The following is an 87,576-nucleotide window of genomic DNA, read 5'->3' as shown; positions in this document are numbered from 1 at the left end:
CCCTTATGAAGTTCTGAAAAATAAATTGCATTTAAAAGAAAAAGTAAAGATAGTTGGACGAGGTCGCTAGTAGTACACAAGAAGTAATTGGTAGTCCTTCATTGAAGAAATTATTTTAATAATTCTTTCTTTATCTTTTGTTTTCTTTGTTCATGAAATAAAGAAGACAAAAGATAAAGAAAGTATTCTTACCAAATTTTTACGGAAGCTTTACAACCAAAGGTAGAAAAAGAAATATTATAGGTGTTGAATATAATGTTGTTTATTTTCCTGGACTTGTTAAGAACTTTGCAAACTTTAGTGGTGAATAATTAAAAATAAACTTATTTCCAATAATTTTCTCGATTTTTATTTTGAGCGTTGGATTTTTGAAAAGTATGGGGTCTCCTTTTAAAAAAAATATGAAAATTACTTATTATTTGATTCTATTTTTGTTTTCGAGTAGTTGTAAAAAATTTGACTCGGACATATTCGTAAAAAATGCTTTTGTTGTAGATGAATACTTGTTTTCATTATCAAAAGGAAACATTTCTTTTGCATACGGGATGTATGACAAAAATGTTAATTCTCAATTAGAATACGTTGATTTTTTTAGTAAGATTAGATCAGTGGATAAATTGGTTCCTGCTGGATATATTTATAAGGAAGTTTATAATAAATCAAAATTTAGTTTTAGTATTGGAAGGACATTTGAATCTGAATATAGGATTTTTTACAGAGGCCTGAATCCGAAGTCAAAATATCTTAGAACGATTGTTGTCTATTGCTCAGAATCACGAATTAGAATTCTCTCAGATAATCTGGAGAAATTATCTGATGAATGGGACTTGAAAAATAATATAGTAAAGGAAATTCAAAAACCACATTTGATCGGCAATTTAAACTATTTTGACAACTGTTTGACCATAGACTTATTCAAAGACGCATTTCTATCTCCTAAAAATGAGGAGTTGGTTGAGGATGCATTTATCGAAAAATATATTCCAGGAAAAATTCGAAAAGTATCAAACTATCAAATAGGAAATAAATATATTGAGGTATTAAAATCTTCAGTAGAAGCAGGTATTTTTATTGTAATCAGAACAAGGATAGGTGAGATAAATAAGATATATAGAATTCAACCAAACGAACTTCTAAATCTGAATAGCTATTCTTTTTGTGAATAGGAATTAATGAGTAAAGAATATTATGAATTTTATTTTAAATCAAAAATTTGATTATTAAGTCATTTCTTATGATATTTGACTCCTATTTCTTCTTTGGTTGCGGCAAATTGGTTGGATACTTTTTCTCGCTTTTTCGAAAGGATAGGATAACGTCCTAAATTTTTCGCACATTTAAAGAATAAACAGAAAGGCTCTCCCGATGTGCCTTTAAAGTTTCGCATAAAAAAAGACCCGGTGTTTAATCCCGAGTCTTTTATCAGTATGTGTTTTAAGCCTTTCTTAGTTTACTAGCTGAAAAGTTGCTCCAGAGGCATTGTTTGATGTAATGAAGATGGTGTATGCACCAGCTACATTGAATCGAATGCTTCCCGAGGTTGTTACTGTTGATGTTCCAGAAGTAATTGTGTAGTCAACGCCAGCAACAGCTAAAGTCGTAGAAGTTGAGATTGGGCATGTTCCTTTATAAACTACATAAGTGTAGGATCCAGAAGAATTTCCAAAAGATCCAACGCTATTCGTCGGTGCGGAGGAGATTTGAACTGCACCGTTTCCTTCTGCACCTGTAAAATTGAGAGTGGAAACTCCGCCATTTAAAGTAGGATTCTCCCCCGAAACGAATCGAAATCCGATCGTAGTTTCTTGAAACGTAGGAACTCCCTCTTTTTCTTTGACTTCGGGAGAATTCACGTTTGCATCTTTGATTGCAATTTAAAGAAAGAAAAATACTACGGAGAATCCATGTTAGAAGCCGCCCTCATTCTTCTTGCCTTGTCTTCAATGAGTTCCCTCGGACTCGAACTCACCTCGGAACAGTTGGATTCTACTAAGAAGATGTTTACGACGGGAATTGTGGTTTGTTTTCTCAATCTCTTTCTACTTCCTCTTTTCGCATTTCTTCTTTGCAAAGTCTTTTCACTTTCTCCTTCGATCCGTCTCGGAATTTTTCTCTGCACTTGCTCGGGCGGAGGTGCTTCGGCAGGATTATTCATCTTAAAAGCGAAGGGCTCGTCAGGAACGGGGGCGGCCATGTTGAGCCTCTTGAATTTTACAAGCCTCTTTACGGCCCCTCTTCTCATCACATTGTATTCCGGAAGTTCGTTCTTCGAATTTGAAAAAGCGCTTCGGATTCTTCCTAAATTATTGGCGATCGGATTAGTCTTCTTCGGACTTCCTTTAGGAATCGGATTTTGGATTCGGAAAAAAAAAGAATCCGTCGCCTTTCAAATTTCCCCGTATCTCGTAAGAACCAGCAATTTGTCTCTTGGATTTTCCATTTTCTATCTCGCCTTCCAATATTCGGAACAAATCTTAGAATTCGGTCTTCCAATCTGGATTACAATCGTCCTTGTTACCGGTTTATCTTTTACGATCGGAATTTTTTTATTCAAAGATAAGTCGGAAGACCGAAGGAGCATCGGGGTCGTGAGCGGAATTCGGAATCTTTCTCTCGCCCTTCTTTTAGCGAACGAACAGACGGGAGATCCCAGAGTTTTGATCACGATTCTACTTTATGGATTTATTATGTATCTCGTGGCATTTCCGGCTTCTTTCTTTTGGAGGCGCTGGAAGAATATTCCGGTTTGATACGAAAGAACGTTGCGATGACTTTGCTTCTTCCCTAAAAATGGTTCAGCGATAGAAAGCGAATTTTGACGAAAACTCCTCGATCGAAAATCACACGAATCTATATTTTGCAAAAAGGCTTTCGTTTTCCCAATTCTCTCGAATGGATTCATTTAAGAATGAATATTAAAAATCGAGTTGAACTTTCCGACTCGGTACCTTCGGTTTTACCCGGTTTGGCAATCTCGAGAAAAATGAATATTCTCTGGACTCGCGCAGGAATAAAAAAATAGAATTCACTTCCGCCAGCATATGCTCCGTCTCAAAAGACAAAAAGTTAATTTAAAAAAAATTGAATATACTTCTTTGCTTTAGAGAGAGAATCTTTCGATTCTCTCTCTAAAAAATTCTAAGCCGCTTCCTTTTCCCTCTTTCCCGGTAATCCGTCAAAACGTACGGTATGAACGACAACCTTCATCTTACTTCGATTTCCACCGTCTTGAGATTTCCAACGATCCTGCCTGAGTTCTCCGATCACGGTCGCTTTTTTCCCCTTCTTTAGATATTCGTGGCAGTTCTCGGCCTGCCGCTCCCACGCTTCTATGTCTATATACGAAACCTCCCCAGGCTGATCGGGTGTGGATCGATGATCGTGATTGACCGCCAAAGTAAAGGTAGCGACGCTCTTTCCGCTGTTGAGAGTTTTGAGTTCCGGATCGGCCGTTAGATTTCCGTCCAGAATGATATGTGATAGATTTTTCATCGTTTTTTACTCCTCTGAATCGGGGAAAATTTTTTCCCCTTCGATTCTTACGGTTCTCGTCGCAAACGCAATGGAGCGGATTTTCGGATTTTTTTTTTGGAAAGAGATTCTTTTTTTCCAAGATCGTGGGCGATCTTTCTCAAATCACATTCGAAGATTGGAATGCTCTTCCGACAAAGAATCCGCAAAAAAAAACAGAATCCTGAATCCGCTTCGACTTGATTCGGACCCGAGCAAGAATGATTCTATATTCAGTTGAAATTCTTCATATGATTCTCCCTCCAAAAATTAGAAGGAAGGAACTCCGATTGGAATCGTAGAAATGAAGACCATATCAAAAATCGAAATATGTAGGAACTCCTCCATTCTCCATCGTTGGCGCTTTCTTTTGAACGCGTGAAGGGATCGAAATAGAAATTCCGCGTAAGAGGGATTTCGAATTTTCGTTTGCACTTGCAAGACGAACGTTTTCTTTTATGGATTCGAAATCACGAGGGAGGAATTCTTCTTATCTTCTTCTTTCAGGGTATTCAATTCGATCAGGAGCCTCTCCAAATCTCCGGTTCCTTTCGCGCGATACACACCGCGAAGATAATTCTTCCGATCGATCAGATAGACGTTTTCGGTATGAACGAAATCGTTGAGATCGTCTTTTCCTTGAATGACTTTTATATCCGCTCCGAATTGATTTCTCGCAAGATTAAAAATCGTCTTTTTAGAACCGGTAAGAAAGGTCCATTGGCTTTGTGAAATCTTGTAAAGGGATCTGAATTTTTTCAGAACTTCCACCGTGTCGATTTCCGGATTTACCGAAATGGAAACGACCTGAACATCCTTTTGATCCTGAATCTTAGGAATAAAAGTCAGCATATTCCGAGTGATCATCGGGCAAATCCCTCTACATTTTGCGTAGAAGAATACGACTAACGTATATTTTTCTCTGAGATTCTTGAGATTAAATTCTTGATTCTCCTGGGAGACGAGGGAAAACTCCGGAATTTTTTTTAGATCGGAGGGCATGACTCCGTCCTCGGCCGGCCAAAACGGATCCATCACATCGCCCTTAAAATAAGGAAGAATTCCTTTTTTTGGCGAAGAAGAATGGGTTAACTCCGGATAAAAAGTTTCCTTCTTTTCGTCGCAGGCGATCACAAAGAGAAGGAGCAAGACACTATATAAAACTTTTATCATATTCTTTTCTTAGTCCGTTTTTTTGATCGGCTCGCAGATTTTACTTCCCGGTAATCCCACGGAACTTCCGTCGGACGCAATCACGGTATTCATATAGATTTGTCCGTTCCGATTCCACTTTTTCACAACGATCAATTTTCCGTTTTCGTCGAACTTCTCGTAGAGGGAAGGTTTACCGTTGTCATACCATTCCCAGTGGTCGTTGATATATTTACCGGAACTGAATTCCGCGTAAAAACGATTGTTTCCGTTCGGATACCATGCGCGGTGAACTCCCACCTTGAGGCCTTCTTTGAAAGTCCTTTTTTCCAAAACAATTCCACTTTCGTTTCGTGAGATATATTCTCCGTCTTCCAGCCCGTCTTTGAATTCAGTTATTTGAATTTCATCCAATGCTGGAAAGGTTGTTCGGATAAAACCGTTGAATGGTTTAAGTTTATAGTAAACCTTATCCTTAAATACGGCGAGGTTCGGGTCGGAAGATTCGATCGTAACGCTTCCTTGACAACCGATCGTAAAGAAGGTCGTCAAGAAAACGAAAAAAATCGAAAGCGTCTTAGTTAGAAACACTTCCTATCGTACCGTAAAAGTAGGAACCCATTAGAGTTTTAATCGTTGCGGTCGCGTCCAGCACGTAGTGGTAGTGATAGGTAGGAGTCGAAAAGTGAACCGTAGCCGCGGTATGTCCATGCAAAGAATCTAATGTTGGCGTAAAATCGTCGCCGGTTGCCGCGGTTCCATTGTCGCACTTTTCACCGTAAATCGCATAACCGTCCAAAATGATTCCGATCAAATTCGCATCGTTATTGCTGACTTTTGTTACCGCCGCGTGATGATGATAAACACCTTGGTTTTGAGGGTGACCGCCGAAGTTGTCAAAGGTCATCGCTTCGACCGCAAGAGTATCCGGAGGAGCCGCCGCGTTGTTGAAAATCGCAAGACCGTTTACGGTGATACCGATGGATACGAGTCCGCCTTGAGTGCTCACGGTTCCGGTTCCTTTCGTAGGAGTGGAAGGAATCGCATAAACTAATTTTTGACTGGAGATAGAATTGTTCCCCGCAGGAGTATTACCTCCCGGAAGAGCTTCGAACAGGGGAGACGTGGAACCGTAGTAGTAACTCTTCGTATTCGGAACGTTCTGCGATTTAAAAACGTAGGAACTCCCGGAAACATAAGCCGTAGAACATTTAAAATTGTCTTTGATCCAAGAAGGAAGAGCCGAGTCCATACAAGTCGTAACACCCGTCACACAACCGGAAGAAGAATCGATCGTCGCGGTCGCCTTGGAAACTCCGGTTCCGGTCGTAGCAAGCGTTCCGTTACAAAATCCGGTCGCCGCGATAAATCCCAAGGTCGCAATCGTAAGATCGTCGTTTTTCTCGTCCTTTTTACAAAGTAAAACGGAAAGGCCGATCATAAGTATAAGAATCGTTTTTTGAATCATATTTTCTCCTTTTCTCAAGACATCTTCGGGCGCTTGATTTTATGGCACTTGAGTATAACCCAGTGGACGAAAATCGTCGACCGAACCAATCGGCTAAGACTCATTTTTTTGCCTTTTTTCGGAGATATAAAGGGAAGGAGTCGATCCCACGATTCTCTTGAAGGACGGGTTGAAGGTGGATTTGGAATAAAACCGGCTTCGATAGCCAAGTGCAAAACGGAAAGTTCTTTCTTCCGGAGAAGAATCCGAAAGACGAATGAATTCACGAACTCTAGATTCGTTTACAAAATTGTAGAAATTCGTTCCCAGAACCTCGTTTAAAACCTGCGTGATACGAGCTCTTGGAATGTTCAATTCTTCGGCCGATCGGTCCAGGGAGAATTCACTGTTCCGATCCGGCTTTTTTTGATCCTTATGTTCTTTCACAGCGATGGCGTATTCGTTTCATTTTTCGAACTCCAAACCCGATCATTCGTATTTCCTCTTTTTCACGATCGAATCAGAATCATTCTGTCCGAGAAGCCACGCAGAATGAATCATACTCGGGCGAACTCCAAAGAGCGAAAAAAGAATCGTAAAGATTAGAATATCGTATCCTCGAATCGGAGGCAAAATTCTTTCGGAATAAGAATCCGCAAACTCATTCCAAAAAAAAATATAGTTTGATAGATCAAAATCGAAAATACAAGGGCGATCAAAACCTTCAACCATCCGAATCGTCAGGATTCGATCGCGGGATTTATCGGTTCCTTTTCGGCTTTGTAAATCCGAAAGAACTGAATCCGGAATAAAAAAGCAAAGAAACAAAAGTGGAGCGTTTTAAGATCCGTCCTTCCGGACCGAAAAAAAGATCGAACAACCATCGCGATTCTTCTGAAATTTTAAAAATAAAGAATAAAAAAACGAAAACAAAATAGGATCTGCCAAAATCTCTTCTTAAGATATGGGCGAAATGAAGACAACTCAAGGTTAACAAGAAAAAGACGAACCATCGATCGAAGGAAAATCGAACTCTTTTGAACCAAAGAACGAAGATAACAAAAACGGTGATCGTCAAAGAGATCGGGAGAACCGGAAAGTCAGGCGGAGGATGGGACGGACCCGTTGGAGGCATAGAATAAAATATTTCCTTTTGTTCAATGCGGATCGGATTATGGAAAGGATACACATTCGATGATGTAAATCAACTCCGAGGAAAATTATTTTTCTTTTCTCAAGTTCGAAAAAAAACAGAATGGCCCACTGCGATGACCCAAAAGATTCAGAAAAAAACCGAGATCGTATTCGAGGCCAAAAAAATCGGAAAAATCTACAAGATGGGAGAGGTCGAAGTTCCTGCCCTGCACGGAGTGGATTTGGAACTCCGATCCGGAGAATTCGTCGTTCTTTTGGGTCCCTCGGGATCGGGCAAATCCACTTTGTTGAATATATTAGGCGGTCTTGATACCCCCACTTCCGGAGAAGTCCGTTTCCAGGATCACGATTTATTTTCAAAAGATGATAAAAGTCTCACGCTATATCGAAGGGATCACGTAGGGTTCGTATTCCAATTTTATAATCTAATTCCGAGTCTTACCGCACTGGAAAACGTTTCCTTGGTAACCGAACTCAGCTCTCATCCGATGTCTTCCGAGGAAGCGCTTTCACTCGTAGGCCTTCTTGAAAGAAAAGATCACTTTCCTGCCCAGATGTCCGGAGGAGAACAACAAAGAGTTGCGATCGCGAGGGCAATCGCCAAAAGACCGGATGTACTACTCTGCGACGAACCGACCGGAGCCCTCGACTTCAAAACCGGAAGGGTCGTCTTGGATGCAATCTCAAAAGTGAATTTAGAATTGGGAACGACCACCGTCGTCATCACACATAACGCGACGATCGCGCAGATGGCGGATCGAATCATCGAAATGAGAGACGGAACGGTAATTTCCAACAAAAAGAATTCCCGCAAAAAAACATCGGAAGAGTTGAACTGGTGAAAATCCTCGATCGCAAAGTTTTTCGGGAAATGAAATCTCTCAAAGCCCAAGGAGTCACGATCGCATTGGTCGTCGCCGCGGGAATCGCGGTCTTTGTCGCATCCAGAAGCGCATACGATTCCCTTTTTTCGGCGCGTGAAAAATTCTATTCTTCCTCGTACTTCGCACAGGGATTTGTCTCCTTAAAAAGAGCGCCGGAATCGATTCTTCAAAACTTGATCGACGTTCCGGGAATCGGAACGATTCGATCGAGAATCGTTCAAGAAGCCGTATTAGATATTCCTAATGAAACTCTCCCGACTTCCGGAAGATTCGTATCCTTATCGCAAGGAATCAACGTACCTCATATTCGCTCCGGCAGACTACCCAAAGGCGACAACGAAGTTTTGTTAAGCGAAGCGTTCGCAATTGCGAATAAACTATCTCCCGGAAATCGGATCGTCGGGATCTTGCAAGGGGAGAAAAAAATTCTCACCGTAACCGGAATCGCACTTTCACCGGAGTACGTTTATATTTTCCGCGGAACCAATCCACTTCCGGACGACAAACATTTCGGAATTCTATGGATGGATCGAAAAGGAATGGAGAATGCGTTTGGAATGGTGGGCGCCTTCAACGACGCGGTTTTTATGTTCGCCCCCGGAACGCAAAAGACTTCCGTTCTAAAGAGAATCGACCAGATTTTGGAACCGTACGGAGGATACGGCGCATACGATAGGGATAAATTGCCGTCTCATTCCTTTCTAAGGGATGAATTCAAACAACTGAAAACGATGGCCTACTCTTTACCGATGATTTTTCTCGGAGTCGCCGCTTTCCTCCTTCATATCGTATCGACTCGAATCATCTCGAAAGAAAGGGAACAGATCGCAACGCTCAAAGCATTAGGATATTCGAATATAGAAATCGCTCTTCATTATCTCAAAATCATATCCGTGATCAGCGGACTCGGTTCCATATTGGGAGTTTTAGTGGGAATCTGGCTCGGCGACGCGATGAGAAATCTTTACTCCGAATATTATCGATTCCCCCACCTTGTTTTTATTTTTAATCCCTCTTTGGGCTTAATCGGAATTTTAATAGGAATTCTTGCGGGAGCGTTAGGAACTACTTACTCGATTTTCGGAGTTCTTAAATTGGATCCGGCTCAAGCGATGCGAGCGCCGGTTCCTATGAGTTTTCGAAAAAATTGGATCGAAACATATACGAAAACTCTTTCCACACAAACCAGAATGATCTTAAGAAATCTAACCAGGAGACCCGCGAGAACCTTGATCGCAATTCTTGGAATTTCAACATCGGTGATGATTATGGTTTTAGGAATGTTTTCGCGCGACGCGGTGAATGCGATGATCGAAATTCAATTCGATCTTCTCCAAAGGGAATCGATCACCGTTTCTTTTTTAGGCCCCGTTTCCAAGACCGCAGTCGACGATCTGCAAAAGGATCCTGCCGTATTATCCGCGGAAGGTTATCGAATGATTCCGATTCGAATTCGCGTTGGACATCTTTCCAAAGAAATGGCTCTGCAAGGAATACCGGATAAGGCCGAATTACGAAGACTCGTCGGAAAGAAAAGAAATATCCTCACCCCTCCAAGCTCCGGAATTTTTTTGAATTCCGGGGTCGCCGAAAAAATGAAAATCAAAACCGGTTCTCAAATTCAAATGGAAATCCTGGAGGGAAATCGAAAGAAGATCGTAGTTCGCGTTGACGGATTGGTCGAAGAACTTTTAGGACAAGGCGCTTATATGGATCTCAATTCCGTTAATCAATTGTTAGGCGAAGGAGAAAGTGTAAACCTAATCGCCTTAAGAACGGATGCTAAAGGAGAATCAGCGTTATTGTCCAGATTGAAGGACGTTCCTAAAATTTCGGGTGTTTCCACACGAGCGGGAAGCCTCAAAGTATTTACGGATACGATGTCCCGGAGCACACTCGCAACGACCGTGATTCTTTTTATATTCGCTTCTGTCATCTCAATCGGAGTCGTCTACAACACTGCAATGATTTCCCTATCCGAAAGAATTTTCGAACTTGGAAGTTTAAGAATTCTCGGTTTTACAAGGGAAGAGGTTTTTAGAATCTTAGCGGGAGAATTAGGAGTGGAGATCATCGCTTCTCTCCCGATAGGATGTATACTAGGATATGCTTTTGCCTATCTTTTGATGACGACTGTGGAAACGGAAGGATTCAAAATCCCTCTGATTATTTCTTATCGCACCTACGCAGTCGCGATTCTGATGACTTTAGGAACTTCCGTCCTGAGCTATTTTATTTTGTATTCAAAAATCAAAACAATGGATCTTCTATCGATCCTAAAAATAAGGGAATAAATATGAATTGGAAAGAAGACTGGAAGTCGGTCGCCTCAAATCGGAAATTCAAAATCGGGATCGGACTTGGAATTCTCGTTTTCGTTTTATGGTTTTTACTAAGACCTAAACCCGTCGTCTCCGAAACAGCAAAAGTGATCAGAGGAACCTATCAGCAAATCGTAGAAGAGGAAGGAATCACAAGGGTCCAGGAAAAATTTACGATCTTCTCACCCGTGAGTGGAATCTTAAAAAGAATCCATAAACACGCAGGAGAATCCGTGAGCAAAGGAGAAACTCTCGCGATCGTAAAGTGGGACTATGATCGAACCGTAAATTCGCCTATCACGGGTAAGGTGCTCAAGGTGATCAGAGAAAGCGAAGGACCGATCGAAATGGGAACACCTCTTCTCGAAGTCGGTAATACGGATCGTTTGGAAATCGCCGCAGAAGTTTTAACGCAGGAAGCGGTTCATCTTCATCCCGGAAATCCGGTCGAAATCGAAGGCTGGGGCGGCGGGAAATTGGAAGGAAAATTGCGTTTGGTCGAGCCTGCCGCTTTTACAAAAATCTCCTCCCTTGGCGTGGAAGAACAAAGAGTCAGAGCGATTGTGGATTTCGTTCCGCCGTCCGAAATGGGGGAAGGATTTCAAGTTCGTTGTAAAATCATAAGTGAAAAAAAAGAAAATCAAATCATCGCGCCGACCGCCGCATTGTTTCGAGAGGGAGAGGACTGGTTCGTCTTTCAGGTCCTGAAAAATAAAGCGAGGAAATCCAAGGTCAAGTTGGAAGCCAGAAGCGGAGAAAACGCTTTGATCACAGACGGATTGAAAGAAGGAGACGAAGTCATCTTATACCCGGGAGAAGGAATTCAGGAAGGCGCTAAGATTCGATAAATACCGAGCAGTCTCAGAATGATACATTCGTAAATTATGATTTTTGAATCAGAAATTTAACGTACATTGAGAAACGGACAGAAATCCACAGAGAGATAACCCTTGAAATTCAAAAACTCGGGTAATCTCTTTCGATCTCAAAAAAATTTAGAATTCTTTTTGCGGAAGTTTTTGCAGGCGCCATCGCGATTTTCTTACCGGGTTCGGAGGAAAGCGTATTCGTAATCGCGATTTTATCTTTTTCGCAAACGTTCAAGCAGGAAACTTCGAGAACTCGTACTCCGGCTATTTTTTCGGATCGGATGAGAGTTTTAGTTCGTTTTTGATCCTGCTCTTTCCTAAAAAACTTTCCCCCGGAATTTTCGCCGCGCACTGCGAGCAAACTAAAATGGCTCCTTCCCATCCTCCGTCCGCCGTTTCTATAACTTCGGACATTTTATTTTTTTCCGCGTCAAGTGATCCGATTCGGTTCAAAAAATGAAACATAGAATTCTCCTCGAAAAGGAAGACGCAAAACGACTCAAATCCCTGGATTTTTTTCTATCGAAATCGAAATAATCTTTCGCCTTGGAACTTATAAATAGTAAAATTGAATAAGATTGGTTGCTTATCCGATTTTTTTTCGTTAATAAATTACAACGCGCAGACAAAGTAAAAGTAATTTATATGCAAACTACCGGGATCTACTTCACTAAAGGAATTAAATTTTCACCGGAAGAAGTTACAATAAAATTATTTGTCAAGGATGTTAGTGGAAATGAAGTAGCCTCCTTAAACGGTAACGCAAATAGGAAAAATAACTCAGCAACTTCCGTTCCGTAACTCTCAAACCTTTGTTTCTTCATCATTCGTTGCTTTTCAAAAAGCGTAATATCTGTCGTAATATTCCAACCATATCCTGTTGGAATAATTCCAAGAGAATACACGAAGAAAAAATTCATCACGTATCTAAGAAGTTTTGCGGTTGTAAGTGTATAAGTAATCTCGTAATATACGACGGATGCATCTTGCGGTAGATTATTTTTCTCCTTGGAAAAGTCCATAACATGCTTTACTTGATAATCGCTAAAACACGCACAAGCTTCCACTTCGCCTTTGACCGTTTTTTCGAATTTCTCTATAAATTCCTCATCAACCTCTACTTCTTTTCCGTAGGAATCCAAACTTCTAATAGAATAAATAAAATAAGTTTTATTCATTTTTTTCTGAGATGAATTCATTTTCAAAACTTGAAATTCCTCTCGACCAAAGCTGAGACAATTCCCCAAAAACAATATCACCAAAACTAAAAACGTTTTTTGTATTTTATTCACTGAATTTACCATTCATTTAATTTTATTTTCAAAATTCAGAAATAAAAAAACTAAAACACTTCATTAAAGAGAATTCAATCTCACAGACAAAAGGAGAACTAAATCAAATTAAGCCCATACATTTAATCTTAATTAGAAATCTATTTTAATTTTTGTTATAACTAATTTCAAACTACAGTTTAGCTTATTAAAATAGATAAGCAATCAATAAAGAGACTAATGTGGCGACATATAAATTAAATGACTTTCATTTGACAATTTACGAATTCCGTAACAAACTACTTGAAAAATTCGAAAAAAAAATATGTTATTTGATTTTAATTTAATAATATGCTATTCTGCACAAAGATCAGGTTGGCGAGGTCCGTTCTATTTCATTCTCCTCCATCCGGCTTAGGGGAAAGAGGTTATAGAAAATGGGTTGTTTCTACCGAATTCAACGATTGAAAGCTTCTTCCAATTCTTCAAAAACACCGATACTCAAAAGGTCTTGATCACGAGAATCCATGATTGAATCCTGAACCCAGAATCCGACGTACATACTCAAGCCCAAGAATAGAGCGAGCGAAGCACCTACGATTCTTTTGTTTCTCGTTTCCCTTTTATCTCTTCTGACCACGTTAGACGAAATTTGCTTCACCCAATCCTGGTTCTGTTTTCTTTTTAAAATCTCTCCCTTCATAGGAGAGGAATTATGATTATTCATAAAATTTCTCCTTTGTTCCGACTCGTTTCATCATTTCTTTTCCTCGCGCGGCCCTAGACTTTACCGTTCCAGGTTTTACACCCATGGTTTCCGCGATTTGTTTTTCCGTATAACCAGCTAAATAGAATTCCAAAACTCTTCTGTATTTATCGGGAATCTTTACTAAAAGGGAACGAAGTAATCCGATCACTTCCTGGGAATTACTCTCCGCGTCCCCCGACTTTCCGTTCAAGCTGGAATTTCTAGTTATAAAATCTTCCGGTTTTTTCGAGCGAGCCAATTTATCGGCGCGCTCTTCTTCTCTTTTCAGCTTATCGTTCATTCTGAGGGATTCGTTTCTGGCGATCGCGTACAACCAAGTGCTCAGTTTGGATTCTTTACGAAACTGGTCTTTTTTTAAGGCTTTGTACGCGCGAAAATAGGTTTCTTGCGCCACGTCGTCGATAGCATAAGAAAACCTCTCTGCGAGGTTTTTTTCAATCGCAGAGAGGACAATGTCCCTAGTGGAACTAACGATATCTGTAAATTCAGATTCAGTCATCATGATGATGATGTTTCTTTTGAAACTCTGTAATCAAATCCACAAATTTATTTCTTTGTTCTGGAGTGAGAATCGCATGAAACTCAATCGCTTTTTTGGTCATGTATTGTCTCATCTCCGTCATCTTACCCATCTCCAATTCAAACGACTTGTTTATCTTTTTTTCATCTAAAGTCGGTTGACGAAACTCTGCAAGTGCCTCCGCTGGAATTCTTGGGCCTTCGAGTTTCAGTTCCTTTCTCTTAGTTAGAACTTCGTCTTTGATACGATTGAGTTCTTTCTTTTGAGAATCATTCAGATCCAATTCCGAGCTAATCTTCTTTACTACGAACTCCGCTCTTTTTTCAGGGGACTTATAAAACCTACATCCTCCCGCAAACAAAGCCGCGATTACAAGAATCAGACCGGAAACTTTAAAAAATCCTTTCATTGGATTCCTCCCATTTTCTAATCCTCTGACCAAAAGGCCCAACTCAGGTTCCAATTTTTTTTATTCGGAATTTTTCGAGTTCTCATTAAAAAATGGAATCCTTTTGCGAAACAAGGATCGGAACCCTCTCAAGTAACCCCCAGACGAATAAAGAAGAAGCGCAAAAGGAAATCTTATCTTTTTCTAAAGCGGAAATTCTGAAATAAATTTCATTCGTTTAGAATGCTGATGTCTTCCTTTTTGATTTCATATTTGATTGCAAGACGATCTCTAAGAGTGGAAAGCAATTGTTCTCCATTCTTAAAAAAATAGAACTCCGGATTCACTTTAATCACGATGCTTCGCAGACTAGGAAGTTCCTTCAAAAAAAATGAAATTTCCTGAACGAGTTTTTCAACACTTTTTCCGAAAGGACAACCTTTTAATTCGATTCCGACTCCGTGACCTGAACTCGTAAAAGGAAGTATTTCGAAGGGATACGCCTTCTTATCGATTAGAGTATTCGCCTTAATGCTCAAACCTTGGCAAATTTTTTCGATTAGGATATTCGTATCGACCGGCTTTAATAGATAGGCAACGAGATTCCTATTGTGAACCGCTTGTAAAATCGTTTCTTTTTCGTTGCTCACCGTTAAAAAGATAATCGGCGTTAAACGATTTATCTCCGGAATTCTTTCCAAAAGACTAAGACCGCTTTGTTTCGGCATTTTATTATCCGTAATTATCAAATCGTAACGTTGTTTTCTCAGTTTGATTTCCGCGGCAACCCCGTCCACAACGTGATCCACTTCAAAATTGTATCTTTCCACGTGGCGGATGAGAAGTTCCGCGTTGGTTTCGTCGTCTTCCGCAAGAAGAATGGAATAGTTTTTCGCGTTTTTCATGGTTTCCTTTGTCTCCAATAAACGGTGGCGTCACACATTTCCTTCGTTTTTGTTTTTTGACAATTGCTTTCGCGAGAAAGGACTACAATTCTAAATGACGTTTCAAAATTCGAAAGAAAATCGCGAACAATAAACTATTTCCTTTCGAGGGCAAGAAGTGTAAGGTCGTCAGAAAAGCCTTCGTGAGCGACTCCCATAAAACGATTCACTTCCGAAAAAACTTTTTGACAAAGCTCATCCAAAGGTTCGTTTTCGGAAGAATCCAAATTAGAAAGCAATCGTTCTTCGGAAAATAATTCTCGATTCGGATTGAACGCTTCTATAATTCCATCCGTATAAAGTACCAAACGATCGCCACGATCCAGGTGAAACGGCACCGTCTCTAATTTTAGAGGAATTAGATCCGTAAGCAATGCGCCCGTTTGATAAAATACGTAAGGTTTTTTACCTTTGCTGAGCAAAACGGGAGGACAATGTCCCGCGTTCGTCATTCTTCCTTCTCCCGTTTTCACGTTTAGAGTTCCGAGAATCGCCGTGATAAAATGGCCGGCAAATTTTCCGGCGAGGGATTCGTAAATTAGAGCAATACCATATTCAGGATTTTGAATAAACGATCTCCAGTTTGAATAGGACATCTTCACCATCGAGGCGAGCAAAGCGGCGGAAACCCCGTGACCCGAAACATCGCAGATAAAAAAACCGAGAATATGATTTTCCTCGTCATAAAGGAAGTCTACGAAATCGCCGCCGATTTCCATCATCGGTTCGTAAAGATATTGTAGATCCAAGTAGTCGGATTTCGGGAGAGTGGCCGGAAGAAGAGCACCTTGTATCTTTTTTGCCATCTTGATCTGATGTTCCAATTCTTCCTTTTGGCTAAGAATAATTCTGGTTCTGGTTCTGACCGTGTATTCCAAACGTTCATTCGCTTTTTTTAATTCTTCTTCCGCTTTCTTTCTTTCCACCGCTTGAAAGATTCTTGGAATCATATCGGAAAGCGAACCCACAAAGGTTTGTTCTTCCAGCGTCCAAGAATGACGTTTGCCGACGTGTTCATTACAAATGATTCCGAGAAGTTTTCCATCCATGAGAATGGGCGCATCCAACATTGAAAGAATGTTCAAAGGTAATAGGTAATTCGGAGCAAATTCTTTCGTAGAATTGTCGTGAATCGCGTCGTCCGCGACGATCAATCTTTCATCTTTGAGAACTTCGAAATAACGTGGATAGTCTTTTTGAAAAAGTTCCATTCCGGAATTGTGAGAATTTTCGGAGAGGATAAAAAGATCGAGACATTGAATGGAGGTTTTTGTCTCGCTATAAAACCAGATGCTACAACGTTCACAATCCAAAGCTCTTGAAATCGATTCCGTAAGGACGTGTAACGCAGGGATTAAATCGCCTTTGTCGAGTATCGGATTTTTTGCTAAGGACATAAGCTCCCTGTTAAAGCGACGTAGAGTTTCCTCCTTAGTTTGGATTGTGTTTGGTAGCATCGATTTGATTGAAATCCCGTTTCGCTTGGCGCCCAAGAAATTCAGGTGATTAGGTTGTCATAAAAATGGAAAAATTCCATCTCTTTTTGTCCTTATAAATCAATTATTTACAAGTCTCCGATTCTTCTCAAAAAAAATTCTTATACTCTTTCTTTCGGCTAACAGAGGAGGGATCGAAATAGGAAAGTGAATTTACTCTCGAGAGGTCAACAGGAAAGAAAAAGAGAACGGATGGAATCGACGATAAAATGGTCTTTCAACCAGAAAACGAAGGTTTTGTGGGAGTTCCGACAAAGAGGAAGTTTAGAAAAAGGAGTGGAAACAAATCGAGAGTTTTCCTTTCGAGTTTCTGAAAAACCCGATTCTTATGAAGTTAAAAAAAAAGGACGGATCAATCCGTCCTAGGAGATTTTTAAAAGAGTTGCTCTACGGGATCAATATCCTAAAAGCCAGTTTCCTTCCGAAGTCTGATCCGTAAGGTTGATCCAAAGATCGCCGGCGCCGACCGAATTCTTAGCCTCTAAGAGTTTTCTGTTTTCGTACGGTGTCAAAGGTGCAGAGAATTTATATCTTCCTCCCGTTTCCGAAGAACACTGTGAATTTCCGGAAGACCAAGATCCGCCGCCTGAAGTCACATACCAGTTACCCGAAGCGTCTTTACAAGAAAAACGATTCCAAGAGGAACAGTTGAGATCGTTCCATCTTCCGTTGGACCAGACGACGGCGCAGTGTTCACTTCCCGCCCAGTTGTTCGGCTCGGAAGAATTCCAGGACCAGATCGCTTTTTTGGCAAAGTCCGGATCAAACTGATCTATGCCGAATACGTTCACCTCACATGCCAGCATCGACTGAATATTTGCATCCGTAAAAGATCCGCTCTCCTTTACTCCGTCATAGAACCCGAAGTAATTTGTCGTATCGTTAAAGAAACGGACCATAGAAGAATTGTAAGTCGCTCTGGAATAATTACAATCCGGATAACCTTTGAATTCTTTCGGACTTCCCGTCGAAGCGCCGAAGAAGATTTTTTTAAAGTAGCCGCTCCACTGAGAATCGTAGCAACCATTGCTCATAAGAAGAATTCTTTTGTTGGACGCGACCATATCGCCTAACTTCGGCATATTCTCCGGAGAGGGTATTTCGGAACAACTTCCGGAATAACGATACAACCAAGGATCCAGATAATCTTTAAGAGTTTGAAGAGCTTCGGAAGAATGACCGTCGAACTTATCTTCAATATAAAGAACGAGAACTTCGTTGCGATTCGAGACGTTGGAAACCCAATCTCGAACCTCTTCTAAACCTTTATAAAAAGGACGATCGAAGACGTTACAACCCACGTGGTTGTCCTGACCGTGACAAAGAAGAAGTTCCTTACGAGCGCGGGTTCCCAAAGTCCAGTGAACGTCCAATTCGATAAACCTTGCGCCAAGGCGAAGTTGTTCACCGATGGAATACTTTTGATTCGGAAACGCGTAAGAGAAGAACGGACCGGCGTATGACTTGCTGTTATACGAATTGTGGGTTCCGTAAAAAAGGGCTCTGTGAACCGGAAGGTTCGCGTTTACCTGCGTTTTTCTTTGAATGGAAAGAACCTTGTTTTCGAAAGACTTCTCAAAAACGTCGATCGGATTTTCCACGACGGAGCCTCGACTCGCGTAAAGATTTCCCATCGCTCCCAGAAAAAGAGAGAAGATGAGAATGGATAAAATTCTCTTCATAAGTTTCACCTTTTGTATATTTGGCTTTCCTCCGAATCGGAGGTTTTCACTGAAAAAGGATAATAGCGGGAGAAGTTAAAAACTCACTTATATTCTGCTTACAAAGAATTCTTTTTTTTGAATCCGAAATTCGAAACGACTTGATTCATCGATTTTTGAATCGTAAATCCTTGATTTTATTAAATAACATAAAAAAAACAGGCTCGAAAACGCTATAAATAGATGTTATTTTAAAAATATCTAATAATGATCCTAATCCGGGTAAGTATTCAGTTACCAGAAAAGTTCTGATCATTTCGTTCGTTGCGAGAGTTCAATCTTCTAATATTTTGAAGTCAGGCGAATGTTCAGTCCATATCCCATCGGTGACGATCTGTCCTGAGTTTACGAATTCCACTTTTTACGATTGAATTTGTATGGAGCAATTAGATTCACTTTAAATTTTTCTTAAGTTCTTAATTCAAAGAATCGGAGTCATCAGTATATCCTCAACGAAGACTTTGATTTTATCCTCTCCTTTCTTTCTACAGAAAGCTTCTCCGAAGCGTTTGTTTTTCTGCGACGAAGTGCTTTTTAGCCGAGCGAAGATAGGAATCTCATTTTGTCGACGATGACTTTTGTATCCTTTCCACGTTTCATTTTGTCAATTCGTATGCCCTTTTAATCCCGAAACGAATGTCTCATTGACGAAGCAGGTGCATAAATCGATTTGAGCCATTTTTTCTAAATATAGGAGCGATACTTCCAATAGTTGATTCTGAGTTTCATTCGTTCGCTATCCTTGAAATCCTCGATGACAAGTTTGATTTGCTGGATAACAATCAGGTAAATCCATTCAAGTAGCTCTGGTTCGAAGTATCCAATAAAATCCATCGAATATCGATCTTAAATCCACTCATTCTTCCGGCTCGATGAGTCAAACCAAAAGCAAATTCGACGGATCGTTGGTTCAGTCTCAAGATCGGCTTACGATTGCTTTTCTATAATTTTTGAATTAGAGATCCGTGAAAAAGGTAGGCTTACTCGTCGAAGGACGGTTTTCAAGATTGGTTCTAAAATCTCCTGTAAGACTGGACTGAAAGTGAATTCCAAAAATTCTGGTTCAGAGTAGAATCCTTCGAAAAAAATATGAGTTCCCGCAAAATTACAGTTCTCAAAGTAAAAAGTCCCGAAAGAACGATCTCTTCTTTAACTCGTTTTTCCGAAGAAGAATTGGATCCTTACAGAAAAACTCTTCCTTCCGGAACAAGGGAAGAAGTGGATTGCGACGAAGATACGATTCTTTTTCTTCATTCCGGTTTTGATCCGCTGGAATTTGTGAGAACGAAGGAGATCCTACATCTTCCGGATGGAGAAATGATTCCCGTCGTTGCGATCGATCCGAACGGAGAAATTCTGATGCAGGCTTTTGGGAACGAGGAAAGTCAGAGATTGACTTTGGAAACCGGATTCGCGCATTATTTTAGCCGTTCTCGGAATCAGCTCTGGAAAAAAGGGGATACTTCCGGACATACTCAGAAAATTCTCCAGATTCTTTCCCCAAAGGACGGTTCCTTTTTGGTCTATCAAGTGGAGCAGAAAGTGGCGGCTTGTCACGAAGGATACTACAGTTGTTTTTTTAGAGAAAGAATGCCGGGAGGAGAATGGAATCCGCTTCCTATCCCAAGAAATTTTCTTCCAGAAAAGAGCTAAAATTGCATTCTGACCTTGAACTCTCTTAAAAACCGGTCGAAGGAAATATAAGAACTTATGAATTTTAAAAAACTTTTGATTTTCGCGGGGCTCTTTGTAGGAGCTCTTCTTCTGATCGCGGTTACGACTTTTTTTGTCGTCGATGAACTCAAGGGAGGAGCCGTAGGTTCCGGCCAAACAAAGTTGGATCTTCTCATCGAATCCGGAGATACTCCGGGAAAAATCGTGGAAACTCTTTCCACTCACGGGATGATCAAGTCCTCGAAATACTTTCTCTATCTCGTTCGTTTTACAAGAAGCGCGGGAAAGATCAAACAAGGTCTCTATGAGATCAACGATGGGATGGATTCTCGAAAGATTCTCCAAGTGATCACGGAAGGAAAGGTAAAACTCGTAAACTTTACGATTCCGGAAGGTTATAACAATCGTCAGATCGGAGATCTTCTTACTTCCAAAAAGCTCATCTCGAAACGTCAGGATTTTTTACTCGCGGCGAGCGAACCCGAACTCTTGAGAGAATTTAAAATTCCGGCAACTTCTGCGGAAGGATATCTATTCCCGGAGACATACAGTATTCCGATCAACTTTCCGGTGGATAAGATCGTAAGAATGATGATCAAACGATTCTACGTAAGAATTCAGAAGATCGAAAAAGCTAAGAATCTTTCTCCAGCAGAACTTCATAAATTTATAATATTGGCTTCCGTCGTCGAAAGAGAAGCGAAGAGAAACGAAGAAAGACCTCTGATGGCGGGAGTTTTTAACAATCGTCTGAAAAGAGACATGCCTCTCGAATCCTGTGCGACGATTCAATATCTTTTTGACAAACCTCACAGTAGAATTTTTGAAAAAGATCTAAAGATCGTTTCTCCTTACAATACCTATTTGAACAAAGGGTTCCCACCGGGTCCGATTTCGAATCCTGGCTTTCCCGCATTAGAAGCGGCTTTTTATCCAAAAGAATCGGAATATCTTTTCTTTCTCTTAAAAGGAGATGGGTATCATTACTTCGCTAAGACCTTGAAAGAACATTTGGAAGCGAAGAAAAAATACATCGATGTTCTTTACGATTGAGGAAAGAAGAATCATTCTTCAAGGCCGGCCAATCCGTCCTGGAGAATGATTCTAAAAAATCTCCGAATCCTTCTAAAAAAATTTTTTGAAACCGATTTCGATTCAAGAACCGGAAATTCAGTTCTCTTTGAATTTGAAAAGTAGGGCTTTTCCGAAATTGTATCTCCAACGGACTTGAAGTCCGTTTACAAGCTTTTTTCTGGGAGCTTATTTTGTCGGACCAAGCGGTGCGGGATCTCCACAAATAGAGGAGATCTGGAAAAAAAGTCTTAAAATTCTTCTGTACAGAAAACGAATTCTTAGGCCGAATTAAAAAAAGTAAGGAATTCAAAATGGCCACTCCTGATTTAGAAATTAAAACAGTCGCTTTAGAATTGATGGAAGTTCAGAGAGCTCTCAATGTATTCCGGGAAAAACAGAAGAATCGCGAATCCGTCGACGACGCCGCGATTGAGTTCGTAACCAAGGCGGACCTTGTCATTCAGAGAGCCGAAAGAAAAGAAATCTTTTTGACGGAAGACCAAAAGAGAAAGATCAAAAACAATCTTCTTCGCATTCGGGCCTCTCTCGTTCGAAATCAGGCTTCTTAGGAAGTTTTTCTCTTCTCAATTTGCTTCTCCGGGTTTCCTTTTCTACAGCGAGCGCTTGGAGGGAATTGAAAGTGTCTCTCTCAAGAAGTGCATTTGTAGGAGCTCTTCAAAACTAAAAAAAGGACTTCAAAATTCTTTTTGCAGAAGAAGAATTCCTGCGCTGAGTCGAGTCTCTCTAAAATTTCCCAAAGACCCCTGCCAGGATCCAAAAAACTCCACGTTCTTACTTCCTAAAACGAGAGATCCTGTTTGTTCGCCGATTTTTAGAGAAACGTTGTCGGAGTTCCGACAACGCATTTCTGTGAATTTTTCCTTGCAGAATAAGAATTTCTGTGCTAAGGAAAGTTTCCCGAAAAATTCCCGCGAACCCGCCTCCTCCACCCGATGAGGGTGGGGACCGCGACTTTCACAGAAAAGCAGTCGTTGTTCCTACCGGTTTTCGAAAGAACGAACGTATCATTTTGAAATCGCTTCTTCGTTCTCCGATTTCCATTCTCCAGAATCTCTCCTCCAAATCCTTTTTGACACCGCAAGCCTGTAAAAATAGCCTATCTCCAGTGGAAAAGATTGAAGTTGGTGTGATCGCCGCGGCGGGCAAGGGGACCAGGGCCTATCCTAGGACAACCTACATTCCTAAGCCTTTATTTGAATTTCAGGGAAAGACGATCCTGGAAAGAAATGTGGAACTCATGCAGACCACCTTCAAGGTCAAAAAGATTTATGTCCTCGTCGGACATCTCAAGGAAATGGTCATTTCTGAAATCGAAAAGATTCAGAAAAATCACCGCAACGTAGAAATCATTCCTTCTCCTTGGACGACCAAGGGACTCGCGAGCGATATCGCAAGTTTAGAATCTCAAATCCATTCTCCTTTTATCACGATCTTGGGAGACGAATTTTACTTTCATCCCGATCATAAGAAATTCTTAAATACGCTCCAAAAACATCCGAAGCTCATCGCCTCCATCGGAGTTCAAAAGACTTCTCTTCTTTCTCGGATTCGTAAGAATTATTCCGTGGAACTCAAAGGCGATCGGATTCTTGAACTCGTCGAAAAACCTTCCGATCCTCCGAACGATCTCCTCGGCCTCGGAAGTTATCTCTTTACTCCGGCGTTTTTTGAATACTTTAAAAAAACTCCTCCTTCTCCAAAAAGCGGCGTCATCGAAATCACGGACGTCATCGACTTCATGGCAAAAGAGAGTGGAAAGGTTTTTGCGACCGAGTTGGATGTGGAATACTTCAACATCAATTCCATGCAGGATTACCACCACGCCGTTTACGAAATTCGTAATGAAGAATTCGCCCGTTTTAAAACGACATTGATCATTCCCACAAAAAACAACGAACGTTCCATAGCGGATGTCATCGTCGATTTTAGAGGCAAGGTAGACGAGATCCTCGTAGTCGATGCGGGATCTACGGATAAAACATTAGAAATCGCTAAAAAAGAAAAAGCTAAAATTCTTCACTTCGACGCGGAAGGCGCTTACGACGTTTTCGGAAAACAGATCCAAAAAGGAATTCATTCCGCGTCTGGAGATATTACGATCATCGTAACCCCCGACGGTTCTTATCGTTCCAAAGATTATCCGAAGTTATTGGAATATCTGAAAGATTCCGATATGGTCATCGGAACTCGTACGACTCGGCAGATGATCGAGCAGGGTTCCAATCTTTTGCCGGGAGTCCGTGTCGTAAATCTGATTCTCGGAAAACTCATCGAAGTGTTTTGGTGGGGAATGGAACCGCGTTTTACGGACGCGATGTGTTCTTATTTCGCGATCTGGAAAGATTCCTATTCTAAAATTGAAGAACGACTGCAAATGGAAGATCAGAGAATCATTCCCGAACTCATGATGGAAACGGTAAGGTCGTATATGCGTTGTATCGAAATTCCGATTTCTTATTATCGCCCGATCGAATCGATCAAAAAAAAGATAGCGCAGGAATTCCTCTCTATCGTCCGGCTTATGGTTCGTAAAAAATGGTTCGGCAACTAGTTTAGAATTTTGTAATTATAGAATATAGAAAAGGGATATTTATGGCAAAGAAAGTTTTAGTAACCGGTGGATGCGGATTTTTGGGTTCTCACGTTTGTGAATTGTTTCGTAAACAAGGTTGGGACGTGATCAGCTATGATAGTATGACCAAATACGAATTGAAAAGAACCGGTTACGGCACGGAAGCCACGAGAGAATACAACTGGAACTATTTACAAGCGCTCGGAGTTACGATGGTAAAAGGGGATATCCGAAATCTCGAACATCTTCTCGACCGAACCACCGGTTGCGACTTTATCGTTCACACCGCGGCTCAACCCGCGATGACGATTTCTTGGGAAGATCCCGAGCTGGATATGACGACTAACGTTGTAGGAACTTTTAACGTCCTCGAGGTTGCAAGAAAAAGGAATATCCCCGTAGTCAATACGAGTTCGATTCACGTTTACGGAAACTCGATCAATGATTCCCTAAAAGAAGGAGCGACTTCTTACGAAAGAACTCCCGTCGCAATCGGTGAAGAACAACCGGTGATGGTGGGGGAGATTTCTCCTCTTCACGCTTCAAAGATGAGCGCCGAACACTACGTGAGAACTTACGTGGACATGTATAAAATCAAAGCCGCTTCCTTTCGTTTTACCGGAATCTACGGCGAACGACAGTTTGGTGGAGAGGACCACGGTTGGGTCGCGAATTTTGCGATTCGTTCCGTCTTCGGTTGGCCTTTGAGAATTTTCGGAACCGGAAAACAAGCTCGCGACATTCTCTACGCGGCTGACGGAGCGGAGAGTTATCTTCGTTGGTTTGAAAATCCGACCCCGGGCGTTTTTAATATCGGTGGCGGACCGGATCACAAAATTTCTTTATTAGAATGTATTCATATGATCGGTGACATTCTCGGAAAGAAACAAGAGATTCAATTCGACGTGGAAAGACCCGGAGACATGCGTTACTTTATCTGCGATATCACGAAAGCGAAGAAATTCGGATTCAACCCGAAATTCAAACCGAAAGAAGGCGTGGAAAGATTGATCCGTTGGATCGAAGCAGACAAGTCCGTATTCGAAGTTAAAAAATGAAAAACCTCGTCGTAATCCCGGCCTACAACGAGGAAGAAACCATCCGAGAAGTCGTAGAGCGCGCTCTCGCTTATTCGGACGTTCTCGTGGTGGACGACGCTTCGAAAGATAGAACACCGGAAATTCTCAAAGAACTCATCAAAAAGAATCCGAAAAAACTTTTTACGATCCGTCACGAGAAGAATACTCACATTCCCGGCGGAATTCAGGACGGGATGAAGTTTGCCGTCAAAAAAAAATACGATTCCGTTGTTACAATGGACGCGGGTCTTTCCCACGACCCGGATAAACTTCCGGAATTCATTCAAGCGGACGCGGACCTCGTGATTGGAAGCCGCGTGACTTCGGACGGTGTTCCACTTTACAGAAAGCTAATATCCTTTATCGCCGCGAAGGTGATGAACTATTGTATCTCCCCCGGGTTCTTCGATCTTTTTGGATATCGTCTGAAAGACTGCACTTCCGGTTATCGAAAGTATTCCAAAAGAGCCTTTACTTGGATCGCAGAATCCAAGTTGGAATCGATCGCCTTCGACTTTCACATGGAAGCTCTTTCCATTGTCGCGAAAAATCGAGGAACGATTTCCGAGATCGGGATTCATTACGTCTTCTCGAATTCTTCTTTCAATCGAAGGGTTTTGAAACAGGCGATTCGATTCGCATTAAAACTTCTCAGAAGAAAATTAGGTCTGGCTGGTTAGAATATGAAATTGGAAACCTGGCTTCAAAAACTCGATTCTCCCTTAAAGGGACTTTTGATTCTTACTTTTCTCTACGGACTTGTGACGCTCGCACTCTGGTCTCGTTACGAATGGAATCCTTCTTCGATGGTCAATTTCGGAGAAGAGTTTATCAAGAAGAATGAAGCGGAATCTCCGAGTGGAGTCGTGGCATTCAAAGGAAAAGAAGGCGACCTCGGCGCCGGTTACGACGGACAGATCTTTTACTATTATTCCAGATCGATTTCCAATTTGAGTTTCGAATGGCCGATCGGTTTCGACGCGACTTACAGAGCCCCGAGAATCGGTTATCCTCTGCTTCTTTCCGTCTGGGGAATTTTTGGAAAGTGGGGAAACATCGCGGGAATGTATATTCTCAGTCTTTCGCTTCTTTATCTTTCCTATTTAGCGTTACGCGTCCTTTTAAAAGAAAAATCACACTGGGCGATTTTGTATCTGATTTCCCCTTTTACTTTGGCGAGTTATTCGGTTCTTGTGAGCGATACGATCATGGTTTCCTTGATCGTCCTTGCGATTTATTTTTATCAAAAGGAAAGTTATATTCCTTTTTATATTCTTTCCGGCCTGGCTTTGGTGACTAAAGAGCCCGCGTTATTCTATCTTTTCTCCTTGGGACTCGCGGCATTATCTAAAAAAGACATTAAGAAAATGTTAATCGTCGGTTCAACTTTGCTCGTTCCGGTTCTCTGGCAAGTGTACCTGAAATATACTCTACCGAATTGGACTCCGACGAGGCTCGCGGTCTTTATGATTCCTTTTGAAGGAATTTTTAAATATCTTTTGGAGTTGGCGGGAAGTTTTACGAGCGGAGGAGGGTTGAAACAAATCGTTCGATCTTTTTCCAAATTCCCTCTTGTCCTTCAGTTTCTAACCATGTTTTTGATTCCACTTACGGGATCTTGGAAGAAAGGAACGTTTTACAAAATCGGATTCTCCTTGGTGATCCTGATGATCGCGATTGCGAACCACTACCATTTTTGGTCCGAGTATATCAACACGATCCGTCTTTTTACGTTTGCGATTCCATTCTATCTTTTTATCAAAGCCGAAGACGAGAAGATCATTGATCGACCGTTCTTGATTCTTTTCTTTATAAACTTGGTTTTGATTCTCGCTAGACTGACGGTTCTTTACAAGGTTCAGGACTACGTAATCCGATAATTCTTTTTTACCTTGAGAATTCCTTTTTGACAAAGAATTCTCAAGGTAAATATTGAGGTCCAAAACCAAGACGGATTGAAGGTCCGAGTTCGCGAGAACTTCGAGAAAAGAATTCAATTTCGTGAAAGGAACTTCCAATGGTAAGATTTCGAGTCTTCGTCGCATTCATTTTACTTCTGATTCTCACGGAAACTCTCTTTCCGCAAACTCCTCCCAACAAAGACGCGATCAAAAAGAAGGATCAGTGCGTCGAACTCTACAATCAAAGACAATTCGAAAAAGCTCTCGAAGCTTGTAATAGAGCGATAGAGTTGAACCCGAAGGACGGGAATGCGTATGATCTCAGAGGTTGGATCAAAGTAAATCTCTACAAATATGAGGACGCGATTGCAGATTTTAACACTGCGATCCAATTGGATGCAAAAAACGCGCAGGCGATTTTTAACCGCGGTTATACGTATTATTATATGAACGAATACAAAAAGGCGTTAACGGATATCAACGAATCGATTCGTCTCAACCCCGAGTTCAATCGTTCTTATCTGATGAGAGGAAAGATAGGAAACGAATTACAAGCCTACGAAGAGGCAATTCAAGATTTGAATCGTTGTATCGAAGTCGATCCGAATTGGGTGGAAGCTTTAGTGGAACGTGGAATCGTTTACATCAAGACGAGCAAATTAGGGGAAGCGTATCAAGATTTTGATAAGGTGGTTCAGCTCGATCCGAAGAACGCGAGGGCCTTTTACAACAGAGGAATCATTTTGGTTTCGGTGGAGAATCCGGAATTCAAAAAGAACGGATGTTATGATCTTTATCAGGCGCATTCTCTCGGTCATGAAAAAGCGATCAAGGCCTTGGACCATTTTTGCGCGGAATTTAAGAAGAAGTGATTTTAGGAATGAAAGAAACGAACTCCCGAACGTTACGCCGCATTCCTCTTTGTCTTCTGCTTTTCATTTTTTCTTTTTGTGGAACCGCTTCTAAGCAGAATGCGAAGTCCGATCCGATAAAAAATTCTCACTCCGTGAGAGGAGTCAGTTACAGCGATTATGCAGTGAGGAACTTGGAAAACGGAATTTCAATTTCCATTCCTAAAGATTGGACCCTTAAGAAATCGATCCAGAAAGAGTTAAAAGGAAACTCTTACTATTTTGAAAAAGAAGGAAACGGATTGATCCACGGGATCACCGTGGTCGTCGTATCGGATAAGAATTTAGTTTTTCAGAAAGTGCTTCCGATTTCTCCCATCCTAAAATGGTCGAACAATCCGGAACTCATCAAAGGTTTTAATTTTACCGAATATATGCCCTTCGAATTAGAGAACAACGTAGAGAAACACCAATTTCTTGCGGCGATGTTATCTTTGGGCGCTATGTACGAACTGATTTACGAATTTAAAAACGGACAGGTGATTCTTGCGTCGTCGATCATATCGACTGTTCCCTTGCTGAGTTCCGAAGAACACAATATCGAATTCGAACAGACGATGTTCATCTTAAAATCGATCCGGTTGACTCAGTAACCTTTTTGCGTTTTTAAATAAGGAACATTAGTCGCTCATTGAATGAAGTAGAGACATGTATCGGCATTTCGCCCGAACGCGGTTGAAGTCTGCGTCCGGAAATATTTATGCCGTAACCGTCTTCGTGCGAAAAATTCTGTAAGTCAAAAAGGCTAAGATCAGAATTCCTAAAAAGAAAAAAGCTCGGATGATCCATGTGGAAACCGGAGGTTCTCCGATCGAATATCCGAAATTCTCGTTTTCTTTTTCCTCTTTGATAAAGACTTCCTTTTGAAGGGAAGTTTCCGTGAACGTCTTTGCAAAGTCGAACTCGGGTGGCTGAGCGTACGGATTTCCGTAATAGATTCGGATCGTTTGGGAAGTAGGATTTTCCTCTTCCTCTATTTCCAAAGGGAATACGATTTCTTCTTGAAGAATAAAAATTTCCACACGTTCGACCGTTAGGGAAGGGTCGTCTCCGTCGAAGATTTCAAATTTCAGTTCCGAGGCGATCGGATCGGTGAAGACGAAATTCGTTTCGGAAGGAATATTCGGTTTTTTTAAAATACTATTCTCGGTTAGGAGACTGAATTCTTTGGAGTTGTCCTTGAAAAATACTTTTACGTTTCGATTGTATTTTTCCTCCTTTAAGTGAAGGACGACCCTGTGAATCGGAACTTTCATCGGATTTTTATAATAGAACACTGTGGATCTTGTATCCGGGTTGAAACCGAATTCTAAATCGGATCTTTCTATATCTTTTTTAAACTCAACTCTTTCCAGGATCGGTTTGTAAATCGCCTTTGGAAATGTAAAATTTGCTTCCGAATCCGTTTCAATACGAACGTAAGTTATTTCTTCATCGGATTCGAATTGAATCTGGTTGGAGGCTTCTCCTCCTTGATAGCTGTAAATAGTAAAACTCGATTCGGTTCCTCGGTCTTCCGGATTCTTTCCTAAATAAATAGTTCCTCTTACTTCATATTCCGGAGGTCCAAGTGCGAGAATCGAAGTGTAGTGAGTTTTCGCCGGAGCCTTCGGAAGTTTTAAAACGTAGACGTTGCCCGTTTCATTCTTAACTTTAAAAAGAAGTTTTGCAACGGATTCTCCGCCTTCGCTGGATGCTTCGATCGTATTCCGAGTGATAAAGGGAATCGTTTTGCCGTTTTGAACGATCCTCCTGTCGTTGACTCCGGAATGTCTTACGATGTCTTCGTCTAACTTTATCTTTCCGTAGAAACCTGCTTCTTCGTCTTTTTGTTTTTCTATCTTCGGTATTTGAATGTCTTTATAATATTTATAACCCTTTGTGTTGATCGCTTCTGCGGAGAGAGGTGTAAGCGAAGAAGAAACGCCGATTACAAAAAGAATCAGCGTCAAACCAGTAAAATTTTTTGCGATAGAGAGTTTTTCCTTAAATTTCTGATAAAAAAGGCTCACTAAAAAGAATCCGACTCCGAGCGTAAAACCCGCGATGATTCTTACGATGATGCTCATCGTCCAAATATCATAAAAATATAATTTTGCGACCAGGACGGACGCGACTGCGATTCCGACGATCCGGAAGGATTTGAAAGAATATCGAAATCCTACAAAAAGAAAGACCGAAGCGTAGAACGCGAGAACATAAGAAAAACCTAAATTTCTATAGTGTTCGTCGTGAACCGCGTAGTGAACGTCGATTATCGTTCCCCAAATTAAAGTGATAATTCCCATATAAATGAATCCTCTTTCGAACCAAAAAACGGTTTCGCTTTTTCGAATTTGATACGTTGCAAAAAGAAATAAAGAAGCAAGGACATAGAGCGCGAATCTTTCGTTGAGAAGAAAGATTCTATCTAAGTCTTCCATCTGATTTAGAAAGTAGAGTTTGAACAAGGCTACGAACCAGATTCCGATCGAAATAAACTGAAAGGAGGTCTTCTTCAAACTTACTCCCAAGATCGAGACAATACCCGCGAGCATGATCCAGGAAAATGTCAGCCAACTTCCTTCGGAAAAATCGGTCAAAGAGGCGAATGTAAATCCTAAGAGAAGACAAAGATTGATCGTCTCGAAATTGTCCCGGGCACGAGGCGATAAGAGGTCCGATTTTTTTCCGTAACGATCGATCATGATCGCGAAAAGAAGCGCGCCAAAAAGAAAAAAATGCGCCGTTAGATTCGGATAAAATTTATTCAATTGATAGTATCCGCTATAACCGAAGAAAAGGGCGTTGGTCACCTGGAAAAATAGCATCAAGATAGAATTTAGATTCGGAAAGACACTTCCCGATTCTTCCAGCCGATCGAGCGACCGGGGAAAGAAGAAAAAATTCCCATAGAGAAATAGAAAAAACGAAACGTTGATAAATGAAAACGGAATTGTGAAACCGCTTTGGTAAATGTTTTCCGCTGACCAGAAGGTATAGAGAGTGAAGTTTGCGATCAACAGCACAAAAGAGGAAATGATCCAGGGCGACTTTCTGGAAATTAACAAATGCAGAATATTCAAAAAGAGTAAATATCCAAATAAGAATTGATAGGAATTCTCGCCTTGTGAGATTAGAACGGGAGACAATACGGATCCGATCAATCCGAAAATATAAAGAATTTCTTTACGGATCCAATAGGCCAGTCCGGAAGAAAAGACGCTCAGAAAAGTAAGATAGATAAACGTTTCCGAAAGAGTAAAAAGATCGTAGTAGTGATACGCGCCGAACAGGCTCAGATAGACGATCGAAAATCCGGTTCCCAAAACCGATTCGGGTAAAATTCGATATCCCTTGACGTTGAGCCTGAGCCCCGAAAAGGCGATTCCGAATCCGATCGACATACCGATCAAGATTCTTCCGGACTCGTTGACCCAGCGGTTATCAAAAGCGTATTTGATAAACCAGATCGTCGCAAGAAGAATGGAAAACAATCCTGCTTTTCCTAATAGATTGCCTCCTAAAAAAAGTTCCCATTCGGGACTCCTCTTTTTCTCAACCGGCTTTTCTATCTTTGTTTCGGAAGAAGTTTTTTGAAGGGGAAGTTGAATCGTTTCCACTTCGGTTGGATTGGAGGAATATGTCGCGATTTCTTTTTTGAGAGAAACGACTTCTTCTTCGAGTTGATCTAAACGTTTTTTTATTTTCTCGATATCCAAATAATACCTTCCATCCGAAGCATACCGATGATTTCGCTAATTCCTCCGATGGAAAGCAAAATAACAATTTCTCTACTGTCTTTCTGACATAATGAAGTTTTGACTTTGATCTTAAAGTCCTCTTCGGTTCCTGAGATTGTCCCTCAAAAAGCAAATGACAGGGGGAGAAGTCGTGATTTTCTAGTTATCAGATTCGAATTTTTTAAATCAGGATTAAAAACCCATGAGCGCAACCAAGACCGCCGTTGATCAAGCGACCGCGAAAAAAGCTCTTTCCATCTCCGCAGGTGTGATTGAGGACGTTACGAAAGCCCTTGCTGTACGTTGCAGTGTAAACGGAAAAGTTTCCGTTGATAAGATGGACGCGAACCAGCTCGTCCAGTATCAAATCGCATGGCTTACAGCCGAACAAAAGATCGCAGAAAAGTTTGTAGACTATGCTTGGGATTCTTCCTTGGGAACAGGGGATCTCGAACAAGAAATGGCGGTCGTTTTTGCCGCGGAGACCGTGAATCACGTTCGTTCCGAAATCAGTTCTCGTCCCGCTGAATACGGGATCAAATCTTCCGATTTAGTTTCCAGAATTTTTAATGATGAAATCAATAAGTTTCTCGAAGAAGCGATGGCGATCGAGAACTACAATGAGATCGCGGAAAAGATCGTTTCCAAAGGTAGCTTCGGAGCTTACGGTCTGGACGACGATCACGAGATGTTCCGCGAAACGTTTAAGAAGTTTGCGGAAGACGTTGTGATGCCTCATGCGGAACACGTTCATAGACACGACGATATCATTCCTGAAGACATCATCGGCGGACTCAAGGATATGGGATGTTTCGGTCTTTGTATTCCCGAATCCTACGGCGGAATCCAACCGAACGACAAACCGGACAACCTTTCCATGCTCGTCGTTACGGAAGAACTCTCCAGAGGAGGTTTGGGAATCGCAGGTTCCTTGATCACTCGTCCGGAGATCATGTCCAAGGCTCTTTTGAAAGGTGGAACACAAGCTCAGAAAGACAAGTGGCTTCCTCTTCTTGCAACCGGAGAAAAAATGGCGGGGATCATGGTAACGGAACCGAACTACGGATCGGACGTTGCCGGAGTCTCCGTGACCGCTAAACCGGCTAACGGTGGTTGGGTGATCAACGGCGTAAAAACTTGGTGTACGTTTGCGGGTTACGCAAATCTTCTTCTCATTCTTTGCAGAACCGAAGCGGACCCTTCTTTGAAACACAAAGGACTTTCCATTCTTCTCGCGGAAAAACCGAGCTTTCCAGGTCACGATTTTTCTTACACTCAACCGGAAGGCGGAAAGATCGAAGGAAAAGCGATCGGAACGATCGGTTATCGCGGTATGCACTCCTTCGAAGTTTCCTTTGATAATTACTTTGTTCCCGCAGAAAACCTGTTAGGCGGAGAAGAAGGTAGAGGAAAAGGATTCTACTTCCAGATGGAAGGTTTTGCGGGCGGAAGAATTCAGACCGCGGCCCGCGCTCACGGTGTGATGCAAGCCGCTCTGGAAGCCGCTCTTCGTTACGCTCAAGAAAGAGCCGTTTTTCAGAAGCCGATTTTCGAATACAATCTTACCAAGTACAAGATCGCGAGAATGGCCGTGATTCTTCAGGCTTCTCGTCAGTATTCGAATCACGTCGCAAAACTTCTGGACGATCACAAAGGTCAGATGGAAGCGACTCTGATTAAGTTCTATGCTTCCAAAGTTGCGGAGTGGGTGACCAGAGAAGCGATGCAAATTCACGGAGGAATGGGTTATGCGGAAGAATACGCCGTTTCTCGTTACTTCGTGGATGCTCGCGTGTTCTCTATCTTTGAAGGCGCCGAAGAAGTAATGGCACTGAGAGTGATTGCAAAATCTCTAATGGACCAATACGCGGCGGGTTGATCTGAGAATCTGAATAAAAAGTTCATTCAAAAAATAGAATGAATTTTGAAGAAAAAAGGCGGGGACTCCCCGCCTTTTTTGTTTCTTCATCCTATCTTCTCTTATCAATGTTGGATCAAAATGATTTTAGGTCTTATCAAGGGTAGGAAAATTTCTACAACACAAACCTTTTCTATATACCTCACTTACGGAGTTTGCAGACCGTTTCCCCTTTCACCGAAATAAACATCGGTATATCCAACAGGAAAGCCTTTTGGCCGGTTTTAGTTTGAATTTAAGATGATGTCCCGGATTCAATCAACGTTTTGGATTCAGCCTATTTTTTCTAAGGCAAAAAGGATTTTGCGGACATATCCGATTAGTTTTATATCAAATAAAATGCGATATTGATTTTTTATAATCCGATCACCTTGTGCGGCCCTTCTGTTCAAAAATTTATTGACTAAATTTATTCCTTTTTACAGTTTAGCCGAAAATTTTTGAGGTTAGGTGATTTGGATGATTCGATTTACTCTCAGTATTCTTTTGTTCACGGTTTCAACTGCGATCTATTCTGTTGATATTGTTAACAAAGATAAGGTTTCTTACAGAATTTCTTACGACGATGCAGGGACTCAGCACAACGAAATATTGAATCCCGGAAAAAAGATGAACAGCATCTGCGGTGAATGTACGGTTCGGATTTCTGGCTTAGGAAGTTTTCGCGCGGCCGGAAGCGAAAAAATTATCATTCAAAACGGTGAAGTGACAGTCGAGTAAACCCGATACAGCCGGAATTTCTATTGAGATTGAACGAAGCTTTTTTTAGTCACTTCAGGGTGTTTCTGACTCGAATGATTTCATTCTTTGTCACGAGTGAATATTTTGAAAAAGTAGAATACCCTAATATTGTTACGAGCTTCGATCCTTGTAAAAGAAAATCCGGGCTGTTATGACGGATTACTTACGTTTTTTCGGAAAGAACCGCATAGGCACGAGCTATGCTCTTTTCTTTCCTTTTTTATAGAAGAATCTTGGAGGATAAGATGAATCTTTTTTTTAATAAGGTATCGTTTCTATTGGCTTTGATTGTTGTGAATTTTTCTTTATTTGCGGCGAATCAAACGACTTTTACAAATATTAAAGTTAGGATCGAGAAGGAAGGCTTTTCCGATGGTAAATTGTCTGTTTTAAGATCAGAGGCATCGAGAGCGACTTTTACTGCGACCCAGGTAGCCGAGTTGATGGACCTATTCAGTTTTTCGAGCGATAAAATCAAAGCGCTCACCTCACTTCGAAATCGAATCGAAGATCCTGAGAACGCTTACGTAATCGTAGAACGTTTCTCATACGATTCCGATAAAAAGAGCGCGGCGAGTTTATTGGATGGAATCGAGTCAGCGCTTCCGAAGCCGCCGAGAGTCACTAAAAAGACGGTCTGTTGGGGGGATGGTCCGGGACGCTACTGTTACACGGAATACATCGAACAGTAAGAAATATTAGATCCGTTACGGAAGAATCGTCATCCAAAATGAATGGACTGATGGAACACGATTCTTCCGTTTTGATCGATTGTTTTTGTGAGAATGGAAAACGATTTTGTACGTTGATTCCAATTTACCATGGATGGAGAGTTCAAATTTCTGGATATAATGCCGATCTTCGATTGAGGGATCGTTTTGGAAGAATTTTCTATATTACGAAATTTGATTGTGCGAACTTAGGTGTTTTTGTTCTTTCGTATAAATTTTCTAAAACGCTTTTCAGTGACGTTCTCCCGGTAGAACCGCAACACACGGAGACGGTAAAAGCCACTGTTTCGACGGAGAGAACTTGATCGAGGAACGAGCGAAAAATATTTTTCCGAGGATCGTAAGATTCTTTTTGGAGAAATTCCGATTTTTCGGATTTTGTCGTAATTCCGACAAATGAAGAATCCCTTGACTTTCTCACTTTTCGCTTGTCAGAGAACGCGTATTCGATCGTATGAATGATCGATTCAAATTCAGTCATTTTCCATGAGAAGCATTGTACCCGATCAGTTAACGATTCAGAGAAAAAGAAACAAAGTCCTCTATTCTTACGATCGTTTTCAATTCTTCTCTCTTCTCGGAATTTTTATCTCACTGTTTTTTTTAATCACGATTCTTTTCGACTTGGTCCAATTCGAAATTTATCAAAATCCGATTTGGTTCATTCCAGGATTATTGATTCCGGGATATATACTCTATACTTCGATTCATTATTCTTTCAATTCTACGAATATATTGATCGATTCTTGTGCTGTCTTCGGACAGTAGCTCCGAACATTATACATACTCGGTTTGTTTTGTTTTGGATGACGGTAAGGAAATCTTAATTCTTGATAAAGTCGACGATTCCGTTCATGCAAAAGCGATCGAGAAACTTTTAGTCGATGAGTTGAATCTCGATTCATACAAAGTCTCCGGATCTATCTGAGAAAAAAATCGGATCGTATTCTTCGGACTTCGTTCCTTCCAAAACGAAGTCTGCTATCATCGGATCAAATCTATGATTGTCCGTTCGTTTTCATTCTTTCGGAGAAAATATATTTCTCTCTCCCGTGATTCCCTTTAGGTTTCGAGCGCCGAGAAATTCAAATTGATCCTTTCCGATTTTTTCAGCGAAGTCTTCCGTGGTTAAAATGCTCTTTCCAAAATCTTTGCAAAGCGACTCTACTCGAAATGCTTGATTGACCGCGTTCCCAATCACCGTAAAATCCAGTCGATCTTTCGCTCCCACGTTTCCATAGACGACATCACCCACGTTAAGCGCCATTCCCAGATGAATTTGAGTATCCAGGTGTTCCTGGTTCCAGAGTTTTACAGAATTCTTAATTTTGATTGCGGCATTGAGCGCGGACAAACACGCCTGATACGGATCTTCCTTCGCAGGAAAGATCGCAAGAATTGCATCGCCTATAAATTTTAGAATCTCGCCTTTCTCTTCCTGGATCGGTTGGGCGGTGAGTTCAAAATAATGATCCAAAATTTCCACGATTCTTTTTGGAGAATTATTTTCGCTGAGAGAAGAGAAGTCTCTTAAGTCTGCACAAAGAATCGCCGCATAAATGGATTCTCCGGTTCCTCTTCTGAATTCTCCGGATAAAACTCTTTTGGACGCGTTCGGTCCGAGATAGACTTCTAAGAGTTCTTTGACTGCGAATTTTCTGGATTCCAAATCTAGACGTAAGGATAATACGCTTAAGATGGATCGAAAGGCGTCGATCTGTTCGTCCGAAAATCCTTCCGGTGCGTGTGTCGTCCAGGAAACCACACTTCCCACATTGAGGCTGAACGTGGCCGGAAAAATACAATAATCGGTTGCGCCTCTTTCTTTTAGATCGATACAGATCGGATAAGAAAGGTCCGCATCCGGTCCAACCAGCTTACAACGGATAAAGTCTTTTTTTCCTTCTCGGATCAAGTAAATCGGACTGTCGATGTATTGTGGTTCACTCAATGCACCGTGAGGAATCAATAGCATTTGTGTTTCTTCTTCTTTCGTCCAAATGATCGATCTCACCATCACTTCCGGATGCATCGTGGGGATGCTTGTAAAAAATCTCGAGACCGGAATTCCGGATTCGATCAACTTTTCATTGAGTTCCTCTAATAATTCTTTCGCTTCAAGGTCTCTCGATTTGGACCCTGATAACCAATTGATAATTTCTTTCATTCCAATCTCTTCTTCGAACTCTATTTTGATTCTTGTTTTAGACCGTTCTCTACGTTCTTTGGATCCACAAATACCCGGGTGAATCCGGAGTAACAAGGATCTTTTTGCAAAAGAAGAAGTCATCAAAGATTATCGGCTTGAAGAAAGAATTTTTTTCTTTTTCGAGAATCGTCGACTAACTTAAGAAAGGTGTGATTGTAATTCTACCTTTGATCGAGAAGACTTTCCGAGCTCCGAATTGGAAGCTTCCGAAAATGATCGAACACGCGGATCTCATCCGCAAAAATTCGTTTTAAACGTAAGACTTTATTGGATCGTATTTCCATCGATGGAACTTTCGATTCAATGATCGAGAGGTGAAAAGAATTTTAGGAAGTGAAGAAAAGAATCCTGTGAAAATCGATTTACGGAGAATCGAGTCTCCGCAAATCGAAATCCGATTTCTGAAAACGTATGTTTTAATTTTCTCCCGGAAAACTCGTTACGTATTGAATTTTTATATCGGGAAAGCTGGTCACGATCTGGACTTTTGTATCAGGGAACGAATTTACGATTTCCCATTTTCCGCAAGAATCAGGAAACGAGGTTACCTTTTGCACTTTTAGATCGGGAAAAGAAGTGACTTCTTGTACTTTAACATCGGGAAAGCTTGTTACGATTTGAATTTTTCCGTAAAGCTTCTTCCCGTTGAAAGTACAACCGGATTGAACGTTGCCCGCATACATAAGACCGGCCCCGATGGTCAGACCAATCAGAAGTGCGATCATCAACATTTTCTTTGTCATTTGGATACTCCTATTGCGTCAAAATGTATTCCAGAAAATCAAATAATGAAACTATTTTTTGACAAGTCGAATCAAAATAGCAATGAACAACTTACTCCCGGGACTTTTTCTTTTTACGGATATCGGCTTTATTCTTTATTGGTTAATTACGGGTTTTCATTGGATTCCGGAATCGTATCTCTTTAAGGACTATCACAATCCGATACTTATGGATTGGAATTGGTCTTTTCTACCGCTGGATCTTTTCGTTTCATTCACCGGGTTTTATAGTCTTTACCTTCGAAAGCGCAAACGTGTAGAATGGGAAAGAATCGCATTGATCTCTTTGGTTTTAACGAGCGCTTCCGGATTGCAGGCAGTCGCTTTCTGGGGGTTTCGTTCCGACTTTGATCTTTCTTGGTGGATACCGAATCTATATCTTCTTTTGTATCCGATTTACTTTATCTATAAACTCGCTTTTACAAGTTCCTTAAATCGAGAGTAAAGATATTAGAAGAATTCCTAAAAAGAATGCTTCTCTTTTCAATGAAATTGAGTTGCTCAATCTCCACTTTTTTTCGGTATAGTTGAATGAAGGAAAGAAGAATCGGATTCTTCTCTTTTAAACCGTATTCTGAATGATGAACGAACCGAAAGATAACTCGAATGCCAATCCAAGTTCGGAAGAGATACAACGTTGTATTCGTCTTTTGGAAACTCTTGCGGAAAAGCCGGAACTACTCACTTCGATTCCCGAAGAAGAAAGAATCGCATTGATGATCGTCTCTGGAAAAATTTCACGTCCAGATCGCAATGAAATCCGAATTCGAAACAAAACGATCAAACGTTCAAGAAGAAAGGAGATGGTAGCGCAAGAGAGAAAGGCGAGGGCTTTGACCGGGATTCGTGTCGCAAGGACCGCGACCGTTTTTAAGGCTCCTTTGCAAATCGCGGATCAAACGGATATATGGAAGAGCAAAGACGCTCCCGAACTCACATCTCCCCGCAATTGTTACGTCTGCAAAAAAGAATATACGAAACTTCATTTCTTTTACGATTCCATGTGTTTGGAATGTGGGGATCTGAATTATAAAAAAAGGTTTCAGATCGCGTCTCTTCACGGTCAGGTTGCGTTGATCACGGGCTCTCGTCTAAAGATCGGATATCATTCTACTTTGATGCTTTTGAGAGCAGGCGCGAGAGTAATCGCAACGACTCGTTTTCCTGTCGATGCCGCGCTCCGTTTTTCCAAAGAATCGGATTTCAAGGATTGGTCTGATCGACTTCAGATTTTCGGATTGGATCTGAGACACACACCGAGCGTGGAACTTTTCGCAAGTTATATAGAAGAGACGATCGATCGTCTCGATATTCTTATCAACAACGCGGCGCAGACAGTCAGAAGGCCTCCAGGTTTTTACGCTCATTTGATCCAAGCGGAGCAGACCGAATTTCATGATTTACCTTCCGAAGCTCGCGACCTTCTGAAATTACACCAAGACTGCAAAGAGCGTCTAACGTCTTTCGGAGGTCAAAACCTTGCAAACGAGACGGCCCTTCCCGTAAGTTGGAACGGCAAGGTTCCGGGTGTGGGAATCAGGTCTTCCGCTCAACTTTCTCAGATTCCGTATTCTCATGATAATTCTTTTGAATTGGAAACGGTATTTCCGGAAGGACAGATGGACGCGGATTTGCAACAGGTGGATCTCAGAAAAACGAACAGTTGGAGACTCAAGTTGGGTGAGATTCAGACCTCGGAAATGCTCGAAGTCCAACTCGTAAACGCTGTGGCTCCTTTTGTTCTCTGCAATCGTCTTGTCTCCGTTATGCGAAGGGAGAATACGGGTCAAAAACACATCGTGAACGTTTCCGCGATGGAAGGAAAGTTTCATCGTTTCAAAAAGGAAGATCGTCATCCGCATACGAATATGGCGAAGGCGGCGCTCAATATGCTGACTCATACTTCGGCGAGCGATTTTGCGAAAGACGGAATTTATATGAACGCAGTCGATACGGGTTGGGTTACGGATGAGGATCCGGTCGAACTTTCGCAAAGAAAACAGGATCTTCACGATTTCCAACCGCCCCTGGACATCGTAGACGGTGCCGCGCGGGTCTGTGATCCTTTTTTTGACGGAATTCTCACAGGGAAACACTGGTGCGGAAAGTTCCTAAAGGATTATTTCCCGATCGATTGGTGAGCCGGTTTCGAAAACTTCCCCATTTTAGAATGTTTTAAAATACTTATACTCTGTCTCTTATCGGATCCGAAAAAAAATACGGGCCGAATCCGATCTTAACTTTTTTGCGAAATTTCAAAATGCAAGGTTTAATAAGAATCTAACGTTCAGTCGTTTGTTTGGAGGTTTATCAGGTCTTTTCTACGTTTGATCCGGGGATGTTTCTGCGTTTTGCTTCCATGAAGACAGAGTGATGGAAGGCGGTTTCCCGCCTTCTGAAAATCCAAAGTTAAAAAGAATCCGGCGTTGGATCGGAATCGATTTTTGAATCCGGGTTTTTACGAAAAGTATATTAAAAAAATAGAATTCATTTGAAACGAGTCTTATAGTAAATCTTCCGGATCGACGCTTTTTATTTTCCTGAAGTAACGGAAAAATTCGTTTTCAATCGTTTCTCTTCTTGAACTTTTTGCCGCACCTAACACAAAAAGACGATCCTCCGCTCTGGAAAGGCCGACATAAAGAATTCTTCTTTCTTCTTCGATCGTCTCGGGGGACGAATCCGGTCTCGCATTCCATCCGTCGGAAAGATCCACGAAAACCGTATGAAATTCCAAACCTTTGCTCGCGTGGATTGTCATCAAAAATTCCTCCGGAATTCCGGCACGAACATATTCTCCAATTCGGAAGTTGGAGCGGCAGAGAATTTTTACGTTTCTTCTTGAAGAAGGAATCGCCCGAATCAGATACGGAATCAGGTCCGCGGTTTCCTCCATCAATATCTTTCCCACAAGTGCTTTTCCCTTTCTCGATGGAAGAACCTTCTTCTCGATTCGATTTTTATTTTTTCGAATCGGAATATCCGAGGTTTCAATGATTTCCGGTAGGGAGCGATAGTTCGTATTCAAAAAATGAATCACGGCTCCCGAAAAGAAATCTTTGAATTTTAAAAACGGTTCGGGTGTGGCTCCTCGAAACGAATAAATGCTTTGAGAATCGTCTCCGACTACGGTGATCGAAGCGCTTTCCGATAAACTTTGTAAGAAAGAAAGTTGTTCCAAATCCGTATCCTGGAATTCGTCTACCAAGATCTTTTGAAGATTCCGTTTAGCTGGGAAAGTCCATTCTTCTTTCGATCGAAGGCCTTCCAAAAAAATGGTCACCAAATCTTCGAAGTCCAAAAGCCCGTTTTCTTTTTTGTAAAGTGTATAAGAAAATTCTAATTCTTTTAACAATTCCGGAAAATTCTCCCTTATATAAGTTACGTTTTCAGCCCAAAAAAGCTCGTAAGGAATTCCCCCCACCAGGAATCGTTTTTGTTTTAAAAATTCCCTGTAAAATATGTTTTTGTCCTCCGGCGCGAGTACTTTCGGTCTTTGCGTTTGAAATCTTGGATGCCAACGACCGAGCGCATAAAGACAGAATGCGTGAAAAGTCTGGACTCGAATCAAATCTTTCTCCGTCGTTTTTCGAATTCGTTCTGAAATTTCTCCGGCCGCTTTTTTTGTGAAAGTGAGGACCAGGATCGATTCCTCGGGAAATAATTTATCCCTTAAAATTCGATCCACGATTCCGACCATCGTGCTCGTTTTACCGGAACCGGCGGCGGCGACGACTTGAACAAATCTGGCGTTTTCCTCGATCACCGTTTGCTGAGCCTGGCTGTATTGAATTTTTGATTTCATCCTTTCCTCCCGTTATTACGGTTCCGGGATGTTTCGCAGGGCGGTGGAACGATTTTCTCACAACGAGGTCCGGATCAAAGAATCACTGTAGAAAATAGGCTACGATTCGAATTCGAACGTTTCGATCCGTGGACCAAAACGGCTCGTTCTTGGACTTGAATGCTAACATCCGGGAATTACATCCGGCTTTGTTTCATTATTTTTCTTTCTATCGGATAAACTGAATTGAAATAAGAAACCAGTAAGATTAGGAATTCGATTTGCTCCGTTCCCTTTTGCCAAAAGCGGGAGAAACGGTTTATTAGGAAAATCCCAACAAAACGGAAAAAGGCTGTACTTCTCAAAAAAGAAAATCAAAGTTTGGAAAGATCGATTCTTACTTCGCGTTTATAGAGATCCGTTTTATGGCTGAATCCTTAACGATCACGACTGGCCTTTCCAGAGAGAAACAATATGAAGAATTGTTTCCGCAACTCGTCTCCTTGGTCGAAGGCGAATCGGATCCGATCGCGAACTTGGCAAATCTGATGGCCGCGCTCAAACAGACGTTCGGCTTTTTTTGGGTCGGGATTTATTTTGTAAGAGGCGAGGAGCTCGTGCTCGGTCCCTTCCAAGGTCCGATTGCCTGTACAAGAATCGCGAAAGGAAAAGGCGTTTGTGGGACGGCTTGGGAATCTCAAAAGACTGTTTTGGTTCCCGATGTCGAAAAATTTCCGGGTCATATCGCTTGCAGTTCCGAGTCTCGATCCGAGATCGTGGTTCCCGGTTTTGACTTGAGTGGAAACGTTGAATTCGTCTTAGACGTTGATAGTGATATGCGGAACGATTTTTCGGATCAGGATCGGATCCATCTGGAAATGATAACGAGTTTGATTCAGAAAATTCTTCAGAGAAAAGGATAACAGAAAGAATGATGACTCAGAGCCCGATCCATATTCTTCCAAGAAAGAGAACCCGGTTTCGCGCCACGGTTGTCTCCATTTTTCATCATAAGAATCCGGAACTCTCTCGAATCTTATTGCAGGATATTTGCCTTCTTATTTCCGGAAAACCGATCATTCCTTCCCAGTTATTTTATCTTTCTCGAAAATTCTTATCCATGAATTTGAAATCCGGAGACGAAGTAGAATTCGACGCAAGGATCAAACCGGATCGAAAGGGGCTTTCTTCCAATTCGATCCGACTCAACTATCCTACGAAAATATTCCGCTATAGTCCTGGAAAAGAAAGGCTTCTTTTTTAGCGCTTTAACACGTTTGACTTGTCTGGTTCTTTCTAAATTCTATCCTAAAATATTCAAACACAGTGAACCTGGCTCTTTTGGAGCAAGGGAGGAACCTTGGAAACCCTTAAGTTTTTTCTCGATTTCTTTTTGAACTTGGAAACGCATTTGGATACGATCATTCAGACGTATCAAAGCGGAACCTATGTTATTCTTTTCTTAATTATCTTCGCAGAGACCGGCTTAGTCGTGACTCCGTTCTTACCCGGAGATTCCCTTCTTTTCGCGGTGGGGGCCTTTATCGCAAGGGGTTCTTTGGATCTTACAAGCACGCTCGTCCTTCTTATCATCGCCGCGATTCTGGGCGATACGGTCAACTATTCCGTCGGGAATTTTACCGGTGAAAGGATATTAGAAAAAGAGAAAATTCCTCTCATTAAAAAGGAACATTTGGAGAAAGCCCACCGTTTTTACGAAATTTACGGAGGCAAAACGATTATCATCGCGAGATTCATTCCGATTATTAGAACTTTTGCACCTTTTGTTGCGGGAATCGGGACCATGACCTATGTTAAATTTGTTGCATATAATGTGATCGGTGCGATTTTATGGATCTCAATTTTTATTCTGGGCGGTTACTTTTTCGGAAACTTGGATTTTGTGAAAAGAAACTTTAAAATCGTAATTTTCGCAATTATCATTATCTCGGTGATGCCGGCCGTCATCGAGTATCTAAAAGAAAGAAGAAAGGGTAGAATTTAGATTTTTTCGAAACAAAAAGACTCGCCCGGATTGTAGGTAATCAGTGAACTTAAAAGAAAGCTTTATTACTAAATTCGCGGCGAGCGTCGTGAAGCCGAGATTCGAAATCTGGTTCGCGGTCATTCTTATTCCGGAAAACAAACAAGCATTATGGGTTCGTTATACGACCCTCAATCCCAAAGGGAAGTCCGGTCTATATCCTTCGGCGGTGCTCTGGGCTTCCTTCTTCGATGTACGAAAACCCGAGAACCATCGTACTGCGGTTCAATCCTTTCCTTATCAAAAAATCAAGATCGAAGACGAATCGATCGAATTCCCCGGCGCATCCGTTGGTCCGGATCATATGAAGGGGAAAATTCTAACCGGCAAGGGTGAAACACTCAGTTGGGATTTGGAATTCAAACACAAGCTGGAACCTGCGGGCCATCTTCCTCGTTGGTTGGATCGAACTCCCATTCCAAAAACAAGAAGTATCGTAAGTTCCCCCTTCACGGAAGTTTCCGGAAAGATTCAGCTGAAGAATCAGAAATTTACATTCAAAAAAGGGAATGGACATTACAATCACATCTGGGGAACGAACCGAGTCGCGGAATTATTTTGGACTTTTGTTCCTCAATTTGACAAGGATCCCGAGAATTGGTCTCTTGAAATCGTAACGGTTCGTCCGCAACCATTGGCACCGACTCTTACGTTTGTGACGCTCTTAAGGGATGGAATTCCACTGCATCAGCATTCGATTCTTCGTTCCTTGAGAAGTAAGGTGAAGGTTGCTTATCCGAAACTCAGCTTTCATACTCGTTTGGATGACTATGAGATTTTTGTGGAAGGAGAAATGGACTCTACTCAAATCGGTTCTTATATCTACAGAGATCCCGATGGAAGTCCTCGCTATATAGAACAAAGCGATATCGGAAGTGTTCGTTGTGTTATCTTACACCAAGGTAAGGAAAGAATTCTGACTTCCAAAAACGGAGGCGGGGTCGAGTTTCACGGAATGAAACCTTGGAGAAACGATCACAAATATCTCGACCCGTATGGAGAAGAGATACGAGATTGAATTTTTTTCGAATCGAATGGTTGGATATTGAGGATTCCCTTTTTCTTAGTAGTAGATTCGAATTCCTTCATCGTAAATATTTTATAAGAAATCGGTTTCCGTTTGTGACAACAAAGGGATCGATTCGAATTTCGAAACGATTCCTCTTCATTCCGAAGATGAACGTGGGTTTATCTTTGATCTATCAGATCTTCAGAGTTGCCCTTTGCTAAGAAGTTGAATGTTCTTTTCATAACGAGCTCTTTCGCCGGGTAAGTCCGATTTTGCGGTCAATTCGATTCCTAAAATGAGATGATTGTTTTCGTCCATTCTAGACCAACGAATCAATCCATGAACCGTAAACGGAGCCTGCATCCGGAAAAAGATATCAAAGATAAAACCGTCTTGTTTGGGAAGGGTTTCTATCAAATGAGGATTATCGATTTTTACCTTGATTCCCCCTTGGGAAGCCTCGAGGATTTGGAATCTTTCAGCCGTTTTGACCGTATTGGATTCTTTGATTCTCTCTACCATATCCTGAGATAAGTTCTTCAGTTCTTCTACGTATTGTTCCGTAAGATTCTTTTCCTTACTTTGAACCCAAATATAACCGATTGGAATTTTTTCATCCGCATGATTCGTATAGATGATGGGAACAATCAGTTCCGAAATAATTTTTTGATCTTTGAACTGCTTGATGTAGGGTGAAAGATCATCGTCTACATCCTTCTCAAAATTAATTCTTCCCGGCGAATTATTTTTATAAGAATTCGGATCGAGGGTGTTTTCGATCAGAAGAAAATTCTGCGATTTTTTAACGATCTCAAATTTTCTGTCTAAGCCCGGTTTGAATGTTTCGATATTGATGATGTCTTTGCTTCGTTGTTTGAGTCGATTTTTATAATCTTCAAAGTTCACTTTGACGAGCGTCGGGACGTTGAACATATTCGCTTCGATGATGGTTTTGGACGAAATGACGTTTGTGACGTAGACCCCGCCCGGTTTTACGGGAAAACGTTGGTGCACTCTATTCTTTTTTGCTATGGCTAATTTTTCAACTTTGAGAGTCGCGTGTGCTTTTTCCAGTTTTTGAACGAGAACACATTCCAGCTGGATGTATTTGGCAAGAATCATATAGAGAACAAAGGATTTTTCTCCGGAAGTGTCTTCTGGATTGAGAAGTTGGACTACGATCTTATCGCCACCCTCTAAAATTTTCTTTATCACCGCTTTTTGATCGAACGGATCGATCTTTAGGGTTAGCTCTTTATCAAAAAGATATTTCGAAAGAACGTGATTTTTTTGTTCAATGGACGTTATGATGTCCATTTCCCTTGTGCCTTTTTGTAAATATTCCATGCTTGTTTTGTCTTAGTTTTATGTGAGAGTTTGATTTTGAAGTGTTTTGGTAAATTAAAATTAAATATTCAAATTATAAAAAGATAATGTTTCTTATAATGTTATTAAAGGACGGATTCTTCTTTCCCAAATCTACAAATTATTTTTTCTTCTTGGAGGGCGACTCTCCTTTGGAAAGGAAAAGACTCAAAATTGTCATGAAATAATTTCCAAAGGAATTTTGGAAATTCAAGAGAAGGTTCGAGAGGTCTTAAAAAAGTCAATTGTTGAATTCATGAAATTCAAAGTTGGCTTCTAACATCTTTAGACGTTTTTCTTCTTCTTTTTTTTAAAGGAGCCATTTTTTGCCGAAGGAACCGGACCGAATTTTGAGGAAATCTCTTTCCGATTCGAGTAGTCTGTTTCTTCACTGCTGAAAAAATGGGCAGAAATAGGATTTCAATTCGGTTTAAACTTCGAAAAAACCGGATTCTTCTTCGATATGATTGTAAAATTGATCCCAGTGGAATACAGAAAGATTGGCGCCATTCTCGGCGTCTTTTTGATATTTTACGGTTCGATTTTATCGACTCCGATGATCGATTCAGGTAAAAACGCTTCGCCGTTTTCCGCCTCGAGCGAGACTTCGGAAACGAAAGAAGGCGAAAAAGAGAAAACTTCGGAGCTGACTCTGGAAGACCTGGACGCCTCCGATGATTCTTTCGTTCTTCGTATCCCTTTAGGGACCGTTTCTTATTACGATTCTTCCGATATTATTTTTCCTCAAATCTATTCTAAAATAGAAAATCCCCCTCCGGAAAAGACCTCCCTTTCTTCGATTTAATCCATTTCGAATTAATGAGCCGGTGAGCCGGTGGGAGTTTTTATGAATTCATTTTTTTCATCTCGTAACGTATCGTGGAATCAGGTTAAACACGATATTTCATCCAGTTTGGCGGTTTTTTTAATCGCCTTGCCCCTTTGTATAGGGATCGCATTCGCTTCCGGAGCGCCGATTCTTGCCGGACTCATCTCGGGAATGGTGGGAGGTTTGATCGTTTCTTTGATCAGTAAATCTCCGTTATCCGTGAGCGGACCTTCGGCGGGACCAGCGGTCATCGTGCTTGACTCCATTCTTACATTAGGAAATTTTAATGACTTTCTCTTCGCACTTTGTCTTGCGGGAGTTTTGCAGATCCTATTAGGCTTTCTGAAAGCGGGAATTCTTAGCAATTTTTTCCCTTCCTCCGTGATCAAAGGAATGTTGGCCGCGATCGGCATCGTACTTATCCTAAAACAGATTCCACATGCGGTCGGTTACGATATCGATTACGAAGGAGATTTTAATTTTTTTCAGAACGATAGAGAGAATACTTTTACTGAAATTTGGAATGCCTTCATTCGGTTTACTCCGGGTGCGGTTTTTCTTTTTAGCGTTTCTTTTTTCGCGATTTTATTTTGGGAAAAATTTCAACTCCACAAAAGATTTTTTGTGCACGGATCGCTGATCGCAATTCTCGTTTCGATTTTGTTAAACGAAATGGTCGCATCTTGGTTTCCTCTTTTTTTGGTCGGATCGGAACATTTGATTCAACCGATTCGACTGGAAAGCGTTTTTGATTTGTTCCGCGACGAGTTTTATCCTAGTTTTTCGCAATGGAAGAATCAGGCCGTTTACTTGATCGCGATCAAAATTTGTGTCGTGATGAGTCTGGAGACCCTTCTCAATTTGGATGCGATAGAAAAGATTGATCCCGAAAGAAGAATCGTTTCTAAAAATCGGGAACTCATAGCGCAAGGCACGGGGAATCTATTCTCGGGAATTTTAGGCGGTATTCCCGTCACTTCGGTTATCATTCGTAGTTCTGCGAACTTACAAGCCGGAGCAAAAACCCGTTTATCGGCATTTTTACACGGCGCTTTTATTCTTCTTTCTCTTGTTTTGATCCCGGATTGGATCTCTAAAATTCCGCTCGCTTCCTTGGCCGCGGTCCTTTTGATCGTGGGCTATAAACTTACGGATTATCGGATTCTTAAATCGCAGTATAAAAAAGGAATGGATCAGTTTCTTCCGTTCGTTGCAACGATCGTCGGCATTGTGTTTACGGACATTTTGATCGGAATCGGGATTGGCTGTGCGTTTTCGATTTTTTTTATTATGAGAAGAAACATTCTAAATCCTTACGAGTTCAATAAAAAGGATAAGGCATACGGAGTGGAGGTTCGTATCGATCTTTCGGAAGACGTTTCCTTTTTGAATAAATCGAGCATGTTGTATAAGCTCAACCAAGTGGCGGATAACGCACATTTGATCATCGACGGATCGAAATCCAAATACATCGACCCGGATATTCTGGAAATCATCGAGGATTTTAAGATTTCCGCACTTTCAAGAAATATAAAACTCGAGATCATCGACGTCGCGACAGCTTACGAAAAGATCAAAAACCGGCCTTTCGATCTCGTGACTCAACAGGATTATCAAAAACTTTTTGAGAATAATCGAATTTGGGTGGAGGAAAAATTAAATCAGAATCCGGATTATTTTAAAAATTTGGCCCTCGGTCAAGCTCCTCAATATCTTCTGATCTCTTGTTCGGATAGTAGAATTTCTGTGAATGAAATGACGGGTACGAACGCAGGTGAACTTTTTGTTCATCGTAATATCGCGAATCTTGTGATCGACACGGATATGAATCTTATGTCCGTACTTCAATATTCCGTGGAAGTATTGAAGGTGAAACATATCGTCGTATGCGGTCATTACGGTTGTGGCGGAGTGAAGGCGGCGATCGACGGTAAATATCACGGTTTGATCGATGCTTGGCTTCGTAATATCAAACAAGTGTATCGAATGAATCGGAAAGAACTCGGTTCTATTTTGGACGAGGATAAAAAACATCAACGTTTGGTGGAACTCAACGTGAGAGAACAAGTTTATAATCTTTCAATGACCACGATCGTACAAAACGCATGGAGTCAGGGAACCGAATTGCAACTTCACGGTTGGGTTTACGATATCAAGGAAGGAAAAATTCTCGATCTCAACATCGATATCGACAAGGACTTTCATGACTACGATATATTTCGTTATCAATTCGAGACGAAGACCTGAAAAGCAATAGACTGCGAAAGAGAATGCGAAACGTTCTCACTCAAAGGATTTGTTTCTCATTCAAGAGAAGACCTTAAGTCATACGATCACTTTTTCCATTGACAAGCGTCGAGGCGCAGTAAGCTGGACGGTATGAGTTCGGCAATTCTTAAAACATGGATCGGGTGTACGATACTCTCTATCTTTGTTTTGATCTTCGATTGTGGACCTGTTTGCGAGTTCGATGCTAAGCTTGCGCTAGATTCGAAAGAATTACAATCCTCCACGCCTTGTCATCAGGAGCAGAGTTCGGAAGACTCTCCCGGTTGCGAGTGGGATTCCGGTTCCCTCGCGCTTTCCGAAACGGATTCTCTTTCGTTTAAACTTCTAAAAGAATTTTTTCCACTTCATTATCGATCGACAGATTTGCTTTTTAGTTACGAACCGAATTTCTATTTTAGGAAATTCTTATTCGATAACTTTAAAAAAAACTCGATTCTGTTTCTAATCCTTCCGACCGTTCGGATTCTCATTTAGAATCGACCTTCTTACTTTTTCTCCCGAAGAGGACTTTTTGCGTTTGAGGCAGAATCCGAACGAACGGGAGATCGATGTTCCTTTTAAGGAGGTTTACTTTATGAAATTGAAACGAAATTATTTATCTTTTTTTAATACGAAAAGGTATCTTGTATTTTTAACAGGAAATTTTGCGGGTAGGAAGGTCTTAATTCTTCTCTTATTCTTATTCTCCGGTTTAAAATTTTCGGAGATTCAGTCCAACTCATCCAAAGAATTGGATATCGCGTCTATCCTGAGTTTGGCGGAAAAAAATTCTCCTTTGCTTCTTTCTCTCAATGCCGATTTGGAAACCCTTTTCTATCAGAGGAAACAACAGGGTAAAACCCAAAATCCTTCCGTCACGATGGACTACGGACAAAGGACGGCCGCCGGATCGATCGGTTCCGAATACGCGATGCAATTCGAACAACCGATTTATTTTCCAGGTCGGAAAGAATTACGCCAACTCTTGGTGGATAACGATTCTAGGATTAAGGAAATCCAGTTATCCGAAGCGAGCAATTCGATTCGTTTTAACGCGCTCAAATTTGCTTATCGTTATCTGGTTTCGGCTAGTAAGAAAGATCACGTCAAAGAAAGGCTTCGAAGACTTTCGATCATTGAAAGTTATATTCGTGCGAGACCGTTTATAACTCCTCAAGCAAAGACGGATCTTTTTATCATCCAGAGAAAAATTTTAGCTCTTCGGAAACATTTTAACGATTTGGAATTGGATGCAAATAAACAATATGAAGCGATGAATTTGTATCTGATGTTGGAAACCGCTCCTAAGGTTAGAATTCCTTTTTTTTCCGAAGGTGTGAAATTTGATTTTAAGGAACTCGAGGACAAAGCCGTTTCCCGGAATCTAAGTTTGTTGGCGGCCAAAGGCGAGATCGAAAAGGCGAAGACCGAACTCAATATCGCAAATTTGGAAAAGTATCCGGATTATTCCATCATCAGTCAGGTCGGCGAGGATAGATCCGGGGTCGCCAACCGATTCTACGACGTGGGCGTTAAGTTCAAACTTCCGGTTTGGGATCAGTTTCAGAATAAGGTTTCTGCGGCGGAAACAAACGTTAAATCCAAACAGGGACTTCTCAATCATCAGGAGAATCTAGTAAAGAGCGCTTTCAAACAGGCTTTTCTCGATTATGAACAATCCAAAACGAATCTGAAACTATTCAACTTATCAAAGTTAGACGAAATTGAGCGAGATTTGAATTATGCGGATGGAGAGTTTAGGAAGGGAAGAATCCTAATGATGAGTTATTTAGAATTGGAAAATCAACTTCATGAAACTCACCATGCGATTCTCGACGCTCAAATTTCGCATGTGGAAACACTTTTGAATCTTCTCTACATCGCGAATGAAAAAGAAATTATAGGAACCTTTAAAAATGCTGTCCAGACTTTTGAATATCAGCTTAAATAACCCGATTCTTTCAGTCGGAATCATATTCTTTCTGTTTATCTATTCGTTTTTTACGCTTCGTGAAGTCCCGATCGACGCGGTACCGGATATCACAAACGTTCAAGTGATTGTTACGGTAAAAACGGGTTCCTTGGATCCGGAACAAGTGGAAAAGGTCGTCACGTTTCCTCTGGAAACCGAGCTTATGGGAATGCCAAATTTGATCGACGTTCGATCCGTATCTAAATTCGGACTTTCTAATATATCTTTGATCTTTAAGGAAGGGACCGATATCTATCAAGCGCGCGGGATGGTTTTGGAAAGAATTGCAAGTGCGAAAGAAAAACTTCCGAAAGGCATTTCTCCAACGATCGTACCGAATACGACAGGGCTTGGAGAGATTTTCTTTTATACTGTGGAGGCGAAGCCGGGTTCCAAGTTGGCCTCACTGCCCGAAAAGGATCGTCTTTTGTTTTTGCGGACGATCCAAGACTACACAGTGCGTCCTCAATTAAAGGCTCTTGTTCCCGGAATTGTGGAAGTGGATTCCAACGGAGGGTACGAAAAGGAGATTCATATCGATTTAAATCCGCATCAGATGAAAACTTGGGGGATTACGATCGATCAATTGATGAACGAGTTGACGACGATCGGAGAGAGTTTTGGAGGAGGTTTTATCGAGAACGAAGGACGGGTCTCCATCGTTCGAGCCTACGGGATCAAGAAAAGTTTAGGATCCCTATCTCAAATCACTGTTAGGCGAACAGTAACGGGGCAACCGATCCGAGTTTCGGATATCGCGCAAGTCAACGAACACGGTAAACAACGATTAGGCGGTGCGAGTTCGGAAGGAAAAGAAATCGTCTTAGGTACCGCGATGATGTTGCGGGGAGAAAACAGTTATCAAGTCAATCTAGATTTGAATCAAGCGATCACTCGTTTAAATCTTCCGGAAGACGTACAAGTAAAGGTACTTTTAGAAAGGTCTTTTTTGATCCATTCCACGATCAAAACGGTGCTCACCAATCTGATCGAAGGCGCTGTATTAGTTATCCTGACGTTGTTCTTCATTTTGTTTAACATCAAGGCTTCGATTATCGTAGCGATGATCATTCCAGGATCGATGTTGCTTACGGCGATCTTTATGAAGTTTTTCGGGATTTCAGCGAACTTGATGAGTTTGGGAGCGATCGACTTCGGGCTCCTTGTGGATGCTTCGATCGTTATCACGGAAAACGTACTTACTCGATTTGAAAAAGAATCCTATTTAAATCGCGAAGAGAAAATGAAAGCGATCCTTCAAGCTTCCGTTGAAGTTTTAAAACCGGTTTCTTTCGGAGTCGTCGTGATCATGTTGGTTTATCTTCCGATTTTGACTCTCGACGGAATTCCGGGAAGAATGTTTCGACCAATGGCGGAAACCGTTTTGTTAGCCTTGGGATTCAGTCTGATTCTTGCGGTGTTTTTATTACCTCCTCTTCTTTTCTTTTTTATATCTCCATCGGGAAATCATAAAAACAAAGAGATTAAAAAGAGTCGGATCGTGGAACTCTATTCCTTCTATTTGCCGCGTCTATTGGATAAACCGAAACCGATCGTAATCGGTTCTTTGGTTTTCTTTTTATTTACCGTGTTCATTTATTTTAGAATGGGGACCGTCTTTCTTCCAAAGTTGATGGAAGGAGATCTGATGTTAGTCGTCGTTCGTGAAGGAGATATCAGCATCGAAGAAAGTTTGCGGGAACAGAAGGAAGTGGAAAAACTCTTGATGACCTTTCCCGAGGTTCAAAGCGTTTTTTCAAGAATCGGGACCAGTTCCGTCGCGAACGATCCAATGGGAACTTTTAACGCGGATACGTTTATAATTTTGAAGAAGGATAATCTCGCCGACTTACTTAAGGAAAAGAACTGGGAGAATTTTTTAACCCGAATCCACACGCAGGTTCAGGAAAAATTTCCGAAATCGGAACTGACGCTGAGTCAACCTTTAGAGGCAAGATTTAACGAGTTGTTGGAGGGAAGTCGAGCGGATATAAGTGTTAGAATTCTCGGAAAAGACCTGAACATCCTTTTGGATTTGCAGAGCAAGTTAAAGGATACACTGCATAGTATTCCGGGGGCCGCTGAAGTTGAATTAGATCCGATCATGGCGTTAAGAAAATCCAAAGTGATCGATATAACTCCGGATCCGGATAAATTAAAATATTATAATATATCACTGCCTTCGTTTAACAGTGTGGTAGAAGCTTCGATGAGTGGATTCGAACTCGGAGGTTATTACGAAGAAGAAGTGAGATTTCCGATTAAAATTTGGCTTTCCGAAGATTTTCGAAATAAAGAATCCGAAATAGCAAACATTGGAGTCGGAACCTTGGACGGAGGAATGATTCCGATCAAGTTGCTCGCATCAATCGAAGAAAAAGAGAAAGTGATGACTATTTCTCGAAATCGATCTCGGAGATTTGTCGCCGTTTCCGTAAATCTTAGAGGAAGAGATTTGGAAGGCTTTCATACAGAGGCAAAAGAGAAAATTTCGGAGATAGGAATTCCCAAAGGATATACGGTTTTTTGGGGCGGACAGATTGAGAATCTAGCGAGTGCGAAAGCGAAATTGGCGATCATCTTACCTTCTACCTTTTTGATGATTTTCGTAGTCTTATATCTCGGTCTCGGTTCGGTACGTCAGGCGTTGCTCGTATTCTTTTGTGTTCCATTTGCACTTACGGGAGGAATTTGGTTTTTATTCTTGAGAGGAATGGATCTCAGTGTTTCCGCTTTTGTGGGATGTATTGCGTTATCCGGAATCGCAGTCTTAAACGGACTTGTGAAGCTTGATACGATTCATCGGATACGGGAGGAAAGGAACGTTTCCGTCCGCGAGGCCGTTCTTGAAGGTGCGACGAGTCGGATCAGACCGGTCATTATGACTGCATTAGTTGCCTCTTTCGGTTTTTTACCGATGGCCTTCGGTTCCGGATTGGGATCGGAAGTTCAAAAACCTCTTGCGACGGTCGTGATCGGTGGAATTATCTCTTCGACAATTCTTACGCTCGTAATTCTTCCCGTATTTTATTATTGGTTGGAAAAAGGTTCAAAAGATTAGAAAAATAGAATATAGATTGAGGAAAAGAGATCGGAAATTCTTCCCGCAATCGGAACACTGCGGGAAGAATCGTTGTAAAATTATTGATTACTTTTTGCGTTAGACGCCATTTTTAAAAAGTAATCATTTGTATCGTACCAAAGTTGACCAAGATGAAGAGCATTGGTTGCTTCCAAGTGATCGATTCCGGTAGTTAGGAGAGGAATCGAAGGTCCACCTTTCCAAGTTCCCCATCTTTGAGAAGAATCAGGAACAACACCGTCGTTCGCGATGCTCATTCCGTAGAAAGGAGCTCCGATCGCACAGATCGGATAGATGATTCCCATTGCAGGGTGTTGAATCAGATCGGGAACGGAGATTGTAGATCCGTAGGAAAAGTATTTAACTCCGGATACGTTTGGAGACGCGGCATTCAAAGCTTTTACACCGTCAGTGGTAAGAAGTTTCAAAGCGGCTGTTGCGTTCTGACTGGAATCGCCATAGACAAAGCCGATCACGGCATTGAGCACTGTGGAAACGTAAGGAAGGGCCCAACTTGGGATCACGGTGGCGACGATGTTTGCAACCGGGCTTCCTTGGTGAGGAGTGTTCAAAGTAGTTACTGTCGCCACTTTAGAACTCATAGAAAGATTCGAAACCATATAGCGAGCATCCAGACCACCTTGCGAGTGACCGATGATATGCACCTTTCCGGTGTAATTGTTTGCAGCCATCGCCGCGAGGATTGCAGTTTTCAACTGAGAAGCTCTGTTGGAGCTCGAGTTCAGTGCGGTAACGGAAGGAGTCAATACGGTGGCTCCCTGACTTGTCAGATAGGCCGCATTTCCACCCCAATAGTCAATCACTGTGGAACCGTTTCCCCAACCGAATAGACCGTGAGCTAACACGATCGGATAGGTCCCGGTAAGGGGCTTGCTGGAAGAGCCTCCGCCGGACGCAGAAAGAACGCTTGTTATAAAAAAAACAAGCAATACGCTTACTATTCTCATCACTTTTTTCATTTGTATTTACCTCGTGCTCTTAGGAAGAGCGCAAACGCAAAATATTTAAGAATAAACGTCGTTCAAGAAAAAAACGTTAAGCGAAGTAGGTTCTCAACCATTTTTTATTAAATAACGTACGTTTGTTATACAATAATGATAGATAAGTTTTATATAATTCGAATATAAGGAAGATGGAAAGTTAGGCGGAATACGGTTCGAGTTTATGGAATTCTTCTTCGAAGTTCGAAAATTCATTTCTCTCAAGTCAGGTGTTCGATCTTATCGAAGTGCTTGGCATTCTCTCGTGTAAATCTTTCTTCGAGTCGGAATTCTTTATTTTTAGAGGAATGTTCTTTTATTTTTAATTCTCCGCATTCTTGGAGCTGGATTTAGATTTTCACATGCCGATGGATCCCGATCAGAAACCAGCGCAGGTTTCTGAAATACAAAGCCAATGATGGTGAAATGTTTTCTTTCGTAAAATTCCTAAATCGGGAATTCCTTTATAAAGAAGAAATTGAGATCTCTTTTTCTGAGGGAAAAAAGGTCGACCCACCGATTCGAACTGAATTATCAAAGAAACCATTGAATATGTATTTTCTTTTTTTAGAAGGCAAGCTGAATTCTTAAATAGAGTGCGTTGAGGATTCGATCTTTATTTCGGGTCTTTATGAACGGAATACCTCTTTGTACGAGGGTACATTCTAAAATTCTAAATTACAATGGGAAGGTTATCAGGATGGTTTTCTCTATGTCTTTGTTTTTGATATTAAAATTGATTCACGTAGTCTTCGGCGTTTTATGGGCCGGAATAGCATGTACGATGGCCGTTTTTATTCTGCCCGCTACGAATGCAATGGGGCCTGACGGCGGTAAGGTGATGCAGCAAATCGCGAAAACGAACTATTATCCTATCGTATTGAATACAATTACTCTCGGAACCCTTCTTAGCGGTTTTCTATTGTATTGGAATTTATCCAACGGGTTTCAGCAAGAATGGATTTTTTCGAGATACGGAATTTTACTTGGGATCGGCGGATTCTTAGGTTTGAAAGCATCCTTGCTCGGCTTTTGGATCAATCTTCCAACGATTAAAAGGATGACCGAGATTGGACAAACTCTTATAAAAACTGGTTCAACACCTGGGCTAATCCTGGAACTGACTCAGTTGAGACGCAAATTTTTGCTGTCCACTCGATTCATTGCCATGTGCGTTACAGCGAGCATTTTGCTGATGGAGTTTGCGAGGTATCTTTGAAAGAATATTAGAAATAAATGAACCTCTAATTCTTTAAGACGATTATTGTTTCGGATGCGATTGTAGGTTGCAATCTCGGATCTTTCTCGGGTTTTGGATTTTAGGAAGATCGGAAAAAGAAGAAAAAGGATTTGCCTCGATTTTTGTCGGATTCCGATCGGATGGGCTGATTCCTACTGATCCGAAGGATGTAGGAGGACTAAAACAAAGAGGAAACTCATTCGTTCGTTGAAGCGTCGGTTTGTCTTTTTGTATCAAGTAGACAGATTCAAAAATTTGAATATAGATTCGATCCGATTTTTGCGACCAACGTAAGCGATGGAGGGGCGTTTCTTTCCATTCCGGAAGCGAAATTCGAGAAACGATTTGGAGCGATGAATTTTTTTCGGGAGCTCGCCTGAGCCAGACTATCTCAGGCTGAAGAAACTCGAGGTCTTCGTCCGTGACCGCAAGAATAAGAATTAGAGAATTCCCGTCCGGAGAAGGAACTAACTGTAAGACGACCTGACCGGGTTTCAGATGTGTGGAGATCAAAATCTCTTTTTTTTCACCGAGATCGAGTGCGGAAGGGATTCTTGCAAAACTACCGTATTGATCGTCTTTTCCTCCGATCCAGTATAAGGATTTCGTTCCTGAGTGAAAGTAAACGGTTCCCGGCAAAATCCAAGACGAGAACGGAATTTGCTCGATCGGATTCGAAGATTCTTCAGGACGAAAGAGACGAATGATAGAATGATAATTCCGTTTCAAAGTTGTTCCGGAAAGCGGATTCCACGAATCCTTTTCTTGATATAAAACTTCCGTCTGAACGATTTCTTTTCCCGAAGAAGAAAAACCTCTTTCCAGCGTAAGCGATGAATCTTTCCAGATTAAAAAAGAACAGGAGGGAAAAAGCAAAAGAATATATAACGAATTTTGAATTTGTTTTAGGAGAGACTTATTTTTCATAAAATGGAAACTAGTGGAGGATGTGAAATCGATCGGATCAGAGTCAAGGCAACCCCGCTCGATAGAGCGGAGCCGCACTCATTGACTAAAGTTGAATTATCTCCAACCTTCGTTTTTTATCTCACTGTGGTTGAGATACAATCCCGAGGTTCCAACGGAAGGTGCTCTGGTATGTCCTTGAAACTGAGTGTAAGTTACATTCGAGTTAAAAGGCCAAATCCCTTCGCTCTGCGTCAGAGAAGATTGGCACTTGCTCACGCCACCCGCCTTGTTATAAGCACAAGAAGAGTGAAACGCAACCGCGTAGTCGTCTTCACCAGGTAGAATCAGAGAAGCTCCGATCATTCCTTTGTAACCAGGAACCTGGTAAACGGTGACTCCGGCGGTGTTGTTGTGATTGTATGCACCTCTCGCAGTAGAAACGATCAGAGATTTATCCATCGCGTTTCCACCAAACCCGAAAGTAATTCCGTTGAGAGCCGAAGCGAGTTCGGATCCACCGGATGCGGCGGCCAGTGCGGTAATTTTTGTGAAATTATATCCGCGGCTGGAAGCGCTTGCTCCAAGATTTGCGAGCCAGTACTCAGTCACATAACAGCCAGCGCTATGGCAAACGATTTTGCAGGAATTGGATCCTTTACAATACGTGTTTACCACAGTTGTAAAGTTAGTCTGTGCTCTTGCAGATCCGTAATTTCTAGGATCTGAAGTTCCATCGTAACCAACGAACACTTTTGCTCCTGATACGGAGTTTACGCTACTTCCCCAATAATTGTTCACGTCCACAGTTCCGGTTCCGTTGTGGTTCTTATCAGACTTTCCGTGAACAAACACGGTATAAGTTTGAGCGGAAAGAGTTCCCGCTAAAAGAAACACACAAAGAGCCAGTCCCATCATCAGCTTTGTTTTCAAATTATTCATCTTTTTCACTATTCTCCATTTCTTTGGGGAAAAGAAATTCTTCTCCCGCTCTAAAAGTTTAACTCTTCTTCTATTTAGTCAAGTGAAGTATCGCAATTTATAAATAACGATAAAAATAAAAAAATCGTCTTTAAAAAACACTAATTATAAATAAATACAAATATGGTTGCTCTTCTTTCGAGAGAATATACGCTGATCAACGAAAAATAACCCTCATTTTGCGTTATGTGCTCTTTTGAAGGGGATAAAAGAAAAGGAATTCATGAAAATCGGAAACAAATATGTGATCTATGGAGTGATTGTGTCAGTGATCTTGATTCTAACGGCGTTCGTTTTCTGGCCGGAAGAGAAGGGAGGTTCTTGGTTTCAATCCGATGCCGAGAAGAAAGAAAGGGCCGAACGGATGGCGAGAAACTCTCCCCCCGGAGGTTCGGGATCTTCTTTTGACGGAGAGAGCGGAGGCGGATCGTTACAAGACATAGATGATGCCGTTCCGATCGAAAGAATATTAGAAGATTATAAAGAATGGTCGCAGTATCCTCCGAATTCGAGACCGCTTTCCAAGTTCAACGAAGACCTGATTCGACCGTCTTTTATTCAGACGACCGCGATTCCTATGGTAGATAGCGCGGATTCGAAGGAGCCGAACGGCTACAGTTGTCAATTACAACCTCTATCCTGGGCCGTCATCGGTTCGCAAGATCATATGAGAATCGTTTTTGATTGTAGAGGTCCTGAGGGAAAAAGAATTCCGATCGAGATTAAGGGATCTCGTATGTGGAGGGAATTTGACGGTGAGAAGTTCGGAACTTTGAGTCCGGATGTTGGGGATAACGGAGTCAATGGAGACGATGTCGCCAAGGACTTACTCTACACGTTTCAATGGAAACCGACTCAGAAGGACTGGGGAGATATGATTCTCGAAGTCGACTTTCGTTACGGGCCGGGTTATAAAAAAACAGGAAAATTGAATACTTCATTCTATTCTTCTCCCGGAAAACCGGCGGAGTTGAGCGGAGCTTTCTCCGATACGACGAGCGACGGCTCCCTCGTTGTAAGAGTAGGAATCAACGTTTATACTGCCGGGAATTATCATGTGGAAGCAAATCTGAAACACGCGGAAACAGGGGAATACATCGCTTGGGCGACGTTCGATTCTAAACTTCCATCCGGTTACGGGGAGGCAGAATTCTTATTTTATGGAAAATTGATTCGAGACTCCGGTTTGGACGGTCCATACGTGGTAACGGATATAAGAGGTCACCGAGTGAACCTTGCTGTAGATCCCGAATGGTTTAGTCAAGGAGAAGCCGGATTGAAGAAGATTCAAGCGGCGAGAACGACGGAACCGGATCGAGAACTCATTCTTCCGTATAAGGATTTTTTTAAGACGAAATTTTATGACGTGAAACAGTTTACTTCAAAGATATGGGACAGCAATGAGAAACAAAGAAGGATTAAAGAACTGGAAAGTATGGAAAGATGAATTTGAATAAATTTAGTAAATAAGAATATACGAATAATTTAAATCTATGATTTCCCTTTTGTCTTTAAATCCGTTCGGATTTTTTAATTCTTCATACAGATGGGCGGTTGTCGGTTTTTAATAGGTTGTGTTTTTGATTTGTCTCGGTCTGTAAAAGAGGATTCTTTTTGGAAAAGATCGAGAGAGAGACAACATTGAATGATCGAAATGGATTCTTGCGAACTCCGCTCCCCATAAAGAGCGGAGTTTCTTTTTTAAAAAAGAAGAATTATCTCCATCCTTCGTTTTTAAGTTCACTGTGATTCAGATACAACCCGGAAGCGCCGACTGAAGGAGCTCTCGTGTGACCTTGAAACTGAGTGTAAGTTACATTCGAGTTAAAAGGCCAGATCCCTTCGCTCTGAGTCAATGTAGCTTGGCACTGGCTCAATCCGCCCGCTTTGTTGTAAGCGCAAGAAGAATGAAACGCGACCGCGTAATCGTCTTCCCCCGGAAGAATCAGAGATGCGCCTGCCATTCCCTTATATCCTGGAACTTGGTAGACGGTAACTCCCGCAGTGTTGTTGTGATTGTAAGCGCCTCTCGCTGTGGAAACGATCAAAGCCTTGTCCATGGAATTTCCGGCGAATCCGAAAGTGACCCCATTCAATGCGGACGCTAGCTCAGAACCACCGGATGCGGCCGCGAGCGCGGTTACTTTTGTAAAGTTGTAACCTTTGCTGGAAGCACTTCCTCCGAGATTTGCGAGCCAATATTCTGTGACATAACAACCCGCGCTATGGCAAACGATTTTGCAGGAATTGCTTCCTTTGCAATAAGTGTTTGCAACGGTCGTAAAGTTGGTTTGTGCTCTCGCGGTTCCATAACTTCTTGGATCGGATGTTCCATCGTATCCAACGAATACCTTCGCGCCGGAAACGGAATTCACACTTGTTCCCCAGTAGTTGTTTACATCGGTTGTTCCCGTGCCGTTGTGATTCTGATCGGACTTTCCGTGAACAAACACGGTATACGTCTGAGCAGAAAGAGATCCTGCCATAAACAGGGCACAAAGAATCAGTCCCACGCTCTTCATTTTTTTCATTTTCATTCTCTTCACTATTCTCCTGATATATAATTTAGGAAGGAGTCCGGTGCATTGTTCAAATTTTGCACAAGTTAAGTCAAGTCCAAGTGTGATCTTTTTTAAATAACGGATAGAATAAAAAATTATCGGAGAATTTTCTTTTTTTGGAATCGGATTCTTTCTTTTTGCGAAGAACGACGTTCGTTAACTCGAGTTTCTAAAACATACTCGGGTTTAAGCGTGGATTCGCCGTGAACAATCGACGTTGGATCGAAGAATCGTGTCTTTTTATTTTCATTTTTGTTAAGCGAAATGGAAAAAAGAGCCTTCTCGGAAATACCTTCTTTCAATCAAGGGATTGGATGGAAGAATTTCTTGGACCGATTTTACGAGATGGAGAATTCGTTTTTTCGAATAGAGTCACAATCCGGGAAAAAGATTTTCTCCTTTTGTTAAGCGAAGTTGATATTTTTCCGGAATTCGAAAAATACTTTTGTTTAAGGACATCGGATCGTTTAAACCCAGTCGATTTCTTGCCATTCGAAATCGTTTCCAGAGTATTTCCGCGTAAGGTCCTGTTCCCACCATTCTACTTGAATAATCGGAATCATAGAGTTTGCCGCCTCTCGCTTGACGAATTAAGTTTTCCACTTTCTCTTTTTTGAGAGGATAGTGCGTTTCCAACCAATCCAAAAAGAGGGGAGCGACTTCGAAAGGAAGACGCAAAAAAACCATTCCCGCCGTTTTGGCTCCGGATTCTTTTGCAGACTGAAGAATCGTTTCCAGCTCGTGATCGTTTAACCCGGGGATCATCGGCGCGGCCATCACTCCGGTGGGAACTCCCAATTCGGAAAGGCTTCGAATCGCTTTCAGTCTTTTTTCAGGATTGGCGGTCCGAGGCTCCATTCTTCTCCAGAGTTCCGAATCGAGAGTGGTCACGCTGATATAAACTTTCACCAAATTCTGAGAAGCCAATTTTTCAAGAAGATCCAAGTCTCTGGTTACGAGATAGGATTTTGTGATCATCGCAACGGGTTGTCGAAATTCTAAAAAAACTTTAAGGAGTTCTCGAGTGATTTCTAATTTTCTCTCGATCGGCTGATATATATCGGTTACGCCCGCGAGCTGGATCGTTACGACCTCTCCCTTTTGCTTGGAAAGATATTTTCGAAGAAGTTCGGGCGCATTTCGTTTCGCAAAAATCTTTGTTTCAAAATCGATTCCTGGAGAAAGATCCACGTAAGCGTGATTCGGCCGTGCATAACAGTAGATACAACCATGTTCGCATCCGCGATACGGATTGAGAGAGCGAGTAAAGTGTAAATCAGGACAATCATTTTCCGTAACGATTGTCTTCGCGTGTTCTTCGAAAAGAATCGTTTTTGGAGAAGGTGGCTCATCCGGAAATTCCGGATCGGATTCTCGATAAGTAGAATCAAACCGGCCGGCGATCTTAGATTCCGTTCCCCGATTGATTTTTCTCTGTCCGAGCATTCAGATCCCCAAACAGAATATTTCACTATTTATAAAAATAGCAAACAAATTTTAAGTATTTTTATCTTTTGGAAGGAATAAAATAGAAGAATTTTTTTTCGTTTTTTTCGCCGAGTTTGATCAAAATATCGTCTATAGTATAGGGGGGTATAGTATATGAAACCGAAACACAAACTGCACTCTGATCCTAAAGTCAAGGAAGCCTTAACTTTGAGACTCAAGAAGATTGAAGGACAGATCCGAGGAATACAAGGTATGATTGAAAGGGACGAATACTGCGACGATATTCTAAATCAATTGTCTTCCGTAAAATCGGCGTTAGATGGAGTTTCGAAAACTCTTCTCAAAAGTCATATTGAAACCTGCGTAGTTGAACGATTTAAGGAGAATGATCCCGCGATCTTGAGTGAGTTTATGACTACGGTTGAGCGCATTCTTAAATAAATCTTGGAGGAATCAAGTCATGAAAGAAATCAAATTAGAAGTCGAAGGAATGACATGCAATCACTGTCAGCATACGATCGAATCCGCGTTAAAGGAAATCGGCCTTTCTTCCAAAGCGAGTTTAGCGAATAAGGAAGTCGTTTATCAAGGAGAAGGTACGGAAGAAGAATTATCCAAGGTCAGAGCCGCGATCTTGGAAGAAGGTTATACACCGGGTTCAATCAAATGAATCCCTCGGTTAAGGCGGAACCCTCCGATTCAGGAATCACTCTTGATCTAATCGGAATGACCTGTGCAAATTGTGCCCTCCGAATCGAGAAGGGATTGAAAAAAGTTCCGGGAGTCAAGGATGCAAGGGTCAATTTCGCAATGGAAACGGCGAAAGTGGAGTTTTCTTCTCCGGTTTCTCAAGAGGTCTTATTGGACAAAGTCGATTCCCTCGGATATAGAGCGCTTGTTCACGAAGAAATTGTTCTGAACGGCAAGGCCGAAAGAGCGCACGAGGAAGAATTCAGAAAATTAAAATTTAGACTGCTTGCATCGGTCCTTTTTTCCGCTCCTTTGCTTTTATCCATGGTAGGGCATTTTGGAGAAAATAAGTTTTCCGAATATTTACATTTTCTAATGAATCCTTGGTTGCAGTTCGCGCTTGCAACTCCTGTGCAATTTTGGATCGGTTTTTCCTTCTACTTGGGCGCTTTCCGATCGCTAAAGAACGGCGGGGCGAATATGGACGTGCTCGTTGTCCTTGGCACCTCGGCCGCCTACTTTTATAGCGTAAAACAATCCTTTCTTTCCTTAGAAGGACATCATCATGGGGAAATTTTCCTCTACTATGAAACTTCGGCCGTTCTGATCACATTGATTCTTTTCGGTAAATTTTTGGAACATCTCGCGAAAGGTAAGTCTTCAAAAGCGATTCAATCTTTAGTCGGGTTACAACCGAAAACCGCGAACATCATCCATGAAGATGAAATTCAGGAAATTCCCTTGGCGGCGGTGAGGAGCGGAGATTTACTTCTTGTAAAAGTTGGAGAAACCGTTCCCGTCGACGGAATTGTCGAAGAGGGAAGTTCTTCTATCGACGAATCGATGTTAACCGGTGAGAGCATTCCGGTTGAAAAGAAGGTGGGGAGCGCTTTGTTTGGAGGTTCGCTAAACAAAAACGGAATTCTGAAACTAAGAGCTTCGAAAGTGGGAAAGGATACTCTTTTATCCGGCATCGTAAGAGTTGTACAAGAAGCGCAAGGTTCCAGGGCTCCAATTCAAAGGATTGCGGATCGAATTTCCGGGGTTTTTGTCCCGGCCGTTATTTTGATTGCGGCTTTTACTTTTGCCTTTTGGTTTTTTTGGATAGAACCCGGAGTTTTCTCCGGCGCGTTAGAAAAAGCGATTGCGGTGCTCGTGATTGCTTGTCCTTGTGCGCTCGGGCTTGCGACTCCGGTCTCCATTCTTGCCGGATCCGGAAAGGCCGCTACGTTAGGAATCCTGTTTCGCACCGCGGAAGCATTAGAAATTGCTCATAAAGTGAATACTGTGGTTTTTGATAAGACGGGAACCTTGACGCACGGAAAGCCGATTCTTAAAAAAATCGACGTTATCCCTTCCGGAGACGAATCTCAACTTCTTCTTCTCGCGGGCGCCGCGGAACAAAATTCGGAACATCCGCTTTCGAAAGCGATCGTGGATTCGGCGAAACGGCGAGGTCTGATTCTCCCGATTTCGGAAACGTTCGAGACGATACCGGGTGGAGGAGTTTTTGCAATCGTAAACTCAAAAGAAATTCTATTGGGAACGGATCGACTCTTTAAAGAAAAGGGTATTCGATTGAATCAGACTCTTTCCGATTTAAAGATTCAGAGAGAAGCCGAGGGGTCTACGGTCGTGCATTTGAGCGTGGATGGAGTTCATAGTGCGGTTCTTTCCTTGGCGGATACTGTTAAGGATTCTACTCCCGATTCGATCACGCGTTTGAAGGCACTCGGAATGGAAGTTTATATGATCACGGGCGACAATGAAAGAACGGCCAATGCGGTAGCAAAGACTTGCGGTATCGATCATGTCCTTGCTGAAATTCTTCCTGAAGGAAAGGCGACGGAAGTGAAAACGCTGATGGATTCGGGAAAAGTCGTCGCGATGGTTGGGGACGGTATCAACGACGCGCCGGCTCTAGCCGTTGCAAATTTGGGAATCGCAATGGGAACGGGAACAGACGTCGCAATGGAATCTTCCGATGTCGTGATCATGAACGGGGATCTCGCTTCGATTGCGAACGCATTTGCAATGAGTCGTAGAACCGTTTATAATATCAGGCAGAATCTATTCTGGGCGTTGATCTATAACGCACTCGGAATTCCTTTTGCGGCCGCAGGTTTTTTAGCTCCTTGGATTGCCGGAGGAGCGATGGCATTCAGTTCCGTTTCGGTCGTTCTCAACGCATTGCGTTTGCAAAGAAAGTAAATTAGAAAAGAGGGAATATTCTCGGAATCATTTGTTCGATATTTCCGAGAATATCCGTGTCTTGTTTTTAGGTATTTGAAGGCAATGGATTTTGAATAAATATCGTAGCGATTATTTCAGAACGCCGTCCATCCATTCCTTATAAGAATAGAGGCTACTGATCGTTGCGATATAGGAGTTCGCGGCCGGATCCAGATCGATTCCATAAGTCAGAAAACGTCCGACTACGGGCGTATAGAATGCGTCCGCGATTCCGAACTGTTTTCCGAATAGAAACGGTCCTTTGTATTTGTTTAGACATTCTTTCCAGATGGACTCGATTCTTCTTATATCTTTCCATGCTTCTTCGGGGAACGTTCTTCCGTGCAACTTTTCGGCGAGATTCATCGAAAGATTCTTTCTTAAATCGCCGAATCCGGAATGCATTTCCGCGACAATCGATCGAGCGAAGGCTCTCGCGGCTTTTTCTTTCGGCCAAAGATTTTTTTCCGGAAAACTTTCCGCTATGTATTCAACGATGCTCAACGTGTCCCAAACCTTGATGTCTCCGTCGACTAGGACCGGAACTTTGCCGGCATTCGAGTAGAGTTTTATTTTTTCAAAGAACTCGGGTGTGTTTAAAACGAGCGAGATTTCCGTGAAGGGAATTTTACTTTCCTTCAATAAAATCCAAGGACGTAAAGACCAAGAAGAGAATTTTTTGTCGCCGATTACGAGTTGAAGATCTGCCATAGGACCAAATTCTTTCGGCTAAAGAATCTTGAAAATTGAAATTCATCCACTTCCAGAATCAAAAGGATGACAAAGCGAAATTTTAAATCGACTGAGTTCTAAATCGTTTGGAAAATTTCCATTTTATAAATCAAGTCGGTATCGTTTCTTGAAGATTCGATACGGTTTCCGTGTTCTGCGGAGTTTCGGATTTTAAATTTTTTCCAAAGTGAATCCTAAATTCATTTTTTACTTTAAAATCCTGACCCGAGTTCATTTTTTGAAACGGCCTTACTTCAGTATTTTAACGGAAGCGACAAAGACGCTAAAACCGTTTCGACCGGGATCTCGGAGACGGAATGATCTAGAATATTCGAAATCTGGAATGTTCCGGAATGTTTTCGAGCTACGAAGTCAACGATCGTCAATCCGAGTCCCGAGAAAAAAGTTTCCATTGGAAGGCTTTCGTAGACGAATCCTGTGAGTCGATAGAATGGTTGTTTCACCAATATTTCCTTATCTCTGGGAACACCCGGGATCGATTTTGAATCGAATTCGTTTTTGAAGGAAAGGTTCAACATTCCGTTTTGAATCTTGTCATAGATCAAAATTTTAGAATCGATGCGCGCATACTTTGCGGCGTTCACGATCAATTCTTCCAAGATCAGTTGAATCGAAGATTGATCCACTTCGATTTGAATCGAATTGGGATGTAAGGATTTATGAAAGGAAATGCTCAGAGATTTTTCACTCAAAAATTTCTCCATCTTTTCGGAAGCGTTTTCAACGGTTTGTTCGATCAGTTCGAAAAGATCGGAAACGCTCATCTTTGTTTTTTCTTTCGAAATATCGCGGTTGAGTATTTCCATACTCTTTTCCAAACACTGAAGAGTATCGTGAACCGTTTGATTGTTCACAAAAAGAAGGTCGGCGATTTCCTTCGATAATACGCAATTCTCCCCTTCGTATTTTGCGGATGATTTTAGAATTTCTATCAGACTTACGATCGCACCGATACCGCCCCCGCTCAAAAAAGTCTGTTTGATGTTGTTGAGAGTCACCTTGCTGACATCGACCGTTTTTTCCAGATCGGACATCCAGGATTGTTTGTACAGAATCCAATCTAACTGGGCTCTCAGTCGCGTTTCGGTTTCTTCTTGGAGAACTTTTTCCGTAGCTTTCTTTTGAGTATACTCCGCGATCCGCTTCATACAATGTCCGAAAACTTGAATGTCGATGGGTTTGATCAGGTAATCCAAGACTCCCAGTTTCATTACTTCGATGATCGTATCAGGCTGGTTGTTTCCGGTTTGAACGAGAATGATCGGATCTTCCAAAAAAGTCTTAATTTCTCGGATGAAGTCTTGTCCCTTAATGAGTGGAGTTTCCAGGTCAACTATGAATGCGGAGAATTGTTTTTCTCGAGCGGCTTCTAAAGCCTGTTTTCCGTTCGCGTAACCTTCCGCTTTGATCCCGAGAGTTTTACAGATCTGGAGTAATAGGGCTCTGATCTCATCAGCGTCTTCCAATATGAGAATCGGATCTCTTAGGGCAATGGATTGCTCGAGAACATTTTGTCTGAATTGATTTTGGCGAATATCGATTGTGTTTATCATCTGTCTATTACCTAACTAATTAAAGTTCCTGATTTTTATCAATGCCGTCGACCGGTTTCTTCCAACAGTTAGTATTGACGGAAGATAAATACAGTTTCATACTTTGGTAGATTATAAACTGAAATTCTCACCCTTGAAAAAAGCTAATTTTCGAATACCGCTCAAGGGATATGGAGGGAATGTATGTCAACCGTGGAAAATCAGAATCAAATGAAAAGCGAAGATTTGTCATCAATCTTAACTTCTTACTTTTATCAGTATCCGCACGCGATGTTTATCACGGACAGAGAGGGAAGGATAGAATTCATTAACCCCGTTTTCGAAAGACTTTCCGGTTATAAACGAAACGAGTTGATCGGTCAGAATCCGAGATTCTTCCAATCAGGAAGTCATGACTCCGAATTTTATGAAAATTTTTGGAGAACGATCTTATCCGGCAAGGAATACGAAGGGAATTTCTTAAATAAGAATCGATCCGGAGAAACGATTTCCTGGAAAGAAAGAATCACTCCGCTTCGGGATGAAAAAGGGAATATCTCCAACTTCCTTTGCAAAGTGGATCTTCCGCAGGACAAAACCGCTGTAGCCGGGGGGAATCCGTCTGAAGGGGTATCGGCCACTAAGGTGAAAGAATCACTCTTTCCGAAACTTCAAAAGGAATACGGACTAACGTATCAGGAAGCGAAGATCTGTGAACTTCTGGTAGCCGGTCAAACAAGAGAAAGTTTGGTACAACAGCTCGGAGTACATTCCGGAACTTTAAAGAATCATCTAAAAGCGATCTACAGAAAGACGATTGAAAGAGATCTTTCGGAACCGGGTCAAGGCAGAGATAAATTGCAGAGACTCACCGTATTTTTGATTCGTCTTTGTTAATTTAAAATAAATTTCTTAATTTCTCCACCAATTGTCATCGATACGTTCTCTGGGTTTTCCTAAAAGAACGTATCTTTCCTTTTTTTTTAGCACGTCTCATCACTTTAGGGTTGCGACAAAAGTCAATTTGTAATAGATGATATGAGTTCATTTTCTATCATTTAATTTCAAATCTACCCAACGATAAAATCGATACGCGTATTATTTCAGTGAATGAAAAATTGGATCTTAAGACGGCGGCTTTCTCATTTTTGGAAAAAAGTTCGATGCTCGTTTGTTTCGCATCGGAAAAGGGAGAAATTCTCTACATAAACCGCGCCGGAATCGATATGCTCGGTCTTTCCCAAGAACAAGTCCTTGAAAAAACGATCTTCGATATTCATCCGAAACTTTATCGGGAAAAAATCCTAACGGAAGTCCTTCCGTTTGCTTTTGAAAAAGGAGAATGGAACGGAGATCTTCTACTTTCTTCGCCTAACGGGAGTATACTGGTTCAGGAAACCGTCCGCATCGAGAAAAATGAAAACGGCGAATTCGAAACCCTCGTCTTGATTGCGGAGGACGTTCTAAAATCCCAATCGAATTCCAAAAGTTATAGGTCCGGTGAAATCTTGTATTCTACCCTTTTATCCACAGTGGAAGAGGGGATCTTGTTCGTAGATAGCACGGGAACGATCTTGAGAACCAATCAGAGTTTCGAAAAGATGCTCGGATTAAAAACGGAATCAATCGTCGGTCGATCTTATTACGGTTCTACATGGAAGACGGTTTATCCTGACGGAAACGTCAGGCATATGGAAGAATCACCCATATATTACACCTTGAGCACGGGGCTTCCGGTTCGAAGAGAAGTATTAGGATTCGTAAAATCCGATCTTCAAGTTCTGTGGGCACAGGTTACGACGGTTCCATTGTTTGATCCGGAAGTCGATAGAATGATGGGCGTAGTCGTAACCATATCGGATATCACGAAGGAAAAGGAAAACGAGGACAAATTAAAACAACTTTCGATGGTCGCTTCTCAAACGGGAGACGCGGTTTTGATCACGGATTTGGATGCGAGAATTCTTTTTGTAAATCCTGCGTTTGAAACCATCACCGGATATCTTTCCGAAGAAGCAGTCGGTCAAGATCCTTCTTTGCTCAAATCCGGAATTCACTCGGCTGAATTTTACGAAAAGATGTGGCGCGAAATCTCCAACGGAGAAACGTTTCGAGCGACGATCGCCAATCGAAAAAAAGACGGGACTTTATTTTATTGCGAGCAAACGATCAGTCCGTTGCGCGATACAAAAGGAAGAATTTTATATTACGTTTCTCTTCTCAGAGACGTTTCCGAAAAAATGGAAGCCTTCGAAAAGCTCAGACGCAGTGAAGAAAACTATCGGGTTCTTTTCGAAAATTCGATCGAAGGGATCTTTTCGAGTTCGCTTAACGGAAAAGTAATCCAAACAAATCCGGCTATGACCAAAATCACCGGTTATTCAAAAGAAGAATTGTTGAATTTGGATCTGGAAAAGGATCTGTACTATCATTCGGATCAAAGATCGTTCTTTATGGATATGATTCTTCGTAATTCGAAAATCGAAGGGGAAGTCGTACAATTTAAGAAAAAGGACGGTTCCAAAATCTACGTTGAAATTTATGCGGTTGGGAATTTCGATTCCGAAGGAAATCTAAAACAGATCGACGGAAGAATGATCGATATCAGCGCGAAAGTTGTCGCAGAGGAAGAACGGAGCTTTTACGAAAGAAAACTCAGACAATCACAGAAACTTGAGGCGCTCGGAACTTTGATCGCGAGCGTAGCACACGAGATCAACAATCCTCTTATGTGTATATTAGGATATTCTCAAATTCTAAGTTTAGAAATGACCGACCCGGCTCATGCCAAGTTTGCGGAAATCATATCCGCTGAGGCGAAGCGCCTTTCCGCGCTCGTGAATAATCTTTTGGATTTTTCCAGAAAGGAGTCCGATTTTTTTCAAAAGGCCGACTTGGTTCGAGTAGTCGAATCGACAATCTCTCTTTTGGAAAACGTCTTCGAAAAAAATTATATCTTGGTGGAAACTGAATTCGAGCTGGACCTTCCTTTGATCGAAATGAGGGAACAATTGATTCGACAGGTTTTGATCAATCTTCTTATCAATTCCAAAGACGCGCTGAACGTCAAATATCCGGAACGAAACCTGAATAAGAAAATCATTATACGAATCGAGTCCTGCGTTTTGGATTCCACACCGTACGTAAAATTAATGGTCGAAGATTCCGGACAAGGAATTCCTCCCGAAATCTTAAAACAGATCTATGATCCCTTTTTCACAACGAAAAGAGAACAAGGCGGGACCGGGTTGGGGATTCCGATCAGCCAAGGAATCGTCAAAGAGCACGACGGATTTTTGACGATTCAATCAGCTTACAAACGTTATACGATTTGTACGATTCTTCTACCCGTTCTACAAAAAAAGAATATCGAATCGAAAACGGTTTGATTCTTATTTTTTACCCCAGAGATTTTCCAGATAAGCTTCTCTTCCGGAACCCTTTCGATAGGATTTATAATGTTCCGGATTGGTTTTATAATAATTCTGATGATATCCTTCCGCCGGATAAAAGGATGTAAACGGTAAAATTTCTACAACGATCGGTGCGGAAAATTTACCGGACTTCTCCAGCTCTTTTTTGGATTCTTCCGCCGCCTTTTTTTGAGCGTCGTTATGAAAAAAGATTCCGGTTCGATATTGATTGCCTCTGTCCGCGAACTGACCTCCGTTATCCGTCGGATTGATTTGTTTCCAGAAAACTTTTAAAAGATCGGAGTAACGAATTTTAGAAGGATCGAATTCGATTTGAACCGATTCTCTGTGACCTGTTCTTCCGTAGCCGACGTCTTCGTATGTTGGATTGACTTCTTTTCCTCCCGCATAACCCGAAGTAACCGAGATCACGCCGGATAAGGATTCGAACGGTCCTTCCATACACCAAAAACAACCGCCCGCGAACGTAGCCTTCTCGGTTTTCGGACCTGCGTGCAAAGGAGAAAGAAACAGAGAGAGAAAGAAAACGATAAGAATTTTCGAGTAGAGCATTTTGCCCTCCTAAGAACAGAGTTCGTTACTTTGACGTCTCGGTTACAGAGGGAGAATCGAATGAGTCCCACTTTTTTGTTTTTCATTTCGAAAGAATAAAAATTCCTATGTTTTCTTTTCCGGATTCTAATTCTAAGAGTTACAATATGAAAATCGCAATCTTAGGAAGTGGAATCGCGGGACTCAGCGCTTGCTGGTATTTGAGCAAGGAACACGAAGTGGTTCTTATGGAACGTCATTCTCTTCCCGGAATGGACGCGCATGGAACCGATGTGGCTCTCAAGGACAGGATCTTTCGGTTCGATGTTCCTTTTAGAGCGTTCAAACAAAATTACTATCCTTGTCTGATCGAAATGTATCAGGAAGCCGGAATCGAATTTAGACCCGTGGATTATTCTTTTTCGTTAAGCGAAAGAGACGGAACCACATACTTTCAATTCGCGACCTTCGGACTCGGGGGAAATTTTTATCCCTTCGTTTCTCCCGTTTGTTTTAAGAATGGAGAATCCAGGAGAATTTTTTCCGATACGATCCGGTTTTATAGAGAATCCGCGGATCAGTGGGCGACTCTGAAAGGAGAACAACTTACGATTTCCGGATTCTTACAAAAGTTCGGTTATTCGAAAGAATTCGAAGATAAGTATTTGGTTCCGATGTTCGCAACGATCAACACTTGCACCCTCAAGAGTGCGAAAAATTATCCTGCGGAAGCGGTGATCAGTTATCACGCGCAGGGTTTGAAGTTTCTTCGGTTTTTAACCGCGAGTCACGGAACCAGGGACATCACGACTCGTCTTTCGGTGGGAGCGAAGGAAGTCCGTTTGAAATCGAATCCAAGAAAGATCGAACTCAACGGAAAGAAAGTTTTCGTGAACTTCGAAGAAGGAAAAGAAGAATTCGATCGAGTGATCGTCGCCACTCCGGCAAACCAAGCGATCGGACTTCTTCCGGACGAGATGAGCCGCGAAAAAGAACTTCTCGCTTCCTTTCGCTACGAAGAATCCGAAATTCTCATGCATACGGATTCTTCCTTTATGCCCAATAAAAAAAGACACTGGGCTCCTCTTTGTTTTACACTGTCTCCTGAAACGGACAAACCTTCTGCGACGATTCGCCTCAACAAGGTGCTTCCGGAAATCGGAAAGGAAGAAATCTTTCAGACTTGGAATCCCTTGGAGGAACCGAAGGCCGGGACTTTGATTTCCCGTTCCCGCTTTGAAAGACCCGTGATCGATATCAAAAATCAAAAAACGATCGAAGAACTCAAACGCCTCCAGGAACAGCCGGGAAGAAAGGTCTGGTTCTGCGGATCGTATGCGAGATATGGAATCCCTCTTTTGGAAGCGGGCGTTTCAACTTCCTTGGACGTAAAACGTTGGGTCAACGACTCGATGCGTTCTTAAACGATGCCCGTTTGACGGGGAGTCGAGTTAGGATTCGAAGTCAAGAAAGATCCAAGGAGAATTTTTGTAGGAGTTCCCACAGGTTGTGTGAGGGAATTTTACTTGCAAAAAGGCTAATTTTCTGATAGAGGAATGTCTCCCGGAGTTTTCCGCCCCCCACCCCCCCACCCGAAAATCGGGTGGGGCTTTCCTTTCACAGAGGATTGTCGTTTTTACGACGGATTCTTTTTCAGAGCCGGTTCACCTTTCGAAAGGGCCTCCAAAAAATACAGGAAGGGCTACGGACTTTTCCAAGGAACCTGGTTTTGGAACAAAGGATTTTCTTTTTAAGAATTTTCGGGTGAAGAACTTAGGCTTTTTCCGCGGAATAAAGAACGAATTGGAAATAACGTTTCATTCTTTCCCCACCTAAGAATTTTCCGAAGCTTTCGTACTTCTTCGCGATTTTTTCCGGGATTTCGTTTTGACCGGCTCTTGTTTTTTCACTCAAGAATTTTGAAAAACCTCGAAAGACGTTTTCTTCTAAAAACGTAAAACCTTCCGTTTTAAATCCGGTTCGTTTGAGGATGAGAGAGAGGGAGTTCGGAGTCACCCGATTTCTCGAAGGGATTCCGCTGAGCTTACATACCCAGCTCCGAAACAAGGAGTCCAGGAACCCGAGTGGCTCGTCTCTGAGAATCAACTCTATGGAAACCAGACGTCCCTTCGGTCTAAGAACTCGGAAAGCTTCTTCGCAGAATCGGATTCGATCCTGAAAAAAGTAGGCGCTGTCCAGGCAGAGAATTCGATCAAAACTTTCCTCCGGAAAAGCGGTGATTGCATTTTCGAAAGGTGCGCAGATCAACTTCGGAGAATCCTCTTTTATCGAGCGGAATCGATTCTTAGCAAATTCAACTTGGACTTCCGATGGATTGATTCCCGTAAGATGAGAAAATGGAAGTGAGAATTTTTCCTTCCATACAAAGAACTGATCTCCACACCCGAACCCGAGATCCAATACTTCTTGTTCCGGTTTTAATTCGGCCTTCTCTCCTAAAAGCAAGGCTAACGTTTTGCATGCGGTCGGATAGTCTTCTGTGTCTTTCCAAAAACCGAAATTTGCCCAAGAAGAATTCTTAGGATTGAGATATAGATGAGCCAACGTGTCCGGAGCTTCTTCCGGCCCGGGTCGTTTTTTGGGAGTCATTTTAGAAAATTCTTCCTGAAAAAAGAATTCTCGTAAAACCACTCCAATCGCCGAATAGAAGCGATTTGTGCGAGGTGCGTTTTTGAGGCTTTGCGGGAATGTTTCCGAATTTAGATTTCATTTGATAAAATGCTATACATATATTTAGTCCATCCGATAAGTATTTTAGGACCTTCTTTCTCAAAAGAGTCCGTTTGAAATTCGGTAACACTTCGATTCTTCTTTCTTGCCTTCTTATCGGGAAAGGATCGGGGTTTGCAACGCAGAGAAGAACCATGCTGTTATTAACGCTTTTAGATCCGACGCAAGCAAGAAGCAATTTGTTGTTTCGCTGGAAAAAGAAACTCAATCGCAAAAAAGTTTATCCCGTTCTTATTTTTCCGGAAGGTTCTCTGAATTTGGAAAGGCTTCATCGGCTCGCTAAAATAGCATCCAAGCAAAAGAATTTTTCTTCCAGTCCCGTTTTCTTTTATGCGGAATCCGTTTCAAAAGCCGGATCCTTTCTTCTTTCGGATCGGATTCCAAAGGGAGAAAAAATTCTTCCTCTCTTTGTAGACTTCGGCTCCCTCGGTAAGGACAGGGAAGGAAGAGACTTCGAAGAACAGACCAGACTTCTTCAGGAGAGAATCGGAAGCCGTTTCTCCGCCGTTTGTTTTTTGGAGACGGGAAAAACACAAGCTGGTTTGGAAAGATCGGGGAATCGAAACTGGCTCTTTCACAAGTCTTCTCTCGTTTTAGAGATTTCCGGTTCTCATTTCAAAGTTCTCAGGAAGGAATTACCCGAAGAAGAAGATGAGACCTCTCTGGAACCCTGGATTCCTTCCGGATTACTTGAAAATCCTTCTTAAGAAATTTATTTACTACTTAGATGAGAGAAAGATTGCCTGGGACTTTTTTAGAGGAACTTGCATTAAATATTACTCGATTTTAGTATTTTAATTGAAGTTTTTTTTATCCCATTCTTGATAGATAAAAATTTTGCCTTAGGCAATAAACGCAGGGATCTTCTGCATGATCGAGAAACGAATCAACAAATTCGGGGAGAACGGAACCTTCGCGACGAAGACCATCCCCAAAGGAACTCTGCTGTTCAGTTACAGCGAGTGGATCGAGGATGAAGAGTTCGGATGGAAAGTTCTTACGGTTGAAGAAGCCGAGTCACTCCCCGATTCCGAAAAGGAAGTCTTCATGAAATACGGATACGATGTGGATTTCGGATTAGTCACCGGGCCAACCAGCGGTGAATACGTTATCAACCATTCCAACTTCATGAATCATTCTTGTGATCCCAATATGTGGTATGACGAGGACGACAATATCGTAGCCAAGAGGGAAATTCTTGCCGGAGAGGAACTTACGATCGATTACGCGAATTTCGTAGTCAACTTCGACCAGACCTTCGAGTGCGGTTGTGGATCGGCAAACTGCAGAAAATTTATCCGAAAAGACGATTGGAAGCTCCTGATCAACGAGTATCAGATGCACTTTCCAAAATTCATCCAAAAAGAAATCAAAAAGCTATACGTCAAAATTCCAGTGTAGAACGAGCGAAACCGAAAATCCTATTTTCTGACCTTTAAGATTCGCTCCAGGATCCCTCTTCTGAGAAGTCCTGGAGAATCTTCCGAAACCGCAGTGTTGGTGCTCCTTGCGTTTTCTATCGAATAGAAAACGTCGGGTTCCACTTCTTTTACGATCGCCATAGCCTTCCGAATTTTCTTTCTTTTTAAAACCGTAAAGACGATCTTCACCGGTCCTCTGCTTCCTTGTCCGTCCATGGTCGTGACACGATAACCCGCGTCCGAAAGTTTTCCAGCGATCGCTCCGCCGTTTCTTGGGGAAATGATTCGAAGAAGGGAAAAACCTATGGCCAGTTTTTCTTCCAAGATCATTCCTATGTATGTACCGGTCGCGAATCCTCCGGCGTAGGCGAGATAACAGAAGACGTTGTTTAGATTTTTGATGACCTGCGTGATCACGATGACCCAAAGAAGGACTTCTAAGAATCCGAGAGAAGCCGCGATCGCTTTTTTTTCACGAGTGAGAAGAATGACCCGGATGGTTCCGATCGATACGTCGGTCACTCTGGAAAGAAAAATAAAACAAGGGAGAAGAATGTAATCAAAGATCGGATTTCCGGGAGAAGGAAAGCTTAGTTCCATACGAGACAAGGATTGTCCGCTAAATCCGAGAAGTCGAGGAGAAATCGATGACGGAATCAAACGTTTGATTGAAAGAATGAATCGTTCTCTTCGTTAAAACTCGAAAGTTCGGTAGAGAGTAAAATACGCCTAAGAATTTTCTTCGGATGAATGAAGAGCGGCTCGTTTCGAATCAAAATTCGAATACGTTGCAAAACGGAGAAGATTCCGAAAAATCCATACATTCCATTTTGATTGTGGAGGGAAGCGGAGAGAAAGGCTCTGATTCGTTTCTCGCAAGTTTTCAATTCGATTGCTCTCAGAGAAATCCTTGCGGAAAAAATAGAATCCCGATTCTCTTCTCGGAGAGATGACTTCCCAGAATATCCGGCTCAAGAATCAGTGAAAGCCTTCGTAAAAAAAAAGATTAAGTTCCTTTGTAAGAGATTTGAGGAAATTCAAGGAAAAGAATGGAATGGTAAACGTGTTTTCCTGAAGTTTCGCGGCGTATTTGAAATTCAAAACGATAAGCAAAATAAGATCCTGATAGGTTTCCTTTCTGTTAATGGATTTTAGATAACACGTGTTAAATGAAGCGGAAGCAGGATCGAGCTACGGTGTTTTTGGAAAGTTTCGTTTTGATTGAAAAAAAGAAGAAATCAAAGAATTCTTTGAAAGAAAGGATTCGATTCTAGGAAGCGATCCTTTATCAAAACGTCGGAGCGTGTTCCATCCGTAAATCGAATTTGAGTTTGTAATATCCGAATAAAATGAAACAATTCCTAAATCAATTTCCGAAATCGAGAGTCCAAAAGGAGGATCTCATTTCAAAAAAGGATATCGAATTTTTCTTATGTGGCTCTTGTTAAAACGACTTTCTTTCTCCATCGGATTAGTTCTATTTATTATTTGCGGATGCAAGGGCACATCGGTTCGAGATTCCGTAAATGAATGTTCGCAACCGAAGGCAGATTCTTTTTGGAAGACCTCGAATGCGGAGGAATCCGGCTTTGATTCGTCCAAACTTTGCGCGATACTCAAGGAATCAGCGTCTGAAAAAAGTGGATTCCATTCTCTTTTGATCGAACGCCGAGGAAAGATCATCTCTGAAATCTATCATGACGGCGAAGATAAACCTCTGAATCTTCGATATGGACTTCGTCTTCCGTTCGACGGAGAATCTTCTTTCGATGTAAATACGTTACACGATGTGAGATCGGTAAGTAAAAGTGTCGTCTCACTCCTGTTCGGAATCGCTTTGGAAAAAGGATTGGTCGACAATATAGATTCTCCTGTGCTTACTTCGTTTCCTGAAATTGAAATTCCAAAAGAGGATAGGAGACATTCGATCACTTGGAGACATCTACTCACGATGAGTAGCGGCTTGGATTGGGAGGAATGGAGATCCGGATTTTTTTTCAGCGATGAGACACGCTTGTATTGGAAGAAAAATCTTGTTCAATTCGTTTTTGATCGAGAGATCAAAGAGAATCCAGGAACAACTTTCAACTATAACGGCGGAGGTACGTCCGTTCTCGCCGAGGCGCTTTCGAAAAAAACCGGGAAGTCCTTGAAGGATCTAACTGGAGAATGGCTTTTTTTTCCGATCGGGATCAAAGAGTTTGAATGGGTCGAAGACAATCATGGACGAGGTCTTGCTTTCGGAGGTCTGCGCCTTAGACCGAGGGATATGCTAAAAATCGGAAGATTGATCTTAAACAAAGGTGTCTGGGAAAAAAAGCAGATCGTTCCTAATAATTGGATTCAAGATTCTCTTCGACCTCAGATTTCGACTAACGTTACTTTTTTCCGAAAGGACGAGAGTTCTATGAATTACGGGTATCAATGGTGGATCGGCGAAACACGTTTGCAGGATCGAGTGGTCCCTTGGAAAGCCGCGCTCGGAAACGGAGGCCAGCTGATCTATGTGATTCCGGATTTGGATATGGTCGTTGTAACGACAGCGGGCGGGTATGGTTCTCCGAAAACGATTCTTGAAACAGGAATTCTCTTGGATCAGATCATTGACGCCGTAAATCGATGAAAAAGTTCTCTCTTAAGAATTCGTATTTGTCGTAGATACGACGTATTCCTGTAAAACTCGCGCGCCCCCACCCAAATCGGGTGGAGGAGGTGGGCCTCGTGGGAAAATTTCGAAAAAATTTTCTTATCACGAAAAGAGATTTTTGACAATACATTTTTACTTTTAGAATTGTAGGAACTCCTACAATTCAATTTCAAGAAATCTTGAAATTTAAGACAGGCTTCGTACGCAATCACTTAACGATCCAAAATCCAGCGAGCGCGAGTCCAATCCCGCCGAAAACGCTTATCGAAATATATGCGAAAAATAGAATATAGTTTCCCATTTTTAACATTTGGAAACTTTCGAAAGAAAATGTGGAAAAAGTTGTAAATCCTCCGCAAAAACCCGATGCAAGAAAGAATCTCCATTCAGGATTCAGATCCGGAAATCTTTCGGAGACCGCGTAAATGATTCCGATCAAAAGGGAGCCTAACAGATTCGCTATCAGAGTTCCCCAGGGAAGTTGAATGCTCCGAATTGTCCCAAACCAATATTGTAAAAGATAGCGTAATACGCTCCCGAGGGCGCCACCGATTCCGATTAAAACAAGGGTTCTTTCCAAATTCATCGTCCTTAACTTTTTAGGATGAAACGTTAGTCGCCTTCTCTTCCTTTTTTCGCTCCGTAAAATATCGATAGATCTGGTAGATTCCCACTACTATCGCTACAATCGAATCGTCGACCGGTCCGGGAAGAAGGTTCGGTGCGATCCAGTAGATGAGAATTATGATTACGGGCCAAAAGATCCTAAGCGTTTCGATCGGTTTCGAGTCTTTGATCGAGAACCAAATTCCGATCAAAAAGGAAAGAATCACGGCAATGAAAATTCCTCCGAAAAGAAGAAGATGTTTTCCTGCAAGAATCACCCAATCCCCGACGGAGACCGCTTTTCCGTAATTGTCTTTTAAAAGGAAAATTGTAATTCCAATAGAGGTAAAAAGCGTTACAAAAGGAGTTAACATTCCCCAGAGACAGCCGTATTTGATTTTACCGGAAAGAAGTGCCATTTTTTCTCTTTGTTTTGTTTTGAATTCTCAATCACCGCAAGAATTGATAAGCGTAGATTCTAAAACGAATTTTAATTTTTCGTAAACTTTCACTTTCGGCATAGAATGGAATAGGTTTTCCGTTTTGTCCAGTAGAAGACTTTGATTCTTTTCTTGTAGCCATGCTTTGAGAGCCTTTTCTCGTTCTATGAATTTTGTGGGATTAATCTTCATTTTTGGATTAGGCAGGTGTCTGCTTTGATAGTTTTGGCTCTTCTTTCTTCTAAAACTGGGAAATTATCGAATCGATTTTTTGATTTCGTTGCATTCAGTTTTTATAATGTTTTAATTTTGAGATTCGTAAATTTTTCTCTGAACTGAATATTGCTTTGTAAAAATTTAAGCGACCGCTCACTTCGTTCGCTGAACTCAATGTCGCACTCCCTATGGGTCGTGCGACAGGGATGTGGAGCGCGCGACGCGGTCGTTTCCGTAGGAAAGGACCGAAGGCGTCAGCCGAAGCGCGAAACAAGCCCGGTCCTTCCGGCTGTAAGTCGGAAGGAGTCGCCCAGATTTTCTTACAGTGTTTTTAAATAGGCTAAGATGAAAGGTTCTATTTCTCCGTCCATTACCGCGGCGACGTTTCCGGTTTCGTGATCCGTTCTATGATCTTTTACAAGATTGTAAGGATGGAACACATAACTTCGAATTTGCGAACCCCAGGAAATATCTTTCTTTTCTCCTGACTTCTTTTCCAATTCTTCTTTTGCTTTTTCTTGTTCCATCTCGTAGAGTCTTGCCTTTAACATCTTAAAAGCCGTGTCTCTGTTTTTGATCTGCGATCTTTCGTTCTGACATGCGACCACGATCCCGGAAGGCATGTGAGTGATCCGAACCGCGGAGTCGGTCGTGTTGACGTGCTGACCACCGGCACCGGAGGAACGATAAACGTCCACTCGTATGTCTTTCTCTTCGATCTTGATATCGATGTCGTCGTCTATCTCGGGACTTACGTGAACCGAGACGAAGGATGTATGTCTTCTTTTATTCGCATCGAACGGTGAAATTCTCACCAACCGATGAACTCCGTTTTCACCTTTTAAGAATCCGAAGGCCCAATCTCCGACTACGTGTATCGTTGCGTTCTTGATTCCCGCTCCGTCGCCGGCTTGAATATCCACCAAAGAATACTGATATCCTTTCTTTTCGAAGAATCTCATATACATTCTCAAAAGCATCTCAGCCCAGTCCTGACTTTCGGTTCCACCGGCTCCAGGATGAATGTTGATGAAGGCGGATTTTATATCTTCCGGATTTTTTAGCGCTCCGAGCAATTCGAGTTCTTCGAATTTTTCCTGTAACCTTTGGTATTCCGAGGAAAGTTCGCTTACTCCGTTTTCCCCTTTTTCATCCAGGGTCATATCTACTAAATCAGGAAAATCTAATATATCCTGCTGGATCGAAAACCAGGGAGTGAGTTTTTTTTCCAGCTCGTTCTTTTTCTGGCTTACGATTCTTGCTTCCTCGGGATTGTTCCAGAGGTCCGGATCTTCGGCTTTCTCGCTAAGAGCTTTTAGGCGGTCCTTGTCCTGTTCCAGATTTAGGAGTTTCCAGCGATTCTGAAAATTTTCCTGTAATTCTTTGGAAACTCTCTTGAGTTCTTTTACTGATTTTACTTCCATATTTCTTGCTTTTTAATCGAGTTGATGATTTCAAACGTTAGACGCGTTTGAGTTTATTGAAAAAGAAAGTCTTCTTTGTTTTCTCTTTCTTGCTCCCAGGAAAAAACTGTGTCCCGGAGTTGTGGAGTGTTGCCTTCCACGGTCGCAACTAAGATGTATTCCTCTTTTTTTCGAAATTCTTCCGGATTCTTTTTTAGGATGAGTTTTCCCGATCGAATCAAGTCCAGAACATGAAGTAAAAAGGGATCTTTTTCCGATCGGGAAAGTTCTTTCATCGCGGTATAGAAGGGTGTGATTCCCTTATGAAACCAATCGACGATCTCATTCTTCCCAAATGGCCAGAGTTGTGAAAGTTGAATCGTCTCTTCACGAAGGAGCGACTTTCCTTGGAACGGTTTTTGTAGATGTCTGCATTGAAAGTAGAGTTCGTGATTGATTTCTCTCGGGAAAGTCTTTCCGTAACCGGACCCGATCCATTCGATCCACGCCTTTTTTTCCTTTGCAGGTAGGGAAGGAATCAGAGCAAAGAGATAATTCTGATTTTTGAATATTCGAGAAGTCGAAAGGTGATCCAATACTTCGTAAGGAATCATGTATTGACCTTTTTGCCATTCTAAAACCAGAGGAATTTTCTCTATGTCGAGATACTCCACCGGAGTTTCGGTTCTTACTACGTCCCCGAATTGTGTGAGAATATAAATAAACGAAAGAAGTTCCTGTCGATTCATCTTTCGAATCAGAGTATCAGGATCTAGATTTCTATGCAATGCGTGTCTAAGTAGATTGTATTGTTCGACGGGGAATTGTCCCGGTGACAATATGATCCCAAGAAATTTTTCCATTTTCTTGAGGCTATGTCGATCCACGAGATCCAGGTTTCCAGAAATCAAAAATGGCATAGGTTTAAAGGGCTCTGTGTCCGATGTCTTTTCTATAAAACGTTTTGGGAGCCTGGATATTTTCCAGGAAGGAATAAGCTTGAGATACCGAGCTCTTTAGATCGGATCCATAGGCCACTACTCCGAGAATTCTTCCCCCGGATGAAAAAACTTTTCCATCTTTTTTTAGAGTTCCCGCGTGAAAAAGATAAGTGTTTTGACCAAGAGTTTCCGGTAGATTTAAGGGAATATTTTTTTCGTAAGAATCAGGATAACCTTTTGCGGCGAGTACTACTACAGTAGCGGCTCCTTTTTTTACCGAAGCTTGGATTCCCTGGATTTTACCTGTGGAAGCCGTATAAAGAAGTTCTAATAGATCTCCATCCAGCATCGCGAGAACGCATTGTGTTTCGGGGTCTCCGAATCTACAGTTGAACTCTACGACACGAGGTTCTCCATCGGATGATATCATAAGTCCCGCATAAAGAAGTCCTCGATATGGATGTCCTTTTTTGCGAAATACTTCAAACATTCTATCAAAGACTGTTTCTTTCACTTTTTCTAATATAGAATCGGTTACGACCGGAGCCGGGCAATAGGCTCCCATGCCGCCCGTATTCGGTCCTTGATCTCCATCATAGGCTCTTTTGTGATCCTGCGCGGCGGGTAATAGAAAGTAAGAATCTCCGTCTGACACCGCAAAGATGGACGCTTCTTGTCCGTCCATAAACTCTTCGATGACGACTTGGTTTCCGCTTTCTCCGAATTTTTTGTCTTGAAAGATTTCCTTGAGAGCGTTGATCGCCATTTCTTTCGTAGTCGCGACTGTAACACCTTTGCCGGCGGCGAGCCCGTCCGCTTTGATTACGATCGGAATCTTCTTAGATTCCAGGTAGTTTAGAGAACTAGAATATTCAGTAAATGTTGCATACTCCGCCGTAGGAACCTTTGCTTCCATCATTAAGGATTTTGCGAAGTCTTTCGAACCTTCGACCTGTGCGCAGTAAGAATCCGGTCCGAAGGTAGGAATTTTAAGCTCCGCAGTCCAGTCCGCAAAGCCGGCTACGAGAGGATCTTCCGGTCCTACTACGATAAAATCGAAAGGATTTTGTTTTAAAAATGACTGAACCGATTCTTTCGATAAAACGTTAAACGAATTCGGAGGGAGAATCTCTTGATCAGGGAATCCGCCGTTTCCGGGAAATATCTTCAATTCGCTTAACAAAGGCGATTTACGGAGATGGAAGGCGATCGCACTTTCTCTTCCACCCGAACCGATCAAAAGAACTTTCAACTTATCCTGCAAGGTTTTGAATCCCCTTTTTGAGAACTTCCACTTTATCGATCAAAGTGTTTAACTTTTCTCTCTCTTTTTCAACGACGTCGGGTGCGGCCTTGGAAAGAAATCCGGGATTTGCCAGTTTGGTTTCGAGTTTTTCCTTTTCAATCTCGGATTTTTGAAGTTCCTTTTCGAGTCGGGCTTTCTCTTTTTCAATGTCGATCAATCCTTCCAAAGGAAGAACAATTTCACCTTTCGTAAAATGTGAAACCGAATCCGTTTTCTGGACGTCGTACGCCGAATCTACCTTGATCGATTCCAATCGTGCAAGTTGAAGAAGCGAAACTTCGTTCTCTTGTATCGCAGATTGTGCTAAGGAATCTCCGGATTTGACGATCGCCTTACACTTCTTATCCGGTGTGACACCGTTTTCGGCGCGCATAACGCGGATCTTGGTCACGATTTCTTGGAGAAGGTTGAGTTTTTGCACTCCGAGTGCGTCGGACGAAATCGGATACGCTTTTGGATACGGGGTCGTTGCAAGAAATTGATCCGAAAACACGGAGTGAACTTCCTCCGTTAAAAAAGGCATAAAAGGATGCAAAAGTCCTAATGCACGAGTGAGAACATCCACAAGAACCTGTTTTGCGACTTCCGCAGAACGAGGAGAGACTTTTCCATACGCTCTCGGTTTTACGAGTTCGATATACCAGTCGCAGAAATCTCCCCAGACGAATTCGTAAATCGAGGCCGCCATTTCATAAAAGTGAAATTTAGAATGTGCCTTGCCGTATTCTTCCAGACAATGATTGAATCTGGAAAGAATCCACTGATCCATCGGTTCCAAATCTTTTTCGATTTCGGGAGTGATCCCGGTCGGGGCAAACGATTCTTCCAGGTTCATAAGAATAAAACGGGAAGAATTCCAGATTTTGTTACAAAAGGAACGATATCCATCTAACCGAGATTCGTCGAAAAGAATGTCTTTTCCTTCTGGAAGAGTTGCCGCCAAGAAAAAACGGAAAGAGTCGGTTCCGTATTTTTCCATCATAACGAGAGGATCGATTACGTTTCCGATCGACTTGGAGAATTTTTTCCCGTCCTTATCTCTGACAAGACCGTGTATGAGTACTTTATGAAATGGTGGTGCTTCCATAAATTTCATTCCCATCATAATCATTCTGGAGACCCAGAAGAAGATGATGTCGAAACCGGTGACAAGAACCGAAGTGGGATAGTATCTTTTTAGATCAGCGGTTTGCTCGGGCCATCCCATCGAAGAGAAAGGCCAGAGCTGAGAAGAAAACCAAGTATCGAGTACGTCCGGGTCGGGTTCCACTTCTTTGGATCCGCAAGAAGGACAAGTTGTCACGGGAGTTTCCGATACTTCGATGTGTTTACATGTTTTGCAATGATATGCAGGAATCTTATGACCCCACCAGAGTTGTCTGGAGATACACCAATCTCGAATGTTGTTCATCCATTCGAAAAAAGTTTTTTCCCACATCTTAGGAACGAATTCCACCTGACCCGTTTGAACCGCTTTTACCGCGAGATCGGCGAGTGGTCGAATCTTTACAAACCACTGAGTAGAAAGATACGGTTCGATCACTGCTCCACCTCTGGAGTTGTGTCCGACTGCGTGGATATGATCTTCGATTTTTTCGATGAGTCCTTTTGATTCGAGATCCGCTACGACTTTCTTGCGTGCTTCAAAACGATCCAAGCCTTGATAGACGCCCGCGTTTTCATTCATCGTTCCGTCGGGGTTCATGATAAGAAGCGGTTTGAGTCCGAGTCTTTGTCCTGCCTCGAAGTCGTTTGCGTCGTGCGCCGGAGTAATTTTGACGAGACCCGATCCGAATTCTTTATCCACAAAAGAATCGAAGAGAAGAGGGATTTGTCTATTTGTCAGAGGCAATTCTAAGATTACATCTTTCAAAGACGAATAACGTGTGTCTTCGGGATTCGCACAGACGGCGACGTCGCCGAGCATCGTTTCCGGTCTCGTAGTCGCAACGACCACGAATTGATCCTTTTTACCGTGGATCGGATATTTGATATGATAGAGTTTTCCTTTTGTCTCTCTGAACTCCACTTCGAGATCGGAGATCGCCGTTTGAGAAGAGGGGCACCAGTTGATGATTCTTTCTCCACGATAAATCAAGCCCTCGTCGAAAAGTGATTTAAAAACTTTGAATACTGCTTTGGAAAGACCTTCGTCGAACGTGAATCTTTCTCTGGACCAATCAACGGATTCTCCTAAGAGTCTTTGCTGTCGAGTGATCATTCCTCCGGAATGTTCTTTCCAATCCCAGACTTTATTTTCGAATTCTTCTCTCGTAAAATCGGTTCGTTTTTTTCCTTCTTTTGCGAGTTCTCTTTCGACGACCATCTGCGTCGCGATTCCCGCGTGATCCATTCCGGGAAGCCAAAGAGTCGACTTCCCTTTTTTGCGTTCGATACGAATGAGAATATCTTGGATCGTATGATTGAGTGCGTGTCCGATGTGAAGAGATCCCGTAACGTTTGGAGGAGGGATGACTATAGAAAAAGATTCTTTTGAGTTCGGGTTCGGTACAAAAGATTTTTTCTCTTCCCAGAGTGAAATCCACTTATTCTCGACTTCTTTCGGTTCGTAGCGATCGCCTATCTGCTTTTTCATGGCCGTAAAAAACAGGTTTTCCTGCATTTTCCCGGGGTCAAGAGGATTCAAACTGATCCACCTTTTAGAGCGGAAAAATTGATTCGATCTTACTTTTTACGATAAGCGGATTTTGTCTCAAAGAGCTTTTTCGAAATAGATTTTCTACGGGACTCCGCCTTCTCATTCGGAATTCTTAACTTTGTCTTTGGCTTTAGAACGGAACGAATGGAACTTTGAATCGCTTTGAAAGGGAAGGAATCCTTGTCTCGAACGTTGAGACAAGTTTTACCAAAAAGAAGGCTTGGAAATTTCTTTTTGAGTTCGTTTAGAGAATCCGGACGGCAGAGATAGATCGAGATGTGGTTTTTTTGAGAGGCGAAAGAGATCCAATTCTCATCCAATTGGTAGGTGGGCATTTTGTATTTCATCGATTCTCGAACACCGGGAAAGGTATCGATGAGCCAAGTACGAAGAGAAAGAAGCCTTTCTTTTCGTATCGACGTTTGAGAATCGATATATTGATGAATTTCCGAAGACATAATAAATGTAGGAATCGGAATAAATGAAAAAAGATGCATGTTCGTATTCGGTCGAAAATAGAATCAGACTATTCGGCCTTTCCTCCTTTCAGGCTTGAAAACGGGAGAGGTTTTTGTTTCGCATTGTCTTTTGTTTGATTTTGTTTTTCGAATTCTTTTGAGAACTTGCGTAAGTTTTCAGCGGAGGCTATTACTTCTTCCTTAGGGAACGGAAATGCGGAGGGATTTTTGATCCCGAGTATCATAGAATAGAGGTCGTGAGAATATTGTCCGTTTTCATAGATAAGATCCGGTGAAATATCGTTGAAGCCCAACATATAGAGCGCGAATTTTTCGTTCTGAACGTTTTCGATCGAAAGAATGGATTCAGCCAAAAATTCAGCCGGCATCGTATTGGAAAAGGATCCGTCTTTTTGTCCTTCTTTGACGAGTTCCGTAAAAAAGGCGAGATCTCGTTTGATCATCTCCTTTTCAAGTTTTGACTTGAGGGAAATGTTTTCGGGAAGATAGATCGCTTTTAGAAAGAAGAAAACCATTTCTGGATTCTTATTCACCCAGTCGAATTGGAGTTCGTGTATTATTTTAAGTTTATCTAATGTGTTTTTAGGATTTCTGGATTCCACTTCGGAGAGAAGACCCGAAGTGATTTCATCCGAGAGAGTGGTCGTCAATTCCATAAGGAGTTCTTCCTTGGAATTGAAATGATGATAGAATGTCCCTTTGGCGATGCCGAGCTCGTCGATGATATCGTTGACCGATGTCGAATCATAACCTTTGGAAAAGAAGAATTTTCGAGCACATTGTAGGATGTCCTCTTTTCGTTCCTTGCCTTTTTGTTTGTTCTGATTTGCCTTTTCCATAAAACCGACCGACCGTCGGTCTATTTTTTGAAAGTCTGAGCCCTCCGGTCAATCAGAAATCCTCGGAAAATGCGGGAACTCCACGATTTTCTCCGATTTATCGAGCGATTTCCAGTCCAAGATCGAAAGTTTTCCCTTTCCAAAGCCTTCGGACCGAGCTTTTGCTACGGGATTTTTGTATGTGAACGTTGGGGCTTGTTTTGAGAGAGGAGCTCATCACAGGAGAGAAGTTTGTAGGAGTTCCCACAAATACAGAAGGGGGCTTTGTCCTTGCAAAAAGTTTGTTCTTGTGGTAAAGCAAAACCTCCGGAGTTTTCCCGCCACCGCTCCCCTCCACTCAAGATCATGTACATCCTGGAACATAGGTAACACTTTAGACCAGAGACATGGGTTACACTTTTAAAGTCTTTGTTACTTTCTTCG

General features: G+C 41.9%; 81 protein-coding genes. 41 read left to right on the top strand and 40 right to left on the bottom strand.

Translation table 11 applies throughout. The features are described from left to right. Nucleotides 1-401: 401 nt before the first annotated feature. Entirely contained in the window at nucleotides 402-1,166 is a 765-nt protein-coding gene (locus tag DLM75_RS21975; RefSeq protein ID WP_158586507.1) for a hypothetical protein, read from the top strand. A gap of 279 nt (nucleotides 1,167-1,445) precedes the next feature. Here the strand turns inward: DLM75_RS21975 and DLM75_RS21970 are convergent, their stop codons facing one another. Continuing rightward, nucleotides 1,446-1,853, bottom strand: a complete 408-nt coding sequence (locus DLM75_RS21970; RefSeq protein ID WP_118970645.1) for a hypothetical protein — start codon at nucleotides 1,851-1,853, stop codon at nucleotides 1,446-1,448. Between the two features lie 51 nt (nucleotides 1,854-1,904). Between DLM75_RS21970 and DLM75_RS21965 the strand changes: the two genes are divergently transcribed. After that, on the top strand, nucleotides 1,905-2,750 hold the full coding sequence (locus DLM75_RS21965) for a Na+-dependent transporter (protein ID WP_118970644.1): 846 nt from the start codon (nucleotides 1,905-1,907) through the stop codon (nucleotides 2,748-2,750). A 388-nt stretch (nucleotides 2,751-3,138) separates the two neighbouring features. Here DLM75_RS21965 and DLM75_RS21955 read toward each other — a convergent pair whose 3' ends face one another. The 6 genes from DLM75_RS21955 to DLM75_RS21925 all read right to left on the bottom strand — a co-directional run bounded on the left by DLM75_RS21955 (nucleotide 3,139) and on the right by DLM75_RS21925 (nucleotide 6,841). Continuing rightward, nucleotides 3,139-3,492 carry a single-stranded DNA-binding protein gene (locus DLM75_RS21955; protein WP_118970642.1) on the bottom strand — a complete coding sequence of 118 codons (354 nt, stop codon included), beginning with the start codon at nucleotides 3,490-3,492 and terminating at the stop codon, nucleotides 3,139-3,141. Nucleotides 3,493-3,966: 474 nt separating this feature from the next. After that, nucleotides 3,967-4,683 (bottom strand): SCO family protein, encoded by a 717-nt coding sequence (locus tag DLM75_RS21945; RefSeq protein WP_118970640.1) that lies wholly within the window; start codon nucleotides 4,681-4,683, stop codon nucleotides 3,967-3,969. Between the two features lie 9 nt (nucleotides 4,684-4,692). Next, nucleotides 4,693-5,253, bottom strand: coding sequence for a toxin-antitoxin system YwqK family antitoxin (locus DLM75_RS21940; protein WP_118970639.1), 561 nt, complete (start codon nucleotides 5,251-5,253; stop codon nucleotides 4,693-4,695). After that, complete coding sequence (locus DLM75_RS21935; RefSeq protein ID WP_118970659.1) at nucleotides 5,240-6,130, bottom strand: YHYH protein; 891 nt, start codon at nucleotides 6,128-6,130, stop codon at nucleotides 5,240-5,242. The genes DLM75_RS21940 and DLM75_RS21935 overlap by 14 nt, the downstream gene beginning before the upstream one ends. 93 nt (nucleotides 6,131-6,223) lie before the next feature. After that, nucleotides 6,224-6,556 carry a helix-turn-helix domain-containing protein gene (locus DLM75_RS21930; RefSeq protein ID WP_118970638.1) on the bottom strand — a complete coding sequence of 111 codons (333 nt, stop codon included), beginning with the start codon at nucleotides 6,554-6,556 and terminating at the stop codon, nucleotides 6,224-6,226. A 42-nt stretch (nucleotides 6,557-6,598) separates the two neighbouring features. Continuing rightward, nucleotides 6,599-6,841 carry a hypothetical protein gene (locus tag DLM75_RS21925; protein WP_118970637.1) on the bottom strand — a complete coding sequence of 81 codons (243 nt, stop codon included), beginning with the start codon at nucleotides 6,839-6,841 and terminating at the stop codon, nucleotides 6,599-6,601. Nucleotides 6,842-7,377: 536 nt separating this feature from the next. On the opposite strand from DLM75_RS21925, the gene DLM75_RS21915 reads away from it, so the two are divergent. The 3 genes from DLM75_RS21915 to DLM75_RS21905 are packed head-to-tail and all read left to right on the top strand — an operon-like array spanning nucleotide 7,378 to nucleotide 11,317. Continuing rightward, nucleotides 7,378-8,106: an ABC transporter ATP-binding protein gene (locus DLM75_RS21915; RefSeq protein WP_118970658.1), complete on the top strand. Its 729-nt coding sequence runs from the start codon at nucleotides 7,378-7,380 to the stop codon at nucleotides 8,104-8,106. Beyond that, nucleotides 8,103-10,442: an ABC transporter permease gene (locus DLM75_RS21910; protein WP_241548013.1), complete on the top strand. Its 2,340-nt coding sequence runs from the start codon at nucleotides 8,103-8,105 to the stop codon at nucleotides 10,440-10,442. The genes DLM75_RS21915 and DLM75_RS21910 overlap by 4 nt, the downstream gene beginning before the upstream one ends. A gap of 2 nt (nucleotides 10,443-10,444) precedes the next feature. Continuing rightward, nucleotides 10,445-11,317, top strand: coding sequence for an efflux RND transporter periplasmic adaptor subunit (locus tag DLM75_RS21905; protein WP_118970634.1), 873 nt, complete (start codon nucleotides 10,445-10,447; stop codon nucleotides 11,315-11,317). 109 nt (nucleotides 11,318-11,426) lie between these two features. On the opposite strand, the gene DLM75_RS24335 is transcribed toward DLM75_RS21905, so the two are convergent. The 9 genes from DLM75_RS24335 to DLM75_RS21860 form a co-directional block, all read right to left on the bottom strand. Continuing rightward, nucleotides 11,427-11,573, bottom strand: a complete 147-nt coding sequence (locus DLM75_RS24335; protein ID WP_158586506.1) for a hypothetical protein — start codon at nucleotides 11,571-11,573, stop codon at nucleotides 11,427-11,429. Between the two features lie 29 nt (nucleotides 11,574-11,602). After that, a complete protein-coding gene (locus tag DLM75_RS24330) occupies nucleotides 11,603-11,752 on the bottom strand; it encodes a hypothetical protein (RefSeq protein WP_158586505.1) in 150 nt (49 codons plus the stop codon). 248 nt (nucleotides 11,753-12,000) lie between these two features. Further along, nucleotides 12,001-12,537, bottom strand: a complete 537-nt coding sequence (locus tag DLM75_RS21895) for a hypothetical protein (protein ID WP_147456685.1) — start codon at nucleotides 12,535-12,537, stop codon at nucleotides 12,001-12,003. A gap of 529 nt (nucleotides 12,538-13,066) precedes the next feature. After that, nucleotides 13,067-13,336 (bottom strand): hypothetical protein, encoded by a 270-nt coding sequence (locus DLM75_RS21890; RefSeq protein WP_118970631.1) that lies wholly within the window; start codon nucleotides 13,334-13,336, stop codon nucleotides 13,067-13,069. Beyond that, nucleotides 13,329-13,880 carry an RNA polymerase sigma factor gene (locus DLM75_RS21885; protein ID WP_118970630.1) on the bottom strand — a complete coding sequence of 184 codons (552 nt, stop codon included), beginning with the start codon at nucleotides 13,878-13,880 and terminating at the stop codon, nucleotides 13,329-13,331. The genes DLM75_RS21890 and DLM75_RS21885 overlap by 8 nt, the downstream gene beginning before the upstream one ends. Further along, the gene (locus DLM75_RS21880) at nucleotides 13,870-14,307 is read right to left on the bottom strand and encodes a Spy/CpxP family protein refolding chaperone (protein ID WP_118970629.1); all 438 of its coding nucleotides are present in this window, start codon (nucleotides 14,305-14,307) and stop codon (nucleotides 13,870-13,872) included. The genes DLM75_RS21885 and DLM75_RS21880 overlap by 11 nt, the downstream gene beginning before the upstream one ends. Nucleotides 14,308-14,516: 209 nt before the next feature. Continuing rightward, a complete protein-coding gene (locus DLM75_RS21875) occupies nucleotides 14,517-15,191 on the bottom strand; it encodes a response regulator (RefSeq protein WP_118970628.1) in 675 nt (224 codons plus the stop codon). Nucleotides 15,192-15,325: 134 nt separating this feature from the next. Further along, nucleotides 15,326-16,627 carry a GAF domain-containing SpoIIE family protein phosphatase gene (locus DLM75_RS21870; protein WP_158586504.1) on the bottom strand — a complete coding sequence of 434 codons (1,302 nt, stop codon included), beginning with the start codon at nucleotides 16,625-16,627 and terminating at the stop codon, nucleotides 15,326-15,328. Between the two features lie 494 nt (nucleotides 16,628-17,121). Continuing rightward, entirely contained in the window at nucleotides 17,122-18,408 is a 1,287-nt protein-coding gene (locus tag DLM75_RS21860; RefSeq protein WP_118970625.1) for a phosphoinositide-specific phospholipase C-related protein, read from the bottom strand. 1,128 nt (nucleotides 18,409-19,536) lie between these two features. Here DLM75_RS21860 and DLM75_RS21855 point away from each other — a divergent pair. The 3 genes from DLM75_RS21855 (at nucleotide 19,537) to DLM75_RS21840 (ending at nucleotide 21,764) form a co-directional block, all read left to right on the top strand. Next, the gene (locus DLM75_RS21855; protein ID WP_118970624.1) at nucleotides 19,537-20,100 is read left to right on the top strand and encodes a phosphoribosyl-AMP cyclohydrolase; all 564 of its coding nucleotides are present in this window, start codon (nucleotides 19,537-19,539) and stop codon (nucleotides 20,098-20,100) included. Between the two features lie 57 nt (nucleotides 20,101-20,157). Continuing rightward, nucleotides 20,158-21,174 carry an endolytic transglycosylase MltG gene (gene mltG / locus DLM75_RS21850; protein ID WP_118970623.1) on the top strand — a complete coding sequence of 339 codons (1,017 nt, stop codon included), beginning with the start codon at nucleotides 20,158-20,160 and terminating at the stop codon, nucleotides 21,172-21,174. A gap of 332 nt (nucleotides 21,175-21,506) precedes the next feature. Next, entirely contained in the window at nucleotides 21,507-21,764 is a 258-nt protein-coding gene (locus tag DLM75_RS21840; RefSeq protein ID WP_118970621.1) for a hypothetical protein, read from the top strand. Between the two features lie 126 nt (nucleotides 21,765-21,890). Here DLM75_RS21840 and DLM75_RS24325 read toward each other — a convergent pair whose 3' ends face one another. After that, nucleotides 21,891-22,061: a hypothetical protein gene (locus DLM75_RS24325; RefSeq protein WP_158586503.1), complete on the bottom strand. Its 171-nt coding sequence runs from the start codon at nucleotides 22,059-22,061 to the stop codon at nucleotides 21,891-21,893. 281 nt (nucleotides 22,062-22,342) lie between these two features. Between DLM75_RS24325 and DLM75_RS21835 the strand changes: the two genes are divergently transcribed. From DLM75_RS21835 to DLM75_RS21810, 6 genes are all read left to right on the top strand, one after another. Continuing rightward, on the top strand, nucleotides 22,343-23,767 hold the full coding sequence (locus DLM75_RS21835; RefSeq protein WP_174715106.1) for a sugar phosphate nucleotidyltransferase: 1,425 nt from the start codon (nucleotides 22,343-22,345) through the stop codon (nucleotides 23,765-23,767). 41 nt (nucleotides 23,768-23,808) lie between these two features. Continuing rightward, on the top strand, nucleotides 23,809-24,846 hold the full coding sequence (locus DLM75_RS21830) for an NAD-dependent epimerase/dehydratase family protein (RefSeq protein WP_118970620.1): 1,038 nt from the start codon (nucleotides 23,809-23,811) through the stop codon (nucleotides 24,844-24,846). Then, nucleotides 24,843-25,547, top strand: coding sequence for a glycosyltransferase family 2 protein (locus DLM75_RS21825; RefSeq protein ID WP_118970619.1), 705 nt, complete (start codon nucleotides 24,843-24,845; stop codon nucleotides 25,545-25,547). Before DLM75_RS21830 ends, DLM75_RS21825 begins: the two co-directional genes overlap by 4 nt. 3 nt (nucleotides 25,548-25,550) lie before the next feature. Further along, nucleotides 25,551-26,747 (top strand): AZOBR_p60025 family cell surface glycopolymer formation protein, encoded by a 1,197-nt coding sequence (locus DLM75_RS21820; protein ID WP_118970618.1) that lies wholly within the window; start codon nucleotides 25,551-25,553, stop codon nucleotides 26,745-26,747. Between the two features lie 137 nt (nucleotides 26,748-26,884). Next, on the top strand, nucleotides 26,885-27,640 hold the full coding sequence (locus DLM75_RS21815; protein WP_118970617.1) for a tetratricopeptide repeat protein: 756 nt from the start codon (nucleotides 26,885-26,887) through the stop codon (nucleotides 27,638-27,640). 8 nt (nucleotides 27,641-27,648) lie between these two features. Then, nucleotides 27,649-28,272 carry a hypothetical protein gene (locus DLM75_RS21810; RefSeq protein WP_147456684.1) on the top strand — a complete coding sequence of 208 codons (624 nt, stop codon included), beginning with the start codon at nucleotides 27,649-27,651 and terminating at the stop codon, nucleotides 28,270-28,272. Nucleotides 28,273-28,377: 105 nt separating this feature from the next. Here the strand turns inward: DLM75_RS21810 and DLM75_RS21805 are convergent, their stop codons facing one another. Next, nucleotides 28,378-31,380: a DUF2339 domain-containing protein gene (locus DLM75_RS21805; protein ID WP_118970615.1), complete on the bottom strand. Its 3,003-nt coding sequence runs from the start codon at nucleotides 31,378-31,380 to the stop codon at nucleotides 28,378-28,380. Between the two features lie 223 nt (nucleotides 31,381-31,603). Here DLM75_RS21805 and DLM75_RS21800 point away from each other — a divergent pair, with 223 nt between their 5' ends. From DLM75_RS21800 to DLM75_RS24150, 5 genes are all read left to right on the top strand, one after another. Then, nucleotides 31,604-33,280: an acyl-CoA dehydrogenase family protein gene (locus tag DLM75_RS21800; RefSeq protein ID WP_118970614.1), complete on the top strand. Its 1,677-nt coding sequence runs from the start codon at nucleotides 31,604-31,606 to the stop codon at nucleotides 33,278-33,280. Between the two features lie 498 nt (nucleotides 33,281-33,778). After that, nucleotides 33,779-34,039, top strand: coding sequence for a hypothetical protein (locus DLM75_RS21790; RefSeq protein WP_118970612.1), 261 nt, complete (start codon nucleotides 33,779-33,781; stop codon nucleotides 34,037-34,039). A 266-nt stretch (nucleotides 34,040-34,305) separates the two neighbouring features. After that, complete coding sequence (locus tag DLM75_RS21785) at nucleotides 34,306-34,752, top strand: proline and serine-rich protein 1 family protein (RefSeq protein ID WP_118970656.1); 447 nt, start codon at nucleotides 34,306-34,308, stop codon at nucleotides 34,750-34,752. A gap of 525 nt (nucleotides 34,753-35,277) precedes the next feature. Beyond that, nucleotides 35,278-35,559, top strand: coding sequence for a hypothetical protein (locus tag DLM75_RS21775; protein ID WP_118970610.1), 282 nt, complete (start codon nucleotides 35,278-35,280; stop codon nucleotides 35,557-35,559). Further along, a complete protein-coding gene (locus DLM75_RS24150) occupies nucleotides 35,540-35,719 on the top strand; it encodes a hypothetical protein (RefSeq protein WP_147456683.1) in 180 nt (59 codons plus the stop codon). The genes DLM75_RS21775 and DLM75_RS24150 overlap by 20 nt, the downstream gene beginning before the upstream one ends. Before the next feature lie 90 nt (nucleotides 35,720-35,809). On the opposite strand, the gene DLM75_RS21770 is transcribed toward DLM75_RS24150, so the two are convergent. Beyond that, entirely contained in the window at nucleotides 35,810-36,958 is a 1,149-nt protein-coding gene (locus tag DLM75_RS21770) for an adenylate/guanylate cyclase domain-containing protein (protein WP_118970655.1), read from the bottom strand. A 458-nt stretch (nucleotides 36,959-37,416) separates the two neighbouring features. Further along, a complete protein-coding gene (locus DLM75_RS21765) occupies nucleotides 37,417-37,743 on the bottom strand; it encodes a 7(1) septoil knot domain-containing protein (protein ID WP_174715105.1) in 327 nt (108 codons plus the stop codon). A gap of 82 nt (nucleotides 37,744-37,825) precedes the next feature. Between DLM75_RS21765 and DLM75_RS21760 the strand changes: the two genes are divergently transcribed. Further along, complete coding sequence (locus DLM75_RS21760; RefSeq protein WP_118970609.1) at nucleotides 37,826-38,227, top strand: DUF5360 family protein; 402 nt, start codon at nucleotides 37,826-37,828, stop codon at nucleotides 38,225-38,227. Between the two features lie 136 nt (nucleotides 38,228-38,363). Next, the gene (locus DLM75_RS21755) at nucleotides 38,364-39,923 is read left to right on the top strand and encodes an SDR family NAD(P)-dependent oxidoreductase (protein ID WP_118970653.1); all 1,560 of its coding nucleotides are present in this window, start codon (nucleotides 38,364-38,366) and stop codon (nucleotides 39,921-39,923) included. A gap of 362 nt (nucleotides 39,924-40,285) precedes the next feature. On the opposite strand, the gene DLM75_RS21750 is transcribed toward DLM75_RS21755, so the two are convergent. Continuing rightward, on the bottom strand, nucleotides 40,286-41,587 hold the full coding sequence (locus DLM75_RS21750; RefSeq protein ID WP_118970608.1) for a UvrD-helicase domain-containing protein: 1,302 nt from the start codon (nucleotides 41,585-41,587) through the stop codon (nucleotides 40,286-40,288). Between the two features lie 404 nt (nucleotides 41,588-41,991). On the opposite strand from DLM75_RS21750, the gene DLM75_RS21740 reads away from it, so the two are divergent. The 4 genes from DLM75_RS21740 (at nucleotide 41,992) to DLM75_RS21725 (ending at nucleotide 44,628) form a co-directional block, all read left to right on the top strand. Further along, entirely contained in the window at nucleotides 41,992-42,489 is a 498-nt protein-coding gene (locus DLM75_RS21740; protein WP_118970606.1) for a GAF domain-containing protein, read from the top strand. An 8-nt stretch (nucleotides 42,490-42,497) separates the two neighbouring features. Continuing rightward, entirely contained in the window at nucleotides 42,498-42,830 is a 333-nt protein-coding gene (locus DLM75_RS21735; RefSeq protein ID WP_118970605.1) for a hypothetical protein, read from the top strand. Nucleotides 42,831-42,926: 96 nt separating this feature from the next. Next, nucleotides 42,927-43,571 (top strand): DedA family protein, encoded by a 645-nt coding sequence (locus DLM75_RS21730; protein ID WP_118970604.1) that lies wholly within the window; start codon nucleotides 42,927-42,929, stop codon nucleotides 43,569-43,571. A 43-nt stretch (nucleotides 43,572-43,614) separates the two neighbouring features. Next, the gene (locus DLM75_RS21725; RefSeq protein WP_118970603.1) at nucleotides 43,615-44,628 is read left to right on the top strand and encodes a hypothetical protein; all 1,014 of its coding nucleotides are present in this window, start codon (nucleotides 43,615-43,617) and stop codon (nucleotides 44,626-44,628) included. A gap of 192 nt (nucleotides 44,629-44,820) precedes the next feature. On the opposite strand, the gene DLM75_RS21715 is transcribed toward DLM75_RS21725, so the two are convergent. Next, entirely contained in the window at nucleotides 44,821-45,966 is a 1,146-nt protein-coding gene (locus tag DLM75_RS21715; RefSeq protein ID WP_118970601.1) for a DUF1577 domain-containing protein, read from the bottom strand. Between the two features lie 481 nt (nucleotides 45,967-46,447). Between DLM75_RS21715 and DLM75_RS21710 the strand changes: the two genes are divergently transcribed. The 5 genes from DLM75_RS21710 (at nucleotide 46,448) to DLM75_RS21690 (ending at nucleotide 54,114) form a co-directional block, all read left to right on the top strand. After that, on the top strand, nucleotides 46,448-46,789 hold the full coding sequence (locus DLM75_RS21710) for a hypothetical protein (RefSeq protein WP_118970600.1): 342 nt from the start codon (nucleotides 46,448-46,450) through the stop codon (nucleotides 46,787-46,789). 42 nt (nucleotides 46,790-46,831) lie between these two features. After that, nucleotides 46,832-49,060, top strand: coding sequence for a carbonic anhydrase (locus DLM75_RS21705; protein WP_118970599.1), 2,229 nt, complete (start codon nucleotides 46,832-46,834; stop codon nucleotides 49,058-49,060). Nucleotides 49,061-49,192: 132 nt separating this feature from the next. Continuing rightward, entirely contained in the window at nucleotides 49,193-49,576 is a 384-nt protein-coding gene (locus DLM75_RS21700) for a hypothetical protein (protein ID WP_118970598.1), read from the top strand. 100 nt (nucleotides 49,577-49,676) lie between these two features. Beyond that, entirely contained in the window at nucleotides 49,677-51,032 is a 1,356-nt protein-coding gene (locus DLM75_RS21695) for a TolC family protein (protein WP_118970652.1), read from the top strand. Beyond that, nucleotides 50,998-54,114: an efflux RND transporter permease subunit gene (locus tag DLM75_RS21690; protein WP_118970597.1), complete on the top strand. Its 3,117-nt coding sequence runs from the start codon at nucleotides 50,998-51,000 to the stop codon at nucleotides 54,112-54,114. The genes DLM75_RS21695 and DLM75_RS21690 overlap by 35 nt, the downstream gene beginning before the upstream one ends. An 80-nt stretch (nucleotides 54,115-54,194) precedes the next feature. On the opposite strand, the gene DLM75_RS21685 is transcribed toward DLM75_RS21690, so the two are convergent. Further along, nucleotides 54,195-55,115 carry a lipase family alpha/beta hydrolase gene (locus DLM75_RS21685; protein ID WP_118970596.1) on the bottom strand — a complete coding sequence of 307 codons (921 nt, stop codon included), beginning with the start codon at nucleotides 55,113-55,115 and terminating at the stop codon, nucleotides 54,195-54,197. A 733-nt stretch (nucleotides 55,116-55,848) separates the two neighbouring features. Between DLM75_RS21685 and DLM75_RS21680 the strand changes: the two genes are divergently transcribed. Further along, nucleotides 55,849-56,355 carry a hypothetical protein gene (locus tag DLM75_RS21680; RefSeq protein WP_118970595.1) on the top strand — a complete coding sequence of 169 codons (507 nt, stop codon included), beginning with the start codon at nucleotides 55,849-55,851 and terminating at the stop codon, nucleotides 56,353-56,355. A gap of 42 nt (nucleotides 56,356-56,397) precedes the next feature. Here DLM75_RS21680 and DLM75_RS21675 read toward each other — a convergent pair whose 3' ends face one another. Together DLM75_RS21675 and DLM75_RS21670 are read right to left on the bottom strand one after the other, a co-directional pair. Then, nucleotides 56,398-57,105, bottom strand: coding sequence for a hypothetical protein (locus DLM75_RS21675; protein ID WP_147456682.1), 708 nt, complete (start codon nucleotides 57,103-57,105; stop codon nucleotides 56,398-56,400). Between the two features lie 294 nt (nucleotides 57,106-57,399). Further along, nucleotides 57,400-58,224 (bottom strand): hypothetical protein, encoded by an 825-nt coding sequence (locus tag DLM75_RS21670; RefSeq protein ID WP_118970593.1) that lies wholly within the window; start codon nucleotides 58,222-58,224, stop codon nucleotides 57,400-57,402. Between the two features lie 262 nt (nucleotides 58,225-58,486). On the opposite strand from DLM75_RS21670, the gene DLM75_RS21665 reads away from it, so the two are divergent. Then, nucleotides 58,487-59,710 (top strand): hypothetical protein, encoded by a 1,224-nt coding sequence (locus DLM75_RS21665; protein WP_118970651.1) that lies wholly within the window; start codon nucleotides 58,487-58,489, stop codon nucleotides 59,708-59,710. Between the two features lie 268 nt (nucleotides 59,711-59,978). Here DLM75_RS21665 and DLM75_RS21655 read toward each other — a convergent pair whose 3' ends face one another. Both DLM75_RS21655 and DLM75_RS21645 read right to left on the bottom strand, forming a co-directional pair. Further along, nucleotides 59,979-60,794 (bottom strand): hypothetical protein, encoded by an 816-nt coding sequence (locus DLM75_RS21655; protein ID WP_118970650.1) that lies wholly within the window; start codon nucleotides 60,792-60,794, stop codon nucleotides 59,979-59,981. 402 nt (nucleotides 60,795-61,196) lie between these two features. Then, nucleotides 61,197-62,270, bottom strand: a complete 1,074-nt coding sequence (locus tag DLM75_RS21645; protein WP_118970590.1) for a PA0069 family radical SAM protein — start codon at nucleotides 62,268-62,270, stop codon at nucleotides 61,197-61,199. Nucleotides 62,271-62,426: 156 nt separating this feature from the next. Here DLM75_RS21645 and DLM75_RS21640 point away from each other — a divergent pair, with 156 nt between their 5' ends. From DLM75_RS21640 to DLM75_RS21630, 3 genes are read left to right on the top strand one after another with little or no spacing between them, the layout of a single operon-like run. Further along, a complete protein-coding gene (locus DLM75_RS21640) occupies nucleotides 62,427-62,714 on the top strand; it encodes a metal-sensitive transcriptional regulator (RefSeq protein ID WP_118970589.1) in 288 nt (95 codons plus the stop codon). Nucleotides 62,715-62,733: 19 nt separating this feature from the next. After that, nucleotides 62,734-62,943 (top strand): heavy-metal-associated domain-containing protein, encoded by a 210-nt coding sequence (locus DLM75_RS21635; RefSeq protein WP_118970588.1) that lies wholly within the window; start codon nucleotides 62,734-62,736, stop codon nucleotides 62,941-62,943. After that, nucleotides 62,940-65,174 carry a heavy metal translocating P-type ATPase gene (locus DLM75_RS21630; protein ID WP_118970587.1) on the top strand — a complete coding sequence of 745 codons (2,235 nt, stop codon included), beginning with the start codon at nucleotides 62,940-62,942 and terminating at the stop codon, nucleotides 65,172-65,174. The genes DLM75_RS21635 and DLM75_RS21630 overlap by 4 nt, the downstream gene beginning before the upstream one ends. Before the next feature lie 111 nt (nucleotides 65,175-65,285). On the opposite strand, the gene DLM75_RS21625 is transcribed toward DLM75_RS21630, so the two are convergent. Both DLM75_RS21625 and DLM75_RS21620 read right to left on the bottom strand, forming a co-directional pair. Further along, nucleotides 65,286-65,906: a glutathione S-transferase family protein gene (locus tag DLM75_RS21625; RefSeq protein WP_118970586.1), complete on the bottom strand. Its 621-nt coding sequence runs from the start codon at nucleotides 65,904-65,906 to the stop codon at nucleotides 65,286-65,288. A 275-nt stretch (nucleotides 65,907-66,181) separates the two neighbouring features. Further along, a complete protein-coding gene (locus DLM75_RS21620) occupies nucleotides 66,182-67,501 on the bottom strand; it encodes a response regulator (RefSeq protein ID WP_118970585.1) in 1,320 nt (439 codons plus the stop codon). 183 nt (nucleotides 67,502-67,684) lie between these two features. Between DLM75_RS21620 and DLM75_RS21615 the strand changes: the two genes are divergently transcribed. Together DLM75_RS21615 and DLM75_RS21610 are read left to right on the top strand one after the other, a co-directional pair. Beyond that, entirely contained in the window at nucleotides 67,685-68,377 is a 693-nt protein-coding gene (locus DLM75_RS21615) for a PAS domain S-box protein (RefSeq protein ID WP_118970584.1), read from the top strand. 209 nt (nucleotides 68,378-68,586) lie between these two features. Then, the gene (locus DLM75_RS21610; RefSeq protein WP_147456681.1) at nucleotides 68,587-70,869 is read left to right on the top strand and encodes a PAS domain-containing sensor histidine kinase; all 2,283 of its coding nucleotides are present in this window, start codon (nucleotides 68,587-68,589) and stop codon (nucleotides 70,867-70,869) included. A gap of 3 nt (nucleotides 70,870-70,872) precedes the next feature. Here DLM75_RS21610 and msrA read toward each other — a convergent pair whose 3' ends face one another. Continuing rightward, complete coding sequence (gene msrA, locus DLM75_RS21605; RefSeq protein WP_118970582.1) at nucleotides 70,873-71,466, bottom strand: peptide-methionine (S)-S-oxide reductase MsrA; 594 nt, start codon at nucleotides 71,464-71,466, stop codon at nucleotides 70,873-70,875. Between the two features lie 146 nt (nucleotides 71,467-71,612). Here msrA and DLM75_RS21600 point away from each other — a divergent pair, with 146 nt between their 5' ends. Next, on the top strand, nucleotides 71,613-72,869 hold the full coding sequence (locus DLM75_RS21600) for an NAD(P)-binding protein (protein WP_118970649.1): 1,257 nt from the start codon (nucleotides 71,613-71,615) through the stop codon (nucleotides 72,867-72,869). Between the two features lie 349 nt (nucleotides 72,870-73,218). On the opposite strand, the gene DLM75_RS21595 is transcribed toward DLM75_RS21600, so the two are convergent. After that, nucleotides 73,219-74,055 carry a class I SAM-dependent methyltransferase gene (locus DLM75_RS21595; RefSeq protein WP_118970581.1) on the bottom strand — a complete coding sequence of 279 codons (837 nt, stop codon included), beginning with the start codon at nucleotides 74,053-74,055 and terminating at the stop codon, nucleotides 73,219-73,221. Between the two features lie 194 nt (nucleotides 74,056-74,249). Between DLM75_RS21595 and DLM75_RS21585 the strand changes: the two genes are divergently transcribed. Beyond that, complete coding sequence (locus tag DLM75_RS21585) at nucleotides 74,250-74,903, top strand: hypothetical protein (protein ID WP_147456680.1); 654 nt, start codon at nucleotides 74,250-74,252, stop codon at nucleotides 74,901-74,903. A 163-nt stretch (nucleotides 74,904-75,066) separates the two neighbouring features. Then, nucleotides 75,067-75,597, top strand: coding sequence for an SET domain-containing protein (locus tag DLM75_RS21580; RefSeq protein ID WP_118970578.1), 531 nt, complete (start codon nucleotides 75,067-75,069; stop codon nucleotides 75,595-75,597). 20 nt (nucleotides 75,598-75,617) lie between these two features. On the opposite strand, the gene DLM75_RS21575 is transcribed toward DLM75_RS21580, so the two are convergent. Next, nucleotides 75,618-76,217, bottom strand: coding sequence for a DUF2179 domain-containing protein (locus tag DLM75_RS21575; protein WP_118970648.1), 600 nt, complete (start codon nucleotides 76,215-76,217; stop codon nucleotides 75,618-75,620). A gap of 832 nt (nucleotides 76,218-77,049) precedes the next feature. Between DLM75_RS21575 and DLM75_RS21570 the strand changes: the two genes are divergently transcribed. Next, the gene (locus tag DLM75_RS21570; protein WP_118970577.1) at nucleotides 77,050-78,240 is read left to right on the top strand and encodes a serine hydrolase domain-containing protein; all 1,191 of its coding nucleotides are present in this window, start codon (nucleotides 77,050-77,052) and stop codon (nucleotides 78,238-78,240) included. A 232-nt stretch (nucleotides 78,241-78,472) separates the two neighbouring features. Here the strand turns inward: DLM75_RS21570 and crcB are convergent, their stop codons facing one another. The 8 genes from crcB to DLM75_RS21525 form a co-directional block, all read right to left on the bottom strand. After that, on the bottom strand, nucleotides 78,473-78,850 hold the full coding sequence (gene crcB, locus DLM75_RS21565; RefSeq protein ID WP_118970576.1) for a fluoride efflux transporter CrcB: 378 nt from the start codon (nucleotides 78,848-78,850) through the stop codon (nucleotides 78,473-78,475). A gap of 13 nt (nucleotides 78,851-78,863) precedes the next feature. Next, complete coding sequence (locus DLM75_RS21560; protein WP_241548015.1) at nucleotides 78,864-79,289, bottom strand: hypothetical protein; 426 nt, start codon at nucleotides 79,287-79,289, stop codon at nucleotides 78,864-78,866. A 557-nt stretch (nucleotides 79,290-79,846) separates the two neighbouring features. After that, the gene (gene prfB / locus DLM75_RS21550; RefSeq protein WP_118970574.1) at nucleotides 79,847-80,950 is read right to left on the bottom strand and encodes a peptide chain release factor 2; all 1,104 of its coding nucleotides are present in this window, start codon (nucleotides 80,948-80,950) and stop codon (nucleotides 79,847-79,849) included. A gap of 53 nt (nucleotides 80,951-81,003) precedes the next feature. Next, nucleotides 81,004-81,849, bottom strand: a complete 846-nt coding sequence (locus DLM75_RS21545; protein ID WP_118970573.1) for a hypothetical protein — start codon at nucleotides 81,847-81,849, stop codon at nucleotides 81,004-81,006. A 4-nt stretch (nucleotides 81,850-81,853) separates the two neighbouring features. Continuing rightward, nucleotides 81,854-83,134, bottom strand: a complete 1,281-nt coding sequence (purD, locus tag DLM75_RS21540) for a phosphoribosylamine--glycine ligase (RefSeq protein WP_118970572.1) — start codon at nucleotides 83,132-83,134, stop codon at nucleotides 81,854-81,856. Then, complete coding sequence (locus tag DLM75_RS21535) at nucleotides 83,124-85,772, bottom strand: valine--tRNA ligase (RefSeq protein WP_118970647.1); 2,649 nt, start codon at nucleotides 85,770-85,772, stop codon at nucleotides 83,124-83,126. Before DLM75_RS21535 ends, purD begins: the two co-directional genes overlap by 11 nt. Nucleotides 85,773-85,861: 89 nt before the next feature. Then, a complete protein-coding gene (locus DLM75_RS21530) occupies nucleotides 85,862-86,332 on the bottom strand; it encodes a DUF1801 domain-containing protein (protein WP_118970571.1) in 471 nt (156 codons plus the stop codon). Nucleotides 86,333-86,361: 29 nt separating this feature from the next. Continuing rightward, nucleotides 86,362-87,153 (bottom strand): TetR/AcrR family transcriptional regulator, encoded by a 792-nt coding sequence (locus DLM75_RS21525; RefSeq protein ID WP_118970570.1) that lies wholly within the window; start codon nucleotides 87,151-87,153, stop codon nucleotides 86,362-86,364. Nucleotides 87,154-87,576: the final 423 nt, after the last annotated feature.

This window comes from Leptospira stimsonii (genome assembly GCF_003545885.1).
Taxonomy (GTDB): domain Bacteria; phylum Spirochaetota; class Leptospiria; order Leptospirales; family Leptospiraceae; genus Leptospira; species Leptospira stimsonii.
This window is presented reverse-complemented; position numbering and strand designations above follow the sequence as displayed.

Bases quoted from the DNA above. Each gene is read 5' to 3' on its own strand.
- DLM75_RS21975 (WP_158586507.1), top strand. From the start codon at position 402: ATGAAAATTACTTATTATTTGATTCTATTTTTGTTTTCGAGTAGTTGT.
- DLM75_RS21965 (WP_118970644.1), top strand. From the start codon at position 1,905: ATGTTAGAAGCCGCCCTCATTCTTCTTGCCTTGTCTTCAATGAGTTCC.
- DLM75_RS21955 (WP_118970642.1), bottom strand. From the start codon at position 3,492: ATGAAAAATCTATCACATATCATTCTGGACGGAAATCTAACGGCCGAT.
- DLM75_RS21945 (WP_118970640.1), bottom strand. From the start codon at position 4,683: ATGATAAAAGTTTTATATAGTGTCTTGCTCCTTCTCTTTGTGATCGCC.
- DLM75_RS21935 (WP_118970659.1), bottom strand. From the start codon at position 6,130: ATGATTCAAAAAACGATTCTTATACTTATGATCGGCCTTTCCGTTTTA.
- DLM75_RS21925 (WP_118970637.1), bottom strand. From the start codon at position 6,841: ATGGTTGAAGGTTTTGATCGCCCTTGTATTTTCGATTTTGATCTATCA.
- DLM75_RS21915 (WP_118970658.1), top strand. From the start codon at position 7,378: ATGACCCAAAAGATTCAGAAAAAAACCGAGATCGTATTCGAGGCCAAA.
- DLM75_RS21905 (WP_118970634.1), top strand. From the start codon at position 10,445: ATGAATTGGAAAGAAGACTGGAAGTCGGTCGCCTCAAATCGGAAATTC.
- DLM75_RS24330 (WP_158586505.1), bottom strand. From the start codon at position 11,752: ATGTCCGAAGTTATAGAAACGGCGGACGGAGGATGGGAAGGAGCCATT.
- DLM75_RS21895 (WP_147456685.1), bottom strand. From the start codon at position 12,537: ATGAATTCATCTCAGAAAAAAATGAATAAAACTTATTTTATTTATTCT.
- DLM75_RS21890 (WP_118970631.1), bottom strand. From the start codon at position 13,336: ATGAATAATCATAATTCCTCTCCTATGAAGGGAGAGATTTTAAAAAGA.
- DLM75_RS21885 (WP_118970630.1), bottom strand. From the start codon at position 13,880: ATGATGACTGAATCTGAATTTACAGATATCGTTAGTTCCACTAGGGAC.
- DLM75_RS21880 (WP_118970629.1), bottom strand. From the start codon at position 14,307: ATGAAAGGATTTTTTAAAGTTTCCGGTCTGATTCTTGTAATCGCGGCT.
- DLM75_RS21875 (WP_118970628.1), bottom strand. From the start codon at position 15,191: ATGAAAAACGCGAAAAACTATTCCATTCTTCTTGCGGAAGACGACGAA.
- DLM75_RS21870 (WP_158586504.1), bottom strand. From the start codon at position 16,627: ATGTCCTTAGCAAAAAATCCGATACTCGACAAAGGCGATTTAATCCCT.
- DLM75_RS21860 (WP_118970625.1), bottom strand. From the start codon at position 18,408: ATGAAGAGAATTTTATCCATTCTCATCTTCTCTCTTTTTCTGGGAGCG.
- DLM75_RS21855 (WP_118970624.1), top strand. From the start codon at position 19,537: ATGAGTTCCCGCAAAATTACAGTTCTCAAAGTAAAAAGTCCCGAAAGA.
- mltG (WP_118970623.1), top strand. From the start codon at position 20,158: ATGAATTTTAAAAAACTTTTGATTTTCGCGGGGCTCTTTGTAGGAGCT.
- DLM75_RS21840 (WP_118970621.1), top strand. From the start codon at position 21,507: ATGGCCACTCCTGATTTAGAAATTAAAACAGTCGCTTTAGAATTGATG.
- DLM75_RS24325 (WP_158586503.1), bottom strand. From the start codon at position 22,061: ATGCGTTGTCGGAACTCCGACAACGTTTCTCTAAAAATCGGCGAACAA.
- DLM75_RS21830 (WP_118970620.1), top strand. From the start codon at position 23,809: ATGGCAAAGAAAGTTTTAGTAACCGGTGGATGCGGATTTTTGGGTTCT.
- DLM75_RS21825 (WP_118970619.1), top strand. From the start codon at position 24,843: ATGAAAAACCTCGTCGTAATCCCGGCCTACAACGAGGAAGAAACCATC.
- DLM75_RS21820 (WP_118970618.1), top strand. From the start codon at position 25,551: ATGAAATTGGAAACCTGGCTTCAAAAACTCGATTCTCCCTTAAAGGGA.
- DLM75_RS21815 (WP_118970617.1), top strand. From the start codon at position 26,885: ATGGTAAGATTTCGAGTCTTCGTCGCATTCATTTTACTTCTGATTCTC.
- DLM75_RS21810 (WP_147456684.1), top strand. From the start codon at position 27,649: ATGAAAGAAACGAACTCCCGAACGTTACGCCGCATTCCTCTTTGTCTT.
- DLM75_RS21800 (WP_118970614.1), top strand. From the start codon at position 31,604: ATGAGCGCAACCAAGACCGCCGTTGATCAAGCGACCGCGAAAAAAGCT.
- DLM75_RS21790 (WP_118970612.1), top strand. From the start codon at position 33,779: ATGATTCGATTTACTCTCAGTATTCTTTTGTTCACGGTTTCAACTGCG.
- DLM75_RS21785 (WP_118970656.1), top strand. From the start codon at position 34,306: ATGAATCTTTTTTTTAATAAGGTATCGTTTCTATTGGCTTTGATTGTT.
- DLM75_RS21775 (WP_118970610.1), top strand. From the start codon at position 35,278: ATGAGAAGCATTGTACCCGATCAGTTAACGATTCAGAGAAAAAGAAAC.
- DLM75_RS21770 (WP_118970655.1), bottom strand. From the start codon at position 36,958: ATGAAAGAAATTATCAATTGGTTATCAGGGTCCAAATCGAGAGACCTT.
- DLM75_RS21765 (WP_174715105.1), bottom strand. From the start codon at position 37,743: ATGACAAAGAAAATGTTGATGATCGCACTTCTGATTGGTCTGACCATC.
- DLM75_RS21760 (WP_118970609.1), top strand. From the start codon at position 37,826: ATGAACAACTTACTCCCGGGACTTTTTCTTTTTACGGATATCGGCTTT.
- DLM75_RS21755 (WP_118970653.1), top strand. From the start codon at position 38,364: ATGAACGAACCGAAAGATAACTCGAATGCCAATCCAAGTTCGGAAGAG.
- DLM75_RS21750 (WP_118970608.1), bottom strand. From the start codon at position 41,587: ATGAAATCAAAAATTCAATACAGCCAGGCTCAGCAAACGGTGATCGAG.
- DLM75_RS21740 (WP_118970606.1), top strand. From the start codon at position 41,992: ATGGCTGAATCCTTAACGATCACGACTGGCCTTTCCAGAGAGAAACAA.
- DLM75_RS21735 (WP_118970605.1), top strand. From the start codon at position 42,498: ATGATGACTCAGAGCCCGATCCATATTCTTCCAAGAAAGAGAACCCGG.
- DLM75_RS21715 (WP_118970601.1), bottom strand. From the start codon at position 45,966: ATGGAATATTTACAAAAAGGCACAAGGGAAATGGACATCATAACGTCC.
- DLM75_RS21710 (WP_118970600.1), top strand. From the start codon at position 46,448: ATGATTGTAAAATTGATCCCAGTGGAATACAGAAAGATTGGCGCCATT.
- DLM75_RS21705 (WP_118970599.1), top strand. From the start codon at position 46,832: ATGAATTCATTTTTTTCATCTCGTAACGTATCGTGGAATCAGGTTAAA.
- DLM75_RS21700 (WP_118970598.1), top strand. From the start codon at position 49,193: ATGAGTTCGGCAATTCTTAAAACATGGATCGGGTGTACGATACTCTCT.
- DLM75_RS21695 (WP_118970652.1), top strand. From the start codon at position 49,677: ATGAAATTGAAACGAAATTATTTATCTTTTTTTAATACGAAAAGGTAT.
- DLM75_RS21690 (WP_118970597.1), top strand. From the start codon at position 50,998: ATGCTGTCCAGACTTTTGAATATCAGCTTAAATAACCCGATTCTTTCA.
- DLM75_RS21685 (WP_118970596.1), bottom strand. From the start codon at position 55,115: ATGAAAAAAGTGATGAGAATAGTAAGCGTATTGCTTGTTTTTTTTATA.
- DLM75_RS21680 (WP_118970595.1), top strand. From the start codon at position 55,849: ATGTCTTTGTTTTTGATATTAAAATTGATTCACGTAGTCTTCGGCGTT.
- DLM75_RS21670 (WP_118970593.1), bottom strand. From the start codon at position 58,224: ATGAATAATTTGAAAACAAAGCTGATGATGGGACTGGCTCTTTGTGTG.
- DLM75_RS21665 (WP_118970651.1), top strand. From the start codon at position 58,487: ATGAAAATCGGAAACAAATATGTGATCTATGGAGTGATTGTGTCAGTG.
- DLM75_RS21655 (WP_118970650.1), bottom strand. From the start codon at position 60,794: ATGAAAAAAATGAAGAGCGTGGGACTGATTCTTTGTGCCCTGTTTATG.
- DLM75_RS21645 (WP_118970590.1), bottom strand. From the start codon at position 62,270: ATGCTCGGACAGAGAAAAATCAATCGGGGAACGGAATCTAAGATCGCC.
- DLM75_RS21640 (WP_118970589.1), top strand. From the start codon at position 62,427: ATGAAACCGAAACACAAACTGCACTCTGATCCTAAAGTCAAGGAAGCC.
- DLM75_RS21635 (WP_118970588.1), top strand. From the start codon at position 62,734: ATGAAAGAAATCAAATTAGAAGTCGAAGGAATGACATGCAATCACTGT.
- DLM75_RS21630 (WP_118970587.1), top strand. From the start codon at position 62,940: ATGAATCCCTCGGTTAAGGCGGAACCCTCCGATTCAGGAATCACTCTT.
- DLM75_RS21625 (WP_118970586.1), bottom strand. From the start codon at position 65,906: ATGGCAGATCTTCAACTCGTAATCGGCGACAAAAAATTCTCTTCTTGG.
- DLM75_RS21620 (WP_118970585.1), bottom strand. From the start codon at position 67,501: ATGATAAACACAATCGATATTCGCCAAAATCAATTCAGACAAAATGTT.
- DLM75_RS21615 (WP_118970584.1), top strand. From the start codon at position 67,685: ATGTCAACCGTGGAAAATCAGAATCAAATGAAAAGCGAAGATTTGTCA.
- msrA (WP_118970582.1), bottom strand. From the start codon at position 71,466: ATGCTCTACTCGAAAATTCTTATCGTTTTCTTTCTCTCTCTGTTTCTT.
- DLM75_RS21600 (WP_118970649.1), top strand. From the start codon at position 71,613: ATGAAAATCGCAATCTTAGGAAGTGGAATCGCGGGACTCAGCGCTTGC.
- DLM75_RS21595 (WP_118970581.1), bottom strand. From the start codon at position 74,055: ATGACTCCCAAAAAACGACCCGGGCCGGAAGAAGCTCCGGACACGTTG.
- DLM75_RS21580 (WP_118970578.1), top strand. From the start codon at position 75,067: ATGATCGAGAAACGAATCAACAAATTCGGGGAGAACGGAACCTTCGCG.
- DLM75_RS21575 (WP_118970648.1), bottom strand. From the start codon at position 76,217: ATGGAACTAAGCTTTCCTTCTCCCGGAAATCCGATCTTTGATTACATT.
- DLM75_RS21570 (WP_118970577.1), top strand. From the start codon at position 77,050: ATGTGGCTCTTGTTAAAACGACTTTCTTTCTCCATCGGATTAGTTCTA.
- crcB (WP_118970576.1), bottom strand. From the start codon at position 78,850: ATGAATTTGGAAAGAACCCTTGTTTTAATCGGAATCGGTGGCGCCCTC.
- DLM75_RS21560 (WP_241548015.1), bottom strand. From the start codon at position 79,289: ATGGCACTTCTTTCCGGTAAAATCAAATACGGCTGTCTCTGGGGAATG.
- prfB (WP_118970574.1), bottom strand. From the start codon at position 80,950: ATGGAAGTAAAATCAGTAAAAGAACTCAAGAGAGTTTCCAAAGAATTA.
- DLM75_RS21545 (WP_118970573.1), bottom strand. From the start codon at position 81,849: ATGCCATTTTTGATTTCTGGAAACCTGGATCTCGTGGATCGACATAGC.
- DLM75_RS21535 (WP_118970647.1), bottom strand. From the start codon at position 85,772: ATGAAAAAGCAGATAGGCGATCGCTACGAACCGAAAGAAGTCGAGAAT.
- DLM75_RS21530 (WP_118970571.1), bottom strand. From the start codon at position 86,332: ATGCATCTTTTTTCATTTATTCCGATTCCTACATTTATTATGTCTTCG.
- DLM75_RS21525 (WP_118970570.1), bottom strand. From the start codon at position 87,153: ATGGAAAAGGCAAATCAGAACAAACAAAAAGGCAAGGAACGAAAAGAG.